Source organism: Aestuariibacter sp. GS-14, from assembly GCF_006494365.1.
Taxonomy (GTDB): Bacteria; Pseudomonadota; Gammaproteobacteria; order Enterobacterales; family Alteromonadaceae; genus Alteromonas; species Alteromonas mangrovi.
The window spans coordinates 1-115,343 of sequence record NZ_VHIP01000003.1 but is presented as its reverse complement, the minus strand read 5'-3'; the positions used below and the strand labels follow the sequence as shown (position 1 = coordinate 115,343).

General features: G+C 47.7%; 110 protein-coding genes and 4 tRNA genes (1 of these 114 running past the window's edge). 36 read left to right on the top strand and 78 right to left on the bottom strand.

Annotated features, from left to right (window positions below):
* From acpP to yceD, 7 genes are all read right to left on the bottom strand, one after another.
* Window positions 1–232, bottom strand: partial view of an acyl carrier protein gene (gene acpP, locus FJ444_RS06395; protein ID WP_018981476.1) — the 5' portion only. 8 nt of this gene lie to the left of the window's left edge; only the first 232 of its 240 coding nucleotides appear in the window; its start codon is at window positions 230–232; its stop codon lies beyond the left edge, outside the window.
* Window positions 233–434: 202 nt separating this feature from the next.
* On the bottom strand, window positions 435–1,175 hold the full coding sequence (fabG, locus tag FJ444_RS06390; RefSeq protein ID WP_140957101.1) for a 3-oxoacyl-ACP reductase FabG: 741 nt from the start codon (window positions 1,173–1,175) through the stop codon (window positions 435–437).
* A gap of 15 nt (window positions 1,176–1,190) precedes the next feature.
* Window positions 1,191–2,120 carry an ACP S-malonyltransferase gene (gene fabD / locus FJ444_RS06385; protein WP_140957100.1) on the bottom strand — a complete coding sequence of 310 codons (930 nt, stop codon included), beginning with the start codon at window positions 2,118–2,120 and terminating at the stop codon, window positions 1,191–1,193.
* Window positions 2,121–2,170: 50 nt separating this feature from the next.
* Entirely contained in the window at window positions 2,171–3,136 is a 966-nt protein-coding gene (locus FJ444_RS06380; protein ID WP_140957099.1) for a beta-ketoacyl-ACP synthase III, read from the bottom strand.
* Window positions 3,133–4,158: a phosphate acyltransferase PlsX gene (gene plsX / locus FJ444_RS06375; protein ID WP_140957098.1), complete on the bottom strand. Its 1,026-nt coding sequence runs from the start codon at window positions 4,156–4,158 to the stop codon at window positions 3,133–3,135. The genes FJ444_RS06380 and plsX overlap by 4 nt, the downstream gene beginning before the upstream one ends.
* Before the next feature lie 18 nt (window positions 4,159–4,176).
* Complete coding sequence (gene rpmF / locus FJ444_RS06370; RefSeq protein WP_073324727.1) at window positions 4,177–4,347, bottom strand: 50S ribosomal protein L32; 171 nt, start codon at window positions 4,345–4,347, stop codon at window positions 4,177–4,179.
* Window positions 4,348–4,350: 3 nt separating this feature from the next.
* Complete coding sequence (gene yceD, locus FJ444_RS06365) at window positions 4,351–4,878, bottom strand: 23S rRNA accumulation protein YceD (RefSeq protein WP_140957097.1); 528 nt, start codon at window positions 4,876–4,878, stop codon at window positions 4,351–4,353.
* A 228-nt stretch (window positions 4,879–5,106) separates the two neighbouring features.
* Between yceD and FJ444_RS06360 the strand changes: the two genes are divergently transcribed.
* The gene (locus tag FJ444_RS06360) at window positions 5,107–5,730 is read left to right on the top strand and encodes a nucleoside triphosphate pyrophosphatase (RefSeq protein ID WP_140957096.1); all 624 of its coding nucleotides are present in this window, start codon (window positions 5,107–5,109) and stop codon (window positions 5,728–5,730) included.
* A gap of 18 nt (window positions 5,731–5,748) precedes the next feature.
* On the opposite strand, the gene FJ444_RS06355 is transcribed toward FJ444_RS06360, so the two are convergent.
* Together FJ444_RS06355 and rluC are read right to left on the bottom strand one after the other, a co-directional pair.
* Window positions 5,749–6,399 carry an HAD family hydrolase gene (locus tag FJ444_RS06355; RefSeq protein ID WP_140957095.1) on the bottom strand — a complete coding sequence of 217 codons (651 nt, stop codon included), beginning with the start codon at window positions 6,397–6,399 and terminating at the stop codon, window positions 5,749–5,751.
* On the bottom strand, window positions 6,386–7,339 hold the full coding sequence (gene rluC / locus FJ444_RS06350; RefSeq protein ID WP_140957094.1) for a 23S rRNA pseudouridine(955/2504/2580) synthase RluC: 954 nt from the start codon (window positions 7,337–7,339) through the stop codon (window positions 6,386–6,388). The genes FJ444_RS06355 and rluC overlap by 14 nt, the downstream gene beginning before the upstream one ends.
* A 676-nt stretch (window positions 7,340–8,015) precedes the next feature.
* On the opposite strand from rluC, the gene rne reads away from it, so the two are divergent.
* Together rne and FJ444_RS06340 are read left to right on the top strand one after the other, a co-directional pair.
* A complete protein-coding gene (gene rne / locus FJ444_RS06345) occupies window positions 8,016–11,135 on the top strand; it encodes a ribonuclease E (protein WP_140957093.1) in 3,120 nt (1,039 codons plus the stop codon).
* A gap of 49 nt (window positions 11,136–11,184) precedes the next feature.
* Window positions 11,185–12,168 (top strand): phosphotransferase, encoded by a 984-nt coding sequence (locus FJ444_RS06340; RefSeq protein ID WP_140957092.1) that lies wholly within the window; start codon window positions 11,185–11,187, stop codon window positions 12,166–12,168.
* 14 nt (window positions 12,169–12,182) lie between these two features.
* Here the strand turns inward: FJ444_RS06340 and FJ444_RS06335 are convergent, their stop codons facing one another.
* From FJ444_RS06335 to FJ444_RS06325, 3 genes are read right to left on the bottom strand one after another with little or no spacing between them, the layout of a single operon-like run.
* Window positions 12,183–12,980: a class III extradiol ring-cleavage dioxygenase gene (locus FJ444_RS06335; RefSeq protein ID WP_140957091.1), complete on the bottom strand. Its 798-nt coding sequence runs from the start codon at window positions 12,978–12,980 to the stop codon at window positions 12,183–12,185.
* The gene (locus FJ444_RS06330) at window positions 12,977–13,927 is read right to left on the bottom strand and encodes a glutathione S-transferase family protein (protein ID WP_140957090.1); all 951 of its coding nucleotides are present in this window, start codon (window positions 13,925–13,927) and stop codon (window positions 12,977–12,979) included. Before FJ444_RS06330 ends, FJ444_RS06335 begins: the two co-directional genes overlap by 4 nt.
* 21 nt (window positions 13,928–13,948) lie before the next feature.
* Complete coding sequence (locus FJ444_RS06325; RefSeq protein ID WP_140957089.1) at window positions 13,949–14,410, bottom strand: DoxX family protein; 462 nt, start codon at window positions 14,408–14,410, stop codon at window positions 13,949–13,951.
* Window positions 14,411–14,559: 149 nt separating this feature from the next.
* On the opposite strand from FJ444_RS06325, the gene FJ444_RS06320 reads away from it, so the two are divergent.
* Complete coding sequence (locus tag FJ444_RS06320; RefSeq protein ID WP_140957088.1) at window positions 14,560–15,486, top strand: LysR family transcriptional regulator; 927 nt, start codon at window positions 14,560–14,562, stop codon at window positions 15,484–15,486.
* Between the two features lie 8 nt (window positions 15,487–15,494).
* Here FJ444_RS06320 and FJ444_RS06315 read toward each other — a convergent pair whose 3' ends face one another.
* Both FJ444_RS06315 and nhaC read right to left on the bottom strand, forming a co-directional pair.
* Window positions 15,495–16,412, bottom strand: coding sequence for an aminotransferase class IV (locus tag FJ444_RS06315; protein ID WP_140957087.1), 918 nt, complete (start codon window positions 16,410–16,412; stop codon window positions 15,495–15,497).
* 31 nt (window positions 16,413–16,443) lie between these two features.
* Window positions 16,444–17,841, bottom strand: coding sequence for a Na+/H+ antiporter NhaC (nhaC, locus tag FJ444_RS06310; protein ID WP_140957086.1), 1,398 nt, complete (start codon window positions 17,839–17,841; stop codon window positions 16,444–16,446).
* A gap of 265 nt (window positions 17,842–18,106) precedes the next feature.
* Between nhaC and FJ444_RS06305 the strand changes: the two genes are divergently transcribed.
* Window positions 18,107–18,832, top strand: coding sequence for a sulfotransferase (locus tag FJ444_RS06305; protein WP_140957085.1), 726 nt, complete (start codon window positions 18,107–18,109; stop codon window positions 18,830–18,832).
* Between the two features lie 38 nt (window positions 18,833–18,870).
* Here the strand turns inward: FJ444_RS06305 and FJ444_RS06300 are convergent, their stop codons facing one another.
* Together FJ444_RS06300 and FJ444_RS06295 are read right to left on the bottom strand one after the other, a co-directional pair.
* Entirely contained in the window at window positions 18,871–19,329 is a 459-nt protein-coding gene (locus FJ444_RS06300; protein WP_140957084.1) for an NADAR family protein, read from the bottom strand.
* A gap of 143 nt (window positions 19,330–19,472) precedes the next feature.
* Complete coding sequence (locus FJ444_RS06295; RefSeq protein ID WP_181405086.1) at window positions 19,473–21,269, bottom strand: sensor histidine kinase; 1,797 nt, start codon at window positions 21,267–21,269, stop codon at window positions 19,473–19,475.
* Between the two features lie 107 nt (window positions 21,270–21,376).
* Between FJ444_RS06295 and FJ444_RS06290 the strand changes: the two genes are divergently transcribed.
* Window positions 21,377–21,793, top strand: a complete 417-nt coding sequence (locus tag FJ444_RS06290) for a BLUF domain-containing protein (protein ID WP_140957082.1) — start codon at window positions 21,377–21,379, stop codon at window positions 21,791–21,793.
* A gap of 70 nt (window positions 21,794–21,863) precedes the next feature.
* Here FJ444_RS06290 and FJ444_RS06285 read toward each other — a convergent pair whose 3' ends face one another.
* Together FJ444_RS06285 and topA are read right to left on the bottom strand one after the other, a co-directional pair.
* Window positions 21,864–22,412, bottom strand: a complete 549-nt coding sequence (locus FJ444_RS06285) for a DUF2058 domain-containing protein (protein WP_140957081.1) — start codon at window positions 22,410–22,412, stop codon at window positions 21,864–21,866.
* A gap of 15 nt (window positions 22,413–22,427) precedes the next feature.
* Window positions 22,428–25,061 (bottom strand): type I DNA topoisomerase, encoded by a 2,634-nt coding sequence (gene topA / locus FJ444_RS06280; protein ID WP_140957080.1) that lies wholly within the window; start codon window positions 25,059–25,061, stop codon window positions 22,428–22,430.
* A gap of 350 nt (window positions 25,062–25,411) precedes the next feature.
* Between topA and astB the strand changes: the two genes are divergently transcribed.
* The gene (gene astB, locus FJ444_RS06275) at window positions 25,412–26,752 is read left to right on the top strand and encodes an N-succinylarginine dihydrolase (protein WP_140957079.1); all 1,341 of its coding nucleotides are present in this window, start codon (window positions 25,412–25,414) and stop codon (window positions 26,750–26,752) included.
* A gap of 71 nt (window positions 26,753–26,823) precedes the next feature.
* Here the strand turns inward: astB and FJ444_RS06270 are convergent, their stop codons facing one another.
* Entirely contained in the window at window positions 26,824–29,037 is a 2,214-nt protein-coding gene (locus FJ444_RS06270) for an Ig-like domain-containing protein (RefSeq protein ID WP_181405085.1), read from the bottom strand.
* Window positions 29,038–29,154: 117 nt separating this feature from the next.
* Here FJ444_RS06270 and FJ444_RS06265 point away from each other — a divergent pair, with 117 nt between their 5' ends.
* Window positions 29,155–30,504: a dicarboxylate/amino acid:cation symporter gene (locus FJ444_RS06265; RefSeq protein ID WP_140957077.1), complete on the top strand. Its 1,350-nt coding sequence runs from the start codon at window positions 29,155–29,157 to the stop codon at window positions 30,502–30,504.
* 43 nt (window positions 30,505–30,547) lie between these two features.
* Here FJ444_RS06265 and FJ444_RS06260 read toward each other — a convergent pair whose 3' ends face one another.
* Together FJ444_RS06260 and lolD are read right to left on the bottom strand one after the other, a co-directional pair.
* Window positions 30,548–31,780 carry a lipoprotein-releasing ABC transporter permease subunit gene (locus FJ444_RS06260; RefSeq protein WP_140957076.1) on the bottom strand — a complete coding sequence of 411 codons (1,233 nt, stop codon included), beginning with the start codon at window positions 31,778–31,780 and terminating at the stop codon, window positions 30,548–30,550.
* Window positions 31,777–32,475, bottom strand: a complete 699-nt coding sequence (lolD, locus tag FJ444_RS06255; protein ID WP_255439058.1) for a lipoprotein-releasing ABC transporter ATP-binding protein LolD — start codon at window positions 32,473–32,475, stop codon at window positions 31,777–31,779. Before lolD ends, FJ444_RS06260 begins: the two co-directional genes overlap by 4 nt.
* Before the next feature lie 470 nt (window positions 32,476–32,945).
* Here lolD and rhaT point away from each other — a divergent pair, with 470 nt between their 5' ends.
* Window positions 32,946–34,004, top strand: coding sequence for an L-rhamnose/proton symporter RhaT (gene rhaT, locus FJ444_RS06250; protein ID WP_140957075.1), 1,059 nt, complete (start codon window positions 32,946–32,948; stop codon window positions 34,002–34,004).
* A gap of 556 nt (window positions 34,005–34,560) precedes the next feature.
* On the opposite strand, the gene FJ444_RS06245 is transcribed toward rhaT, so the two are convergent.
* The 12 genes from FJ444_RS06245 to dnaQ form a co-directional block, all read right to left on the bottom strand.
* On the bottom strand, window positions 34,561–35,706 hold the full coding sequence (locus FJ444_RS06245) for an alpha-hydroxy acid oxidase (protein WP_140957074.1): 1,146 nt from the start codon (window positions 35,704–35,706) through the stop codon (window positions 34,561–34,563).
* 107 nt (window positions 35,707–35,813) lie between these two features.
* Window positions 35,814–37,109, bottom strand: coding sequence for an L-rhamnose catabolism isomerase (rhaI, locus tag FJ444_RS06240; protein WP_140957073.1), 1,296 nt, complete (start codon window positions 37,107–37,109; stop codon window positions 35,814–35,816).
* A gap of 11 nt (window positions 37,110–37,120) precedes the next feature.
* Window positions 37,121–39,313 (bottom strand): bifunctional rhamnulose-1-phosphate aldolase/short-chain dehydrogenase, encoded by a 2,193-nt coding sequence (locus FJ444_RS06235; RefSeq protein ID WP_140957072.1) that lies wholly within the window; start codon window positions 39,311–39,313, stop codon window positions 37,121–37,123.
* 314 nt (window positions 39,314–39,627) lie between these two features.
* On the bottom strand, window positions 39,628–40,413 hold the full coding sequence (locus tag FJ444_RS06230) for a DeoR/GlpR family DNA-binding transcription regulator (protein WP_140957071.1): 786 nt from the start codon (window positions 40,411–40,413) through the stop codon (window positions 39,628–39,630).
* A 77-nt stretch (window positions 40,414–40,490) separates the two neighbouring features.
* The gene (locus FJ444_RS06225; protein WP_140957070.1) at window positions 40,491–41,885 is read right to left on the bottom strand and encodes an FGGY-family carbohydrate kinase; all 1,395 of its coding nucleotides are present in this window, start codon (window positions 41,883–41,885) and stop codon (window positions 40,491–40,493) included.
* A gap of 193 nt (window positions 41,886–42,078) precedes the next feature.
* Complete coding sequence (locus FJ444_RS06220; RefSeq protein ID WP_140957069.1) at window positions 42,079–42,306, bottom strand: hypothetical protein; 228 nt, start codon at window positions 42,304–42,306, stop codon at window positions 42,079–42,081.
* 105 nt (window positions 42,307–42,411) lie between these two features.
* Window positions 42,412–42,488: transfer RNA gene (locus tag FJ444_RS06215), tRNA-Asp, on the bottom strand.
* Window positions 42,489–42,511: 23 nt separating this feature from the next.
* Window positions 42,512–42,588 (bottom strand) — tRNA-Asp (locus FJ444_RS06210).
* A 25-nt stretch (window positions 42,589–42,613) separates the two neighbouring features.
* Window positions 42,614–42,690, bottom strand: a tRNA-Asp gene (locus FJ444_RS06205).
* 25 nt (window positions 42,691–42,715) lie between these two features.
* Window positions 42,716–42,792: transfer RNA gene (locus tag FJ444_RS06200), tRNA-Asp, on the bottom strand.
* Between the two features lie 259 nt (window positions 42,793–43,051).
* Window positions 43,052–44,539 (bottom strand): TIGR03503 family protein, encoded by a 1,488-nt coding sequence (locus FJ444_RS06195; RefSeq protein ID WP_255439057.1) that lies wholly within the window; start codon window positions 44,537–44,539, stop codon window positions 43,052–43,054.
* A gap of 29 nt (window positions 44,540–44,568) precedes the next feature.
* Window positions 44,569–45,276 (bottom strand): DNA polymerase III subunit epsilon, encoded by a 708-nt coding sequence (gene dnaQ / locus FJ444_RS06190; protein WP_140957068.1) that lies wholly within the window; start codon window positions 45,274–45,276, stop codon window positions 44,569–44,571.
* A gap of 86 nt (window positions 45,277–45,362) precedes the next feature.
* Between dnaQ and rnhA the strand changes: the two genes are divergently transcribed.
* The gene (rnhA, locus tag FJ444_RS06185) at window positions 45,363–45,842 is read left to right on the top strand and encodes a ribonuclease HI (protein ID WP_140957067.1); all 480 of its coding nucleotides are present in this window, start codon (window positions 45,363–45,365) and stop codon (window positions 45,840–45,842) included.
* A gap of 20 nt (window positions 45,843–45,862) precedes the next feature.
* On the opposite strand, the gene FJ444_RS06180 is transcribed toward rnhA, so the two are convergent.
* The 4 genes from FJ444_RS06180 to FJ444_RS06165 all read right to left on the bottom strand — a co-directional run bounded on the left by FJ444_RS06180 (window position 45,863) and on the right by FJ444_RS06165 (window position 47,874).
* A complete protein-coding gene (locus tag FJ444_RS06180) occupies window positions 45,863–46,051 on the bottom strand; it encodes a DUF2834 domain-containing protein (RefSeq protein WP_140957066.1) in 189 nt (62 codons plus the stop codon).
* A 211-nt stretch (window positions 46,052–46,262) separates the two neighbouring features.
* A complete protein-coding gene (locus FJ444_RS21775) occupies window positions 46,263–46,490 on the bottom strand; it encodes a DUF2834 domain-containing protein (protein ID WP_140957065.1) in 228 nt (75 codons plus the stop codon).
* The gene (locus FJ444_RS06170) at window positions 46,487–47,467 is read right to left on the bottom strand and encodes an NAD(P)H-quinone oxidoreductase (RefSeq protein WP_140957064.1); all 981 of its coding nucleotides are present in this window, start codon (window positions 47,465–47,467) and stop codon (window positions 46,487–46,489) included. Before FJ444_RS06170 ends, FJ444_RS21775 begins: the two co-directional genes overlap by 4 nt.
* Window positions 47,468–47,481: 14 nt before the next feature.
* On the bottom strand, window positions 47,482–47,874 hold the full coding sequence (locus FJ444_RS06165) for a GNAT family N-acetyltransferase (protein WP_140957566.1): 393 nt from the start codon (window positions 47,872–47,874) through the stop codon (window positions 47,482–47,484).
* Window positions 47,875–48,084: 210 nt separating this feature from the next.
* Between FJ444_RS06165 and FJ444_RS06160 the strand changes: the two genes are divergently transcribed.
* Window positions 48,085–49,275 carry a class I SAM-dependent rRNA methyltransferase gene (locus tag FJ444_RS06160; RefSeq protein WP_140957564.1) on the top strand — a complete coding sequence of 397 codons (1,191 nt, stop codon included), beginning with the start codon at window positions 48,085–48,087 and terminating at the stop codon, window positions 49,273–49,275.
* Between the two features lie 224 nt (window positions 49,276–49,499).
* Here FJ444_RS06160 and FJ444_RS06155 read toward each other — a convergent pair whose 3' ends face one another.
* The 6 genes from FJ444_RS06155 to FJ444_RS06130 form a co-directional block, all read right to left on the bottom strand.
* Complete coding sequence (locus FJ444_RS06155; RefSeq protein ID WP_140957063.1) at window positions 49,500–49,808, bottom strand: DUF2061 domain-containing protein; 309 nt, start codon at window positions 49,806–49,808, stop codon at window positions 49,500–49,502.
* A gap of 124 nt (window positions 49,809–49,932) precedes the next feature.
* Window positions 49,933–50,235 carry a PilZ domain-containing protein gene (locus FJ444_RS06150; protein ID WP_140957062.1) on the bottom strand — a complete coding sequence of 101 codons (303 nt, stop codon included), beginning with the start codon at window positions 50,233–50,235 and terminating at the stop codon, window positions 49,933–49,935.
* Between the two features lie 111 nt (window positions 50,236–50,346).
* The gene (hrpA, locus tag FJ444_RS06145; RefSeq protein WP_140957562.1) at window positions 50,347–54,243 is read right to left on the bottom strand and encodes an ATP-dependent RNA helicase HrpA; all 3,897 of its coding nucleotides are present in this window, start codon (window positions 54,241–54,243) and stop codon (window positions 50,347–50,349) included.
* Between the two features lie 204 nt (window positions 54,244–54,447).
* Window positions 54,448–54,867, bottom strand: coding sequence for a CBS domain-containing protein (locus FJ444_RS06140; protein WP_140957061.1), 420 nt, complete (start codon window positions 54,865–54,867; stop codon window positions 54,448–54,450).
* Between the two features lie 202 nt (window positions 54,868–55,069).
* A complete protein-coding gene (locus FJ444_RS06135) occupies window positions 55,070–55,414 on the bottom strand; it encodes a hypothetical protein (RefSeq protein WP_140957060.1) in 345 nt (114 codons plus the stop codon).
* Between the two features lie 89 nt (window positions 55,415–55,503).
* Entirely contained in the window at window positions 55,504–56,517 is a 1,014-nt protein-coding gene (locus FJ444_RS06130) for an isoaspartyl peptidase/L-asparaginase family protein (protein WP_140957059.1), read from the bottom strand.
* Between the two features lie 338 nt (window positions 56,518–56,855).
* Between FJ444_RS06130 and sbcB the strand changes: the two genes are divergently transcribed.
* Together sbcB and FJ444_RS06120 are read left to right on the top strand one after the other, a co-directional pair.
* Entirely contained in the window at window positions 56,856–58,295 is a 1,440-nt protein-coding gene (sbcB, locus tag FJ444_RS06125) for an exodeoxyribonuclease I (protein WP_140957058.1), read from the top strand.
* 175 nt (window positions 58,296–58,470) lie between these two features.
* Window positions 58,471–60,126, top strand: a complete 1,656-nt coding sequence (locus FJ444_RS06120) for a DUF342 domain-containing protein (RefSeq protein ID WP_140957057.1) — start codon at window positions 58,471–58,473, stop codon at window positions 60,124–60,126.
* Between the two features lie 124 nt (window positions 60,127–60,250).
* On the opposite strand, the gene FJ444_RS06115 is transcribed toward FJ444_RS06120, so the two are convergent.
* The 3 genes from FJ444_RS06115 to FJ444_RS06105 all read right to left on the bottom strand — a co-directional run bounded on the left by FJ444_RS06115 (window position 60,251) and on the right by FJ444_RS06105 (window position 63,767).
* The gene (locus FJ444_RS06115; protein ID WP_140957056.1) at window positions 60,251–60,697 is read right to left on the bottom strand and encodes an SRPBCC family protein; all 447 of its coding nucleotides are present in this window, start codon (window positions 60,695–60,697) and stop codon (window positions 60,251–60,253) included.
* 294 nt (window positions 60,698–60,991) lie between these two features.
* The gene (locus tag FJ444_RS06110) at window positions 60,992–62,410 is read right to left on the bottom strand and encodes a GGDEF domain-containing protein (RefSeq protein ID WP_140957055.1); all 1,419 of its coding nucleotides are present in this window, start codon (window positions 62,408–62,410) and stop codon (window positions 60,992–60,994) included.
* Between the two features lie 181 nt (window positions 62,411–62,591).
* Complete coding sequence (locus tag FJ444_RS06105) at window positions 62,592–63,767, bottom strand: acetyl-CoA C-acyltransferase (RefSeq protein ID WP_140957054.1); 1,176 nt, start codon at window positions 63,765–63,767, stop codon at window positions 62,592–62,594.
* A 467-nt stretch (window positions 63,768–64,234) separates the two neighbouring features.
* Here FJ444_RS06105 and FJ444_RS06100 point away from each other — a divergent pair, with 467 nt between their 5' ends.
* From FJ444_RS06100 to FJ444_RS06065, 8 genes are all read left to right on the top strand, one after another.
* A complete protein-coding gene (locus tag FJ444_RS06100) occupies window positions 64,235–64,636 on the top strand; it encodes a MerR family DNA-binding transcriptional regulator (RefSeq protein ID WP_140957053.1) in 402 nt (133 codons plus the stop codon).
* A 1-nt stretch (window position 64,637) separates the two neighbouring features.
* Window positions 64,638–65,807, top strand: coding sequence for an isovaleryl-CoA dehydrogenase (locus FJ444_RS06095; protein WP_140957052.1), 1,170 nt, complete (start codon window positions 64,638–64,640; stop codon window positions 65,805–65,807).
* Window positions 65,808–65,846: 39 nt separating this feature from the next.
* Window positions 65,847–67,454 (top strand): carboxyl transferase domain-containing protein, encoded by a 1,608-nt coding sequence (locus tag FJ444_RS06090; RefSeq protein ID WP_140957051.1) that lies wholly within the window; start codon window positions 65,847–65,849, stop codon window positions 67,452–67,454.
* 9 nt (window positions 67,455–67,463) lie between these two features.
* Window positions 67,464–68,258 carry an enoyl-CoA hydratase/isomerase family protein gene (locus tag FJ444_RS06085; RefSeq protein ID WP_140957050.1) on the top strand — a complete coding sequence of 265 codons (795 nt, stop codon included), beginning with the start codon at window positions 67,464–67,466 and terminating at the stop codon, window positions 68,256–68,258.
* A complete protein-coding gene (locus FJ444_RS06080) occupies window positions 68,258–70,216 on the top strand; it encodes an acetyl-CoA carboxylase biotin carboxylase subunit (protein WP_140957049.1) in 1,959 nt (652 codons plus the stop codon). Before FJ444_RS06085 ends, FJ444_RS06080 begins: the two co-directional genes overlap by 1 nt.
* On the top strand, window positions 70,206–71,126 hold the full coding sequence (locus tag FJ444_RS06075; protein WP_140957048.1) for a hydroxymethylglutaryl-CoA lyase: 921 nt from the start codon (window positions 70,206–70,208) through the stop codon (window positions 71,124–71,126). The genes FJ444_RS06080 and FJ444_RS06075 overlap by 11 nt, the downstream gene beginning before the upstream one ends.
* Before the next feature lie 215 nt (window positions 71,127–71,341).
* Window positions 71,342–72,610: a DUF3500 domain-containing protein gene (locus FJ444_RS06070; protein WP_140957047.1), complete on the top strand. Its 1,269-nt coding sequence runs from the start codon at window positions 71,342–71,344 to the stop codon at window positions 72,608–72,610.
* On the top strand, window positions 72,610–73,854 hold the full coding sequence (locus FJ444_RS06065) for a HupE/UreJ family protein (protein ID WP_140957046.1): 1,245 nt from the start codon (window positions 72,610–72,612) through the stop codon (window positions 73,852–73,854). Before FJ444_RS06070 ends, FJ444_RS06065 begins: the two co-directional genes overlap by 1 nt.
* Window positions 73,855–73,857: 3 nt before the next feature.
* Here FJ444_RS06065 and FJ444_RS06060 read toward each other — a convergent pair whose 3' ends face one another.
* The 3 genes from FJ444_RS06060 to FJ444_RS06050 all read right to left on the bottom strand — a co-directional run bounded on the left by FJ444_RS06060 (window position 73,858) and on the right by FJ444_RS06050 (window position 76,669).
* Window positions 73,858–75,018, bottom strand: a complete 1,161-nt coding sequence (locus tag FJ444_RS06060) for an MFS transporter (protein ID WP_140957045.1) — start codon at window positions 75,016–75,018, stop codon at window positions 73,858–73,860.
* 107 nt (window positions 75,019–75,125) lie between these two features.
* On the bottom strand, window positions 75,126–75,665 hold the full coding sequence (locus FJ444_RS06055; protein WP_140957044.1) for an SRPBCC family protein: 540 nt from the start codon (window positions 75,663–75,665) through the stop codon (window positions 75,126–75,128).
* A 44-nt stretch (window positions 75,666–75,709) separates the two neighbouring features.
* Window positions 75,710–76,669 (bottom strand): nucleoside hydrolase, encoded by a 960-nt coding sequence (locus FJ444_RS06050; RefSeq protein ID WP_140957043.1) that lies wholly within the window; start codon window positions 76,667–76,669, stop codon window positions 75,710–75,712.
* 282 nt (window positions 76,670–76,951) lie between these two features.
* Between FJ444_RS06050 and glgC the strand changes: the two genes are divergently transcribed.
* Window positions 76,952–78,232, top strand: a complete 1,281-nt coding sequence (gene glgC, locus FJ444_RS06045) for a glucose-1-phosphate adenylyltransferase (protein ID WP_140957042.1) — start codon at window positions 76,952–76,954, stop codon at window positions 78,230–78,232.
* A gap of 50 nt (window positions 78,233–78,282) precedes the next feature.
* Here glgC and FJ444_RS06040 read toward each other — a convergent pair whose 3' ends face one another.
* Entirely contained in the window at window positions 78,283–79,560 is a 1,278-nt protein-coding gene (locus FJ444_RS06040; protein ID WP_140957041.1) for an MFS transporter, read from the bottom strand.
* A gap of 123 nt (window positions 79,561–79,683) precedes the next feature.
* Here FJ444_RS06040 and FJ444_RS06035 point away from each other — a divergent pair, with 123 nt between their 5' ends.
* A complete protein-coding gene (locus FJ444_RS06035; protein ID WP_255439056.1) occupies window positions 79,684–80,535 on the top strand; it encodes an acyl-CoA thioesterase II in 852 nt (283 codons plus the stop codon).
* 71 nt (window positions 80,536–80,606) lie between these two features.
* Here FJ444_RS06035 and FJ444_RS06030 read toward each other — a convergent pair whose 3' ends face one another.
* The 4 genes from FJ444_RS06030 to FJ444_RS06015 all read right to left on the bottom strand — a co-directional run bounded on the left by FJ444_RS06030 (window position 80,607) and on the right by FJ444_RS06015 (window position 88,846).
* Complete coding sequence (locus FJ444_RS06030) at window positions 80,607–83,555, bottom strand: TonB-dependent receptor (protein WP_140957040.1); 2,949 nt, start codon at window positions 83,553–83,555, stop codon at window positions 80,607–80,609.
* 65 nt (window positions 83,556–83,620) lie between these two features.
* Window positions 83,621–86,266, bottom strand: a complete 2,646-nt coding sequence (locus tag FJ444_RS06025; RefSeq protein WP_140957039.1) for a glycoside hydrolase family 16 protein — start codon at window positions 86,264–86,266, stop codon at window positions 83,621–83,623.
* A 589-nt stretch (window positions 86,267–86,855) separates the two neighbouring features.
* A complete protein-coding gene (locus FJ444_RS06020; protein WP_140957038.1) occupies window positions 86,856–87,704 on the bottom strand; it encodes an HDOD domain-containing protein in 849 nt (282 codons plus the stop codon).
* Between the two features lie 110 nt (window positions 87,705–87,814).
* Window positions 87,815–88,846: a 2-dehydropantoate 2-reductase gene (locus FJ444_RS06015; RefSeq protein WP_140957037.1), complete on the bottom strand. Its 1,032-nt coding sequence runs from the start codon at window positions 88,844–88,846 to the stop codon at window positions 87,815–87,817.
* A gap of 84 nt (window positions 88,847–88,930) precedes the next feature.
* On the opposite strand from FJ444_RS06015, the gene FJ444_RS06010 reads away from it, so the two are divergent.
* Entirely contained in the window at window positions 88,931–90,211 is a 1,281-nt protein-coding gene (locus FJ444_RS06010; protein WP_255439055.1) for a glycosyltransferase family 4 protein, read from the top strand.
* A 7-nt stretch (window positions 90,212–90,218) separates the two neighbouring features.
* Here the strand turns inward: FJ444_RS06010 and FJ444_RS06005 are convergent, their stop codons facing one another.
* Together FJ444_RS06005 and FJ444_RS06000 are read right to left on the bottom strand one after the other, a co-directional pair.
* Entirely contained in the window at window positions 90,219–90,611 is a 393-nt protein-coding gene (locus FJ444_RS06005; RefSeq protein ID WP_140957036.1) for a SufE family protein, read from the bottom strand.
* Window positions 90,601–90,960, bottom strand: coding sequence for a DUF2750 domain-containing protein (locus tag FJ444_RS06000; RefSeq protein ID WP_181405084.1), 360 nt, complete (start codon window positions 90,958–90,960; stop codon window positions 90,601–90,603). Before FJ444_RS06000 ends, FJ444_RS06005 begins: the two co-directional genes overlap by 11 nt.
* Window positions 90,961–91,175: 215 nt before the next feature.
* On the opposite strand from FJ444_RS06000, the gene xthA reads away from it, so the two are divergent.
* The 3 genes from xthA to FJ444_RS05985 all read left to right on the top strand — a co-directional run bounded on the left by xthA (window position 91,176) and on the right by FJ444_RS05985 (window position 93,221).
* A complete protein-coding gene (xthA, locus tag FJ444_RS05995; RefSeq protein WP_140957034.1) occupies window positions 91,176–91,985 on the top strand; it encodes an exodeoxyribonuclease III in 810 nt (269 codons plus the stop codon).
* A 3-nt stretch (window positions 91,986–91,988) separates the two neighbouring features.
* Window positions 91,989–92,639 (top strand): energy-coupling factor ABC transporter permease, encoded by a 651-nt coding sequence (locus FJ444_RS05990; RefSeq protein ID WP_140957033.1) that lies wholly within the window; start codon window positions 91,989–91,991, stop codon window positions 92,637–92,639.
* A gap of 126 nt (window positions 92,640–92,765) precedes the next feature.
* Entirely contained in the window at window positions 92,766–93,221 is a 456-nt protein-coding gene (locus FJ444_RS05985) for a hypothetical protein (RefSeq protein ID WP_140957032.1), read from the top strand.
* Window positions 93,222–93,252: 31 nt separating this feature from the next.
* Here FJ444_RS05985 and FJ444_RS05980 read toward each other — a convergent pair whose 3' ends face one another.
* Together FJ444_RS05980 and FJ444_RS05975 are read right to left on the bottom strand one after the other, a co-directional pair.
* Window positions 93,253–94,686 (bottom strand): ATP-binding protein, encoded by a 1,434-nt coding sequence (locus FJ444_RS05980; RefSeq protein WP_140957031.1) that lies wholly within the window; start codon window positions 94,684–94,686, stop codon window positions 93,253–93,255.
* On the bottom strand, window positions 94,683–95,372 hold the full coding sequence (locus FJ444_RS05975) for a response regulator transcription factor (RefSeq protein ID WP_140957030.1): 690 nt from the start codon (window positions 95,370–95,372) through the stop codon (window positions 94,683–94,685). The genes FJ444_RS05980 and FJ444_RS05975 overlap by 4 nt, the downstream gene beginning before the upstream one ends.
* A gap of 151 nt (window positions 95,373–95,523) precedes the next feature.
* Here FJ444_RS05975 and FJ444_RS05970 point away from each other — a divergent pair, with 151 nt between their 5' ends.
* Window positions 95,524–95,952: a hypothetical protein gene (locus FJ444_RS05970; RefSeq protein ID WP_140957029.1), complete on the top strand. Its 429-nt coding sequence runs from the start codon at window positions 95,524–95,526 to the stop codon at window positions 95,950–95,952.
* A gap of 65 nt (window positions 95,953–96,017) precedes the next feature.
* On the opposite strand, the gene FJ444_RS05965 is transcribed toward FJ444_RS05970, so the two are convergent.
* Genes FJ444_RS05965 through FJ444_RS05955 form a run of 3 tightly spaced genes read right to left on the bottom strand, consistent with a single transcriptional unit; the run spans window position 96,018 to window position 97,239 of the window.
* The gene (locus FJ444_RS05965; protein WP_140957028.1) at window positions 96,018–96,536 is read right to left on the bottom strand and encodes a GNAT family N-acetyltransferase; all 519 of its coding nucleotides are present in this window, start codon (window positions 96,534–96,536) and stop codon (window positions 96,018–96,020) included.
* On the bottom strand, window positions 96,526–96,762 hold the full coding sequence (locus FJ444_RS05960) for a hypothetical protein (protein WP_140957027.1): 237 nt from the start codon (window positions 96,760–96,762) through the stop codon (window positions 96,526–96,528). Before FJ444_RS05960 ends, FJ444_RS05965 begins: the two co-directional genes overlap by 11 nt.
* Window positions 96,763–96,777: 15 nt before the next feature.
* Window positions 96,778–97,239 carry a YaiI/YqxD family protein gene (locus tag FJ444_RS05955; protein ID WP_140957026.1) on the bottom strand — a complete coding sequence of 154 codons (462 nt, stop codon included), beginning with the start codon at window positions 97,237–97,239 and terminating at the stop codon, window positions 96,778–96,780.
* A gap of 151 nt (window positions 97,240–97,390) precedes the next feature.
* Between FJ444_RS05955 and FJ444_RS05950 the strand changes: the two genes are divergently transcribed.
* Genes FJ444_RS05950 through FJ444_RS05940 form a run of 3 tightly spaced genes read left to right on the top strand, consistent with a single transcriptional unit; the run spans window position 97,391 to window position 98,985 of the window.
* Window positions 97,391–97,912, top strand: coding sequence for a helix-turn-helix transcriptional regulator (locus tag FJ444_RS05950; protein WP_140957025.1), 522 nt, complete (start codon window positions 97,391–97,393; stop codon window positions 97,910–97,912).
* Between the two features lies 1 nt (window position 97,913).
* The gene (locus tag FJ444_RS05945) at window positions 97,914–98,648 is read left to right on the top strand and encodes an AzlC family ABC transporter permease (protein ID WP_140957024.1); all 735 of its coding nucleotides are present in this window, start codon (window positions 97,914–97,916) and stop codon (window positions 98,646–98,648) included.
* Window positions 98,638–98,985 carry an AzlD domain-containing protein gene (locus FJ444_RS05940; RefSeq protein ID WP_140957023.1) on the top strand — a complete coding sequence of 116 codons (348 nt, stop codon included), beginning with the start codon at window positions 98,638–98,640 and terminating at the stop codon, window positions 98,983–98,985. The genes FJ444_RS05945 and FJ444_RS05940 overlap by 11 nt, the downstream gene beginning before the upstream one ends.
* Before the next feature lie 83 nt (window positions 98,986–99,068).
* Here FJ444_RS05940 and FJ444_RS05935 read toward each other — a convergent pair whose 3' ends face one another.
* A complete protein-coding gene (locus FJ444_RS05935) occupies window positions 99,069–99,563 on the bottom strand; it encodes a VOC family protein (protein ID WP_140957022.1) in 495 nt (164 codons plus the stop codon).
* Between the two features lie 672 nt (window positions 99,564–100,235).
* On the opposite strand from FJ444_RS05935, the gene FJ444_RS05930 reads away from it, so the two are divergent.
* Window positions 100,236–101,450, top strand: a complete 1,215-nt coding sequence (locus FJ444_RS05930) for a type III PLP-dependent enzyme (RefSeq protein ID WP_140957021.1) — start codon at window positions 100,236–100,238, stop codon at window positions 101,448–101,450.
* Between the two features lie 133 nt (window positions 101,451–101,583).
* On the opposite strand, the gene FJ444_RS05925 is transcribed toward FJ444_RS05930, so the two are convergent.
* The 8 genes from FJ444_RS05925 to FJ444_RS05890 all read right to left on the bottom strand — a co-directional run bounded on the left by FJ444_RS05925 (window position 101,584) and on the right by FJ444_RS05890 (window position 106,072).
* Complete coding sequence (locus FJ444_RS05925) at window positions 101,584–101,796, bottom strand: hypothetical protein (protein WP_140957020.1); 213 nt, start codon at window positions 101,794–101,796, stop codon at window positions 101,584–101,586.
* A gap of 72 nt (window positions 101,797–101,868) precedes the next feature.
* The gene (locus FJ444_RS05920; RefSeq protein ID WP_181405083.1) at window positions 101,869–102,330 is read right to left on the bottom strand and encodes a hypothetical protein; all 462 of its coding nucleotides are present in this window, start codon (window positions 102,328–102,330) and stop codon (window positions 101,869–101,871) included.
* Between the two features lie 40 nt (window positions 102,331–102,370).
* Window positions 102,371–102,853 carry a hypothetical protein gene (locus FJ444_RS05915; RefSeq protein ID WP_140957019.1) on the bottom strand — a complete coding sequence of 161 codons (483 nt, stop codon included), beginning with the start codon at window positions 102,851–102,853 and terminating at the stop codon, window positions 102,371–102,373.
* Window positions 102,854–102,933: 80 nt separating this feature from the next.
* A complete protein-coding gene (locus tag FJ444_RS05910) occupies window positions 102,934–103,428 on the bottom strand; it encodes a GNAT family N-acetyltransferase (RefSeq protein ID WP_140957018.1) in 495 nt (164 codons plus the stop codon).
* Window positions 103,429–103,591: 163 nt separating this feature from the next.
* Complete coding sequence (locus FJ444_RS05905) at window positions 103,592–103,852, bottom strand: hypothetical protein (RefSeq protein WP_140957017.1); 261 nt, start codon at window positions 103,850–103,852, stop codon at window positions 103,592–103,594.
* Window positions 103,853–104,125: 273 nt separating this feature from the next.
* Window positions 104,126–104,542: a hypothetical protein gene (locus FJ444_RS05900; protein ID WP_140957016.1), complete on the bottom strand. Its 417-nt coding sequence runs from the start codon at window positions 104,540–104,542 to the stop codon at window positions 104,126–104,128.
* 83 nt (window positions 104,543–104,625) lie between these two features.
* Window positions 104,626–105,072 carry a hypothetical protein gene (locus tag FJ444_RS05895; protein WP_140957015.1) on the bottom strand — a complete coding sequence of 149 codons (447 nt, stop codon included), beginning with the start codon at window positions 105,070–105,072 and terminating at the stop codon, window positions 104,626–104,628.
* A 91-nt stretch (window positions 105,073–105,163) separates the two neighbouring features.
* Window positions 105,164–106,072 (bottom strand): winged helix-turn-helix domain-containing protein, encoded by a 909-nt coding sequence (locus FJ444_RS05890; protein ID WP_255439054.1) that lies wholly within the window; start codon window positions 106,070–106,072, stop codon window positions 105,164–105,166.
* 223 nt (window positions 106,073–106,295) lie between these two features.
* On the opposite strand from FJ444_RS05890, the gene FJ444_RS05885 reads away from it, so the two are divergent.
* The 3 genes from FJ444_RS05885 (at window position 106,296) to FJ444_RS05875 (ending at window position 109,643) form a co-directional block, all read left to right on the top strand.
* Window positions 106,296–107,339, top strand: coding sequence for a hypothetical protein (locus FJ444_RS05885; RefSeq protein WP_140957014.1), 1,044 nt, complete (start codon window positions 106,296–106,298; stop codon window positions 107,337–107,339).
* Between the two features lie 166 nt (window positions 107,340–107,505).
* Entirely contained in the window at window positions 107,506–109,230 is a 1,725-nt protein-coding gene (locus tag FJ444_RS05880) for a secretion protein (protein ID WP_140957013.1), read from the top strand.
* The gene (locus FJ444_RS05875) at window positions 109,227–109,643 is read left to right on the top strand and encodes a hypothetical protein (protein ID WP_140957012.1); all 417 of its coding nucleotides are present in this window, start codon (window positions 109,227–109,229) and stop codon (window positions 109,641–109,643) included. The genes FJ444_RS05880 and FJ444_RS05875 overlap by 4 nt, the downstream gene beginning before the upstream one ends.
* 26 nt (window positions 109,644–109,669) lie before the next feature.
* Here FJ444_RS05875 and FJ444_RS05870 read toward each other — a convergent pair whose 3' ends face one another.
* The 4 genes from FJ444_RS05870 to FJ444_RS05855 all read right to left on the bottom strand — a co-directional run bounded on the left by FJ444_RS05870 (window position 109,670) and on the right by FJ444_RS05855 (window position 111,822).
* Complete coding sequence (locus FJ444_RS05870; RefSeq protein ID WP_140957011.1) at window positions 109,670–110,056, bottom strand: VOC family protein; 387 nt, start codon at window positions 110,054–110,056, stop codon at window positions 109,670–109,672.
* A 49-nt stretch (window positions 110,057–110,105) separates the two neighbouring features.
* A complete protein-coding gene (locus FJ444_RS05865; protein ID WP_219993878.1) occupies window positions 110,106–110,627 on the bottom strand; it encodes a GNAT family N-acetyltransferase in 522 nt (173 codons plus the stop codon).
* Window positions 110,628–110,769: 142 nt separating this feature from the next.
* A complete protein-coding gene (locus FJ444_RS05860) occupies window positions 110,770–111,339 on the bottom strand; it encodes a hypothetical protein (RefSeq protein ID WP_140957009.1) in 570 nt (189 codons plus the stop codon).
* Between the two features lie 111 nt (window positions 111,340–111,450).
* The gene (locus FJ444_RS05855; RefSeq protein ID WP_140957008.1) at window positions 111,451–111,822 is read right to left on the bottom strand and encodes a helix-turn-helix domain-containing protein; all 372 of its coding nucleotides are present in this window, start codon (window positions 111,820–111,822) and stop codon (window positions 111,451–111,453) included.
* Between the two features lie 275 nt (window positions 111,823–112,097).
* On the opposite strand from FJ444_RS05855, the gene FJ444_RS05850 reads away from it, so the two are divergent.
* Window positions 112,098–112,754 (top strand): methyltransferase, encoded by a 657-nt coding sequence (locus tag FJ444_RS05850; protein ID WP_140957007.1) that lies wholly within the window; start codon window positions 112,098–112,100, stop codon window positions 112,752–112,754.
* Window positions 112,755–112,859: 105 nt separating this feature from the next.
* On the opposite strand, the gene FJ444_RS05845 is transcribed toward FJ444_RS05850, so the two are convergent.
* From FJ444_RS05845 to FJ444_RS05830, 4 genes are all read right to left on the bottom strand, one after another.
* A complete protein-coding gene (locus FJ444_RS05845; protein WP_140957006.1) occupies window positions 112,860–113,552 on the bottom strand; it encodes a hypothetical protein in 693 nt (230 codons plus the stop codon).
* Between the two features lie 123 nt (window positions 113,553–113,675).
* Entirely contained in the window at window positions 113,676–114,182 is a 507-nt protein-coding gene (locus FJ444_RS05840) for a DUF2199 domain-containing protein (RefSeq protein WP_140957005.1), read from the bottom strand.
* Window positions 114,183–114,311: 129 nt separating this feature from the next.
* Window positions 114,312–114,716 (bottom strand): hypothetical protein, encoded by a 405-nt coding sequence (locus tag FJ444_RS05835; protein ID WP_140957004.1) that lies wholly within the window; start codon window positions 114,714–114,716, stop codon window positions 114,312–114,314.
* A gap of 120 nt (window positions 114,717–114,836) precedes the next feature.
* Window positions 114,837–115,157 carry a hypothetical protein gene (locus tag FJ444_RS05830; protein WP_140957003.1) on the bottom strand — a complete coding sequence of 107 codons (321 nt, stop codon included), beginning with the start codon at window positions 115,155–115,157 and terminating at the stop codon, window positions 114,837–114,839.
* Window positions 115,158–115,343: the final 186 nt, after the last annotated feature.

Genomic DNA, 115,343 nt, shown 5'->3' with positions numbered 1-115,343 from the left:
CTTTGTTTGCGTTGATGTAGTCGATAGCAGACTGAACAGTCGTGATCTTCTCAGCTTCTTCATCTGGAATCTCAGTATCGAACTCTTCTTCTAACGCCATTACCAATTCAACGGTGTCAAGTGAGTCAGCGCCTAAATCATCAACAAACGATGCTTCGGATTTAACTTCTTCTTCTTTAACACCAAGCTGCTCAACGATGATTTTTTTTACGCGCTCTTCAATGTTACTCATAATTCTAGGTTTCCCTTAACGTCACTAGATACAAAAAATGCCGCTAGTTTATTTTGCAAGCCCGAGGCTTGCAAGCAACCAGTAGAAACAAATGGCCTGGTCAAACCAGCAGCGAACCAAGTTTAATCAACAAGATTTTTACATTCAAGGTTTTATCTTCATGAGTGTCAATGCAATTTACAAATTAACACTCAAATCAGACTTAACCCATATACATACCACCATTCACCTGAATGGTTTCACCGGTTATATATGCCGCACCATTGCTTACCAGGAAGCTTACTGTGGCGGCAATTTCCTCTGGCTGACCCAAACGGTTCGCCGGAATATCTTTAAAAATCGCTTCGCGTTGTTCATCGCTTAGCGCTTTTGTCATGTCTGTATCAATAAAGCCTGGTGCCACTACGTTAACGGTAATGCCACGGGAAGCCACTTCACGTGCCAGAGATTTAGAAAAACCAATCACACCGGCTTTTGCAGCTGCGTAGTTTGCCTGACCAGCGTTGCCTGCACAACCCACTACAGAACCTATCGACACGATACGGCCGAAGCGTTTCTTCATCATTCCACGCAAAACGGCTTTTGACAATGAAAAAATGGATGTCAGGTTAGTATCCATGATTGCCTGCCACTCGTCATCTTTCATGCGCATTAGCAGATTATCGCGTGTGATACCGGCATTATTCACTAAAATATCAATTGAACCAAACTCTTCTGTAATGGCTTTCACCAGTGCTTCAGAGGCACCTGACTCAGTTACATTCAGCGTCATACCTTTGCCGCCTGTCGCCTGAAGATACTCAGTAATGGCTGCTGCGCCTGAATCGCTGGTTGCAGTACCAATTACAATTGCGCCTTGCTCAGCCAGTTGTGTAGCAATGGCTTTACCAATGCCGCGGCTTGCGCCGGTAACTAACGCAATTTTACCTTGTAAATCACTCATTTTTTACGTTCCTGTTTACGCTTCCTGCCACGCAGTAAGCGTGTCTGGTGTATTAATAGCAATATAATTAACGGTATTGGCAATGCGTTTACCCAGACCGGTTAACACTTTGCCCGGCCCAATTTCAATGACAGTGTCGATGCCTTCAGCCGCCAGGAATTCAATGGTTTTGGTCCATTGTACGGGACAATAAAGCTGACGAACCAACGCATTGCGAATAGTATCGGGATTAGATTCAACCGCTACATCGACGTTATTTACTACCTTCACTGATGGCTCATTTATCGTAATGTTAGCTAGAGCATCATCGAGTTGATCTGCTGCCGGACGCATTAACTCACAATGCGAAGGCACACTTACCGATAGCGGAAGCGCACGTTTTGCACCAGCTTCTTTACAGGCGGCGGCAGCTTGTTCGGCCGCTTTGGTTTCACCTGCAATAACGACCTGACCAGGTGAATTAAAATTAACCGGAGCCACTACATCGCCAGTAGCGATGGCGGTTTGATGGCAAATATCAGCAATGGCTTCATCGTCCAGACCGATAATCGCATACATTGCACCCGCACCAGCAGGTACTGCTTGCTGCATGAATTTTCCGCGGGATTCAACCAATTTAACCGCATCCTCAAAGGCTATTACGCCGCTGCATACTAGCGCTGAATATTCACCCAGGCTATGCCCGGCCATGTACTCGGGTTCAATGCCCTGCTCTGCTAAAATACGGTAAATCGCAACACTTGCCGTTAATAGCGCGGGTTGCGTTACTTGCGTTTCGTTTAGCTTCTCAGCATTGTTTTGTACCAGATCCCAAAGATCATAGCCTAATACAGCGGAAGCCTGAGAGAATGTTTCAATAACTGAAGGATGCGTCTCTGAAAGTTCTTTGAGCATGCCAACCGCTTGTGATCCTTGACCAGGAAATACGCAGGCGATACGAGACATAAAAATTCCTTATTATTTTTCTGATTAACTACGAACTCAATCTGCAACGCTTAATAGCGCACTAACGCAGATGCCCAGGCGAATCCACCGCCGAATGCTTCCAGCAATAAATGCTGACCACGTTGGATTCTGCCATCACGAACAGCGGTATCGAGTGCCGTAGGTACGGTCGCAGCTGACGTATTGCCATACTTCTCCAGGGTAAGTACAACCTGGTCAAGTGACATATCCAGCTTTTTCGCTGTTGCTTTTATAATTCGGAAGTTTGCTTGGTGAGGGACCAGCCAGTCAAGATCAGATTTTGCCATGTTATTGGCAGCAAGCGTCTGTTCCACTACTTCGGAAAGCTTGGTAACCGCCACTTTAAAGACTTCGTTGCCTTTCATGACACCCCAGTTTTCGTGAACAGATTGCTCATCACCACGCGTGGGGTTACCCACATACAACAAATCGCTGTATGAACCTGCAGCATTGATATGGGTAGATAAAATACCCGGCTCATCACTGGCTTCAATAAGGGTAGCACCAGCAGCATCGCCAAACAGAATAACCATTGTGCGATCAGACGGATTCACTAACCGGCTCAAACAGTCGGTGCCAATCACTAAAATACGCTTAGCCATACCACTTTTGATGTACTGGTCTGCAACACTCAGCGCGTAACAGTAACCAGCGCAGGCCGCGGCTACGTCGAAAGCGGGGATGTTGTCGAGTTGTAATATGTTTTGTATTTCACACGCGGTACTTGGTAAAGCATAACGACCTGATGTGGTTGCACATACAATCATGTCGATGGATTTAGGATCGATGCCCGCAGCCTCAATGGCTTTCTTGCTGGCTTCTGCTCCCATTGTTGCAGCCGTTTCATGCGGCCCGGCAATTCGGCGTTCTTTGATACCGGTGCGGTCTGTTATCCATTCGTCACTGGTGTCCACCATGACTTCGAGATCAGCATTAGTGCGCACATCACTGGGATAATAACTTCCCGTCCCGATAATACGTGAAAATTTGCTCAAAGTTGCTCCAATAAAACGGTTTCTATTTTACTTTTTATTTTTTCTGGCACGTTCATCTCGGCTTCCTGCTTGGCTTGCAGAATGGCATAGTAGAATGCATCGGCCGAGGCGTTACCGTGACTCTTGATCACAATGCCGCGCAATCCTATCAGACTGGCACCGTTATACTGGTCGGGGTTCACCCTGTTATACACGGTTTTTAACAGCGGAAGTGCAATTCTAGCCATCAGTCTGCTGAAAAAACTTTGCTGCGACTGACGCTTGATCTCATTTATTACCAGCTTAGCCAGACCTTCACAAGATTTAAGCGCAATATTGCCGGTAAAACCGTCGGTTACCACTACATCGGCATTATCGGTAAAGATATCATCCCCTTCCACATAGCCAATGTAATTTAACCCTTTGGCATTGCGGAACAACTGGTCGGCGTATTTTACCTGAGCATTGCCCTTGATATCTTCTTCACCCACGTTGAGCAATGCGACGCGGGGTTGCTGAATGCCACTAATTTGTTCTGCCAGCACCGAACCCATAACTCCGTACTGGAACAGAATTTCTGAGGTACAGTTAACATTAGCCCCCAGATCTAACAAAAAGACACGGTGATGACTGGCCGTTGGCATATCAGACACCAACGCGGGTCTGTCGATACCCGGCAGTGTTTTTAACACGCAAAATGCCAGCGTTAGCAACGCGCCTGTGTTTCCCGCACTGACACAAGCCTGGGCTTGACCAGACTCAACCAATTCCAGCATTCTGCGCATGGATGATTGCTTTTTATTGCGCAATGCTGACGTGGGTACTTCGCCCATTTCTACTGATTGTTCACAATGCTCAACTACAACGCGACTGCGCTGGTCGTTGGTAAGATCGTCAAGTGCCGGGGATATGATTTCTTCACGACCGCACAGAATAAACTGCACATCGGGAAGTGATTGAATAGCTTGCTTTGCAGCTGAAAGAATAACAGGGGGACCGTGATCGCCCCCCATGATATCTAACGCAATGGTTAGTTTAGACAAAATGTCAGCACCAGTAACTTAGTTACCGATGACTTTTTTGCCTTTGTAGTAACCATCAGCGGTTACGTGGTGACGACGGTGTGTTTCACCCGACGTTGAATCGACAGACAAAGTCGCGCCTGTCAATGCATCGTGTGAACGACGCATGCCACGCTTACTACGCGTTTTACGATTTTGTTGTACAGCCATAACTTACTCCTGGTCTCGCTTAAGTTCTTTCAAAACCGCGAAAGGGTTTGGTTGCTTTTGTTCCGGTTCAATCTCACCGAACTGCATGTCATCACTTGATCCTGTACACGCTTCCTCTGCATGAAAGGGTACAATGGGCAATGACAAAATCAACTCGTCTTCAAACAAATGAAGCAGACTGACTTCTCCATGGTCGCCGACCTCTACCGGATCATAGGCTTCGGGTAATGCTTCTGCGTCTTGTTGCCCCTGCACTGGGCTAAAACAAAATTCAACATGAAGTGGACAATCAAATGCCTCATTACACCGCTGACAGATAAGTGATACCTTAGTATCAAGTGCACCGCGGAATACAGTAAGACCCTGCTCGTCTTTTTTGAACTGCACTTCCACGTCAACCCATTCGTCATAACTGACAACTGAGCCGGCTAATCGTTCCATATCTTTAACGGCTAACACGCCCTTATAATCTGAACGTTTTAGCGCGCTTTTGACAGGATCGACCTGATGAGGTAATTTCACTTTCTGCATAGGGCGCGCATAATATAGCGTCAACCCTTTACTGTCAAAGGATTAATGGTCTTTTTAATCAATTAAGAAGCAGCGGATGTTTTCCCAAAGTGTTGGGATTTGCAATGGTGGCAAAATCCTGTGAAAAACCCTATACCGAAAAGAAAATTCCGCTACACTATCGATAAAGGGCTGCCTCATACTGTATAGTCAGCAGGCGTAATATATAAAAACTAAACGACTGAAATTATGAGAAAAAAATCATACCCAAGACTTATTCTTGCTTCGTCTTCACGGTATCGGTTAGCGCAGTTAGCCAATATTGGGCTACAGCTACCTGGCATATCACCCTCCATTGACGAAACGCCACTTGCTCAGGAAGGGCCTGAAGCACTGGCCGCAAGATTAGCGCAAAGTAAAGCAGAACAAATTGCAGCTGACTACCCGGATGCCATCATCATAGCGGGTGATCAGGTAGCCGCGGTAACCGATTCATCAGGCACACTTCACTCTCTGGGCAAACCTGGCGATCTGCAGAACGCCATTGCCCAGTTGAAATTGTGTTCGGGTAATACGGTTACGTTTTATACGGCACTTAGCCTGGTACACAACGCAAAATCGGCCACGCTAACTCAGGTAGAAACGGTAAAGGTTACATTCAGAACATTAACTGAAACGACCATTGAGCGCTATCTGCTTAGCGAACAACCCTACGATTGTGCGGGAAGTTTCCGGGCAGAAGGTAAAGGGGTGTTGTTGTTTGACCGCATAGAATCACGTGACCCCAATACCCTGATTGGGATGCCTATAATGCTGTTGCGGGATATGCTGGCCAAATGGAATATCGACTTAGCGCGCATCGTAATGCGCTAAAATAAACTCTGACAGCAATTATGCTGTCAGTACCTGATGCAATTCGCTTATCGAATGCACAATAGTCTTAGGCTGATGTTTTTCTAAATTCACTTGGGCGTGTACGCCGTAGCTCACGCCAACCCTGTCCATACCAATTACCTGAGCCATTTGCATGTCGTAAGTGGTGTCGCCAATCATTAATGCCTGAGAGGGCGATAATCCCCGTTCATTCAACAATTGCAACAGCATATCAGGAGAAGGTTTGGATTCGGCTTCGTCGGCACATCGCGATGTGGTAAAAAAGTGTCCCGTGCCCGTTTGTTGCCAGGCTCGCTCCAACCCGCGACGTGCTTTCCCTGTTGCAACAGCCAGCGTATGCTGATTTGAGACCAGATCCGACAGCATATCCTCAACCCCATTAAACAATGGACATGGTGTGGTATCGGCGCCTAAGTATACCTCTTTATAGGCTTCAACCAGTCGATCGGCCAATTGCTCGTCGTCAATACTGAACAATTGTTTAATGGCCGGCTTCAGGCTAATACCAATAATATGGCTCACCGCATCGTTGGAGGGTACATCTATGTCACACATTGCAGCGGCTTGTTGCATACAAGTAACAATCTTGGCCGCAGAATCCATCAGGGTGCCATCCCAGTCAAAAATGATTAGCTCATACTGCTTCATTGAGTTTCTCTAAGGTTCTGCTTAACACATCGTCAAGTGGCGCGTTAAATGTAACAGGCTCTTCTGTTTTTGGATGAAATAAACGCAAGCTGGCCGCATGCAGGAACAATCGGTTTAACCCCACGCTGAGCATAGTCTGGTCAAATTCAGCATCGCCGTATTTATCATCACAGGCAATGGGATGACCGGCATGCAAACAATGTACGCGGATCTGGTGTGTTCTGCCTGTAATGGGCGAAGCCTCCACCAACGTAGCCTGTGCAAATCGCTCCAGTATACGATAGCGTGTTTCCGATGGTTTGCCGTGCTCTGATACGTTCACTAACCGCTCACCCGATTGCAGAACATTTTTTTGTAATGGGGCTTTTACCTTGAAGCGATTATCCGGCCACTGACCTTTCACCAGTGCGTGATAACGCTTGTCCATTTTCCCTTCGCGCAGCTGCTCGTGCATATGGCGAAGTGCTGAACGCTTTTTAGCCACCAGAATACATCCTGATGTATCGCGGTCGAGGCGATGAACCAGTTCCATAAACTTCGCTTCGGGGCGCAATGCACGCAGACCTTCAATCAACCCAAAACTCAAACCACTGCCACCGTGTACAGCCAGGCCCGAAGGCTTGTTAAACACAATGATGTGATCGTCTTCAAACAGAATATGGTCTTCTAAACTGGCAATTTTATTCAGTTTAGGCGATGGCGCTTCGGGCTTGTCACTTACTTTTACCGGCGGAATGCGAATAACATCGCCAGGCTGCAGTTTGTACTCAGGCTTTACCCGCTTTTTGTTTACCCTGACTTCACCTTTGCGAAGAATGCGGTAAATAAGACTCTTCGGTACGCCCTTTAATTGTGTGCGTAAAAAGTTATCGATGCGCTGCCCGGCGAGATCCGGCTCAGCTTCAATTAATTGTACTTGGGATGGATTAGATGTATTCATGCCGCGTCATTTTATCCTATCCCCTGCTGCGGAGTAAGTGATTTCAACAACTTTATTTTTGGGCTGTAAAGTTGAGTAAAAGAATGGCCGAGGCACGCTGAAATCCAACGAGGCGCGCTTTATGGCAGTTTTATTTGGCACTTTAATCGGTATTACTTGCCTATTTTTAAACTTTGATGCGATAATCCGAATGTTTTAACCGCAAAGGCACTACCCAAACAGACCGTCATGCGCGATGTTAAAATAATCAACATTAAGCTTAATTAAGTTTAATGACATGTCGTGGTGTCCTCATGTGCAACGGTTAAGCCGTAAGCAAATCAAGAAAGCAATGAGGGAATAACGCAGCGATGGCACTTGCCCGCTTCGAAAACTACCGCGATTAGAGCGAAAATCGTTTTGCCGTTTAGACATACAGAATTGAATTGACAAAAGCGTACTGACTCTCTGAAGTTAATGTCGGTACCTACAAAAAAAGTGAATCAGGGCCCGTTGTTCCCGACACCCAATAACAGACAGAACGCCGAGCGGAAAACACGCTGTGGCCGAGAAAATTAAGGGTAATACAACTTACAACAGGATCCCCGCCCAACGAGAGGTTGCGCGGTGAGGTTTTGCACAGTCATTACAATTGTGTATCTAGGCGGCTGTAAGCACTATTACAGAGTCAGATACAATGAAAAGAATGCTAATCAATGCAACTCAACAAGAAGAGTTGCGAGTAGCCTTAGTCGACGGGCAGCGCCTGTACGATTTGGACATCGAAAGTCCAGGACACGAGCAAAAAAAAGCCAACATCTATAAAGGTAAAATCACCCGCGTCGAACCCAGTCTGGAAGCAGCGTTTGTCGATTATGGCGCAGACCGCCACGGTTTCCTTCCCCTCAAAGAAATTGCCCGCACTTATTTCCCTAAAGATTACAAACTCGAAGGCCGTCCAAACATCAAAGATGTGATCAAGGAAGGACAGGAAGTTATTGTTCAGATCGATAAAGAAGAACGCGGTCAAAAAGGTGCAGCACTCACCACTTTCCTGTCACTGGCAGGTAGTTATCTGGTGCTGATGCCCAACAATCCGCGTGCAGGTGGTATTTCTCGCCGCATCGAAGGCGATGAGCGCACAGACTTAAAAACCGCACTGAACGAACTGGAACTACCTGATGGTATGGGACTGATTGTTCGTACCGCCGGTGTTGGTAAATCATATGAAGAACTCGCGTGGGATTTACGCGTACTGCTAACCCATTGGGAAGCCGTATCTAAAGTAGCTGAAGAGCGCCCTGCTCCCTTCCTGATTCACCAGGAAAGCAATGTTATCGTTCGCGCTATCCGTGACTATTTGCGTCGCGATGTCGGTGAGATTCTGATCGACAAGCCAAGCGTGTACGAACAGGCTCTGCAACACATTCAATTAGTTCGACCAGACTTTGCTAACCGGGTAAAACTGTATAAAGGCGATGTGCCCTTATTCAACCATTATCAAATTGAAAGTCAGATCGAATCAGCGTTTGAACGTGAAGTTCGCTTACCATCAGGCGGTTCAATTGTTATCGACCCAACAGAAGCGCTGACATCAATCGATATCAACTCTGCTCGCGCAACCAAAGGCGGAGACATTGAGGAAACGGCATTAAATACCAACCTGGAAGCTGCCGACGAAATTGCTAGACAGTTGCGTTTGCGCGACCTGGGTGGTCTGGTGGTTATCGACTTTATCGATATGACACCAGTACGTCACCAGCGCGAAGTAGAAAACCGCATTAAAGAAGCTGTGCGCCCTGACCGAGCTCGTATACAACTTGGTCGCATTTCGCGCTTTGGTTTGCTTGAAATGTCCCGACAGCGTCTGCGTCCGTCACTGGGTGAGTCTACCCATCACGTATGTCCCCGCTGTTCTGGTCTCGGCACTATCCGTGGTACAGAATCGCTGGCGTTGTCGATTCTTCGAATTCTTGAAGAAGAGAGCATCAAAGACAATACAGGTCAAATCGAAGCGCAATTACCTGTTCCGGTTGCTACTTATTTGTTAAATGAAAAACGCAAAGCGATTCAAAGTATTGAAAAGCGCCACGGCGTTAGCTTGCTAATCATTCCAAACCCGAATTTTGAAACGCCGCATTATCAAATTGTACGCCACCGTACTGATGATGTGATCACAGATGCCAGCTACAACATTAAGCTGGCTGAACTGGATTCAGACGACGATAATCCGCGTTCTGTGGTTCCTGTTAAGCGTGAAGAGCCAGCATTACAGGGCTTTATAGCGCCAACTCAGGCTCCTATTGTTCAGCCCGTTGTTCAGGAAACCAAAGTTGAGCAGAAACCTAGCTTGTTCGCTGCCTTAGGCAACTGGTTAAGCAAGCTGTTCAGCAGTGAAGAAGAAGCGCCGAAAGAAGAGCCAAAGCCTAACCGCAATGGCGGGCAGAACAACCGCAAACGCCAGAGCGATAATCGCCGTAATCCTCGCAACAATAATAAGAATCGTCGCAAGGATAGCAGTGAGCGTTCAACTGACGCGCCAGAAAAAGAAGCGTCAAACGAATCTTCGGGCAACAAGCCACGTCAGGACCGCAATAATAATCGTGGCAGAAACCGTTCACGTAAACCGCAGTCTGATAGAGCTCAAGACACTACTCAGGTAGAAAGCACCGAAGTGGTAGCGACTGAAGTGACTGAGGAGCAGACTACCGAGAAGAGAGTAGTCAGAGAGCGTCGTCAGCGCCGTAACATGAAAGGCAGCGTAAGAGCCAAGGCTAATCAGGCTGACGATAAGAAAACTGACAATGCTCAAACTGTGCCGGTTGAAACGAAAAAGGCAGACGTTGCAAAAGCTGAGAAGGCTGCTGCAGTAGTTGATACAACAGAATCTGACATTGCTGAGGTTACAACACAAACTCAGTCTGACGCGCCTGTTGTAAATCAAACAGTAGCAACAGATTCAGATGCAGAGTCAATGCCAGTTGTTAGCGATGCAGACAACGCAGAGCAAACCGATTCAGATGACGACAATGCGAAAGCAGAAAAAGGTTCACGCAGCCGCAGTCGTCGTTCGCCTCGTCATGCTCGTGCAGCAGGACAGCGTCGTAAGAAAGAAAAGCAGCCTGAAGCAGAAGACGACGCAGCTCAGCCAGTTCAACAGGACGAATTGCAGTTCGATATGCCTGAAAGCACTAGCGAGCTAGCAGAAAACCCATCGGCAGAGCCCAAGCAGGTAGAGATTAACCTGGAGGCTGAAGCGGCACCGGTGGTTGAAGAAACCGCAACACCAGTCGAAGAAGCTACTCCAACGCCTGTAGAAGAGGTTGTGCCTGAATCAACACAGATTGCCGAAGCCCCGGAAGCTATTGAAGCAAGCGAAGCTGCGGACAGCGTGAACGCGGATGTTCAGTTGAATGCGACTGAATCCGATGTTGAAAACGACGTTCCGGTTGCTGAAACAGCGCAAGTTGAAGCTGAAGCAGAAGCGGAAGCCGGAATACCGGTAACCGAAGAAGCTATACCAGAAGCAGTAGCGCCTGTGGAAACAGTTGCAGAGCAAGCACCAGCTGTTGAAGCTAAGCCTGCTAAAGCAGTAAAAACGGTATCGGTTGTTCAGATGGCAAGTAGCCTGGGTAAATTCAGCGTGTCTCACCCAATGGCTAATCCACCAGTAGTGAATGATCCGATTGTAGACATTGCGTTAACAGCCAAACAGGATGGTCAGCGTCCTGCCCTGATTATTTCAGGTAGGTCGGCCACGATAGCCAGCGCGACCAACTCTGCGTCGGCTCCAACTACGCGGCCTGCAACATTGTAAGCATCACAAAGGCGGCCGATAAGCCGCCTTTTTTATTACCCGCAATATCATGAAGACGCAACACGCTTTACTCCCTAACCACATTATGGATTGGCTATATTCGGTAACTCAGGACTCTGCGCTTGAGCAATTTACCCTTGTACAGCCATTGTGGAGTAACTTTGGCAAATTGGTTCGTTGCTTCTCACCTGCACATCAAACCCCTTTTATAGTTAAATGGATTTGCCAGCCAGCAGACTTCAAACACCCCAGAGGTCGGAATAGTCAGGTTAGTCAGCAACGTAAGTGGCACTCCTATGCTGTTGAACGTGAATTTTACCAAAAGTATGCAAAGCCAAAGCATTGTGCGCTTCCACGTTTGATTGCTCAGCAACAACTCACAGACAGCCAGTGTCTGGTATTATCCGACTTAGACTTTGAAGGATATCCTGCCCGCCCTGATCAACTGACACCGCAGCAATGTGAGCCGGTGTTACGTTGGCTGGCTGCATTTCATGCAGAATACATCAATACTGCTCCCGATGAATTATGGGAAAGAGGCAGTTACTGGCACCTGGGAACCCGCCAGGATGAGTGGCAAAACATGGAAAGTGGGCCGTTAAAAAGTTCGGCATCAAAACTGGACAATGCGCTTCGCAATTGCCCGTATCAAACCCTTATCCATGGCGACGCCAAACTGGCGAACTTTTGTTTCAGTGAAGATTTACACCACGTAGCTGCGGTGGATTTTCAATATGTAGGCGGCGGCACGGGCGTGCAGGATGTCACCTATTTTCTGGGCAGCGCCCTTACTGAAAGCCAATTGCTAACGCAAACAGAGTCTTTGCTGGATAGCTATTTTGAAACATTGGCTGAGCGGCTGGTGAAACGATTCGACACACAGTTCGCTGCCAATGTATGCCTGCACTGGCGCGACTTGTACGACATTGCCAGCGCCGACTTTCACCGCTTTTTGAGCGGATGGAGTCCATCCCATGCCAAAATAAACCGGGCACTTCACCATCACACCCGAATAGCCCTAAACAAGCTCTAACAAGCTGAACAACCTTAAAGCCACCCAAAGAAACCAGCGCGTTTATTCAACACCGTGATTTCTTCGTAGTCATCAGTGCCCCGTCCCGCTGCACCGGCGCAGACCAACAGTGGCAGTAAATGCTCTTCTCGTGGATGACAAAAGCGCGCACCAGGAGCATGTTGCCAGTCATTCAGTTGTTCCCGGATATGCGAATAGTCGTTAGCGGCAGACAAGGTGCTTTTCAGCCATTGTTCAAAAGCGTAATTTAGCCCATCACTTTGTTCCGTTGACGGCGAGAAAAATGCCCGCATGTTATGGAACGAAAACCCCGAACCAATAATGAGCAAGTCTTCATCAGGTAGGTTCGACAATACCTCACCTATTTTAAGATGCAGTTCTGGATCAAGTGATGCTGACAACGACACCTGAACAACCGGAATGTCCGCGTTGGGGTACATGAGTTTCAGCGGCACAAATACACCATGATCAAGCCCACGTTTAGATTCTTTACCCGCCTGAATGCCAGCTTTAATTAGCGCATTAACAATACTCTCAGCTAAATCTGGCGCACCCGCGCAAGGATAAGTAATATTATAACTTTCAGGGGGAAAGCCATAATAGTCGTAAACCAATTCAGGCTTTAACGCGCTGGTTACCCGAATGTCTTGTGCCTCCCAATGCGCACTCACCACTATAATTGCTTTAGGTTTACGCAATCGCTTGGGTAAATGAACAAGTTGTTTAATCAGCGCGGCATGAGCAGGATCATTTAACAACGGCAGCGGACCACCGCCATGGGAAATAAACACAATTTGATGTGAGGAACTCATAAACTTAACTCCGGCCCTTTGGGGATAATACCCGATGGATTCAGCGCTTTAATAGAATAATACCCGGCTTTGATGTGATTGATGCTTACTGTTCCAGCCATCCCGTCCAACTGCATGATTCGAAGCATATACCGATGCAGATATTGATAATCCCGTATATGCTTTTTATTGCACTTAAACAAGCTGTAGTAAGCGGCATCAAAACGCACCAGGGTGACAAATAGCCGAATATCGGTTTCGGTAAGTTGATCACCTAACAGGTACTTGCGTCCGTCATCGAGCGCGCTTTCCAATTGCTCAAGCATAGAAAATACGTTGTCAAAGGCTTCATTGTACGCCTGTTGTGACGATGCAAACCCTGCCTGATACACGCCATTGTTCAAACGGGCGTAAATCACATCATTCCACTGATCGATATCTTTTGCTAAATGCGCAGGATACAAGTTGGGTCCATGCTGCGTGTACCCGGAAAAAGCGGTATTCAGCATTCGAACAATATCAGCCGATTCATTGTTCACTATGGTTTGTTGTTGTTTATCCCACAACACAGGAACCGTGGCACGTCCGGTGAAACCAGTATCCGCCTTGCTGTAGATCTCATGCAAATAGGTTGCATGTAACATTGGGTCTGGCTCAGCCCCCTCATACCCACCGAATTGCCACCCCTGTTCACTCAGTTGCGGATTGACAATCGTCACACTGATGTAGCGGGTTAATCCTTTCAGGGCTAACACCGCTAAAACCCGGCTTGCCCAAGGACAGATTAACGCCGCATAAAGGTGATAACGTCCAGGCTCGGCCTTAAACCCGCCTTTACCGGTGGGGCCCGGTGTACCGTCGGGCGTTATCCAATTGCGAAAGGATGAGGTTTGTCGGATAAACCTGCCCTGCTCATCTTTATTTTGAACGGGATGCCAATCGGCATCCCATTTTCCATTGACTAACATGCCTGCCTCCTTTTGTACGAACTACTGCGCACTGACGGCCGCAAATTTCCGGGCAACTAAACCATCCAACGACCACCGACCTGCACCGCTGAATACCAGCGACAGTGTTGCAGCAAACAAGGCCAGTGCGTATTCGTAGCCGCCATTCGACAGGAAAAGGCCATTACTAATGTGAGCAGTAAAAATTGCAATCAGCATAGTAAAAGCGCTCACCAGTGCAGCCGGCCGTGTTAGTAGTCCCAGCACTAACGCCAGGCCACCAAAAAACTCTGCGCTTCCGGCTAACAAGGCCATTAAAAAGCCAGGGGCTAAACCAATGCTTTCCATATATTGACCGGTACCTTCCAGTCCATAGCCGCCAAACCAGGCGAACAATTTTTGTGCACCATGTGCCGCCAATACGAGGCCAACCGGCGCTCGCAGGATCAATGCAGACCAGCCAGCATCAGACTCAAACAGAGAAGTAAGTAATTTAGTATTCATGATTTTTCCTCATTCAATTAAGTGGTAGTCGCGAGTGGTTAATTCCCTTCGCATCATCAGTGTGTTCACTATACTCACTCTCTATTGATTGATTAAGCCACTTAAAATAGACTAACTATCAATATTTCATTGATAATCAGCATGGCAATATGGATAGAATTGAAGCAATGCGCGCTTTTGTGGCAGTGGCAAAATCAGGCGCTTTCGCAAGCGCAGCCGACAGACTGGAAAAAAGTCCGCAACTCATAAGCAAATACGTCTCTCAACTGGAAACCCATCTCAATACCCGGTTGTTCAATCGTACCACTCGCAAAGTACATTTAACTGAAGCCGGTGAGCGTTATTTAGTAAGAGCGTCACAAGTACTCGACGATATTGACGAAATGGAAAATCAGTTGGGCGAGATGCAAACCCATGCCAGTGGATTACTGCGCATCAGTGCCCCGGTGGCGTTTGCCACCCTGCATCTGGCGCCACTCATTTACGCATTTCAGCAACAATACCCGGCTGTTGATATTGATTTACAATTAAACGACCGCAAGGTAGACATAGTGGAAGAAGGCTTTGATATTGCGCTGCGCATTGGCACCTTGCGCAATTCGTCGTTAATTGCCAAACGTCTCACAGCAATCCGTATGGTAATGTGCGCCTCACCCACCTATTTATCTAAGTGTGGTACACCTGACAGTCTGGAAGCGTTAAAATCCCATAATTACTTGCGCTACAGCTATCTGGATGCTGATAACGGGCCACTGCCTCACCAGTATCTTTCGGAGACCACTCACGATCAGTTGGGCGGATTGAGCTGCAACCACGGTGGTTTATTGAGCCAGGTTGCCGTTCTGGGACAAGGTATAGTGCTGCAACCCACCTTCATTTGTTATGAAGCACTAAAATCGGGTGACCTGACTGTTGTGTTACCGGAACTCGAGCCCGCACCTATCAACCTGTATGCGGTTTATGCACATCGTCAGCTACTCGCCAGCAAAGTACGCGCATTTATCGACTTTGCCAGCCAGTATTTTGGTGATACACCTTACTGGGACGACGGCCTGCCTGCCCCCGTTAAGCGTTAACAGTTTCGCTAACCGTGTTCCACCATGTCGTGGTAAAGCTGGCGAATACGCTTAACCATAGGACCCGGCACGCCTTCACCAATAGTGCGGCCATCTACGTCGATAACCGGTGTTTGCGCACCGAACGTGCCGGTAACAAAGGCTTCATCAGCACTGTATACATCAACCAGTGAAAAGTTTTTTTCGTATACCGGAATACCCTGTTTGCGGCACACATCAATGGTTTTTTGGCGGGTAATCCCTTTCATCGCGTAGTCGCCAGTTGAGGTCCATACCTCGCCTTTTCTTACAATGAAAAAATTGGTGGAATTACACGTACTCACAAATCCGTGGGGATCCAGCATTAGCGCTTCATCTGCACCGGCTTTGTATGATTGGATCATGGCGGTAATACAATTAATTTTACTGTGTGAATTTAAACGCGGATCCTGTACGTCCGGATGCCCCCTTCGAACATGCACAGTAAATAGCTTGATGCCCTTTTCTACCGGCGCTAAATCCTGCGATTTATACTCCGCAATGATCACTATCGTTGGCCCCCACAAACTGAGACGCGGATCCTGATAAGGCGTTTTCTTCGGACCGCGGGTAACCATTAGTCGCGCATGCACTCCATCGGTCATGCCGTTTGCTTCAACCGTAGCATACAAAGCCTCAGCGAGTTGCTGACGCGTTTTACCAATATCCATATCCAACGCTTTGGCACCGGCAAACAGCCGATCTAAATGGTCGTCAATAAAAGCGAACTTACCGTTGTGTAATCGCAATCCTTCCCAAACACCGTCGCCCAACATAAAACCGCTGTCGTAAACCGACACTTTTGCTTCGTGTTTAGGCACCAAATCGCCATTCACATAAATTTTGATATGTTGGTTGCGTTCATCGTCAATCGACGCGTGGGCACCACCCGCCTTGTGTTCCTGCATGCTGCTTCCTCAAAAATGCGTTACTACTAAGTCATCTTACCTGCTTTACCGCACTGGTTGGCATAAACCAGTTTAACGCTGCCCATAACAAGTCAAATAGCGGGGCCAGCCAATTGGCAAATGCGAATGGAGCATATAATAGCGTAGGCACGCCCAATGTACCTGCCACAAACACACCACCTGAATTCCAGGGAATAAGAGGCGCACTCATGGTAGCGCCGTCTTCCAGCAGGCGCGATAGATTCGCGCCCGATAATCCGCGTTGCTGATAAGCAGGTAATAACATCCTGCCCGGTAAGGTATAAGCGATAAAGGCGTTACTGGCAAAGTTAAATCCCAACGCTGCGAGCAAGGTAACCAACACCAGACGGAACCGCGTGCTTGCGACTTTTAGTAGCGCCAATAGTAACGTTTCAAGACTACCCGTTGCTTGCAACGCTCCGCCCAGTGCCATCGCCAGAATAATCAGTGATATCACCCACATCATCGACATCAGCCCGCCTTTAGACAGCAAGGCATCTAAACCTGGTTGCCCGGTATGACTCTGAAATCCGTTCATCAGCAGTTGCACCAGCGATTCAGGTGTCACACCCTGCCCCCAAACCGCCACAAGACAAGCAGCAACAACGCCGAAAAATATGCCGGGAATCGCTGGCAGTCGAAAGTATATCGTTATTCCAATGACGCACGGCGGTAGTATTACCCACCATGACAAGTCAAATTGCTGATCAATACTGGCCGACAGTAAATTAAGTGAGCTGTCAGTAAACGTACTTGTGCTTGTAACTGGACCAAGCCAGTAATAAGCCACCAAAGACACGCACATTGCAGGTAACGTACTGGGGATCATATTGCGAATATGCGTATATAAATCTACTCTGGCTATGGCGGCAGTAAAGTTGGTGGTATCTGAGAGAGGCGACATTTTGTCGCCAAACCAAGCGCCAGACACGATAGCGCCCGCGCACAATGCCACGGAAACGCCCAATACTTCAGCCATGCCCATCAATGCTAATCCTATTGTGCCGACGGTGCCCCAGGACGTACCGGTAAACACCGATACCACCGCACATAGCAAACAGGTGGCAGGTAAAAACCAGTCAGGGGAGATCATGGTTATGCCCTGCACGGTGAGAAATGGCACAGTGCCCGCGGCGATCCAACTACTGATGGTCATCCCTACTAACATAAAAATGCCCAGCACTGGTAAGCTTTCAGCGATGTTTGTGATCATCGCAGATTGAATTTCCTGCCAACGGATACCACGAAACACGCCAATCAGTGCAGTGATAGCGCAGCCCAATAGTAGAGGTATATGCGGACCGCCTTTGAGCACAAACAGGACGTACATTAATGCTGCCCCAGTGAGAATGATTGGCAGCAACGCCCAACCTAATGCTTTATTTGAAGCTGATAACCTGGTTGTCACTGAATCTCCGCTTTTTCACGCATTACAGACATACCCTTAGCCTGTGAATCATCTGTGGCATTATGCAAGAATCATGGCAGGAAAATTCGCACTAAACACCTAATTTAATGTACGTTTTTGGGCAATTGAAACGTCACAACTTCACACAGCGCCACAAAGTAGTGCAATACATGAAAGTAAACTGAAAATGCGTTGCAGCAGATTGGCTTGTTCCGTATGTTATTGCACTAACCCGCCAGTTTTATTTACAACACAAGGAAGGGCAATGCGAATTGCAATGTGGTCAGGTCCCAGAAATCTATCAACTGCTATGATGTACGCCTTTGGCGCCAGGGCTGATTGCGCGGTATGGGATGAACCTTTTTACGCCCCGTTTCTCAAAATCGGCGGCAGGCCAGACCCTATGCTGGAATGTATATTTGCCCGGGAAGAAACCGATCCTTTAAAAGTCGCTGAACGATGTGCAGGCCCTATTCCGGAAAATAAAGCATTGTTCTACCAAAAACACATGCCACAACACATGCTGGCAAGTTTTCCTGATGACTGGATGAATGCAGTAAAGCACGTCTTTTTAATTCGACACCCTGCACGGGTGATCTGCAGTTATACCAAGAAAAACGGTATTCCAGTGCTCAGTGATATTGGCATTAAAGAGCAAACTGAGTTGTTTGACTCATTAACCCGCCAGTTCAATGAACGCCCGCTGGTGATTGACTCCGGCGACATCCGTTCGAATCCAGCGGCTTATCTGGAGTTACTTTGTCATTCACTTGGTATTGAATGGGATCCTGCCATGCTGAGCTGGCCAGCCGGAGGCCACAAATCCGATGGCGCCTGGGCACCACACTGGTACCCAGAAGTATGGACAAGCACCGGGTTTGCGGGACCAGAGGGCCCTCTTCCTGACGTACCTGACAGTTTGAAGCCGTTACTTCAGGAGGCCATGAAGCACTACGAACATCTGGCGAACTTTAAAATTTCACCAAAATGACAAAATCGCCATTTCTGTTTGTTTGGGTATTTTTAGAACTAAGAGCGCAATTTATCGCGAATATCCATCCAGGCTTTGCCGATGTGATTCAATCCTCGCTGGTCGCGTCCAATTCCCCAGAAATAGTCATATTGTGACGTTTCAACAATAAGCCTATCTTCGGTAGCAAGCAGGGCTTCGCGCACTTCCTCATACATTTGCACTTTTGTGTACAGTGCTCGTTTCATTAATATGGGCGCAGTAGATGGGTAGTCATTAATTTTTGCGCGATACCAGACTTTGCCGTATTCATAAGCCTTTTCACCGGTTGGCATAGCAGCAGCAATATCAGCGTGCTGCGTCTTTTTTAGCGTTTTGGCCTGGACATAATGCTCACAGGTAAGCCAATTTTTATCTTCCAGTAAAATGGGATGTAACGAACAGGTTGAAAGCGGATTGGCTAGATCAAAACGGGAAAACTGACAGGCTTTTTCCATTGCAAGGTTGGCAGTAAACAAAACATATCCATAACGAAAGTACCGGTCTTGCCAGTATATAGAAATATCATCGTATTGTAATTTTTGTATTGTTATCAGTATCGGCATCGGCATCGGCATCGGCATCGGCAACTCAACTGTACGCGAGTAGTGAGTTGCAACGTTTATTGCATTTCCGTTTCTTCGTTTAACTTAAGTGGGAAGAAAATGGCAAATTCGGTATAGACGCCCAACTCAGTATTACAAATAATCCGCCCCTGCAAACGCTGCACGATGTTGTACACTACCGACAATCCCAGCCCAGTGCCTTCACCAATGGGTTTAGTGGTAAAAAAAGGCTCAAATATTTTTTGCTTCGTTGATTCATTCATGCCAGGACCATTATCTCTGATCCGAATCTCCAGCTCGTCGTCTTTCTCCGTAACCACAATGACAATAGTTGGCGAAGTTGTGCCCGACATTGTCATCGCCTGAATGGCGTTTTTAATAATATTTAGCAGTATTTGCTCTAATAGTCCGGCATTGGCATAAAATAAACCTGAAAATTGTATATCCTGCGTAATCGTCACTTTGCTATCGATATCGTATCTCAGCATCTTTAATGATTCGTCCAGTACCGCTTTTAAATCACAAAACGCTTTTTCCCCAGCCTGGTTGTGTGAAAACGACTTCAGATCAGTAATGATATTTTTTACTCGTTGCAGGCCATGGAAGGAATCAGAAACGATTGCCCGAATGTCATCCAGAATAAAAGGGATCCCTGCCTGCTGTTCAAAGTCGTTCAACGATTTCTTAAGATGCGCAGCCTCCTGATGTTGCTGAATATCAATGGCTGTAAGTAACTCAGACTGCATCGACTGAAGTTGAATGATGTTATTGATGTAACCATCCATAGAGGAGAAATTGCTTATAACAAACGACAGTGGATTATTAATTTCATGCGCTATACCTGCCGCCATCCGTCCTATACTGGCCAGCTTTTCATTGTGCGCCAGAGCCTCTTTAGTACTTTTCAGTTCCAGCAAGGTATCTCTGAGTCGCTGATACTGCTTTTTCAGGCTGGATTCAGCCTGTTTACGCTCGAGTAGTACAGTGAGTTGTTCCGCGGCTTTATTAATAATGGTGATCTGCTTCATCGATACCCTGTCCATCTCACTTTCAGGGATAAGATAAAACAACAGACAAACTACCCGCTTATACACTACAACAGGAAAAGCGAGATAACTGCCGATTTGTGTGTCGAGCTGCCTGGTAATTAAATCCAACCCGGCGTTGTCGTGCAGTAAGCTAATCTGAGGATGCTTTTCATCGATAGCCTGTGATACACAAGCGGGTAAGGTTTCTCCGGACATCAGGGCCTGCATGGTTTTCAGTATATCGATGTTGTCTTTACCGCTGCTTCTAACCCTAAACTTAGCCTGATTCTCGGGATATATTTCAAAGCTGCAGCAAGCGTGACAGAGGCTGGCTAACGCAGCAGAAAACGCCGATAGCAATGCGGTAATATTTTCATCAGCCCTTGAAAAACGGGTAATACAAACCAGCATTTCAGTTTCCGCATCGTGTTGTTTACAGGTGTTGTCAATATACTGAAAAGTGGCGATTTCACGTTTTAGTACAGTTGCATTAAATAGCGCTTTTTCTGCTATTGCACTTAAACATGCATTTATCTGAAACGTTTCTAACCACAGCACTTCGTCTAGTTGAAGTGCTGGCTGATGAATTAATACCAGACGCGTATCCTGATTGGCCAGTCCCTGACGAATATATTGCGCAATGCCCTGGCACAACTGAATATCATCTTCATTTGCAACACACAAGATAACCAGAGAAGGCTTGGTACTCCTGAGTACCTTTTTACCGCTTCTCAACCCATTTATTACTTCAAATGACAATGAATCAGCGGGTAAAAATACGCTGGGCTCGCAACTTTGAGTCACCATAAATACCGGACTAATCATATATTCACTCACCGCGTACCGTTTTTCTAATCTCTGCTATAGTTGAAGAATAGTCCTCATCAGCCGTTACGCAAACTCAGTTACGGCGGGTATTTAAAGGAAAAACGATGAGCTTAGTCAGACTCGTGTACTTCAGCCGTGCATCCAGAGAAATGTCGCTGAGTGATCTTAAATCCATACTTGATATAGCGCGAACCAACAATAATGCTCAGGATATTTGTGGCATGCTATCGTACGATCAACGCTACTTCCTGCAGGCACTCGAGGGTGAGCGAAGTGCGGTAAATGAACTTTATCTGGATATCGCCGACGATCCTCGCCACGATGAGATTACGATAATCAGTTATGAATATATTGATGCACCGTTTTTCAATCAATGGCAGATGGGGTATGCAGGAAGCAGTGCTGAATTCTCGCGGCTACTGAAGGAAATGGGGCAATCAGAATTTCTGCCAGATAAAATGACTGCCGGGCAGGCTCTGACGTTCTTACAGCAACTATCAGGCAATCAGGCTGAAGTGTGAACGTGCTTACCAGAGGCAAATAGCAAAAAACCAGTGGGAGACATCCACACTGGTTTTTAATCGTACCGGGCTACCAGGTTAAATCATCCGGAATTTCGTAATCGGCATACCAGTCATCTTCTTCAGATTTAGCTTTATTCTCTTCACGAAGATCGGCGCGATATACCACCACTTTATCATCACGTTCGGCAATTTTGTCGGCAACCGGCGTAGGTACCAACGCGTATTCGTCATCCAGTTTTACCACAGCCAGACGCGCATCCAACACCAATTTATGTACCGCGGCGCTTACATACATACGCTTAACTACGTTGTCGTCGGTAAAGTTAAGCAAGGTGTCACCATTGCCTTTAGACTGCTGATTAACCGTGATCAACTGACGGATTTGAGCAACCACCGCTTTTTTGTCGGCTTCGGCTTTGCGCTGCTGGTTTAATTCCCGATCGCGCTGCTTTTTGGCCTCAGCCGCGGCTTCCACCGCAGCTTTGTTAGCGTCCAGCTCTACCGCAGCGCCTTTGTTTTTAAGTTTTTGCTTCTTACGCTTCTCAGTACGGGCCTGCTTGGCCTTGGACTTATCGGTTAAGCCCGCTTTGAGTAACTGTTCCTGTAACGATGCCATGAGTGTTGAACCTGCTTATTTCTTCTTGGCGTCTTTCGACTGCCATTTACCATTTTCGTACCACGCAGACCAGCTGGTTGCTTTGCCCTTGGCATCTTCCGACATGACATATTGCTGCTTGGTTTTACGGCTGTAGCGCACAATTGCCGGGTTGCCTTCCGGATCGGTTTTTGGCGCATCTGCCAGATAGTAAAACTTCGGAGACAGACGGTCGCGAAAACGCGCCAGCTCTTCCACTTTAGGCGCACGGGTTTCCCTCGATTTAGGGAAATTATGTGCAGCCAGAAACACACCCGAAGCACCGTCGCGCAACACAAAATGGGCGTCACTCTTTTCACAGGGTAGTTCGGGTAAATCAACCGGATCTTCTTTTGGTGGCGCAGCCTCACCATTGCGCAGGAGTTTACGCGTATTTTTACATTCCGTACTGGTACAACCGAAATACTTACCAAACCGGCCGTTTTTCAGCTCCATGTCGCTGCCGCACTTATCGCACTCAATAATTGGGCCGTCATAACCTTTAATTTTGAATGCGCCCTGCTCTACATAGGTACCAGAGCACGCAGGTGAATTACCGCACACATGTAACTTGCGCGTTTCATCAACCAGATAGCTGTCCATGGCAGTACCGCATTCGCCACAGCGGCGTTTAGCGCGTAAATCAGCGGTCTCCTGTTCATCATCGTCATCAACTTTTACCACTTCCTCACCCGACGTCAGGTTCATGGTATTCGTACAACGTTCTTTGGGCGGTAAATTGTAACCAGAGCAACCTAAAAACACGCCAGTGCTGGCCGTGCGAACATTCATGGGTCTGCCACACTGACCACAATCAATGGCAACCTGTACGGCCTGATTCGGGCGCATTCCGCCCTCTTCTGGCTCTTGCTCAGCCCGCAACAGTTTTTGATAGAAATCGGAATAGAACAGGTCAAGCACCTGCTTCCAGTCTTTATTGCCTTCAGCAATGTCGTCGAGCTGCTGCTCCATGTTGGCGGTAAAATCGTAACCAATCAGATCATCAAAGTTTTCCATTAAACGATCATTCACGATTTCGCCCATTTTCTCGGCGTAAAAACGTTTATTTTCCAGGCGGACATAACCGCGATCCTGAATGGTCGAAATAATGCTGGCGTAAGTAGACGGACGGCCAATACCGCGTTTTTCCAGTTCTTTAACCAAAGAGGCTTCGTTAAAGCGGGCCACCGGCTTGGTAAAGTGCTGCTTGGGATCGAGCTGTTGCAGATTTAACGCATCGCCTGGCTTAACATCTGGCAGCAAACGATCTTCTTCGCCTTTGTTGCTCTTTTGTGGCTGCACACGTGTCCAACCATCAAATTTAAGCACCCGGCCTTTGGCTACCAGTTCAAAATCACCTGCCGCCACTTTAACTGTAGTGGCATCATATTTAGCAGGAGTCATCTGACAGGCCACAAATTGACGCCAAATAAGCTCGTAGAGACGCTGTGCGTCGCGTTCCATGTCTTTTAGACTCGTAGCAGGGGTATTTACGTTCGACGGTCTAATCGCTTCGTGGGCTTCCTGAGCGCCTTCTTTACTTCCATAGCGATTTGCTGATGCGGGCAGATAGGCACTACCAAAATTGTCATCGATATAGCCGCGACAGGCCTCCAGTGCTTCCTGACTCAGGTTGGTTGAGTCGGTACGCATATAGGTAATATAACCTGCTTCGTACAAACGCTGGGCCAGCATCATGGTTTTCTTCACACCAAAGCCCAGGCGCGTACTCGCCGCCTGTTGTAGTGTGGACGTAATAAACGGTGCAGAAGGACGACTTTGCGTGGGCTTGGATTCACGGCTGATCACTTCATAGCGCGCAGCATTTAATAATGCTACCGCAGCATCGGCCTGTGCTTTGTTAACCGGCTTAAAATTCTCACCAGCCTGTTTCATCACCTGCATGCGAAGTGCTGTGCTGGAAGCCGTGGTTAAATCGGCGTGTACATCCCAGAACTCTTCTGGCACAAACGCTTTAATTTCGCGCTCGCGTTCCACTACCAGCCTAACCGCAACAGACTGAACCCGACCAGCCGATAAGCCACGGGCAATTTTTTTCCACAGCAATGGCGACACCATGAAGCCCACCACCCGGTCGAGGAAACGACGGGCCTGCTGCGCATTTACCCGGGCCGTATTCACTTCGCCCGGATGCTCAAACGCTTCTTTTATTGCGTTTTTGGTAATTTCGTTGAACACCACACGCTGATAGGTTTTGTCTTTCTTACCCAACAATTCCTGTAAGTGCCAGGCGATGGCCTCTCCTTCGCGGTCCAAGTCCGTTGCCAGGTAAATAGTGTCGGCATCTTTTGCCAGCTTCTTCAGCTCGTTGACCACTTTTTCTTTGCCTTCCAGCACCTGATAATGCGCTTTCCAGTTTTGTTGCGGATCGACGCCCATGCGATCAACCAGCTTCTGATATTCGAACTGTCTTAGGTATTCGGCCTTCTCTTCTTCCGAATAATTTTTTAGATCCTTCGCGCTTTTTTTCGGCTCAACTTTGCCTAAAGCTTTGGTTGGCAGATCACGCACGTGGCCCACGGAAGATTTTACGATAAAATTTTTACCGAGATATTTATTAATCGTTTTTGCTTTGGCCGGTGACTCGACTATGACCAGTGATTTTGTCATAAATAAGAATTAAACCTTTGAAAAATTTAAGTTTTTGATGCTAAGCCAGAAAAATAACAAGGCAGATTCACTTATACAGGCTAACGCTTCTTTTTTTAACATATATCTACAAAGTGAATGGAAAACAAGTTCTTCTTAATACTTATTCGCAATGGTGATTTTTTGCACAGCAATAATAGCTCATTTTTCAACCACTGCGATTGGCACCGCTATTTATTTACGTATAATGCGCCCGAGTTACCGGTAACAAAGCAAACGATTGTTGCCGTTACCCGAATACATTTATAGCTACTCAACGGGTAAATACCAAATCATATAAACCCGTATAACAAAGAATAAGGCAGGAAATCATGCAATATTGTGAAGCAAATTTTGATGGTCTGGTTGGTCCTACTCATAACTATGCCGGTTTATCCTTCGGCAATGTTGCGTCTTATTCTAATGCTAATGCGGCCAGTAATCCAAAAGAAGCGGCATTACAAGGTCTTAAAAAAATGAAAGCCTTGTCGGACATGGGTCTGGTTCAGGGCGTTTTGGCACCTCAGGAACGTCCTGATATTGCCACCCTTCGCCGACTGGGCTTTACCGGCTCCGATGCGCAGGTGCTTGAACAAGCGGGCAAACAGGCCCGGGAAATCTTTTTAGCCTGCTGTTCTGCGTCCAGTATGTGGACCGCGAATGCGGCAACGGTCTCCCCCAGCGCCGATACAGCCGACGGCAAAGTACATTTTACCCCGGCTAACCTTACCAACAAGTTTCACCGCTCTTTAGAGCCGCAGGTGACGGGTAATATTCTGAAGGCAACCTTTGCCAATAATAAGTACTTTGCACACCACGCTCATCTGCCAGACAACGAGCACTTTGGTGATGAAGGTGCAGCTAACCATACCCGTTTGTGCAGTGAATATGGTCACGCCGGTGTCGAGATTTTTGTGTATGGCAGACATGCGTTCAGAAACGATCGTCCTCAGCCAAAGAAATACCCTGCGCGTCAAACGTTTGAGGCAAGTCAGGCGGTAGCGCGTTTACATGGCCTAAGCGACGAAAACGTGGTGTATATTCTGCAAAACCCCGATGTGATTGACCAAGGTGTGTTTCACAATGACGTGATCGCCGTGGGTAACCGCAATGTACTGTTTTATCACCAACAGGCATTCCATAACAGCCGTGCTGCGATTGCCGAGATTCAACAAAAATTTGGTGATCAGCCACTGCACTTTATTGAAGTAAAGGACAGTGAAGTGTCGGTGCAGGACGCTATAAAAACCTATTTATTTAACACTCAGCTAGTGACATTACCCGATGGCATCATGACGATTATTGCGCCGTCTGAGTGTCAGGAAAATCCAGTGGTTGAGCAGTATCTGGCTGAACTGGTTACACGTGGTACACCAGTGAAAAGCGTGAACTATTTCGATGTAAAACAAAGTATGCGCAATGGCGGTGGCCCGGCGTGTTTGCGGTTACGCGTAGCGCTTACCGACGCTGAATTAGCTGCCGTTAATCCTAACACGCTGATGAACGACGACCTGTTCAGCAAACTAAATGGCTGGGTAGAAAAGCATTATCGCGACGTGCTGACTGAAAACGATTTACGTGATCCGCAATTGTTGATTGAATCGCGCACAGCATTAGACCAGTTAACGCAGTTATTAAAACTAGGTTCGGTTTACCCTTTCCAACAAGCATAAGGGATTTCGTCAACACCCAATAAAAAAGCCGTTCACTTCTCAGTGAACGGCTTTTTCGTATGTCTTACTCACTACAAGGTGTCAGCACAACTGCTGCTGGTTCCCCATGTGCTGGACGGTGGTGGTGAGCCTTGTGTACTGCGATCTTCTGCTGATACTCCCAGCGTATACTGCATGGTATCCACCGATTCTGTACCAGAAGATTCCCCTCTGGCATTCAACGTTAACTGTACCCATCCGCCATACTGTTTCGGATAGTTCAATTCAATCAGCGCCTGACCGTTGTCATCGGTAGTAGCGTCAGCATCGATAGCAGCCGTGTTACCGGGCGTCAACTGACCGTCGCCATTGAGATCTTCTCCTGCATCCAGGCGACCATTGCCATTCGCATCTTCACTGAAACACTGTGCCGTAATTACCTGATAGTGAATCGAATCGTCTTCATCCCAAATCCAGTAACCTTTGAAATAGGCATAGCCAACGGTTTCAATAACAGGTGTTGCACTGAACGTTAACGTAGTACCCGACACCGGATTTGAATCTGCATCGGTTACGAATACGGAGAACTCTTTACTGTATGACGACTGTTGCGGCGCCTCAATCAGATTGCCGGTACCCAGCGTAATATCGAATGGACGATCCCCTACGGTTAATCGGGTGGTACCCGTTACCGCTTGGTTATCATTCACACTAGCCGTTACAACCACACTCTGGTAGGTACTTACGGCATTGGATTCATACACCGTTGTAGCAATGCCGCGGCGATCGGTGCGGCTTTGCGCATCAGTAAGATTGCCGTTTGATACGTCATTTACCTCAAAATTAACCAGCTTGTTACGCACGCGGTTACCCTGGGCGTCCAGTACCACTGCAGAAATCGTGCTGGTTTGCCCATCCGGACCAATGGAGTCCGGTGTGGCATCCAGAATCAGTGTAGCTGCGTCAGTGGCAATAAACGCAATATCTATTTGCGTAGATACTTCAACGCCCGCGCCGTCGGTGCCGGTAGCCGAAATGGTAGCCAGACCTGCGTTGGTAGACGATACCGTTAAATCCGCTATGCCGTCTGCATCTGTTGTGGCATCTGCACTTACAATAGCACCACGCGAAATGGCGAAGCTTACATTGCCGCCAGCAAAAGGACTCGCGTCGCGCAACCAGCGGATTTGCAGCGCGTAATTAGTATTCAGGGCAATGTCTTGTTCTACATCGTCCACATCCGGCGCATTCAGGAATACAAATTCGTCTTGCTGAACTTCAATACTAAAGCTGGTTTGCGTATTCAGCGCACTGGCAGTGAGTGAATAACTACCTGATGCAGGCGCAGTAAACTGAATGGTGACACGCCCTTCGTCACCGGTAACCGGCTCAACGTTATTCACTGTTGTAGCAGTCACATCAGCGCCGCTCGGATCGGTTACAACTAAAGTCAGTGGCTCGCCGGCAATGCCTGTGTTATCCGAATCTTCAAGGCTAATGGTGATATTCACGGCATCACCAATAATGGCAGACGTAGCACCGTTGATATCAATTTCGGTGCCGACTACATTAATACTTAATGTTTCTGTTAACGTGGTTTCACCCGATACCGTTGCTGTTACCACAATGGTGCGGTTTTCTTTGTCCCCGCCCGTTCTGAGTTTTACTCGTGCGGTACCGTTTTCATCGGTAACGGGTTGGGTCTCAGCAATAGCGGCATTGTTGTTTGCAGAGAATGATACGGTTACGCCTTCAAGCAGAATGTTTTGCGCGTTTTTCACAACGGCCCATAATTCCACCTCGTCATTACCACTGGACGACAGCTGCGACTGACTGGAGAAGATTTCAAGGGATTCCGGCGTTTCTACCGTTGCTGTTGTACCAGATGACGTAAAACCGGTTTGAGCGCTGGTAGTTGAATCGAGGGTTGCTGTTACCATGCCGCTACCCGACAACTCGCCAACTATCAATGTGATTGTGGCTACGCCGTCGCTGTTAGTAAGCGCAGTGCCGGTATCGTTTGAAAAACGCGCCAGGTTTTCAACCGAGAAACTGAATGACACCACCTGATTAACGGCTGGATTTCCCGAGCTGTCTGTAACCGTAGCGCGCACCGTTAAAGGTGTATCACCCGTTAATTGCGTACTCGCTTCGCCCGCACTGTTAGTTAATGCAACACTTATGCTATAGGTAGGATCAGGGGTGACTGTGCCGGTGTCATCATCTCTTGAAACCGAACCGCCACCACCGCAAGCTACCAATAATAGCAGTGTCCATAGGGTGAATATTAAGCGTAGTGATTGCATTTTCATCGTCTTCCTGGACCTCTTTACCGTGAATGGGTCATTTTTAGTATTTAAAACTGCTCTGAATCTGGCACACTAACCAAGTACAATAATAAAATTACACTTCAGGGAATTTACATGTCTCAGTCTTCACAAAAGTACAGTTTAACTGAACGCATCTTTATCGGCATGCTTGCCGGAATCATGATTGGTGTCCTGCTGCAATTTGTTATATTTGATGATAGCGGAGATTTCCGTTTTTCGATATTCTCGGTAGACGTATCCACGTATGGCATTTTGGTTGAAGGTATATTTTCAACGCTCGGGCAAATATTCATTTCCAGTTTGAAAATGCTGGTTGTGCCCTTAGTACTGGTGTCTCTCATTTGCGGTACCAGCTCACTGTCTGATCCATCCAAACTGGGACGTTTGGGTATTAAATCCATCAGTCTTTATGTTCTCACAACCGGCATTGCGGTAACACTGGCCATCTTGGCAGCGTTATTGGTTGGTCCGGGTGAAGGTCAAAATCTGCAGGCCGACAACAGTTATTCTGCAACACAGGCGCCGTCGCTGTCTGACGTTATTGTGAACATGTTCCCGTCAAATCCGATTAATGCCATGGCGGAAGGCAATATGTTGCAGATCATTGTTTTTGCTGTGCTGCTTGGTGTTGCAATGGCGATGACCGGTGACGCCGGAAAACGCGTAGCGGCATTTTTTGAAGATTTAAACACGGTAATCATGCGCCTGGTTACCATCATTATGAATCTGGCGCCTTATGGCGTATTCGTGTTGATGGCCAAGCTATTTGCCACCATCCAAATTGGTACCATTTTCAGTCTGGTTAAATACTTCCTGGTAGTCATGGTTGTACTCGTTATCCATGGCACGTTTGTATACGCACTGATTTTAAAATTATTCAGTGGCTTAAATCCGGTTATGCTGCTCACCAAAATGCGTGACGCTGCGTTGTTTGCGTTCAGTACATCAAGCAGCAGTGCCACCTTGCCAGTTACTATGGAAACCGCACGTAATAAACTGGGTGTCGGTAAATCAGTGTCGTCATTTACCCTACCGCTGGGTGCCACAATCAACATGGACGGTACTGCCATCATGCAAGGCGTGGCTACAGTATTTATTGCCCAGGTATATGCGGTGGATTTAACGCTTGGCGACTACGTAATGGTAGTGCTTACCGCTACGCTGGCTTCAGTGGGTACAGCAGGTGTGCCCGGCGTGGGTTTGATCATGCTCGCCATGGTATTACAACAGGTTAATCTGCCGGTGGAAGGTATTGCACTAATTATTGGCGTAGATCGCTTACTGGATATGACCCGTACTGCCGTAAACATCACTGGCGACTGTACGGTAGCCTGTATTATTGGTAAGTCTGAAGGTGAGTTGGATCAGACCGTGTATGATGATCCCAACGCGGGTGCGAAACAGGAAAACGTTGATTTCGAACATTTCGACCGCAACGCCTGATGTTATTTTGATATCAAAATGAAATAGAAACTGCCTGCCCGAATTAATGCAGTGCCCGGGCAGGCGCAATTACCGCCGCTTTATGCGCTGGGTATAAGGTTGCCAGCACACTTAACGTAAGCGCTACAACCACCGTCATCAGTACGTCTATCCAGCTAAGCTGTGATGGTAAAAAATCAATAAAGTAAATGTCGCCAGACAATACTTTCACTCCCAACAACGACTCCAGTGCCCCAATCCAGTTCGATAGATTAGGCGCCGTGATTACGGCCAGTAAGGTTCCCCAAAATACGCCAATCACACCGTTTAACATGCCCTGATACATAAACGCCATTCGAATCTGGCTATCTGTTGCCCCCATGGTTTTTAAAATAGCAATCGAGGCTTGCTTCTCTTTTACCGCCATTACCAGTGACGACACAATATTAAAACAGGCCACCGCTATCACTAGCGTTAGCGCAATATACACCACTACCCTAACCAGTCTGATGTCGTCGTACAAATGCCCCTGCGTACGGGTCCAGTCAGACATGTAGACCGCCTGAGGAAAGGTATAACCAATTTCACGTATAACGCTGTATGCTGAAAACGGATCCTGTAACTGAAATCGCAATCCTTGTGCACCAGAAGCGATGCCAGCGGCTTCAGATGCCGTTTGCAAATGCATAATACCAATCAGGTTATCCAATTCGCCGCCTAGGCTAACTGTGCCAGTCAGCGTTAAATACAGATTTTTGGGTGCGGTAAAGGTCAGGTCTTCGGTAACCGACGGGATCACAACCGTGATTTTGTCCCCTGTCGATAAGCCTAACTTGCTGGCAATTCCCCTGCCTAGCAATACGCCGTCTGGCTGCTGTTCAAGCCGAAGCCAGTCTTGTTGTTCAATTTCCCGGTACCAGCGTGCAGGCACGGTTTGCCCTACCTGAATACCCGTAAGCTCAACTGCTTTCAACTCGGTACCTTGCTGAATCATACCGGTAATCTTTGTGTAGGGTTCGACGCTGGCAACCCTTGGATCCTGGCTGAGTGAATGCTGATAAGCCTGCCAGTCCTGAATACCCGACTGTGACACAGAAAACAATTCACCATGAGGGATTATCGCGAGCAAGCGGTCACGCAATTCGCGCTCAAAGCCGTTCATCACGCTCAACAGCACAATCAGAACAAAGCAACCAAGTCCAATCCCCAGGGTGGATGAAAACGACACAAATGAGGTATAGCGATTACCAGACTTACTTTTTCTGAATCGTTGGGCTAACAACAGGCTGATATTCACGACGCGCCTTGCTCCCGCACCGATAATTTTCCGTTGGTTAACACCAGTACCCGATCCATCGCGTTAGCGAGCTGGATATCGTGTGTTACGACTATAAAACTGGTGCCCATTTGCTCACTTAATTCACACAGCAATGCGTAAATTTGTGCGCCGGTTTTATTATCCAGATTACCGGTAGGTTCGTCGGCTAGTACAATACTGGGATTATTCACCAACGCCCTGGCAATGGCGACACGCTGGCGTTCGCCACCAGATAACGCTGACGGTAAATGATGAATACGATGGCTTAGCCCCACCTTGTCCAGCAATGCCGCAGCGCGGGCTTCTGCGCTTTGTTTTGACTCACCATTAATCATTAGCGGCATGGCAACATTTTCTACCGCACTGAATTCAGCCAACAAATGATGGAACTGATAGATAAACCCAAGTTGCTGATTGCGCAGCGCAGCCAATGCATTACTGTTCAGGGAACTAAGCGCCTGCTGGTTTACCGTAACGCTGCCCGAGGTAGGATGGTCCAGGCCGCCAAGAATATGCAACAAGGTACTTTTGCCTGAACCAGAACTGCCTAATATGGCGATTTTTTCGCCTCGTGCCAGTTCAAATGAGACACTGTCGAGTACCGAAATATGATTGTCACCGTCGTGATACGTTTTACTTACATCCCGACACACTAATGACATGTCTGTTGCCATGAATTCCTCATTCTATTGCTGGATAGGTTAAATGAATCGTGCTGTACACGTAATCGCTGCCGACTCAATGGCTTACCGTTGCCATATTCCCTATCTATAATGATGTCGCATTGTACTGTAAGGCGGGCAAAGGGTATATACCCATATGGGCTTTTAGCCCATCGCCTCTTTGTCCATTCGGAAACCCTTTCGACAATCCAATTGGCAATCCATTCGGCAATCCCATTGGCCCCCCTCTCGGCCAACCCTTCGATATAAGGTGCTGGTACTTCGCTAATCCTGTCGCAATGCCTTGAATATCTGCTTATCCACAACCAATCAATCACCCGCAATCACAAATCATGACCAATAAAGATTGATAATGCGTGATTATTAACAAAAACCGTTGTATTCTACCTGCTGGCTTTTACAAAAATTAAACAATTTAATCTTGGTAACCGTAAACAGACTGGCTATGAGAGGAGTGTTGCATGGCGTCAAACCCGTTATTAGGTGTGTTTTTCCATTGGCTTGGCGGCCTGTTTTCCGCCAGCTTTTATGTACCCTACAAGCGTATACAGCGCTGGTCGTGGGAAATATTCTGGTTATGTGGCGGCATTTTTAGCTGGCTGATTTGCCCTTGGTTTTTTGCCTGGATCCAAACTGAAGATCTGCTTGGCGTGTTATCTTCAACGTCTCCTGAGGTGTTACAGCAATGTTACCTTTGGGGTGCCGGCTGGGGATTTGGCGGTTTAACATTTGGATTAGCTGTTCGCTATATGGGCATTTCGTCAGGTATGGCGATTGTTCTGGGTTTAACTACCGTGTTAGGTACCCTTGGTCCGCCTATCGCATCAGGTCATTTTGGCGAGGTCATCGCAACAACAAGTGGTCAGTTTGCCGTTGCGGGAACTTTTATGACTCTGATTGGCGTAATTATTGTAGCGAAGGCTACAGCTGAAAAGAATAAAAGCCTGAACACATCAGAAAACAGCGAGAGCGTAGATATGCGCAAGGGACTGTTGATCGCACTGTTCTCGGGAATTATGTCGAGTTGCTTTGCGTTTGGCATTGCCGCTGGTAAGCCAATTAATGAACTAACCATCGCTGCGGGTACAGCGTCGTTATGGCAAGGTTTACCGGTATTATGTGTTGTACTGGCTGGCGGATTAACTACCAATGCGTTGTGGTGTTTTTGGTTAATCAAAAAGAATGGCACCGCTAAAGAATACCTTGGTCAGGTAGCTGAATCGGCAGAAAAGCTGCCAGTAAACAACCTGGTTAAAAACTATTTGCTGGCCTCCTTGGGTGGTGCACTCTGGTACTTCCAGTTCTTCTTTTACACCATGGGCGAAAGCCATATGGGCAAGTATGAATTCTCCAGTTGGACAATTCATATGGCCAGTATCATTATTTTCTCTACGCTGTGGGGATTGGCATTAATGGAATGGCGTGGCAGTAATCGAAAGAGTCGCATGTTGCTGCTTGCGGGGATCAGCCTGCTGGTGTTATCTACCATCGTGATTGGGGTGGGTAACTCTTTCCAATAACGACTGCGCGATTGCAGGAGTTTAAAGCTATTTTAGGGCTGCCCTGCCGTGCGCAGCCCTTCAGCTATCAGAGCAGTCCTTTAACCGGGCTAGTTGTCTAGTCTGGCAACGTAAACATCATACTTTTTTGTTTCCGGCTCTATGGTAAACATCACTTTTACTGTTCTGCTCTTTCCTGTCCCTCTTCGTGTAGTGATTGTTGAACCGTCACTTCTGTTAATCTCGTAACAGTCCTGAACTTCATAAAAGTTTATTAACTCACCTTTGGTCTGTGGTGACATATTCCGGTATACCGCAAACCCGACTCTGTCTAACGCATTAACCAAATCCACGTACTCATCACAATACATTGCAATAGTTTGCATATTCCCTCGCAAAATTCCGATCCAGTCATTACATCATTGTATAAACAACATCAAAATTGAACAGTTAATATACAGCCTAACGTTTTAACAGGTAAATCATCTATTCGGATAGCCGCCAGAAAAATGCAATATCAGAACAATCAATAAAAAAGCCAGCTTGCGCTGGCTGAGTTTATGATACAAGTAAATAGCTATCTGAACCGCACGTGGTCGCGATTAAGTTCGCTGATCTTGCTGCATCCCATTAAACGCATATCGCGCTCAATTTCAGCAACCAGTAACTGCATAGCGCGTTCTACACCAGCTTGCCCGGCTGCTGCCAGAGCGTAAAGATAGTATCGACCGATACCGACTGCTTTGGCACCCAATGCAAGCGCCTTAAGCACATGAGTACCGCGCTGAATACCACTGTCGAACATCACATCAATTTGATCGCCCACTGCATCTACTATTTCTGCCAGGTGATCAAACGAACTGCGCGATCCATCTAACTGACGTCCACCGTGATTAGAAATCACTATACCAGTACAACCGATGTCTACGGCGCGTTTCGCATCATCTGCGCTCATGATGCCTTTTAAGCAAAACTGGCCGTTCCAGAACTTCACCATTTCTTCCACGTCTTTCCAGTTCATGGATGGATCCAGCATATTGGTAAAATAATCACCAATTGAACTGGCACCGCCGCCCATATCGATATGGGCATCTAATTGCGGCAAACTGAATTTTTCATGAGTGATGTAGTTGATTCCCCAGGCAGGCTTAGTCGCAAATTGCCAGAGTCCTTTCAGGTTTAAGCGGAAAGGAATCGAAAATCCGGTGCGCAAATCACGTTCCCGGTTACCGCCGGTAATCGAATCAACGGTGAGCATCATCACTTCAATGTTAGACTCTTTGGCACGTTCCATCATTGCCCGGTTCAGGCCGCGATCCTTGTGAAAATAAAACTGATACACCTGCGGCGTATTATATTGTTTGGCTATCTCTTCCATGCTCACGGTGCCCAGCGAAGACACGCCAAACATGGTACCAAACTTTTCAGCGGTAGCGGCAACGGCCCGCTCCCCCTGATGATGGAACAATCGTTGTAACGCGGTGGGCGATAAATACACCGGTAATTTAAGTTTTTGACCCATCACTTCAACCGACAAATCAATATCTTTCACGCCGGTTAACACGCGAGGAATAAGATCGCACTCGCGAAACGCCGACGTATTGCGGCGTAAGGTGCTTTCGTCGTCGGCACCACCGTCGATATAATTAAAAATAGGACCAGGCAAGCGCTTTTCCGCTAAACGCCGAAAGTCATTAAAATTGTGACACTGACTGAGTCGCATTGTGAACAACCTACGTTAAGTACAGTACAAAACAAACAGCCCGCGTGTATGGCGGGCTGTTTCAACAAACGCTGGCTGGGCATTCGCCCTGCCGGACACGCCAAAAATTAAACAATACCAGAGCCGGTGGCATTTGGATCGCGCGGACGCGCCACTGCCATTGCTTTACGGTAACCCGCCTGACGATAAACTGCCAGAGGTTCAATTGCTGCGCCTTTACGATAGCGTGCCATGGCCAGAATTGGCGACACATCCAGGTTAAACGCATTTTTCAGCTCAAGCGACGCCATCAGTGCATCGTTGTTTTCCTGGAAGTCATACAGTGCTTCGCGATTTACCAGCAACGCTTTCACATAAGAACGCTGCACTTCAATCGCCGAGTTAATCAGACTTTCAGCCGGATCAGTCACGTTGTGAGATTGATCAAGCATGTATGCCGGACCAAAGCCTTCCTGCTTGCGGTATTCCGCATCCACTAATTCGTTGAATATCAGGAACTGCTGATAAGGATGCAAAGACCCACTGTCTAAGTCATCATCACCGTATTTACTGTCATTGAAGTGGAATCCACCCAGCTTTTTAAACTGGATCAAACGCGACACAATCATTTCAATATTGGTATTAGGTGCATGGTGCCCAAGGTCTACCAGTGACTTACACTTTGGTCCCAGGTGCATTGCAGCGAGCAGGTTTGAACCCCAATCCTGAATCACGGTTGAGTAAAACGCAGGCTCAAACATTTTATGTTCGATGTGCATCTCCCAATCATCAGGCAGACCTTTGTATACTTCTTCCATACTGGCCAGGTAGCGCTCAAAGGCGCGCTGGAAGTGTTGCTGACCTGGATGGTTTGAACCGTCGCCAACCCATACGGTAAGGCTCTTGGCTCCCAGTTTCTGACCGTATTCGATCACGTCCAGATTGTGCTGAATTGCCAGGTCGCGCGACGCTTTTTGCGTATTGCTCAGGCTGCCGTACTTATATGAATGCACCTGTCCTGGTTGATCCTGAAAGGTATTAGAGTTAACTGATACCCACTTCAGACCAAATGCATCAGCCTGTTGTTTCAGTTCAGAAAAATCACTTACTTTATCCCATGGAAAGTGTGGAGACACACTGTCGGTACAACCAGACAATTCGTTAATTACTGCGCAATCTTCCAACTTTTCAAAAATGTTACGCGGCTCGCCTTCGCCCGGGAAACGCGCAAAACGCGTTCCACCAGTACCAGTGCCCCATGAAGGCACAGCAATTTGAAACTCACCCGCTTTGGCGGTAATCGCTTCAATATCGATGTCTGCACGCGCCAACTTATCGCCAAGTGCTGCGTAATCACTGTTTAAATCACTTACGCGCTTGGCGTTTTCGGCCTCCAGTAAGGCGCTATCAATACGTTTATTCATTGTTATTCCCCTTATCTTAGGAAGGCTTCGTGCAAGCCGCCATCCACACTGATCACCTGACCAGTGGTTTTACTTAATTGGCCCGATACCAACAGATAAGCCGCTTCGGCTTGATCGTCTGGCGTAATAGGCAGTTTAGTCAGCGTACGCTGGGCATAAAACTCTGCAAGCTTGCTTCGCAGTGATTCAGTGCTTTCGGATTCATCAAACGCAATGTCATATTTGGCTAATGATGAAATAACACGGTCTCTGGGGAACATGCTGCTGCCCTGCACTACCGTGGCAGGCGCCAATGCATTCACATTCACATTGGGTGACAAGGTCACAGCCAGTTCGCGTACCAGATGGTTGGCTGCGGCTTTACTGGTGTCGTACGCCAGCGAGCCTTTCTTGGATACCGCTGCGTTAACGCTGGTAGTTAATACCATTGCACCTTTGAGACCTTGTTTTTCCCATATCGGCTGAGCTTCAGACGCTACCACATAGCCACCTTTCACGTTAACACCGAAGCTTAAATCAAAGATTTGATCATTCTTCGCCATGTCACCGCCTTCGGCCATAAACACGCCTGCGGTTACAATGACTTTGTCGATGCCGCCGTAGGCCAGCAGAACATTAGTAAACATAGCAGACACTGTGTCACGCTTGGTAATATCTACCTGTAACGCCACTGCCGGTCCACATGCAGAGATGCCGCTGCCAGCAACGCCGATGCCCTGACCATAAATATCGGTGAGTTCTTTTGCAGTGCGTTCAGCATTTTCAAGACGCAGATCCGCACACACCACGTGAGCACCTTCTTTAGCAACCCGATGCGCTACGGCTTTACCGATACCGTCACCCGCGCCAATGACAACAACTACGTCACGTGCCAATGGCTTTTCAGCCGGCATGCGCTGCAGTTTGGCTTCTTCAAGCGCCCAGTATTCGATATCAAAGGCTTCTTGCTGTGGCAGCGCCGTGTATTCCGAAATGGCCTCGGCGCCGCGCATTACTTCAATTGCACAATTGTAGAACTCAGCGGTAACGCGAGATTCACTCTTGTTCTTGCCCCAGGCGATCATGCCAATACCAGGGATAAGTACTACCGTTGGACTTGGATCGCGCATCGCGGGTGAGTCTTCACGTTTACAGGCTTCATAGTAAGCTGTGTAAGATTCGCGGTATGCGGCAAGACCTGATTTAAACTTAGCGATCAGCGTGTCAACATCGTCAGTTTGCGGATTGAAATCTACGTATAACGGTTTGATTTTGGTGCGCAGGAAGTGGTCAGGACACGATGTGCCCAGTTCAGCCAAACGCGGTGCATCAACACTGTTCACAAAGCGCAATGTGTTGTCGTCGGTTTGTACCGTACCAATAAACTTCACTTTGTTTGAAATCAGGCCACGCGCTACTGGCAGGAATGCCTTCAGCAAATCAGTGCGGGCAGATTCACTCAGGCTCTGGAATTTCTGGCCGCCAAAAGTCATTTCGCCTTTGTCGTGCTCTTCAATATATCGCGCTGCAGTTTCAATTACCCACAGAGATGTTTCATAACAGCTCTTGCTTTCAGAAGACCAGTTAGTGTGGCCATGCTGCCCCAGCAAAATACCCCAGATATCCGGGTTGGCTTTGTAGGTATCCTCACACACTTTGGCTGCTTCCCAGCCAGGACGCATCCAAGGCACATAAGCCAGCTTGCCGCCCCAAATCACTTCAGTCAGTTTTTCCTGATCTTTACAGGACGCCACTGAAATCACCGCATTTGGGTGCAGGTGGTCAACGTGCTTTTCGTCAATCATGGAATGCAGAGGTGTGTCGATAGACGACGCGCGAGGATTCAAACAGAAGTTACAATGCTTGAACATGCCAACCATGCGATCTTCACCGGCAGACTTATAGCCTTTGTCAGGGTAAATCTGATAAACCTCATCCAGCGCACGCAATTTGTCGGCATATAAAGAAGAGAAATTTTCTTTGGTAGAGGTTCTTAAGTCACCACCCGACCCCTTCACCCACAGAACTTCAACGTCCTGACCGGTTAATGGATCTTTTTCCATAATCTTAGCTGACGTGTTACCGCCGCCAGTGTTGGTGATTCGCTGGTCTTCACCCAGCTTGTTAGAACGATAGACCAGGTTTTCTACCGGGTCGAGTTTGTCAGCAACGTCATCTTCCCATAAATAATTGACGTGTCTGTAGTCATCTGGCTGATAAGGCATGAAGGTGTCCTTTGCTGTTATTGCTATAAATTGACTTCAATTGCATATTGAAGATTGAATTTACTGTGCAATATACCTGCACAACAATCTTTGTCAATCATTTTCAATCACAAATTAACAGAAATGTAACAGGAGTTTCATTGATGAACACGTCGAATGTTAAATAATCGTGACGAAATAATCGCTTATATGAATGGGAATAAAAAAGTGAAAAACGGTGTTAGGAAAGGAAGCGTTCGAAGGGAAAGTTCGAATGGAGGGCTCGGACAATTACTCTTGTGTTCTGAGTGACTGTCCGAAAGCGGCAAACACGTTTATTCGCAGGCTTCAACCACCAGAACTTCTACACCGTGGGTGCGGATCTTATCCAGCACTTCAGGGTCGGCATTGGAATCGGTGATGACAACATCTACGTCAGACAAACCACAGAATATCAGATTACCGCGAACGCCAATTTTACTGCTATCCGCCAGTACAATCAGTTGCTCTGCGCGCTTGCGTAACTTCTGTTCAGCCAAAATTAATAACGGGTCGTTTTCTACCACGCCAAATTCGCTCACACCCGGTGAGCCCATAAACATTTTAGAGCCATGGAAATTTTGCGTAGTATCGTTTTCGAAAGAACTCAAAATGATACTTTGCTTGCGATACACCTCACCGCCAGGCAAGGTAATTTGATTCTGGCTGTTATCAAGCAGTTCATTAGCCAACACAAAGGAATTGGTCAGAATATTCATGCGGCGTTCCGCTAAAAACTCCGCCATCATAAAAGTAGACGTACCGCCATTAATAATAATGGAATCACCGTCATTACACATTTGTGTAGCGGCTTTGGCAATCATGCGCTTAGTGTCGGTGTTGCGCTCGCGATCAACCAGGAACGCATTGCCCGACAACTTAATATTCGACACGGTTCGCGTATCAACTACCTGCGCACCACCGCGAATTTTTTTGATTTTATTCGCGGCCGCCAGCTTTACCAAATCCCGGCGAATGGTGGCTTCAGACGAATTTAATTGCTTACACAACTCTTTCACACTGGCGAAAGAAGACTCATCCAGAATATCTAAAATTAATTGTTGTCGTTGTTTTTCCAGCATATTTGGTCCTGTTGTGTTTACGCAAACTTGACCAAATATAGTTATTTAACAATTCATTTTCAATCATAATGTGAAATTTATGATTGATTTTTATTGATTTCGTTATACCACGCCGCTTTATAAGCCAATAAATCGTCGAATTGAGTGGCTTGGCAAGGATTCAACGGAAATGCCAGTGCGCTGGTGTGCTCAAAATCAATGAGCGCCGCAGCCCCCATTACCGTACCGGTATTATCCGCAGAGAGATACACCGGCTGATCGGCGCGCAACTGCGCAACTATTTGGCAAAGTATCGGATTCTTTAAGAATGCCCCTTCAATAAAGATAGGACCCGACGCGTTTAAATCGTTGAGTCGCTGATCAATCATCAGTGCACAATACAGTGTGGCTATGGCCTGAGGAGCCTCAGGCGCTGAAGGACAACAAAATGACGGCGTTAATCCACCGAATGGCCCGTTGCCCGCGCTAAAATCCGGTGTTACCAGCCACTGCTCACTGATGGCTCGCTGCACATCATTCAGCTCCACTGTCATGCTGATATTGCCACCCAGGGTAGTACAAATACTTTCGTATTCCCTGCCCCCCATAAAACGGGCACAACACACCGGATTGCCTTTTACATCCACATTGGCCAGCGTATCGCGATGCCCCGCTAAATCCGCAACGTTGCCGTTGCCCTGCATCAGAATAGTCCAGGTACCGGTTGAAATTACAGTAAACGCGCCGCTGCCTGTCTGGCTGGACTTCAGGTAACGTAAAAAGCTGGCATTGCTGTCGTGTACACCGGCATAAATATTACACTCAACAGGTAATCCGGTTTCCTTTGCAACAGCGTCACTAACCTGCCCCAAACAATCCCAGGCGTTACGCATAGGTGGCATCAGGTTTAGCCAGTTCTGCTGCGATACCAACGATGAATATTGCCCGGCTTTTGGTGACCACATATCAGTATGGCAACCCAGTGACGTCACTTCACTCGCTAGTTCCCCACCGAACCGCCATGCCCAGTACTGTGGATACATGACAATGTGAGTGGTATTGGCGAATTGCGTGGGATATTTCTGCTGCAGCCAGAACAACTGCTTACCCAAATTTAACCCTGCCGGTAATTCGGGGGACAAGGTATCTTCAAATGCAGGCCGTACCGCCTGGTAGGCCGAAGTGCAACTATCGACACCGGTGAATTCATAATCAAGGACTGGCAGTGCCAGTGCATTGGCCTTATCCTGCACCTCAGTGTTAACCAGTGCAGCGGTAGCGCCATGCGTAGTGAAAACCAAATCAGTAACCTTACTCGTGCCTGGGTAGGAGTGAAAGGTTTCTAACAGCCAGGACCAGATTGAGGCCACATCAGCCTGCGGATACATTCCCGCGATAGGCGCATTTTTACAACTAAAACTGGCTTGTTCTGCACCGTTTTGTACAAACAGTAATTTAATGTGGGTTTTACCGATATCTAGAATGGCTTTCACTGTGTTGCTACCTGTCTGTTGCGTCCTGCCCGACTCAAACAACCCAGTGTGAACTGAACGGTTGCATTGCCGGCAAGTTACATGAATTTAACAACGAACATGATAACGCAAAAACAATCATTATCAATCACAAAAATTCAAATGTTGTAGAATACGGTAGTGTTTGTTCAGATTAGAAACACATTTATTGGTATTAAAGAAGATAAATGAGCGCGACGAATACAACGACCACAGTCAGAAAACCTGTAGTAATGCACCGACCTTCCGCTTTATCATTGAAATGAGGGTATCGCCCGAACGAAAAGAATTTAAGTGTGCCTCTGCCAATCCAATACAGAACCACTTCGACAAACCACTCAAAAAGAACCCACTTTGCGACGCGAAACGCGGTGCGTAACAAACCTTCGGCTAATTCTTCCATACGCGAATTTCCAGACAATAATGTGCCGTCGAGTATAAAAAAGACTGAGTAATGATGTAAGGGATGATTTGTAACGAAACGTACAAAGTAGAAGAGATTCCCGAATGGCGGAGCGGACGGGACTCGAACCCGCGACCCCCGGCGTGACAGGCCGGTATTCTAACCAACTGAACTACCGCTCCACTGGGAATGTGAATTAGGCTAATGGCGGAGCGGACGGGACTCGAACCCGCGACCCCCGGCGTGACAGGCCGGTATTCTAACCAACTGAACTACCGCTCCATAAGCCTAAGTCACAATTGAAAAGTGGCGGAGCGGACGGGACTCGAACCCGCGACCCCCGGCGTGACAGGCCGGTATTCTAACCAACTGAACTACCGCTCCATAAGCCTAAGTCACAATTGAAAAGTGGCGGAGCGGACGGGACTCGAACCCGCGACCCCCGGCGTGACAGGCCGGTATTCTAACCAACTGAACTACCGCTCCACATTTTCAATTATTTCAGCGATTTAACAAGATTCTTTTCAGAACCATGCCCCTCACTGCGGCGCAGATAATACGGATTCCATTTAGTCGAGTCAACGGTTTTTTTTACCAAACTGTCATTCTTCGAATCGTTTGCCTGTTTATTCGCCATATCGACGAAATTGGCAACGAATTGATTAAAAATCCGCTAGCCCGGTTAAACCAATGAACGAACAAATACTTATTGATATAAGCAGGTACGTTGGGTCATGTCTGACGGTTAATTGCCTTCTGGTGCTTTGTTCTTTTTAAACTTGCCCAACAGGTTTGCAAGGAACCCTTTTTTCGCCTCACCTTCAGCAGGCGCCTTGTTCGTCTTTCCCGGCGCTTTTCCAGAAACTTTTCCAGAAACTTTTGCTGACGCTTTAGCAGAGGTGTCAGACGGGGCTTTCCTGGGGCGTTTAAACCACATTACCAAGCCAATCACTATTCCACCAACCAGAATAATGCCGCCATTCACAGCAATCAGCCACATCATCAGCGTTTGGTTATCCATGCCGGTAGGTTCAGGAACGGGTTCCGGCATAACAATAGCAGGTTCAGGCATCGTCTCTGCCACCGGCGCTACAATCTCAGGCTCAGGTAATTCTGGCTCCGCCACCAGAAACGTATATTCGGGCACGTCCAATATAAAATCCCGGCCATTCACCGTTTTACCATAAGCGGTGAGCTTGACGCGGAAAATGCCATAGTCAAAAGCAATAATCAGATGCTCCCGCACCGCATCACTGGGTTCGGTAAGTGAAAAATTCTGAACATCCCCATTGGGGTAACGCACTTTGCCATCTATCAGTAGCGAATTTAAGTCAACCAGCTCGCGGTCTACGTCAATCAGTAATTTGTGGTAATCATTGCCGCCGCCATCTAACTCAACATTCATAATGACCGGATTGGGATACAAACGAATGGGCGGATCGACCTGTTCCCGGGTAAACATCGGCGTGCTGACACGAAAGATCGGCTGCCACTCTCCTGCTGCAACGCCCAGGTTAAACTGTCCGGTAAAAATACCGTCCAGCGGTGCTTCGTCCATGCCTCTGCCATTGTCTTCAAAGGTAGCAATTTGCTGGTCGTCGGCACCAAAATTGTCATAGTTGGGGTTATTGGTACTCACCAAATCAATGGTGAGTTCTACCACGTCGCGAAACTGGCTGTAATCAATTGGCTTATCGCCATTGGTTAAATAAGCCGTTTGTTTAAGAATTTCACCGGAGAACAGAATTTTAGGCAGCGGATCGGCATGTAACGCGATATCCGACAACACCATGACCCGGCTACCCGGTAGGATTTGCCCCACCGCCTGCCAGGGACCAGGAACCGGATTTTTAATATTGATCATGTCGTAGGTGTCGGCATCAAACCAAAAGATGTCTTTACCGTCTACCTGACTCTGAAAAATTTTGGAACCGTCAGGCCGTACCAACACCACAGGTGCAGAACCATATTCGCGGAAGAACACCATAGTGACTTCTTCCACGTTGTAATCAATTCGAAAGCGGTTTTGTAATAGCTTAATACCGTTTTCGTACTCGCTGCCGATTAGCGATATAGGGGAATCATCAGCACCGGCTGAACCTGGAGCCGCCGATTTGGGTGCTGAGCCAGTAGCCGGACTTAATATTTCATCGCGTGACTGTGCCAGAGCATGCCCGGATGCCAATACCAGAGTCCACAGTACGCATATGCGTGTGATGCGATTTAAAACCAATGCTAGCGCCCTATCCCGGCTAAAAGAAATCAGAGGTTACGCCACAAACACTGTCCGCCTTGTTTTTCAACCAGGTTCAGACGTTCCTCATGTTGTGTTAATTCATCGGCAGTGGCTTGAATAACCTTTAATTTATTTGCGCCGCGCTTAATTCGACGGATCACTTCTGCCCCGGTACCAGCCGCCTGATTATTCCCCGCCAGATTCAAATCCGTCTGACCACCAGTCATGATCAGGTACACATCGGCCAGGATCTCAGCATCCAGTAAAGCGCCGTGCAATTCGCGGTGACTGTTGTCTATGCCATAGCGCTTACACAATGCATCCAGGTTATTTTTTTGCCCGGGGTGCATGTCTCTGGCGAGTACCAGGGTATCCAGTACCGTGCAGATTTCGCGTGTTAATATGCCTGAAGTGGGGCCATGCATGGCAAATTCGTGATCCATGAAGCCCACGTCAAACGGAGCGTTGTGAATAACCAATTGGCCGCCGCGAATAAAGTCCACAAAGTCCTGGGCTACATCGGCAAACACCGGCTTGTCAGCCAGAAACTCATTGGTGATCCCGTGAACCTCAATGGCTTCCTGTTCAATTTCGCGCTGAGGATTAATGTACACATGGAAATGATTGCCGGTTAATCGGCGATTAACCACTTCTACACAACCAATTTCGATAATCCGGTGCCCTTCTCTGGGTTCGATACCCGTTGTTTCTGTATCCAGTACTATTTGACGCATAAACCACTCTAAACTTTGGTCAGATTCCGGTAGTATACCAAGCCATTGCTGGCAGACCACGCCTTCATAACAAAAAAGGAGAATTCGTGGCGCAACAATCTGTTCATATTTTTACCGATGGCTCGTGTTTAGGCAATCCCGGGCCAGGCGGATACGGCGCGATACTCATTTACGGCAAACACCGCAAAGAGCTGAGTCAGGGCTATACGCTCACTACCAACAACCGGATGGAGCTGTTGGCGACTATTGCCGCACTCAACGAACTGACCAAACCCTGTCTGGTAGAACTCACCACCGACAGTCAGTATGTAAAAAACGGTATTAATCAGTGGATCCATGGCTGGCGGAAAAATGGCTGGCGTACCGCTAACAAGAAACCGGTAAAAAATGCCGACTTATGGCAACGCCTGGACGACGCAATAAAACGCCATAAAGTGAACTGGCATTGGGTTAAAGGCCATAGCGGCCATCCTGAAAACGAACGCTGCGACGAATTGGCCCGGGCGGGTGCGAATAACCCAACTCAGGAAGACTCGGGGTATCAGCCAGAGAGTTCAAACACCTAATCTACGGGTGAATATTCCAACTACTCAGCGGGAATCTTCCCGCTTTCCTGCTGCCGGAATTGATAACTCATCAATAATGGCAGCCCGCACGACACACCAATCAGGCAGGTTGCCGCGACAACACTGATAATTTGTGGGTACGAGTAACGTGCCTTAGTGATATATAAATATACCAGAATCGCTACTGCAGAAATAATACCAATTCGCACAGGAGTTTGTCCTCTCAGAGTGATCCCTGAGGGCTAGTCGAAAATGACTTAGATCACGACGCGCACTCTGAGGCATAGTCATTCTATGTCCAGAGGGCGCAACACAGATATAAGTCGTTTTGGCCACTCCCTTCGGGCAACTCTGGCAGGCTTTTTAGCGTTGTTACGCTTGCTTGATTTGGAACCACCAAACCTGTGCAACCATGCCTAGCTAAAAAGCCTGGTAGTTCACCCTCAGGGGGCTGCTGAGTGGGTAAACTCCTGTGCGAATTGGTATAAATACATCCAGCCAGGCAAAAACACTCAGCGGAGTAGCGGTTAGATGCTGCCAAAATAATACGGGGTGCACGCCGTATTCCATCAACCAGTTTACGAACGCTTTCAGCGGGATCACAGTCCCTGCTAATGCAATAAATAAAAACAGTGTGGATGCTCTCATTGCCAACGCACCACCAGCTTTCCCTTGGTTGCGTTGCGCTGCATGGCTTCGTGACACGCATTGATGTCTGTCACCTTGTATACGCCGTCTATTACCACCGATAATTCTCTGGTGCTGAAAGCGGGCAGACACGCTTTTGAAAATGCGGCCACTAAATCGGCCTTGTACGCTACCGAGCGGTTTCTTAATGTGCTGCCGGTGATCGTTATTCGCTTTGCAAGTAACTTAGCCATATCCAGCTTTTCGGCAAACCGGCCGCCCATCATTGCCAGATAAACCACAGTGCCATCCATCGCCATAATATTGAGATTTCGGTTTACGTAGTCGCCCGCCACCATATCCAGCACCGCATTGACCCCATCAGGCCAGTGCTGCTTGAGCTCACTGACAAAATCCTGGTGGGTGTAATTAATTAACACCGATGCACCTTGCGCCGCGCACACGGCCAGCTTGTCAGCTGATGACGCCGTCACGGCAGTCTCTACGCCCCAAAGGCGACAAAGCTGAATGGCGGCCAGCCCAACACCGCTGGCACCGGCATGAATCAGCGCCTTTTGTCCGCGCTGTAATCCAGCAATAGTATGTAGTGTCTGAAAAGCCGTGAGATAAACTTCTGCAAGACCGGCCGCTTCAGCATCAGTTAAATTTGCCGGCACGCGCAGAAGGTGTGACGCCTCAATGGCAACATACTCGGCATAGCCGCCGCCCGCAATGATGGCACAAACCCTTTCATCTGGCTGCCAGCCAGAGACTTCACTACCAATAGAAACAAGGGTGCCACAGACTTCTAAACCCAGAATCTCGCTTTCACCCGGTGGTGGCGGATAGTGCCCGGCACGCTGCAATAAGTCTGCGCGGTTAACGCCAAATGCGCTTACTTTCACTAACACCTGAGTGGGTGTTATGGCTGGCACAGCACATTCTGCAATTTGCAATAACGCCTGGGGATTATTGCTATCAAACGCTATATATTTCATGTTCATCACTCTGTTTATTGCCCTTGCAGATAAATATCAGGCCGATGGATTTGCATAAGCGGCGTGGGATCAGTAACCGGCTTGAAACCAAATTGCGAATAAAGGCTATGCGCATCTTTGGTGGCCAGCATAAAACGCCGCAAGCCCTGTAATTCAGGTAAATGCACAATGGTGTCGATCAGGCGTTTACTCAGCCCTTGGCCGCGATAAGCAGGTAACACAAACACGTCAGCTAAATAACCAAACGTGGCTTTGTCTGTGATCACCCGGGCAAACGCTACCTGTTCCTTGCCGTGCAGAATACCAACACACACTGAGTGTTCTAACGCCGTTCTCAAGGTGCTGGCGGGGATGCCTTTAGCCCAGTAAGTCTGACTGATAAAGGCGTGGATGGTGTCAAAGTCCATGTCACTGAGCTGAGTCACAACAGTAAAAGTGGGTTGAGCCAGATTATCGGACACATTGATTTCCTTTTGCCCTGATTAATACGCGTTCTTGTGCAAGCGCAAGTAAAAACAATAGCCACCAGCAGCAAGGCAAATGCCCGGGTAACTGGACTTCATATCGCTATCGCCAGTATACTGCGCGCCCGTCATAGTTCTAAGAATGCCAAGCATATGTCTGCAAAAATCTATTTACAACCCGGAAGGGAAAAGTCTTTATTACGCCGCCACCCCTGGGTGTTTGAAGGTGCGGTTGCCGCGGTAAAAGGCCGGTGTCGTCTTGGCGATACGGTAGACGTATTCAGTGCAGACAACAAATGGCTTGGCCGCGGCGCGTATTCACCGAATTCACAAATTAGAGTGCGGATGTGGACATTCGACCAAAACGAAACCGTCGATAACGCCTTCTTTTGCCGCAAAATCGAATCGGCCTGGCAACTGCGCCAACAAATTATGGCCCGCTCAAATTCCAATGCGTGCCGATTAATTGCCGCTGAATCAGACGGCTTGCCGGGTGTTACTGTTGATTTATACGATGACGTTGCCGTCGTTCAGCTTTTGAGTGCCGGAGCCGACAAGCACCGCGATAAAATTGTCTGGGCATTACAACGCACGTTGTCGCCGCTGCGCGCTATATTTGAACGCAGCGACGTAGACGTAAGGCAAAAAGAAGGACTGGAGCCGCTGGTACAAACATTATGGGGTGATGTACCACAAACCGTGGATATACAGGAACACGGGGTCACCATTCGCGTCGATCTGCACACCGGGCACAAAACCGGATTTTATCTCGATCAGCGGGAAAACCGTTTTGCGGCAAGCCGATATGCACAAAATGCCAGTGTACTTAATTGCTTCAGCTATACCGGCACTTTTGCCTGCTATGCACTGCGGGGTGGCGCCACTCACGTAACCAACGTGGACGTATCACAACCGGCACTGGATATGGCGGCAACTCACATAGAGCTGAATGGGTTTAACCCGCAACAGTGCAGCCAGGTAAAAGGCGATGTATTTGACGTGTTGCGTCAGTATCACAGCAATCAAACGCAATTTGATATGGTGATCCTTGATCCGCCCAAGTTTGTTGACAGCAAGGCGTCTCTTACCCGCGCTTGCCGGGGTTACAAAGACATCAATATGTATGGTATTCACGCCGTAAAACCTGGCGGTATTCTGTTAACTTTTAGTTGTTCGGGGTTAATGCCTGCCGATCTTTTCCAGAAGGTGGTGGCAGATGCAGCACTGGATGCTGGTCGTCAGGCACGCATTCTGGAACACCTGTCACAGGCCCCTGATCACCCTGCCGCGCTCAACTATCCGGAAGGCTACTATCTGAAAGGTTTGATTTGTCAGATAGAATAACTCCCTGCCCTCACCAGTGCTGACAGCCAATTAAGCGGCCAGTGAAAATTCCTGGCCATTGGCGCTATACCAATTCGTATAGAGGTTTACCCTCTCAGAGTGATCCCTGAGGGCAAGTCGAAAACGACTTAGATCACGACGCGCACTCTGAGGCATAGTTATTCTATGTCCAGAGGGCGCAACACAGATGTAAGTCGTTTTGGCCACTCCCTTCGGGCAATACCCTAAGGGTGAACTGGCAGACTTTTTAGCGTTGTTACGCTTGCTTGATTTGGAACCACCAAACCTGCGCAACCAAGCCTAGCTAAAAAGCCTGCAAGTTTACCCTCAGGGGGTTGCTGAGTGGGTAAACCTCTATGTGAATTGGTATTTATTCTCTGCCAGAATTTTTCATGGAAGTAAAAAACAACGGTATTAATTGCCGGCTCAACTAACGCTACTGCGCCACCAACCAAAAAACTATCCGTTAATAAATACGTTACCGTGAACGCAACACAGAAATGTACGATGGCAAAGGTAATGGTTTTTAACATAGCAATCTCCTCACTTGATAATGAGAAGTATTGCTAATAGAAAAGATAAATTAAAACCAATTTTATTGATTGGTTTAATTAAATGAATCGATTCGACACTAGCAAACGCAATCGCGTCGAATGATTATTTCATTTCTGAGATTTCAACCCCAATTACACAGCTGCTGTCTGACTGGGCAACACAACGCACTACCTTGGCAACTGCAGATAATGACGGAATTTGAGAACTGGTAGAGTCGATGCTGATATTCACCGTTGTACCAATTTCAATGGACGGTTCATCCACTTCCAATGACATGCCTGTTGCACTGATATCTTTGCACACTGCCTGCAATGAACGACTCGACTCGTCATCGATGATCTGCACCTGACAAGGAGAATTCACCATCATCCTGAAAAAGTTTCGCTTGTCGTCGTATCCTAACATTTTTACATCTCCTGTGATCGCTACTACCATATCAATAGGAAGCCTGTAGAGCCCCCCTCACATGATATTGGTTATAGGGCGACATTTACCGCTTGTCAATGTTATTTCAGCTTAAAAGCTTTCCAGTTGATTTTCTATCCGCTTAGCTGAAATAGGTATTGCTGTACCAAGTTGTTGAGCAAACAAGGATACCCGTAATTCTTCTATCATCCACCGCACTGCAAGTAATTCCTCTGGCACTTTGTGTTTCGGATATTTGGCAAGCACACTTTGATAACGGCTTTCCACCTTCTCAACGGCCAGTTGCTGCATACGATCGCGATTAGGATCCACCGCCAGTTTTTCAAGCCGTCGTGCCAGCGCTTTTAGGTAGCGATTCCAGTCTTCCAGTCTTGAACGGCCAAATTCTGCAACAAATCCCGGAAACACCAATGTGGACAAATGGCTTTTAACATGGCTTAAACCGGTAACCATGTCGAATGACACCTTGCCTTTCATCTTTTTCTGACATTCATGGGCCAGCGTTAACCCGGTTTCTACCAGTTGTGCAATGACCAGTACTTCGTCGTTAATGTTTGCCCTTACGTAATCCAGGCAGGCATCGAATTGTGCTTTCTCGCGTACAATACATCCAGATTGTTCCTGAAAACGCGTACTTAGCGCATCGATACCCGCAAGAATACAATCGTCTATAAGGGCTTTAATTTGCCCAAAAGGATTAAAATACAACCCCAGTTTAGCTTTGTTGGGCAGTTTCTGTTCAAGGTAGCTCACTGGCGATGGCATGTTCACCATTAGCAATCGGTTTAACCCCTGCTGATGCTGCTTTTCTGCCTGCTCTGCCTCCGGTAACAATTCTATGTCAACGCGCTTGCCTTTCACCACCAGCGCAGGATACGCCTGCACTTCAAAACCGCCGTGCTTTTGCGTGAAACTTTGTGGAAGCGCGTCGAAATCCCAACTGGTGATATCTTTGCGCTCAAGCTCTGGCGTTGCCGCTTTTTCGAAGGTTTGCTTTACTTTTCCCTGAAGGGTCTGTTTCAGCGCTTCTAAATCGTTGCCGTTGGCCAGCACCTTACGATTGGCATCCACCACTTCGAAATGCATCACCAGGTGCTTGTCGAGCTGATCTAACTGCCAGTCTTCTGGTGTTACAGCAACCCCTGTCATACGCAGTAATTTTTGCGCTAACGCCTCCAGCAACGGAATGGGTTTACCCGTTTTTTCGTCGGCTTCTTTCATATCAGCCAAACAGGCTTCAGCGTAATTAGGCGCGGGTACAAAATTGCGTCGCAGTCGCTTAGGCAAACTCTTGATCAGTTGTACCACTAACTCGTGGCGCAATCCTGGCACCTGCCAGTCAAAACCATCGGCAACCACCTGATTCAGCAATGGCAGTGGAATACTAACCGTTACGCCGTCATCAATAGCATTGGGTTCAAAATGATAGCGTAACGGCAGCGTCAGGTTTCCTTGTTGCCAGCTATCGGGAAAGGCATTAGCCAACCCTGTGCCGGGTTGCTGCACGAACACATCCTGTTCGGTAAACCGCAGCGACGCCAGAGCGTCTTTTTGTTTTGCCCACTTTTTGAATGCCGCTTCGCTGTTAACGGCAACCGGCAATTTTGCAGCGTAAAAGTCTACCAGTTGTTGCTCATCAACCATCAAATCACGACGCCGTGTTTTCTGCTCCCAGTCGTCGGCCAGTTGCAGCAATGCCTGATTGTCTTGCAGCACGTCGTATTGCAGTCGCGTATCACCATTCACCAGCGCTTCGCGAATAAATAACTGATGACATACAGGTGGATCGATCTGGCTATAGGTTACCAATCGCTGAGCAACAATGGGTAAACCAAACAGCGTGACTTTTTCGCTGGCGGTGACTGCACCGCGCTTTTTAGACCAGTGAGGCTCTGAGTAATGTTGATTGATAAGATGCCCGGCCAGGCGCTCTATCCACGCGGGATCGATTTTTGCCACCATACGGGCAAACAGCTTTGAAGTTTCAACCAGCTCAGCCGCCACGACCCATCTGGGGTTAGCTCTGGATAGTCCTGACCCCGGAAAAATCATAAATCGGGTATTACGGGCGCCAAGGTATTCCCGCTCTTTGTCTTTCATACCTATGTGCGACAGTAAGCCTGTGCACAAAGCCTGATGTATTGAAGCGTAATCAGCCGCTTGCTGAGTAATGCGCAAGTCAAGTTCCGCAACCGATTTACGCAACTGACTCACAATATCCTGCCACTCACGCATGCGCAGATAATTAATAAAGTTTGTCTGACACCATTTGCGCAACTGGTTATTCGTCAGTTCGTTTTGCTTTTCTCTGAACGCCTGCCAGAGATTCCATAGTGCGATGAAATCCGAGTCTTTATCGGCAAACTCTGAATGTTTTTCGTCGGCTTGCGCCCGCTTTTCCTGAGGGCGTTCGCGCGGATCCTGTATGGTGAGTCCTGCCGCAATTACTATCACTTCCATCAGGCTGTTGTATTCACCGGCTGCCACCACCATACGGGCATATCGGGGGTCTACCGGCAAGCGTGAAATTTGACGGCCTAACTGTGTTAAACGGGGCTGGCCCTTGCGCCGCTCGATGGCCTGAATTTCTTCCAACAATCGAAACCCATCGTTAATCTGGCGGCTATCTGGTGGTTGAACAAAGTCAAATGACGCAATATCGCCTAAACCCAGCGTAAGCATTTGCAGAATAACCGACGCCAGATTAGTCCGCAGGATTTCCGGATCGGTAAACGCCGGACGATTTTCATAATCGTCTTCGCTGTAGAGGCGAATACAAATCCCTTCTGACACACGGCCACAACGACCAGCCCGTTGATTTGCCGAGGCCTGGGATACCGGTTCAATGGGCAATCGTTGTACTTTACTGCGCGGACTGTAGCGCGAAATGCGTGCAGTACCCGGATCGATTACGTATTTAATCCCCGGCACAGTAAGTGACGTTTCCGCCACGTTGGTTGACAGTACAATTCGGCGCCCACCATGAGGCTGAAAAATCCGTTGCTGCTCTGAAGCAGACAAGCGCGCGTACAGAGGAATTATTTCTGTATTGCGGTACTGCTGTTTACTTAATGCATCCTGAGTGTCGCGAATTTCCCGTTCACCACTTAAAAATACCAGAATGTCTCCACGCGGCTCGCGCATGAGTTCATCAACAGCATTGATGATCCGGTCAACCTGATCCTGCTCCTCTTCCGAATCCTGCGGATCGTGATAACGGATTTCAACCGGAAACGTACGACCACTGACTTCAATGATAGGCGCATCGTTGAAATACCTGGAAAAACGCTCCGGATCAATAGTCGCTGACGTAACAATAACTTTGAGCTCTGGGCGCTTTACCAACAATTGCTTTAGATAGCCAATCAGAAAATCGATGTTCAGGCTGCGTTCGTGCGCTTCATCGATAATGATGGTGTCGTATTCATTTAAAAATCGGTCCTGCTGCATTTCTGCCAGCAGCATACCGTCGGTCATTAATTTAACCAGAGTATTGTCGCTAACCTGATCGGAAAATCGGATTTTAAACCCGACTTTTTCGCCTATCTGCGTGCCCAACTCTTCTGCGATGCGCGATGCGACGCTTCTGGCTGCTAATCGGCGCGGCTGGGTATGCGCAATCTTACCGGTAATGCCGCGGCCTAATTCCAGGCATATTTTGGGGATCTGAGTGGTTTTACCGGAACCGGTTTCGCCGGCAATAATCACCACCTGATGGTTGGCAATGGCTTCTTTAATGTCGTCTTTGCGTTCGCTTACCGGTAACGGCGGGTACTCAATTTTGGGTACCGCAGCCGCCCTTTCTTCGCAGCGTGCAATGGAGGCATTGAGCCGGTCAATCACCTTGGCTAATTGCTGCTGCACGGACTCGTCGGCTAAATTCGCTTTTTGCAAGTGCTGCAATTGACGTCGAATAGAAAAACGATCGGCAATAGCGCATTGGGGCAATTGACTAAAAAGAGCTTTAAACGGCGCGGGATTGGGCATAGTGAACGGTGCTTGACTCTGAAACTGCAAAACTGCGATCCTAGAAGAACCAGCTGTGTTTTTCTAGCCTTTTCGGGTGTTTTGCCACACATCAACGGTGAAATCAGCGCTCAAGCGAGCACAAAGCCGCTCACTTTCCTTAGTTGCAGCTATTTGGAGCAGTTGCCTCATATCAAGCATGGTTAACATGAGGCGAACAGGATATCAGGCGGTTTTAGGGTATTCCGCGTGAAGCTGTTTATCGATTGCTGCCAAAATCTGGGTACGACTAATACACCCAACCAACGCCCCATCGGCGTTAACTACGGGATACATTTTCGGTTTTTCAATTAGTAGTTTTTCTGCCACTTCTAAGATAGACATGGTGTCTGTCACTGTCATTACCGGCGAATGCATGATCTCACCCACTCTGCAAACCTGTTCGCGGTAGTAGGTAGATTCAACCATGGCTTTAATGCAGTCCTGTTCAGACAAAAAGCCACATAATTTTCCGTCTTCATCCAACACCGGCCCACCAGACTGCTGCTTATGCAGCAAACGCTCCACAGCTTCTGCCACGGGCATATTGCGGCTAAGTTTAACGGGATGGTGGTTCATATAATCGCAAACCTGCAACGATTCCATTTTTCCTCCTGCGCAGCGATAGCCCAAAACGGCTGGTACTGCATAGTTGTTATTATCCTGAGGTTGCCTGTACGGACTGCTAAACGCGTATCAACAGCCTCTAGCGCTTGGTATAGCCTGTATTGCCAGAAACTCGTCTAATTTAAGCGTAGCGCAGTTTCAGAAAAATCACATGCATAAAAGCAATGATGACTATAGGAATTTAACTATTTGCTATGGAAGAGGATGTTGCTTGAAAAAGCGACGGTAATTCTGCTGCAGACGGGCTGAATAGGACTTTGCAATGATGTGTGTGCAATTGGTCGGCGAAGTGCGTCTGATAACGCTGGTAATCCGTTGGTTCAACACAGCATACCGCCCGAATACCGTAATGTTTTACCAACGCAATTAACTCATTTTCATAACGAAGCTCGGCATCCAGCATTTTGGTGCGATGATGCCAGGGCTCCTGATTAATGAAAAAAAGCGGAACGAACTGCTGTTGTTGTTTAAGGGATTCACCTAACTTATAAGACAAGTAATCCGTGCCAACAATAATAACTGGCACGGACGCCGCCTTTGTACGAGTGAAGAAACGTTTAAACATAGATTTCCAGTTGCGCCTCAATCACAACTGATTGCGCAGTTACTTGCGCTTCATTCCGTGATCCACTCTTCATAAATACCCACTTTCATGTTGCCCTGGGTATCTATTTGTGCGCGGTACATGCCAGAGGTGTTAAACACCGCCACGATATTCCCTTTTGCATCCACCGCAATAATACCGCCATCGCCTTCTGCTTTTACCAGCACATCATTTACCACCGCATTAGCTGCGTCGGCCAATGAGTCGTTGCGATACTTCATTCTGCTGCAAATATCTGCTGCAACGTGATAGCGAATAAAATACTCACCATGACCGGTAGCCGAGACGGCGCAGCTGGCGTTATCAGCATAAGTACCCGCACCAATAATAGGTGAATCTCCGATCCGCCCATAACGCTTTGCGGTCATGCCGCCAGTTGAGGTACCCGCTACAAGATTGCCATATTGGTCGAGTACCACAGCTCCCACTGTGCCAAAACGTTCATTACCCTGCTGACCACCATAAGTAATATTTGCATTCAGAATGCGTTCTTTGGCTTTTAGCAGCGCTTTGTAACGACGTTCTGTATTAAACAAGGTATTTTTTACCGGCTCCATGCCAATCGATTCGGCAAATTCTTCCGCCCCCTTGCCACTTAATAACACGTGTGGAGATTGTTCCATCACCGCCAACGCTGCAGCAATTGGACTACGAATGGTTTTAACCCCCGCTACGGCACCGGCATTCAGCGTACCGCCGTGCATAATCGAGGCGTCTAACTCGTGCTGACCTTCAAAATTATACACCGCACCAATACCGGCGTTAAACAAAGGCGATGTTTCCATAACCTGAATAGCCGCCACTACGGCCTCTTCACCTTTTGCGCCGCTTTTAAGCAGCCCATAGCCCATTTGAACGGCCGCTTGCAGCGCAGTAACATATTCGGCTTCGCGCTCGGGGGTCATGCTGGCCTGCAAAATAGTTCCCGCCCCGCCGTGGATCACAATGGCTACTTCCTGGCCCCAGGCCGATAGCGCCATACAACTGCTTAACCAAACGACAGACAGTTTTTTAATTATACTCATGTGTGTTCCCAGTAACTCGTTAGTAGGCTCTGTTGACCTTACTACTTTACGGGTTTCCAGTATTGAAGACCAGTTGAAGTAGTGTGCAAATGTTGACGTTCATCGAATTTAACGTGTTTCGCATGAACACAGAAACGACGCCAGCAAACCGTTTCCAGTGAAGAATAGCGGTTTGCGCTTGGGTCCCTCTGGGGGGCATGTTAGTATCGCTATCATTACCTGCCAGATTTTCATGTGGCCTGTCCAGTGCTAAGTTCAATGGCACATAGCATCGTTATCTTTGAGAATATTGCGCTCGTGACGATAAAAGTAACTACCAATAAAAGTACCGTTAAACGATGAGTCAACCAAGCCCAGCCAGCTTTCTCTGGCACGATTACGAAACCTGGGGCGTCAGCCCGCAAAAAGACATGCCCAGCCAGTTTGCTGCCATTCGCACCGATGCAGATTTGAATGAAATCGGCAAACCTATCAACATTCTGTGCCAGATCGCTAACGACTACTTACCCCAGCCGCAGGCCGCTCTGGTAACGGGCTTGACGCCGCAACACACGCTCAGAGATGGTATGACTGAGGCGGATTTTGCCGCCAAAATACAACAGGCCATGATGGAACCTGGCACTTGTGTGGTGGGTTACAACAGTATTCGGTTCGACGATGAAGTATCGCGCTATTTGTTTTACCGGAATTTTTACGATCCTTACGCGCGGGAATGGCAAAACGGCAATAGCCGATGGGACATCATTGATTTGGTGCGCGCATGCTATGCGCTTCGCCCGGATGGCATAGAATGGCCATTACGTGACGATGGCTCGCCAAGTTTTAAACTGGAACTGCTCACCGCGGCCAACGGTATCGACCATGGACACGCGCACGACGCGTTATCCGATGTGCGGGCAACCATTGCGCTGGCCAGACTGATTAAAACAAAACAACCAAAATTATTTGAGTTTGCGCTGTCGTTACGTCAAAAAGCCAACGTACTCAAACAAATAAACCTACAACAACTCACGCCGTTGGTGCATGTTTCTTCTAAGATTCCAGCCAGTCAGGGTTGTTGTACCTGGATCCTGCCTGTTGCGCAGCACCCTACAAACCCAAATGCGATTATTACAGTGGATTTACAGTCGGATCCCACGCCCATTCTCGAACTGGATACCGAATCCTTAAAAGCGCGCTTATATCGCAAACAGGAAGACATGCAAGACGGCGAACTTCGCCCTGGCATTAAGCTTATCCACATTAATCGCTCGCCTTTTGTCACTACCGCCAAGGCGCTGACTGAAGACACGGCGGCGCGATTAGGATTAGACAGAGAACAGTGTTTGGCACATTACCGCCAGCTCGTTGCACACACCAGTTGGATTCAAAAACTGGTTGAGTTGTACCACACAGAGCACGACGAACTGGAACAGGATCCGGATCATGCGCTATACAGTGGCGGCTTTTTAACCAATGAAGAAAAACACTGGTGTACCGCGGTGAGAGAATCCGCACCAGAGCAATTGGTAAGCCTGGCTGATAAAATTCACAACCCTACGCTGAAATCCCAGTTATTTCGCTATCGCGCCAGGAATTACCCAAACACCCTCACCTACGAAGAAAGTCAAAAGTGGCAACGTCACCGGCAGTTTAGGTTAACCGACCCGGCTTCCCCCGCCAGTATTACGCTGGAAGCGTATTTATTTGAACTGGAAAAACTGGCTGAGCAACACGCCGACAACGCGCAAAACAAAGCAATATTAAAAGCCCTGTATGCCTACGCACAAAACTTGTGATTTTGTTGGTATTAGTGCATCTTTAGTATAAGTGTCATACGCGAGAAGTATGTCCCTTTACCTGTTACAGGTTCAGCACAAAAGAACCTGAGGCAAGCAATGCCCAAAGTGCACTTAATAATAAAAAGCAGTGTTTTTTCCAGGCAACTAAACACGATAAAGGACAGGAATTGCAATGAAAGGTGTTCAGTTTTCGTTCGATGAAAATCGTAATTACGTTACGCTATCCATCGCACCCGATCAGCTCGAGCAGGAGCTCAACGCTCAGGCCGTTTACGATGCCATGTGTGAACAAGGCTTCAACGAAGTTTATTTATCTCAGTCAGCAATTAAAGCTACGTGCGACAAAGCCAATCACTTTTATAAAACCAAAGACACTTCCAGTGTTATGGAACAAGTGGGTGAACGGCGGCATTGCGAGCTGGAGTTTCGCATCAGCGAAGATAACATGTCGGGTTACGCCATTTTTACCGCCCCGCACGGAGGTCAGATCCCTGAATTAAAGCAGGTACTGAGGCTGGCAAACAAAGCCAATATACGCCGGGGCCTGGGTAAAAAGCGTGTTACGGCCCTTATCAATCAGGTTAAAGAAGCCGAGCCGGGTAAACGAGTTGAGGGGCTCATAGCCAAAGGACTGCCGCCCCGGGATGGCCGTTCTTCCCGGCAGCGCCCTCTGGTACCCAACGCACTTGATCGGGTATTGCGTCCACAACAGTCAAACCAATCCAAAGTAGACATGCGCAACCTGGGAGAGATTGTGTGTGTAAAAGCGCACGCGGAAGTGTTGCGCAGGGAGCCCCCCACCAAGGGTCGCAGCGGATTTGATGTGCGCGGCAATAAGCTGGTATCAAAGGAAGGCGATTGGATCCCGTTAAAAATTGGTAATGGCACGGCCATCAGTGATCACGACGAAAATCTGGTGATGTCGACCATAGCCGGTATGCCTAAATACCAGGATTTAATCATGCAGGTAGACGACACCTTTATTTGCCCTGGGGTAAATGTAGGTACCGGGCATGTTAATTACGAAGGCTCGGTGTTGGTGAACGGTGATGTTACAGAAAACATGCACGTTAAAGCCAAAGGTGATGTCACTGTTAATGGATTCGCTGAATCGGCAATGATTGAGGCTGGTGGCGACATCATTATTACCGAAGGTGCCATGGGCAAACAACAGGATGTAATGCGCGAGTACACCTGTCAGTTAAAAGCCGGCGGCAGTATCTATATTCAGCACGGCCAGGGCGTTGACATTCTTTGCGGAGGCAGTTTAAACGTAGGGCGCCAACTGGCACACTGCCGGGTTAACTCAGGCGGAGGCGTTATAATCGGGCGACCAGAGCATCCTCAGGGCAATATCTTTGCCTGTGAAGTCAGCAGCCAGGGGCCGGTCATCGCGGGAACCGTTGGAGCAATTTCTGGTAGCACCCTGCGAATCGACTTCAGTAACGGTTTCAATCAGTTACAGGCTCGTAAAGAATTTTTTGAGGAATTGCTTCAACAAATCCGCTCGAATGCAGTGCGACACAAGGAAAAAATTGATCTAATTAATAACCGGGTGGTCCCCAAGTCGCTGCTTGCCAAAGTAACGGAAGCCAAAGAGATGTTGAGGCATGAAACGACCTTACTGTCGTGGATGGAAAGCAAATCAGTAGAACTGCTGGAAGCCAAATTACATTACCAACAAGCCGCACATTTAATCGCGACCAAAAAGATGTATTCAGGGGTAACCGTAAAGCTCAATAACCGTACCTGGCGTTCAGAGCGGGAATACGAACGAGCTAAGGTAAGCTACGACATGCATCAATGGAAATATGAGCCTATTACCTGATTGGTAACGTGTAGATGTTTGAACGTTTCAGGAAATTAATGCAAACACCTAACACGTTGTGATAACCGGCGGTTGGTCAATTGTGGTTTTGCGGGGTGTTGTTGCACTGCAAAACCACATAGCACTATTCTGCCACTACTGTTTCAACCAACTTGCCCAACAGTATTAATGATTCTTGCCACCCCAAGTAACACATGTCTGGCGGTATTACATCTGGAATACCCGCTTGCTCAATATGCATCTCTGTACCACACAGGACTTTCTTTAAGGTAATGGTAACGAGAATTTCTCCCGGCAGGTTTGGGTCATCAAATTTGTCTGTGTATCGAATTAATTCATTGGGAACCAATTCAAGGTACTCCCCACCAAAGGAGTGCATATTGCCTGACGAAAAATTCGTAAATGACATTTTGAAAGTACCACCAACCACTGCATTGATATGATCAACGTTGCAGGTAAATCCATTGGGAGGAAGCCATTTTGATAATGCAGCACCATCAAGGAATGCCCGGTAAATCAATTCAGGCTCTGCACGAAAAACCCGATGAATGTTAATTGTGTTAGTGGCCATACAATTGCTCCTAATTTGATAATTCATTTGGCATGCAGACTCACCCACCCTAACAATCTCTGCATGACGCCCAGAACCAATACATTACACTCAGCGGTAGAGTGTTACCTATTTATTTCGATCGCGTAAATAAAGGTAGTGGTAACCTTTCGGCCAATTAAGGAGTTCGCGGATATCGCTTCGCCATTCAGGGACGACAGCAAGTATGATCTGTTCTGTTAGGTAGCTATTTAAGCTCTTACAAAAAATGGTGAAAACGCGGTGTTTGTTCTATGAAAGGATTAGCTCACACAATCACGTTTCGGCTATCATTACCTTTCCGCCGTGTTGGCGACGCGCCAGATACAGTGCCTGACTGGCCCTTTCGTACCAGTCGGCGAAGGTTTCGCCTTCTTGTAACGCGGCCAAACCAATTGAGAATGGCAACTCGCGGATATCGGGTCTTTGGTGCGTCTCAACCGCTTCTTTTAGCCGCTCAGCCAGCACTTTAGAAGCAGATATTGGAGTTTGCGGACACAATACAATAATTTGTTCTGAGCTCCAGCGACCGGCAATGTCTACTTCGCGAACACAAGATAAACAAATCCTGGCTAACTCTTTTATGCCTTCTTCATTAATTAACGGCCTGCTGTTCATCTGTCTTACAGAATGACTGGTAAAATCAAATAAAATCAAACTGGCGGCAGTATGAAAACGGTTAAAGCGCGACACTTCGTCTTCGGCTCGATGCAGCATAAAATTGCGGTTGTACAGATTGGTTGCCGTATCGTGTGAAGACAAAAACTCCAGCATGCGGTTTTTTTCAAGCAGAACCGTTTGAAGATTCTCCATTTCATCCTGCTTGTGCCGCATTTCACGCGAACAACGACGCAGCAAATTTTTTCGCCAAATCAGCGTTGCCAGCACAATACCGCCGCAAAACACTACCATGATTCCCAGGCGGAAGTCCTGTTGCCTTTGGCTCTTTACGTTATTCCAACGTTTATAAATAGCAACACTGGTGGCTTCGGGAATGCGTTCAATCGCAGAATTGAGAACGGGTACCAGCTCAGCATGCGCTCTGTTCACCCCCATTCGCAATAAATGCATGGGCTCGACATATCCGGTAATTGCCATGTCTTGCAGGTTCATTCGGTTCAATTCCGAATTCACACTTAGCATTGCTCCTGCCATTACATCCACATTACCACGCACTAATTCCCTCACAGCATCAGTTTCTGAATTCATTAACTGCAGCCTGATATCGGGGTAATAACGTGCTAAGTATTCAGCTAAATAACTGTTTTTGTCGACGGCGACCAACTGATGAGTTAAACCATCTACGCCGTGATACATCACATCATAACTATCACTGACTAGCACATTGGGGGTAGCAAAATACGGCGAGGTAAAACTCAGAAAAGTACGGTGAGCGTAAGACTGTGCAAGCATGGGCAACACCATGCACTTACCAGTTTGTACAAATTCCAGTGATTGCTGCCAGCTATCGGTTGCAACCAACTCAAATTTGATGTCGGCGAGTTCACCTATAACTTCCAGGTATTCCGCAGAAATGCCAACATGCGCGCCATTGCGCAGCATTTCATACGGCACCCACGAAGGATTAATACAATAGGTAACTGTTGATGGCGAAGCAGTTGCAGAAGACGTCATACCTAAAGATAAGGCAGAAAACACCAGCCATCGCACTAAAATAGCTTTAAACTTGAACATGGTAACACTGTATTCTTATTTCAGTTAAGTATGCGTTTTCACAGGAGTGAAATCAACTTAAACAGTACAGAAAAGCCAATGAAACAGGTAGTTAAGAGCTTATAGTTACCTTAAAACAGAACGTTTGGTCGCGACATGTTCAAATAACGAGGCGCTAATGCGCCTCGTTCCAACTTAGGTTTTAAAGCATTTCTACCGCTAACGCGACGCCTTCACCACCGCCGATACACAAAGACGCAATCCCTTTGGATTTACCTTGTTGTTTCAGCGCATGAAGTAGCGTTACCAGAATACGTGCACCTGACGCACCAATCGGGTGACCCAACGCACACGCACCGCCTTTCACATTCACTTTTGCAGCATCAAGACCTAACTTCTTGATTGCTAACATAGTTACCATAGCAAACGCTTCATTGATTTCGTATAAATCAACATCGTCTTTGGTCCAGCCTGCTTTATCGAGTACTCTTTCCATTGCCCCAACAGGCGCAACAGTAAAGTCTTCCGGCTTAATCGAGTTCGTTGCATGAGCCACTACTTTCGCCAGCGGTGTTAACCCCAGTGCCGCCGCTTTTGATTCACTCATTACCAACAGTGCTGCTGCACCGTCTGAAATTGAACTTGAGTTGGCAGCAGTAACGGTACCATCGCGCTTAAATGCGGGGCGAAGCGTTGGAATTTTCTCAGGTTTGGCACCCAGCGGGCCTTCGTCGGTATCAACCACAACATCACCCTTGCGCGTGGCAACCGTGATCGGCGTGATCTCATCGTTAAACGTTCCTGAACTGATCGCCTCATTTGCTTTTGATAACGAACCGATGGCGAATTCGTCCATCATTTCGCGGGTCAATCCTTCTGCATCAGCGGTTGCCTGAGCAAAGCAGCCCATTGCCTGACCGTCATAGGCGTTTTCCAAACCGTCCAGCATCATGTGGTCCATAACCTGACCATGCCCCATGCGATAACCCGCGCGGGCTTTAGGCAGTAAATAAGGTGCATTACTCATGCTTTCCATACCACCCGCTACAATTACTTCGGCACTGCCAGACTGAATCATATCAGACGCCAGCATAACGGCTTTTAAACCTGAACCACATACCTTGTTAATCGTAACGACACCGGCTGCCAGTGGTAATTCAGCCTTTAAAGACGCCTGACGAGCTGGCGACTGTCCTAAACCTGCAGGCAATACACATCCCATAATCACTTCATCGATGACATTGACGTCAATACCACCACACACAGACTTAATTGCTTCCGCACCCAGGTCTGTTGCGGGTAACGCCGACAAACCACCCATAAAACCACCCATGGGAGTACGTTTTGCAGCGACGATAACGACAGATTCTTTACTCATAGTTTCCTTGCCTCATTTAGGTTTTACACAAACAGTTAATACCAACCTGTAGAATAAGTGTTACGAGTGGCGCACTTATCCCGTCAGTAATTTACCAACAACGACAGATCACGTTCAGCTGCGGTCTGTTTATTGTTCCCGGTTACCGGTTACCGGTAAGCCGGAACCGCATCATTGCTTTTATTTGCTTGCCGATTTTTTGCACGGCTATGTGCAGTTAACTCAACACCTGCACACGAACAAAAGCAATCATTACAACAAAAATAAACAAGCCTTAGCTTACACCTGTATACAAAAATAAACACAAGACTTTGGTTTTATAGAAAGCCTCGCACTTCACGCCATTGACGTTAATGAATTGTTACTTTACCTTTACGTTAACTCAACCTAACGTTAACGTAAACTGCAGTCTGTTTACAATACAACACTACCGGGTAACTACAGGTGAGACTTTAGGAAATCGGCTAATGACCAATCAAGAAAATGAATCAACCTACACCATCGGAGAACTTGCCAGGGAATTCGATATTACCCCGCGTTCAATACGTTTTTATGAAGAACAGTCATTGCTGAGCCCCAAACGTACCGGACAGAACCGTATCTACTGTAACAAAGACCGCGTCAGGTTAAAGCTAATTATGCGTGGTAAGAGGTTGGGCTTCTCATTAGCCGAAATAAAAAATCTGTTCGAGTTGTACGACAGCAACCCGAATTCCAGTGTGCAGTTGAAAACCATGCTGCAACTGACCGAACAAAAACGAGCCGTACTTCGACAGCAATTACACGACATTCAAATGCTCATGACAGAGTTAGATGACGTTGAAACACGTTGCCGCGAAGAGTTAGCCGATTTACTAAGAGGTGAATAAAATGACAGCCCACTACCCTACCCTTAATTTCGCGTTAGGCGAAGACATTGACATGTTGCGCGACCACGTTTTTCAATTTGCGCAAAACGAAATTGCTCCGCTTGCAGCTAAAGCCGATGAAGACAATGCCTTTCCCAATGCCCTTTGGCCCAAATTAGGTGAAATGGGATTACTCGGCGTTACCGTAAGTGAGCAATACGGCGGCGCAGATATGGGCTATCTGGCCCACACCGTTGCTATGGAAGAAATCAGCCGTGCGTCAGGCGGTATCGGCTTGAGCTACGGCGCGCACTCTAACCTTTGCGTCAATCAGATTTACAAAAACGGTAACGATGCACAGCGCGAAAAATACCTGCCAAAACTGGTAAGCGGTGAACACATTGGTGCATTGGCAATGAGCGAACCGAATGCCGGTTCAGACGTAGTAAGCATGAAGCTGGCAGCTAAAAAGGTGGGCGATAAATATATCCTCAACGGGAACAAAATGTGGATCACAAATGGTCCTGATGCCCATACCTTTGTGATTTACGCTAAAACCGATGTCAACGCAGGCCCCAAAGGTATTACCGCGTTTATAGTTGAACGCGATTTCCCGGGTTTCAGCCGCGCACAAAAGCTCGACAAACTGGGTATGCGCTCATCGAACACCTGTGAACTGGTGTTTAAAGACTGTGAGGTGCCTGAAGAAAACGTACTGGGCGAAGTGGGTGGCGGTGTACGCGTACTCATGAGCGGCCTGGATTACGAGCGTCTGGTATTGTCGGGTGGCCCACTGGGCATCATGCAATCGTGCATGGACATCGTTGTACCCTATATCCACGACCGCCAGCAATTTGGCCAGTCAATTGGAGAATTCCAGTTGGTGCAAGGCAAAGTAGCCGACATGTACACGCAAATGAATGCAGCAAGAGCGTATGTTTACGCTGTTGCAAAAGCCTGCGATCGCGGCGAAACCACCCGTAAAGATGCAGCAGGCGCTATTCTTTATTCTGCCGAGCTGGCAACCAAAATGGCGCTGGACGCTATCCAGCTGCTGGGCGGCAACGGCTACATCAACGAATACCCTACCGGTCGCTTACTGCGCGATGCCAAGCTGTATGAAATTGGCGCGGGGACGTCGGAAATTCGTCGTATGTTGATTGGCCGCGAATTGTTTAAAGAAACCGCATAATCATTCAGGCAGTTAACGACAGAAAAAAGAGGAGGCGCTATGCCTGTACTCAATACCAATATAAACAACCAGTCTGAAGCCTATAAAAATAACTACCAGGCCATGCAGAACGTGGTGGCAGATTTGCAAAAGACCATTGCACAAATCATGCTGGGGGGCGGCGAGAAATACGTTGCCCGCCATAAGGAAAAAGGCAAATTATTACCCCGCGAACGCATTGATGCGTTGCTGGATGCAGGATCACCGTTCCTTGAAATTGGCCAGTTAGCCGCCTGGAATGTGTATGAAGATTATGTACCCTGCGCGGGTGTCATTGCGGGTGTAGGCATAGTGAGCGGCGTGGAGTGTATGATCGTTGCCAACGATGCCACGGTTAAAGGCGGCAGCTATTACCCGTTAACCGTGAAAAAGCACTTACGGGCCCAGGCGATTGCAGAACAATGTCACCTGCCATGTATCTACCTGGTAGACAGCGGCGGCGCCAACCTGCCCCGTCAGGATGAAGTATTCCCGGATCGCGAACACTTTGGCCGTATTTTCTTTAATCAGGCCAGAATGTCATCGCAAAACATTCCGCAAATTGCCGTAGTAATGGGTTCGTGTACCGCTGGTGGTGCTTATGTTCCGGCCATGGCCGACGAAAGTGTGATTGTAAAGCAGCAAGGCACTATCTTTTTGGCTGGCCCGCCACTGGTAAAAGCCGCAACAGGTGAAGAAGTAACGGCCGAAGAATTAGGCGGTGGTGACGTACACACCCGCATTTCCGGTGTTGCCGATCACCTGGCTAATAACGACCACCACGCGCTGCAAATTGCCCGTGATGCCGTTGCGCGTTTAAATCGCAAAAAGCCCGTCACGGTAACCCAAGAGCCCATCAAGGCACCGCGCTACCCGGCGCATGAACTGTACGGTATTGTACCGCAGGACCTGCGTCAGCCGTTTGATGTGCGCGAAGTCATTGCCCGTATTGTAGACGACTCCGACTTTGATGAATTCAAAGCGCGTTACGGTACTACACTGGTCTGCGGCTTTGGCCGCTTACACGGTATGCCCGGTGGCATTGTGGCAAACAACGGTATTTTGTTCAGCGAGTCAGCGCAAAAAGGCGCACATTTCATTGAACTGTGTTGTCAGCGCAAAATCCCGCTGATATTCCTGCAAAACATCACCGGCTTTATGGTGGGTAAACAATACGAAGCCGATGGCATTGCCAAACACGGCGCCAAAATGGTGAACGCCGTGGCTTGCGCAAACGTGCCCAAACTCACCGTATTAATTGGCGGTAGCTTTGGTGCCGGTAACTACGGCATGTGTGGTCGAGCTTACGATCCGCGCTTTATGTTTATGTGGCCCAACGCCCGCATTTCCGTAATGGGTGGCGAACAGGCGGCAGGCGTACTGGCACAGGTGAAAAAAGAGCAAAAACTGCGTGCTGGGGAAACCTGGACCCCCGAGGAAGAACGCGCGGTTAAACAACCGGTCATTGATAACTACGAGCAGCAAGGTCATCCCTATTACGCTTCTGCGCGTTTATGGGACGACGGCGTAATTGATCCGGCGCAAACCCGCAATGTACTGGCTTTAGCGCTGAGCGCCAGTTTAAACAAACCCATTGAAGACACCCAGTTTGGCGTGTTCAGAATGTAAGGAACCACCATGACTCAAGATATTCTTTACAACGTTGATGACAGGGGCGTAGCCAGCATCACACTGAACCGCCCGGAAAAACACAATGCTTTCGACGACACCATGATTGCCGAGCTTACCCGCTGTTTTGAGCAGGCAGGCAGCGATCCTGCTGTGCGTGCAGTGGTACTGGCCAGCAATGGCAAAAACTTCTGCGCCGGTGCTGACGCGGGCTGGATGCAACGCATGGCTGCCTACAGTGAAGTACAAAACCGCACTGATGCCCTGCAATTAGCGGCGATGCTACAAACCTTATATCGCCTGCCCAAACCCACCATTGCCCGTGTGCAAGGTGCAGCATTTGGCGGCGCGGTAGGTTTAATTGCTTGCTGCGATATTGCGATAGCCTGCAAGCTCAGTAAGTTTTGTTTAAGTGAAGTAAAACTCGGTTTGATCCCGGCCACCATCAGCCCTTACGTAATTGAAGCGATGGGTAAACGCGTAGCAAAGCGCTATTTCCAAACTGCTGAAGTGTTTTCGGCATACCGGGCACGTCGCCTGGGTCTGGTGAGTGAAGCGGTAAGCGAAGAACAATTAGACGACGAAGTAAACACGCTTTTGTCGGCCCTGTTGCGCAACGGTCCGAATGCGGTAGCTCAAGCCAAAGCGCTGGTCGATAAGGTTGCTGGCGCCCCCATAGACGGGACGATGATGCAGACAACCAGTGATTGGATTGCGCGTATTCGTGTGTCTGAGGAAGGTCAGGAAGGCTTAAATGCTTTCCTGGAGAAACGTGTACCTGCCTGGGTAAAGGAGTCTGAATAATGATCCATAAATTATTGATTGCCAACCGAGGGGAGATTGCGTGTCGCGTAATGTGCACAGCCAAGGCCATGCACATCCCCACCGTGGCGGTATATTCTGATGCTGACAGTCAATCCATGCATACCCATATGGCAGATGAAGCGGTTGCTATTGGCCCGGCACCCGCCGCGCAAAGCTATCTGGTGCAAGATAAAATCATTGCTGCCGCTAAAGCCACTGGTGCCAATGCAATTCACCCCGGTTATGGCTTTCTGTCTGAAAATGCCGGTTTCGCCCGCCGTTGCGAGGCCGAAGGCATTATTTTTGTTGGGCCACCCGCCAGCGCCATTGACGCAATGGGCTCAAAGTCCAAAGCCAAGCAGATTATGGAGCAAGCGGGCGTGCCATTGGTACCAGGCTATCATGGAGATGATCAGGATGAGCAAACGCTGTTAAACGCCGCTCGCGAGATTGGCTTTCCTGTTATGTTAAAAGCAGCGGCCGGTGGCGGCGGCAAAGGCATGCGTCAGGTTATGCAGGAAGCGGATTTTGACGCCGCACTGGCAGCCGCCAAACGCGAAGCCAAAGCCAGCTTTGGCGACGACACCATGCTGGTCGAAAAATTCCTTACTCAGCCACGCCATGTTGAAATCCAGGTATTTTGCGACAGCCACGGCAATGGCGTGTACTTGTTTGAACGCGACTGTTCGGTACAGCGACGCCATCAAAAAATTATTGAGGAAGCCCCTGCTCCAGGTTTGTCTGAACAAGTGCGCAAACACATGGGTGAAAGTGCCCTGGATGCCGCTAAAGCTATCGGTTATGTAGGCGCAGGTACTGTAGAGTTTCTGCTCGATGGCGATGCCTTTTACTTTATGGAAATGAATACGCGTTTACAGGTTGAACACCCAGTAACGGAATACATAACCGGTGAAGATTTGGTTGCCTGGCAACTCAGCGTAGCCCAGGGCAATCCTTTACCTAAATCCCAGGAACAATTAACTTGTAACGGGCACGCCTTTGAAGTGCGGGTATACGCAGAAGATCCCGATAACGGCTTCTTGCCCTCAACCGGTACGCTAAGTCATTTACATTTTCCGCAGGTCTCGGAATCGGTTCGTATTGATACAGGTTTTCAGCAAGGCGATACGGTATCAGTACATTACGATCCCATGATTGCCAAAGTGATCACCTGGGGTAGAAATCGCGAAGAAGCCCGCCTTCGTATGCTGGCATGTCTGAAAGACACCCATGTAGTGGGCGTTACCACTAACATCGGCTACGTGAACCGGGTAATGCAACATCATGCATTTGCCGACGCCCACTTGACGACGCATTTTATCCCGCACCACGAAGCCGAATTAATTGCACCTGTAATGGCTGATTCGTTGCTGCCCGTAATGGCTTTACAACTGCTGTTAAATCAGCAACCTGCGGACACCAGTGAATTAACCAACTGGCGCATGAATCATTGCTTTAAGCAGCAATTGCAGCTTGAGTGTAACGGACGCAGTGTTGTGTTAGCCGTCACCTCGCACGCGCAGCACTACACTATTGAGCTTAGCGAACAGCAATGGCAAGTCAGCGGTAGCTGGCAACACGGCACACTTCACTGTGAAATTAATGGCCACCGAAGTAAACACAAACTGGCCTGTGTAAATGAATCAGCTAACCAGTGGGCGTTGTTCTGGCAAGCGGAAACGCTACTCTTCGCTCAGGCACCAATTGATATTGGTGTACACGACGACAGCCACGACAGCGGGTGCGTTGCCCCAATGAACGGGACCATTGTTAAACTGCTGGTAGAGGCCAACTCGCCGGTTAAAAAAGGCACGCCGTTACTGGTAATGGAAGCTATGAAGATGGAACACAATGTTACTGCGCCGTCTAACGGTATGGTGAGCGAGTTTTACTATAATGCCGGCGACCTGGTGGATGGCGGTACATCACTACTGGAGTTTGTAGCCGATGACGCGTAACTACCCTTCCAAAGTCAGTATTGTTGAAGTAGGCCCAAGGGACGGTTTGCAAAACGAAGCGCAAACCATCCCATTGCAGGCCAAAACCGACTTTATTCATGCGCTGGCCAGAGCCGGGTTGAATCGCATTGAGGCTGGCAGTTTTGTGTCGCCCAAATGGGTGCCGCAGATGGCCGACTCTGCTCAGGTGTTTGCGGCAATAAATCGCACGCCTGGTGTCACTTTCAGCGCCTTAACCCCCAACGATAAAGGCATGCAGGCTGCCATTAACGCCGGTGTTGATGAGGTGGCAATTTTTGCCGCGGCGTCGGAGGCATTTTCTCAGCGCAATATTAATTGCAGCATAGCCGATAGCCTGAAACGCTTTGAAAATGTTATGCAAATGGCAAACGATCAAGGATTGCGCGTGCGTGGCTATTTGTCTTGCGTGATGGGCTGCCCTTACGAGGGTGATATCGCTCCGGATAAAGTGGCTGATGTATGCAAAACCCTGCTCGACATGGGCTGCTACGAAGTATCATTAGGCGACACTATTGGCGTCGGCACACCGGGGCACACTCACCGTTTACTGGATACCCTGCTAAGGGATGTTGAAGCAACAAAGCTCGCGGCTCACTTCCATGACACTTATGGTCAGGCACTGGCTAACCTGGTAGTGGCACTGCAATATGGCATTTCCACTATCGACAGTGCTGCTGGCGGTCTTGGAGGTTGCCCTTACGCCGCTGGGGCCAGTGGCAATGTTGCCACAGAAGATGTGGTGTACATGTTAAACGGAATGGGGATTGAAACCGGCGTAAATCTGAATGCGGTGCTCGCCGCTTCAAATGCCATGTTTGGTCATTTGGAGCGCAAACCTACCTCGCGAACCTATACCGCGATGTTGGCAAAGTGTAACCGCAGCTTTTAACCACAGCTCACCTACCGCCCGCGCTATTCGGCTTTTCGATGGTGCGGGAAATGTAGCCTTTTGGCTAACTTTTCAAACCAAAGTGTAAATCTTCTGCAAAGGCGCTGCTTTGCGGGAATTTTTCAACTCAAAATGTGACCAATCATCAGAATAGATTTGTTTAGTGCACTCGTGCCTGATCAAATCAAAATATCAATTGGTTTGCGGAGATAACTATGTCAGTTGCAATAACTTCTTCATATAGTTTGGGGAAAAATCTGGTTCGAATAATGCCATTATGTCTGGTGTTGATGTTAACGGCATGTGGCAGCAGTGAAACAAACACCACAGTAACGGATTCCAACTCATCCAGCAGTAGCAGTGATCAATCGGGTTCAGACAGTTCATCGGGTACTAGTGGCGATAGCACAGATGACGATACAACCGACGACAGTGGCGATGATAGCAGTGCTGATGACACATCAGACGATTCATCGGATGACGACACTACAGGAGCGGCTTGTAGTGAAAGCGGTGAAATGGCCGAGTTAGTGTGCAAAGCTGAGGCCTTTATCGAGACATTAAGTACTACTCAGCAAAACAATTTGATTTACGATTTCAACGACAGCACAGCAAAAACAACCTGGTCTAACTTACCCTCAGTGTCGCGCAACGGCCTTCGTATAGGTAGCCTAAGTGACACGCAGTTAGATGCCGCATTGGCCGTAATGATGGTTGCCTTAACCGAGCAGGGCTTTGATGATTTGGAAGGCCTGTTAGCTGCCGATGATTACCTGGTGGACATTGGTGGTGGCAGCGCCTATGGCTCGGCGAATTACTATATTGCCTTTATTGGCGAGCCATCCGTAACAGATGACTGGATGCTGCAATTCGGCGGACACCACATGGCGTTTAATATCACCTACATTGGCGGTACGGGCTACCCGGTGCCAATGCACGAAGGTGTAGAGCCGAAAGCCAGCTTCGAAATTAATTCATCAACTTACGCCCCGCTGAAGGATGAGGGAGATGCGCTTGTGGCCATGTTTGAAGGCTTAACCGACAGCGAGTTCAACACGGCCTATTTAACAGGCGAATGGTACTCAGATGTGTTAGTTGGCCCAGATAACGGCAATGGCACCTACCCGTCAGATTATCCGACAGGCAGCGACCGAAAAGGGGTACTGGTCTCAGATTTGACAGCAGAACAGCAAGCACTGGTAACCGCTGCCATTAGTACCTGGGTAAATGATTATCCTGCCAATGTGGCCAATCATTTACTGGCCGATTACACCAGTGAGGAAGCCTTCGCCGATACCTACATTGCGTTTGCAGGATCCTCATCGAGCACTATTAACGTGGATTCCAATGGCACATACATGCGCATTGATGGCCCGCGAATTTGGCTAGAACTGGTATGTCAAAACGGTGTAATTGTTAGAAATCAAACACATTACCATACGATTTTCCGCGATAAGTCATACGATTACGGCAATAGTTTATAATGTTAACCTTACGGGCATTTCTGCTGTTTCTGAGCGTGACGTGGGCCTTATCAGCTCACGCTCACCCTGCCAGTCAAAGTCAGATTGAAATTAGTCGTGACTATCAGCAGGTAACGTTTTTACTCTCGTTACCGCTCGACCAGCTTGCCGTAGCCTTGCCATCGGCGAGCCGGTGGCAATTTGCTAAAGAACCAGATATTGCGGTATTAAACCGTTATCTGAATCAACACATGTCACTGCTTCAGTCTGATCATCCGTTGGAGATTCGCTTCGGACAGAGTTGGTTAAGCGAGGAAAACAGCGAGTTCGTTGTAAAAGTACCCGCTACTGCCTTTTTTAAGGCATCACAAGAGCAAACATTGCAACTCACCTATGATGTTATCCAGCACAAAGTAATCAATCATCAAACGGTGGTAACAATGGCAAATGATATCTATCAAGGTACGCTGGTCGATGGCCCTGCTCTGCTTGGCGTATTACGGTACAAACACAACCACGTTGCAATCGCCGCTGTAACGCCTGAACTTCCGGTAATGATGAGTCTGTTTACCCATGGCATGGCCCACATCGTAACCGGTAGCGATCATCTGGCATTTTTACTGTGTTTATTGTTAGTGAATGGATTAACCATTCGACACCGCAAGTGGCATCAACACCGTGCTAGCGTTACCGATAGCATTAAACTCGTCAGTGCTTTTACCCTGGGTCACACCATCACACTGCTCGCCAATCTGTTATTGCCGGTACCAGTGATCAGCAATTGGATAGAAGTTGCGGTGGCCGTTACCGTATTGGTCAGCGCCATACACGTTATGGTACCGGTTTTTACCAGACAACCTTATTGGATTGCGGCGGGTTTTGGACTCATCCACGGTATGGCATTTTCATCGGCAATAAATGTTACCGGGCTTAGCGCCTCTACAACCGCACTCGCAGCCATGAGTTTTAATTTGGGTATTGAATGCGTTCAGATAGGGTTAGTCTGCTTACTGGTGCCTTGTATTAACCTATGGCGACAAACCCGAATGTACACCACATTGCGAATGACTTTAGCCTCGTTAGTGGTGGCCCTGTCGGTGGTCTGGGTGATTCAGCGCATGTCGCCCTTTATGGCAAATGTTGACACCTCCCTCACCGCCACTGTGTTAACACAATTACTGGGGATTGGATTACTTGGCACTGCACTGTTGTATGCTTGCCATCCGAAACGCAAACAACAATGCGTGTCGCACACATACCATTGATCATCAGGATTTCTCTGCTGGCAGAATAAGGGTTAGCAAAATGCCAATCAACAGAGCGACAGCCATTATTGCGATAATGTCTATTTGAGTAGTGGCCGCCAGTACGGCATACCCCGCACCAAACGCCAGCAGAATAATCCCAATAGCGGTGTTACTGAATGCGACCAGTTCAGTGCGTTGCTGCCCTTCCTTAACATCCAGACTATAAGTCTTGCGCCCGGCTCTTACACCAGTATGTGCCAACGCCAGCACAAAAAAACACACTCCCGCAGCATACACACTGTTGCCGGGTAACCAGTAATGTAATCCGCAGGCAATGAGCGCCAGCCACCCCGATAACTGCAAGGTTAAACGCGCGCTTATATCGGCTATTTTTCCCCACATAAACGATGAAAGCATCGTTGCCAATGCCTGCGCAGCCAAAAAATAAGGTAATAATTGCATGGCATCCTGCTCACTTTGCACCATAAAGTAAGGTGCCAATAGTGCGCTATGCACGAAAAATCCCCGAACCGCAATAAAGCGCCATACGGTGCTATCTACTTTCCATTTGATACCATCACCTTGCCTGGAAGGCGATTCAACCTCTGTGCGATTACTGATAAGTGCCAGCAATCCCAACAAGTATGAAAGCGACGCAAATGCAATAATAGCCACAGCCAGCGACTTGTCGAGTTGATTACTCCACCAGGTAAACGGTACAGCAATACAGAGTGTGAGGACGCCCGACAATGTAGAGGCCATCCCCAATACTCTACCACGCTGACCTTTGCTAACGATATCAGCCTGAATATCCTTCATGGTTAACGAGCAAACCGACCGGCCCAGACTGAGTAATATTAATCCCAAGAGAATGCCGTAACCTGCCTGAACGCCATCAAATGTTGAAGCAGCCAGCGCAATGCCTGTCACTGCGAGAAACTGCAATACCATCCCAGTTCGCCACACCTTGTGTCTGGCTGGCATGTTGCGCAACCATACGCCCAGTAAGGCTTGCGGCAATAACGCGCCTGACTCACGAATAGGAACCAGCCAGCTTACCATCCACACCGGCGCGCCCACCACCAGCATCAGCGCCGGTAGCGTTGTTTTTGCCGATATCAACAGGTCGGCTAGTTTGCTCGCACAAAGGGATGCAATGAGTTGGCGATGGCGTTTATTCATCGGTTACTTCCATGATCGCACTGATGACGTGCCAAAAAATACATAAGGGGATAACGGCTATTTGGTTTTACGCCTACAAAGAAAGAAAGGATCGCACTGCGCTCATATTAATGACTTACCAGGCCATTTTCGGCTAGTACTTTGATATTCTCCAGGCCCACTTCCATGTCCCGGCCTAATTTGTCATCAAACGTAAGCAGTTTATAGCGATCGATGATATTTAAACCCACATCTCCCTGGCTGGACCAGGTAACACGGATACCATTATTTGACGCGTCAAGACGGATTTCACCAGTGGCTTCAATACCTTGGGTAACATTGTGCAAGGAATATGTGAGCATGCGGTTAAATTGCAGGGAGTCAATTTGAATTGAGCCAATTCCCAATACATCGCTTTGCCATTGAACACGCATGCCTATTGCCCGGTCGGGCCCATCGTAAGAATAAATTGCAACCGGATCGAGCCGCCCCCAGCTACTCCATTGTTGCCATTTTTTAAGGTCGACAACCATGGGGTAAATGACACTGGCTGGCGCCTCAATTTCAATTGAGCGCTCAACCCTGTATTCACTGGGCAAAACCACCCCAACTAATCCAACAAAGATCAGTATGATGATTAGATTTAATGCTGCTTTGCTCCCCGGCATAGCATCCCCTGTTAGTGTTGACCCAGGAGGATTATAACATCAATTTAACAAATTGAGAGATTTACGGCATTTTTTGATTGTAACAGGCAAAAAATATAGTCAATTACCTTTTGGGCATTGGCATCTGAGAGCCATTTACATTCAAAACCCGACGTTTCCTGCCAGATTTGGCCGGCATTTGGCGTGCGCGTTGACGCCATACATCTACCATTAACAATATTGATTGCGTCATCATGGATGCCCAGCACGCAAGTTGCCAGAACATCCCACATAAAATAAGTAAATTCGTAGGCAGGAATGGCCGTCACCGTTGCGGCCCAGCATTGCCCGGCCAATTCAGCCAATGGCGTGCCCAGCGCAGACAACTTCTCCAGGAAATCCCAACTTACTGGTAACCGGTTCGTTGCATCTAAAGGCACCAACACCAGCGGTAATTCCGCAGCCAATAAATCATAGGTTGCCTGAGGGTGCCAATACGCATTCCATTCGGCAGTACCGTTGTGATCGTGCATCGCCACATTACCACGCACATCGATAGCGCCGCCCATCCACACTACTTTTGCAATGTTACGCTTTAATTCAGCAGAACAATTAATTGCGGCTGCCAGATTAGAAGCCGGGCCGGTCATTAATACCGTAACCGGCACGTTACTGGCCGAGATAATCTGAGACATCAATTGATGCGCAGGTTCAGTAACACGCTGCGCATAATTGGCATGACTGCGAAGAAACGCTGGCAACGCTCTGCAAAACCGGGGTTGCGCGCGCCAGTCTGCGGGAAAGGGATTGGGGCCGATAATATTCCCTACAGCCACTTTCACGTTGGTTGCATTAAACATATGCAATATTTTTAAGGTAGATTCCAGTGCGTCATCCGGGTAGCAATCGGCTGGTGTAATACACACAGCTTTGAGTTCAATGTGCGGCATACACAGCAGTAAAATCAACGAAAGTAAATCGTCGATCCCACCGTCGTGGTCGAAAATTACGGGTTGTTTAGACATGTGAAGTATTCATTCTGAAAACGATAAAAAACAGTAGAAAAGCGAGTTTGATGTATACCAATTCGCGCAGAAATTGGGTATTACATTACAATAATTCCAACAGAATTCCAGCTTATTTAAATCTTTATAAATACTGGCTTGAGCAATATTTATACTCAGCGTAAGATAGTGAAAATTAATATAATTTATAGTGCAGTGATTCAGTGCTGAACACTGTCAACTTCAGGTACTTGCCCGACCACTTGGGTATCTGCCGACTGTGCGTGTCAGAAGGAGAATAGAATGGCCGACAACAGCTCTCGTTATATCAGTAACCTAACCCGAGATACTTATGCTCTCATCCTCGCAGGAGGACGAGGTTCACGATTACATGAGCTGACCACCTGGCGTGCCAAACCCGCCCTGTATTTTGGTGGTAAATTCCGCATTATCGACTTCCCTCTATCTAATTGTATTAATTCAGGTATTCGCCGCATTGGGGTCATTACTCAATACAAGTCTCACTCGCTTATCCGCCACCTGGTTCGTGGCTGGGGTCACTTCAAGAAAGAATTAGGTGAGTCAGTTGAAATTCTGCCAGCATCGCAGCGCTTTTCCGAAAACTGGTATGAAGGGACTGCCGATGCAGTATTCCAGAACATCGATATTATTCGTGAAGAATTACCCAAGTACGTTATGATTTTGTCTGGCGACCACATCTATCGTATGGACTACGGTGATCTGCTGGCAAGGCACGTAGAAACCGGCGCCAAGATGACGGTGTGCTGTATGAAAGTTCCCGTTGAAGAAGCCGCCGGTGCGTTTGGTGTTATGTCGGTGGATGAAGAACTGCGTATCACAGGTTTCGCTGAAAAACCGGCCTCCCCCGATCCGCTGCCTGGCGAACCAGATATGTGTCTGGCATCAATGGGGAACTACGTTTTCGATACTGAGTTCCTGTTTGAACAATTACGTCGTGATGCTGAAACATCAGGCTCTGAACGTGATTTTGGTAAAGATATTATTCCTAGCATTATTCAGGATCACGATGTCTACGCCTATCCGTTCCAAAGTAACGATAACGAACACGTTTACTGGCGTGATGTAGGTACACTGGATTCATTCTGGGAAGCCAACATGGAAATGGTGGCGCCTGTACCTGCTCTTAACCTGTATGATCGTAAATGGCCTATCTGGACCTATCAGGAGCAGTTACCACCAGCAAAATTTGTATGGGAAGATCAGGACCGTCGTGGTGAAGCTATTAACTCAGTCGTCTCTGGTGGCTGTATTATTTCGGGCTCAACACTGCGTCGTTCTTTGTGTTTCTCTAACGTTCGTGTTCACTCATACGGCTTGATTGAAGAAGCGGTATTATTGCCAGATGTAGAAATTAAACGTCATTGCCGATTGCGCAAAGTGATCATTGATCGCGGCTGCGTAATTCCGGAAGGCACGGTAATTGGCTACGATCACGAGGAAGATCGCCGTCGCGGTTTCCGTGTATCGGAAAAAGGTGTCGTGCTGGTTACCCGTGAAATGCTGGGCCAACCCGTTGGTGGCGGCATTATTCCACATGACTAATCAAGTAGTTAATCTGATGAAACGGGCAACCTGAGTTGCCCGTTTTTGTTTTAGTTAGCCCGGCTCACCGCGATAAGATCATTTTCTAACCTTTGTGCCGCCCACACAAACGATAAAATCGAAAAAACAAAGGGTACACCCAGCCATTTAAACGCAACCAACAGTGCAGCCAACTCCCCTAACGTTTCGGTGTAGGCATCACTCACCAGTCCCACAAAAGTAGGCCCACCACCCAGCGCGATCAGATTGAGTACGAAAAAGCACACCGCAGTAGACATTGCCCGGCACTGCGCAGGAGCAAGTGACTGAACCATGGCGAAGCATGGGCCAAAATAGGTGCCAGAGGTAACTAACAACAACGTAAATCCAACAATGGCGACAACCAGTTGATCAGTGTGAATGGCGATGAAAAAAGCGGGCACACCAATACACAGGGCCATTGCGGGTAGCATTGCATAAGCCCCCTTGTAACGCTGCCCCCATTTATCGGCAATGACGCCGCCTGCCCACACACCCAGTGCATACAAGGTGCCGTTTACTACACCAAAAATAACCAGCAATTCCACCAAATCTAGCTGGCTAAAGCGGCGAACAAAATAATCTATTTGCCAGCCAGTAATAGCGTAGTTAGCAAATGACGAAAGCGTGATCCCCATCACCATTCCCCACCAGGCAGGAATAGAAATAAAAGAACGAATGCCAGCCATAAACGAGAGTGGCTTAGCAGTTGATACCTGCCTTACCGGCTCTTTCACCGTAAACTTAAGCACCAACGCCAGTAGCACACCGGGCAGACCCACTGCAATCATCACCGCACGCCAGTTGGCCTCGCCACCGCTTAACATGAAGGCCGATGCCAGATAGGCCAGCATGATCCCCAATGGGATCCCTAATGAATATAAAGCTAACGCTGTTGCCCGACGTGCAGCCGGAAATAAGTCGGCGATGATGCTATGCGCGGGCGGTGTGCCACCGGCTTCACCAATCCCTACACCGAGACGGCACAATGCCAACTGCCAATATTGTGTTGCCAGTCCCGATAACGCCGTAAAACCACTCCACATCGCCAGAGACACTGCAATGATATTTACCCGGTTCGCGCGGTCGGCCAGCCAGGCAATAGGGATACCCGTCAGCGTGTAAAGCATGGCAAAGTAAATCCCCTTCAAATATCCCAATTGTGCATCGGTTAATGCCATATCGGCTTTTATCAGCGGCGACAAAATGCCAATGATTTGCCGATCCACAAAGTTAAACGCGTAAACCAGCGTAAGTAGGAATAGTACATAATAGGATTTGCGCGCACTGACAATTTGAGTGTGAGACATGGGGTAAATAACCAATTATAACGGTATATAAACAGGAATGAGTCGTGTTCTGTACAAAGCTCCCCGATAATACCACACTAACAAGAGTAAGCATTACCGGCAGCATTCTGGCTTAAGCCTGTTTTGCAGCCACAAATTCAGGTATTTGAAGTCAGTATGCATATCGATGAACTATTAGCGTTAACCACAAACACCGCCGCACAGTCAGAAATCCTGTGGCAAAGCACACATCCAGGATTGCCTGGTAACTGGGGTCAGGGTCGCACGGCATTTGGGGGCATTACTGCCGGTTTGATTTATCACGCTCTAGCTCAGGTTGTGAGTAGCGACCGCAGCATTCGCGCCTACCATGTTAACTTTGTTGGCCCAGTGAGTTTTGACACGCCGTTTGAACTGGTAGTAGAAGAACTGCGAACCGGCAGAAACATGTCACAGTATTTAGGTAAATTGGTACAAAATAATCGGGTATGCGTGTGTGTACAGGCTTGTTTTGGCGTAGGCCGTAAATCTAAAATTCACGTTGATAAACTGCCAGAGCACAACATGGCGCTGCCGAAAAAAGCCAAGTTTATTCCGCAAATTCCTAAAGTAACACCCAACTTTTTCCGCCACTTTGAACTGGCGATAGAACAAGGGCAGATCCCATTTAGCTGGAGTAAGCACAGTCATTACCATGGCTGGATGCGCTTCAAACAAGCGCCAGCAACGTTCACTCCTACACACCTGGTTACTATGATCGACTGCTGGCCACCAGCGATTATTCAGCAGCTTAAATTGCCTGCACCCGTGAGCACCGTAAGCTGGGATATTGAGTTTGTGCAGCCACTGGAAGTCACAGGTGAGAATCCGTGGTTTGGTTATCAGGTTGATACGAAATTAGCGGTAGATGGCTATGCTCACACCGAAGCAACCATTTGGGACGACAAGCAGCGTGTAGTTGCCCTGAGCAGACAAACTATCGCCGTATTCGATTAGTGTTCTAGCACCATAAAAAAAGCCCGGTTACTTACCTAACCGGGCTCTACACGTACCTCAACCACTATTCGTTAGTTGAAAGTATAACGCACACCGAGTGCATAACGTGTTCCGTACTGACGAGCAAACAAGAATTGCTCCTGATAACGACCGTAACCCTGTTCTGTTTCGTTGGTAATGTTCAACACGTCCAGGAACATAGTCAGCGATTCGTTAATGTCGTAATTTACACTCATGTCCCAGATCCCAAAGTCTTTAAAGAACTGTGGTGGCGCATCTGAAGACCCTTGTGACTGCCCTACCCCTAACAGGTAGTCGTCACGCCAGGCGTAGGTGACTTTAACCGACAGACCATCTTTCTCGTAGAAGCCCTGGAAGTTAGCAGAATCACCTAAACCGGTAAGTGGCGCTTGCTGTGTCAGGCTTTCAACGTCAAACTCAACGTCGCCTTGCACAAACGTGGCATTCACGCCCACACCAAAACCAGACTCACCAAACAAGTGCTGAACCGCCACTTCGAATCCATCTACCGACTTGGAATCGGTGTTAGTAGGCTGGCTGATGTTCCACACGATCAGCGGATCGCTGGAGTTTGGCTCAATCTGACCATCTGCATTGCCATGACCATTTGCCAGCATCTGCTCGAAAATAGCCGTACTGGTAGCCTGCTCACCACGGGCTTCAATATCGGCAATTGCCTGCTGATAACGCGGGCCATTGTAAATATCGAACAAGCCATCAATGGTGGTTTCTGTAATGGTCGTCTGAATAAAGTTATCTACGTCTTTCTTAAAGTACACAATAGACGCGTAACTGCCTTCATCGTAGTAATAGTCCAGCGCGATATCCAGGTTAGTCGATTCAAACGGCAACAGGTTCGGGTTGCCCTGACCACCGGTACGCGAGCCAGGTTTTGGGCTGCCACTTAACGCACGACCACCTGCCAGGTTGCCCAGTGGTGCACGCGCCATGCTCTTGCCCCACGAGAAACGTGCCATCAATTCGTCGGTTAACTCAACGCGAAGATCAATGGCTGGCAACAGTACATCGTGTTTACCGAACTGTGTCAGGAAGTTGTCTGTGCCGCCTTCCTCATACTGCATGATCCACTCAGAGGCGCTTACCCAGTTAACCTGTTTTTCAACACGCTGGCGCACGGTACTGGTAACGTCGGTCTCTTCATAACGCAAACCCGCTATCAGTTCTACCGGGTAATCCTTAACCTCGAAATCCCATTCCGTTTGGATGTAGAAGCTGTTAGTTACCTCTTCAACATAGCTTTCACTGTCGATTCCGTCGAAATAGGCATCCGGCACGTACACATCACTGCCCATCACTTCTTCTGTTAAATACGCCATCTGACGGGCAACGGCCTCGTCGAAGTCGTAGGTATAGTAGTAGTTTGGCATTAACGCACTGCCACCACCAGCAAAGGCATCCAGCAATCCGGATGTATCGTGGCGAACAAACATACTGTCGGGGAAGATTTCGGTAAAGCTCGGGTTAAAGCCCGGGCCACCGCGCAATCCACTCCACGCACTATGGCCGCCCATGGTTTGCTCGGTGCGTGCTAAACCAAACTTCACAACCGCCATGGGAATATCAAATTTAGAGTTGAACCACTCACCATCAACTTGTAACTGTTCAATGGTTGATTCACCTGGCGAGTGAATAAACTGACTGAAGTTTGAGTCGATTTCACTGGGCATTAACTCATTGGTGCCGTTGCGCCAGTTAATGTAAGCGTGCGGAATTTCACCGGTGCGATAATCATAAATTTTAGAGATCAACTGATCTGAACCCAAAATTATCTGACCATTGCTGCCCATGCCTTTATCGGCACCATTGTCGATTTCGTTGTTAGAATCGTGGTAATCGATATTCAGTTTAAGATCTTCGTACACCTGCCACTCAACGTTCAAACCAATCGAGCGTGCGTCTACTTCGGTAGTACCGCGACTCGCGGTAAATGAACCGTCATTACCACCAATATCGGCATAAATAGCGGTGCCGTTTTCGTCGAGTTCGTAGGCATTAATATTACCGCCGAATTCGTTCCAAATCCCCCAGCCAATGCTTTCAACACCCACTACAGCGTTAGTTGCCGTGTAATCCAGCGTCACTTTCACATCGTCGGTTGGAGCATATTGCAGTGTCAGTTGCGCATTAGTACGCTCGTTTTCAACGTCGTCAATGCCGTAGTTCATGTCTTTCGGGAAGAAATGATTGCCGATGCGATCGCCGTTTTCATCAATGGCGCGTGGGTCGATAGCTTTAGTGTCATCCAAATCAGGTAAATCCACATTCGCCTGCCAGCCTTGAATGTTGGCTTGCTGACGCTGGAAGTCGCGCTGATAGTGGTTAAAACTGAACGCTACACCAAATTTGTCGTCATTAAAGGTGTTGCTGTACACACCAGCAATTTCCGGGGTCACTTTATCGCCCTGTTCAACCGATTCATCATGACGCGCTTTAGCCATTAATGAAAAGCGTTGACCCGGCTGCGAAAGCGGCTTGGTGGTTACAATATTCACTGTTGCACCTAAACCACCACTGGGATTTGCCACCGTAGAGGTTTTGAATACTTCCAGGGTTTTCACCCCTTCGGCAGACAGGTTTTCCAGGCTGTAAGAACGGGTAAAACCCGTGCCTGGCATTTGTCGGCCGTTTAGCGTGATCAAGTTAAACTCCGGACCAAAACCACGCACTGTAATTTGACTACCTTCACCGTTGTTACGACTTACCGTAACCCCAGGAATACGCATCAGTGATTCCGCCAGGTTAGAATCCGGAAATTTACCCATTTCTTCGGCTGAAATGGCGTCCATTACCCCTGGAGTGCTGCGTTTGAGGTCCATCGCGCGTAATAAGCTGCCTCGGATCCCTTGCACTTCAATCACTTCAACTTCCGGTTCTGCCGTTTCACCGGCTTCTTGTGCCAGTACTGGCTGGCCGGCAGCGCCCATCAGTAACGCTATGGATACCGCCAGACGACTTTTGTTAAATGTTGTGTAATTCATAATTGCGATACTCACGAAAAATACTTTACCTTGTCAGGTGCCCGCAGGCACATGGCGTCAGAGGCTTACTCAGCCACAATCTCAACGTTATCCAGTCGGTACACCGCGCCGTTGCCAGTACCCCACGCCGGGAATACCATCACAACGTCAATCGCACTGATATCAAGGCCGGCATTGAATAAGGTTTGTAAGGTAAAGGTGTAGGTTTGCCATTGGCCGGTTACTGGCGCAGCACCCTCTACACTGTCAGTTAAATCAAGTTCTACTGCGGTGGCAGCATCGCCCGATTCGATTTTGAATTTCCACACTGCATCAGGATTTGACGGCGCAGATACCACTTTCATATCAAATCGCACAACCCCGGTTGCCAACAGATTCGCAGCATCGTAGTACACACCATCATCGGCCAGAATACCCATCACGGTTGGCGCTTCGCCAATGATAAACTGGGCGACTGCACCTTTGCTGTTATCGTCATCGGTTTCTACTGTAGGAGTAGAACCACCACAACAATCCCAGATAGACCAGCCTTCTGCGGCTACGTCAGCAAACAGCGAGATACCATTGGCAGACTCAGCGGAAGGATCGTAAATCTTCGCATTGTCTACACGGTATACCGCACCCTCACCAGTTCCCCACGCAGGGAAAATCATGATTACATCGATAGCGCTTACATCCAGGCCAGCCGCTGACAAATCAGCCAGCTTGAATGTGTAGGTTTGCCACTCACCGGTAGTCGGTGCAACACCCTGCTGACTGGCAGTAATGGGTAATTCAACGGCTGATGCAGCGTTGTCTGATTCCAGTTTGATTAGCCAGGACGCATCCGGGTTCGATGGTGCATCCACCACTTTCATTTCAAACTCAAACACACCAGTATCAAGAATGCTGCTGGCATCAAATGGCGTATCACCACCACCGTTTGCACTGCGGGTAATAAAGCCCATCACCGTTGGTGACGCACCAATGCTAAACTGTGCAACCAGGCCATGCGCATCGTCATCCAGCTCTTCGGTAGGCATTGAGCCACCACAGCAGTCCCACATTACCCAGTTCGGGTTTTCACCGTCATCAAAGAACACCACTTCAGGGCTTGGCGCAGTAATTTTCACATTGTCCATTTGATACACAGCGCCTTCACCGGTACCCCAGGCAGGGAAAATCATCAGCACGTCAATTGCGGATACATCTAAACCCGCGTCAGCCAGCGACTGTAAAGTAAATACATACGTTTGCCATTCACCGGTTGTAGGCACTACACCATCGCGGTTTGCGGCAAGCTCAATTTCAACTGCACTGGATGCATTGTTACTTTCAACTTTGAACATCCACACTGAATCTGGGTTACCAGGAGCAGAGACGATTTTCATATCAAAAGAGATAACACCGCTTTCCAGCATGCCTGAGCCATCAAATGGCGATGCCTGACCGTTTTCGTCGGTAATAAACTCACCCCGGCTGATAAAGCCGTTTACTGTAGGTTGCGCGCCTACGTAAAACTCGGTTACCGCACCCATATCCGGATCGTCAATCACCATAGGCGTTGAACCACCACAGCAATCCCATGCAGGCCAGTTTGGATTGGCTGCATCATCAAAAATTGTCAGGTTTTGCACCACGCCCGAAGAAGGCGGTGTTGGAATAGGCGCAGCGCCTTCTACCAATGCATCTTCCAGGCTTTCATAACCAGGACGAATGGTCTCACAACCGCGGCCCGTGTCTGGGTCGGAAGCACACTCATATACGCGCACGTAATCAATTACGTACTCCTGACCATTGGCAAATGCCTCAGCATCAATGCCCAGGTTGTTAACGTTTTCCGGCCAGTCGCCGCCCACAGCCAGGTTGAGCAACAGGTGGAATTCCTGATCAAATGGCGCGTTGTTCCAGTAAGTTTTAAGCTCACCGGTTACCTGATCGTAATATTCAGTAAACCAACCGCGATGACTCAGGCCAACGGCCTGATCTTTAGAATCATAACGCACAGTGGACTTACGCTGGGTAGCATACAAATAGCCATCCATGTACCAGCGGATTTCGCCTTCCTGCCATTCAATCGCATAGGTGTGGAAATCGTCGGCAGGGTTTGCACCATCGGCTAATAAGTAAGCTTTACCTGACTTTTTATTATTCGGCCATTCCTGACCATAATGCAGCGTACCGTGAACATAGGCTTCTACATTCCCATCTGCGTCGGCCACTTTCAGGTTAACCGCTTCCATGATGTCGATTTCGCCAGAACGTGGCCAGCCGCCGTAAACGTAATCGGTGGGTAACATCCAGAATGCCGGCCAGCTGCCCTGCCCTGAAGGCAATTTAGCGCGCATTTCAAAACGGCCGTATTTGAAATCACCCTTATAACGGGTATTTAATCTTGCAGAAGTATAAGGTTTTTCAGCACCTTCTTCGGCTGGTAAGGCAACAATGTGCAACATGCCATCGGCCAGGAAAGAGTTTGCAGGGTCATCGGTGTAACATTGTTTTTCATTGTTACCACCGCCAGCGCAGTTGACTTCGTGAGTCCATTTATTCGTGTCGATAGCGCTGCCATCGAATTCATCACTCCAGATCAACTGCCAATCAGTCACCGGTACGGCGGGATCAACAACAGTAAAATCTGATTCAGTTTTGGCGCTTCCGCCGCATCCCATCATAGTCGCCGCAGTAACAGCAACAAACAGGCGGGAGAGTTGCGTGGTTGTGTTTTTCATTATTCAGCCCCGATAGAAACGGAATTTTATGTAAATACAGAAACGGTTAAAACCGCAACAATACTGTAAGCGCTTACACGTACAGAATGAAAACATGTAAGCGCTTACAAAAGAATATTACATAAAATCTGGTAAGTAAATTTTTTTAACAAATATTTTACTGGCAATTACAAACGTAAATGTATTGTTAAGGCCACAGAGGGTGAAATAAGTTACGACTGATGCAGGCTATTCGATCAACCAGCCTGGCGCATTATTAGGGCGTGTTGATCTTTGCTGTATTAATTTTGTTCGTTCTAGGTGTTCAGCGATCGCGGCGCATGTTCGCAGGTGCAGTGGTTCTGCATCAAGAGCATGCAACAAAGAGCGGTGGACACCTAGAGCGAACCCTTCGGGCAGCGCCTGTGCAACATTTCTAATGCTTCAGCCCAAGTTCATGTAGATGACTACACTTCACTTGCGCTTCATTGTATAAACGTCGCACAGACTGGTGCAAAATCATACAGCAAAGATCAACACGCCCTCATAAGAAACGTTAACGCGAGGGAGAACGAATAAATGTTAAGGTAACATTTTCCGCAATTCGCCCTCAGTACAACATAAACGCACCCGGGTTAAACAAACTAATTACGCTCAAACACTGCAAATTCGTAATGTCCAGGGCATCTTCCAGATCTTCATGTTTAAACCCAAGTACTTCGTGAAGATGGGGTTTTAAATTGTTATAGCTAGGGTAAAGTTCGGTATTCACATTATCCAATGCCAATACGTAGGCAAGTTGAAGAAGCTGTTCGTCCAGCCCATCAGCAGGTTCAGTGGTGTTGTGAATCAACTGCAAAGGTTTGTATACACTTTCCGGTATACCCCACTCTTTGATCAGCGCTGCCGACAAATCTGCATAGGTAAAACCACAAATCGCCGCTTGTAACTCCGCGGGTTTTACTCGGGCATTATACGCGGTGCAGCGCTGCGCCTCGCTAGGATACATAGACACAATCACCAGCTCGCCAATGTTGTGCAGTAAACCCGCTACAAACAAACGTTCAGACTCGCGATGACGCTTTCTTTCTGCAAGGTACTTAGCTAGCAATCCGCAACTGACACTTTGTTCCCAAAATCGATCGAGATCGATTATTTTGGCTTCTACATCTTTGAATGCATGGGAAATACCATAAGCCAACGCTAAATCATACGCACCGCGCGTACCAATAATTTGAAGTGCTTTGCTTATTGTTTCAATTTTATTGGGAAACTTGTACAGCGCACTATTGGCTACTTTTAACAGTTGTGCGGTTAACCCCGGGTCAAACGCAATTACTTCACCCACATCGTCGATACTCGCGGCGCTATCATCCATACAGGCTTTTAAGCGTGTCACAGCTTCGGGTAAAACAAACAGACCACTTGCTTCACTGGCTAATTCACTGACACTTTTCATACAAAATCCTAATTCGAATCCGCAAAGCTAAACAGGGCGTGACATAATCAACCGCCATTCTATGGATATAGCTTAAATTCTCAAGCTCTGCCAATTTTCACGCTTAAAAATCACGCTAGAATCTTGCTTTTTAGTAAGGCGGCGGAAGATTGGCGAATATCTTGAGCGTAAGTGCCATCAACACTCAATTCCTCTACCAATCGAGTGAGATTTTTATTAGCCGCGCAAGACAAGCCAAATTGCTTAGCAGTAGCTACCACTGCCCCATTCAAATACTGAATTTCTGTTACTTTTCCAGCCTGAAGATCCCACCACATCGATGAACGTGCGTCATCGTCAATATCGAGCATTTTTGCTGCAATTCGGGTGAAAAGCCAATTGGGTAATCGCAATAGCCGTGGGATCCATTTCGCAGGTACTTTGGTTAATTGCGGAAGGTCCATCCCCATAGCACCTGAGACTGATAACAATTCATCCATCAATGTGGCGATGATCTGCCGATAATGCTTGTCTAGCAGCATTTGCTTAATAGGGATATTTGCCAGCGCGTTTACCGCATTAGCCAGATTCAGTTGGAGTTTGGCCCAACAATAAGCCTGCATATCCAACGGCCAGTGTACAGGTAAGAGTGAAGTGTTCGGGCTGGTAAGCCAGCCAGGCCGCAGGGCGTCCGACAAGCCTGTTTCTATGGCGAGCACGCCCTCGGTGGTGCGGCGCAATACATTGTGTGTTTCATCCCACACTACGTTAAAGCCCACTACCCCTTGCAGAACGGTGCATTCAGGAAAGGCCGCTTTCACTTTTTCTACACTACCAATACCATTTTGGCAACAGATCAGCGTACAGCCATTCCCAATTTTGTTTTGCAACGCCAGCAACGTTTCATCAATTGCTGTGCACTTGACGGTTAACCAAATGGTGGCATGTTCCAGTTGCCCCGGAAGTTCAGTGTGAAACTGCGCTTCAGCCGCGTTAAACGCAGCGGATTCGCCTGTGTAGTCGGCCAGCGCCACGCCGTTTACCAGCCGTTGATGCCAAACCGGTCTGCCAACAAACTCAACAGAATAGGTTTGCCCCAGCACCGCCCCCAAATAGCTGCCAATTAAGCCACTGCCGTATATCCAATGCGTGCAAACGCTCATATTACCGCGCCTTTTTGTTCAACAACATTCGCACTATGCCACAGGTACGCCGTCGCGCCCAGATGATTGATTGAAGGTTAGAGCATGGTAAACTTGCCGCCCGACAAAGCAGGCAGGTTAAAACGCAGTATGGCAAGAAAAGTTCTGATAATTGGCGCAGTGTGGCCCGAATCTAAGTCTTCAGCGGCTGGGCAGAATATGTCAGGCTTGTTGCGTGCTTTTCATCAACATGGCTTTGCCCTGACCTTTGCAACTGCGGCAACCGACAGCATACATGCTGATGGTTTCAACAACCTGCCCGTTACCAGCATGCAAATTGCTATCAATGATGCGTCATTCGATAACGTGATTTGTGAATTGCAGCCCGATATAGTGGTGTTCGACCGCTTTATGACTGAAGAGCAGTTTTCCTGGCGGATCCGCAAACACTGCCCAAACACCTTACACATACTCAACACCGAAGATTTACACAGCTTGCGTTACGCCAGACACGAAGCCGTAAAGCGCGCCGGGCACGCCAACTGCGCCGAACTCAATAACGCCTTTGCGCACCGCGAAATCGCAGCGATCCTACGCAGTGATATTAGTTTGATTATTTCGGCACATGAATACGATTTGCTTATCAATACCTATCAGGTACCCGCCCGACAGCTGGTTTTATTGCCATTGCAGCCTCCAGCAGACACGCCTGCCTGCCAGCAACAATGTAGCTTTACACAACGACAACACTTTATGACGGTGGGCAATTTCAGGCATGCCCCGAACTGGGACAGCGTATTACAGCTTCATCAGCATATCTGGCCAACCATCCGCAAACAACTTCCCTACGCGGAATTACATATCTACGGCGCGTACCCGCCCAAGAAAGCCACCGAGTTACATAATCCGGCGAAAGGCTTTTTGGTAAAAGGTTGGGTAGAGGACGTAAATACCGTTATGGCGCAAGCCAGAGTGTGTTTGGCGCCGCTGCGCTTTGGGGCTGGGGTCAAAGGCAAACTGCTGACTGCATTGCGGCATAACACCCCCTCCGTAACCACATCAGTGGGGGCAGAAGGGATAGCCGCTGAGGAAGACTGGTGCGGCGTTGTAGCCTCTGATAACCACGATTTTATTCAGGCAGCAGTGAATTTGTACACTGATCAATCTATGTGGCAACAAGCCAGTGATCGCTGCAGCGCACTATTTGAACACTACCAACAGTCGGTTATCAACGGTAATAGGCAGTTGTTCGATAAGATTGCTCAGGCAATGAATGATATTCAGGGATACCGGGCTCCACTATATCAGCAAGGGCTGGTATGGCATCACAGCCTGCGCAGTACACAGTTTATGTCGCAGTGGATAGAGGCTAAAAACAGGGTGTAAACGTTGTTTAACCCTGAATGCGTGCCACGACATCCTTAATACCATTTGCCCGCGACTGGCTTAAATACCGGTCTAAGCCGATGGCAGAAAAATACGCCGGAAAGTCAAACTTTGCCAACGCTTCAGCGTCCAGTGAATTTACCTTTTCCTGAATGATGGCCAGTACACCGCGAATGATCTTGCTGTCAGACCAGGCCAGCATAACACATCCATCCACAGGTGATTTTTCGAGGGTTAGCCATACCCTGCTCTGGCAGCCTTTCACCTCGGTGGAATCGGTTCGCGTTACATCAGGCAGCACGCGAAGGTGCTTTCCTGCCAGCATGAGTTGGCGCAGCATATTGTCCCAGCCTTTGGCCAAAATCAATTGCTCCGCCAATGGCAGTGCGTTACTCGTCATCGAGTTGTTCACGCAGTTCGTCAGGACCAGTTACAATGCCTTCGCGCAAGGTACCGCTAGGAAATAACACCAGGGCCACATTGTTCTTTTTTAAGCCGGGAAGCCACAATTCCTTAAAATCGGCCAATGCAATTGACTGCGGTTTGCTTTCAGGTAAGTCTTTGCGCTGCCAACTCGAGACACTGGCTTCATCAGGCCACAGTGGCAAACCGGTTTGCGTACCCAGTTCAACCATCACCCAGCCTTCGTTACCCATAAGGCCCCATACCAGGCCTGTTTCCTGAATAGTATCTACTAAATATTCTGCGCGTTCGCGAGCGGGCAGCTCGCTGGGTATTTGTTCTGTCACAATAAGTCCTAACCTTTAACAAGGCGCGCAGTATATCACACACCCCTGCGTGAAAAAGTGCAGCGATTTCATCAATCGATCCGAATTCTCATACCAAGGCGCGCAATTTCAGCAATAACAAGACGAACCGCTTAAATGAGGCATAAATGCGGTTATACCTGGCCTGGCTTTCTGGTAGTATTCGCCCATATTGATTCACAGCAGTTAGCATTCTTATGAAAGTCATTTCGTTTAATATCAACGGTATTCGCGCACGTCTTCATCAACTTAGCGCGCTCATTGAAAAACATCAGCCCGATGTAATTGGTTTACAGGAAATAAAAGTCGATAACCCGCAGTTTCCTGTGAAAGACATTGAAGCCATGGGATACCAGGTGTTTTATCACGGCCAGAAAAGCCATTACGGCGTCGCCTTTATGGTTAAGCAAACGCCCAAAAACGTGCAGTACGGCTTTCCCACCGATAACGAAGATGCACAGCGCCGCATGATCATGATCACAGTTGAAAATGAAGCCGGCGAGCCGGTAACTATTCTGAATGGCTACTTCCCTCAGGGCGAAAGCCGCACACACGAAACGAAATTTCCGGCCAAGCAACAGTTTTACAGTGATTTAATGGGTTACTTAACCGCGCATCATACCCCTGATGACAATGTGATCATCATGGGCGACATGAATATCTCACATACCGACCATGATATTGGCATTGGTGAAGAAAACCGCAAGCGCTGGTTACGCACGGGCAAGTGCAGCTTCCTGCCCGAGGAACGTGAATGGTTGAATACGTTATTCGACTGGGGATTGCACGACAGTTTTCGTTCGCAACACCCCGATTGCAACGAACAGTTCAGCTGGTTTGATTATCGCTCTAAGGGATTTGACGACAACCGTGGACTGCGTATCGATCTGATTCTGGCAACACAGAGTATGCATAATCAATTGCAAGAATCCGGCATTGATTATGAAATTCGTGGCATTGAAAAACCCTCTGATCACGCGCCAATCTGGGCGACATACAAGGGCTAAAAAATGACAGCACTGCAAGGCGTGGCATTGTGTGCCTTTTTGGTGTTACTGGGCGTAATAGCCAGAAATACAGACTGGCAGCATCTGTTAGCCAATAAACAAAAGCAGCACATGTTGTTTGGTTGTGCTGCGGCCGTTTTTTTCCTGTGGGTGTTTCGCGCCAGTGTTCCCGGTGGCCCAAGCCCCAGCGTGCATTTTATGTGGCTGGTAGCACTGGCGTTAATACTTGGCTTTCGGTCATCCATTATTGCCGCCACGTTGTCATTACTCGGGGTAACCCTGTGGGGCAAAGAGAGCTGGAGTATGCTGGGCGTGAACGGTTTATTGGGGATTGCCGCGCCGATCGCGTTTGCCTACACCATTTTCATGCTCACTTTTCATAAACTGCCGCGCAATTTATTTGTTTATATCTTTATGTGTGCATTTATGCCCGGTGCCCTGGCAATTGCATTAAAAATAGCACTCATGAGCGGCTACTATGTGTTGGATGACGTATACAGCTGGAGTGTAGTAAAAGACAACTACCTGATCCTCATACCGCTATTATTGTTTCCGGAAGGTATGCTCAACGGCATGACAATGACCATTCTGATCATTTATTTTCCCGGGCTCGCCTACACGTTCCACGACAAGTTCTACATAGAAAATAAGTAGCATCAGGTTTTCAACAAAAGCCGCATCTGCGGCTTTTTCTTTACGCATTAATTACCTTGCTATACGCAACTTCGTCCCGGCAGCCAGGCTCCAAGCTAGCGTATTGGTATTAACCCAGGATCTACTATGAAAATGAATGTGTTACCGCTACTGAGTATTGCCCCCGCCATGATGCTGCTAAGTGGCTGCATAGGGCATCCACCGCCTCATCAATCTGAACCCGATCAATTTGTTACCAACATCAAAGACGATGGTACCAAACTGTTCAGCTTTAGTGTTGATGCCATACCTGCACGACCAAACGACGGCAAGGGCCGTGGACGAGGTGAAGGCCCGCCGCCGGGAGCAATGGGCAAAGGGAATGAACAAGCCAGCCGATCATCTGCCCCCATGCCCGCCAATCCAATGGACATGCTATACGATAAACTTGCCCTCACACTGGAAAATAATGGCTATTGCCGGGAAGGTTATATCGAAATAGATAACTACGAGACAAACAATCGCCTGCATGTGCTGGGTGAATGCAACGAAACCGCAACGGAACAAGACAAAACGCAATTTGCGAATCGGTACGGATACTGATTGCCATTTGCAACGCGACATCAGTACCCGATCAGGCTAAAGGAAACGTTAAACTCACAATTAAACCGGTGGGCTCGTTTAAGGAAAAAGCGATGCTTCCACCGTTTAGCCTTACCGCTTCTGCGGCGATCGCCAGTCCCAATCCTAATCCGCCCGTTTCGCTGTGTCTGGCGCTATCGGTGCGGTAGAAAGCTTTGGTAAGACACGCCAGTTCTTCTGGTTGAACCCCCGGTCCGTCATCGGCAATGCGAATAACAACCGATCGCCCGTCACGCTCATTCGACTGACCAGCCGTTAACTCGCAGGTTAATGACACACTCGAACTGGCATACTTAAAGGCATTTCGCACTACGTTTTCGATGGCCGTAAGCATGGGTTCTTCATAAACATCAACCTGAACATCCAGTAATGCATGACGCCACTCCACACCCGCCCCTTTGGCTTCAAAAGCAGCATCTTCACACAAATCGGTAAGCAATGTTTCCAGCGTAAAACGCTGCGGCCCCTGCTGAATCGCCCGGGCTTCCATGGTGGTTAAATCAGAGAGCCGCTGAATATGCAGGTTCAGTAATTCACTTTCTTTTTCTGCGCGTTCAAGCAGCGGGGCAATTCCCTCATCGTTGCTCTTTTTGCGCAGCAGCGCCAGTGTCATTTGCAAACGGGTAAGCGGCGTACGCAGTTCATGGGAAATATCCGCACTCTGGCGCTTTTGATTCTGTATGAGTGCGGCAATACGCGCCGTCATGTCGTTAAACTGGCCGAACAAGCGTGCAAATTGGGTGTTCGCGGCATACTGGCGATCGGTGCTATCAGACGATTCAATGTCGATTTTATGGCTTAACTGGCCGTTGCCAACTGCGGTAAAAGCCTTGCCTAATCGCGTTAATGGCCTTGCAATTGAGCGCACCAATAACCAGCTCATTATGCTGGTTACCACAAGAAACACCGTCAAGATACCCCAGACGGGAAACGTACGAAACACATCGAGTGGTCTTGGTCGCTCAGGCCGCCATAGCACCAGCTTCCAGTCTGGATTGCTGCTTAGCGTAACGGGACCCATTAATCGGGTCCATTCAATATTAATCGTCCGGGGATGCTCGCTTTGCATGAAATACCAAAAGCGCTTACTGCTGAATTGTTCCAACAGGTGTTCACGAACCGGCTCGGTGCTCATCACCAGTTTAAGATTGCTATCCACAATCATCATCTGGTAGGCAAAACTGCGTTCCTGCATGTTCAACCTCCGCCAGTTTATCCTGCTGATATCCTGATGACGGGCCATTTGCTTATCTATTCTGTCAGCCACCGATTCAATATACTTACGCTCCTTGGTATTCAAATGATCGTCATCATCCAGTTGCTGAAGTACAAATGCTGGCACCGCTATCGACAATAAACACACCAGCAAGGTGAGCCAAAACCAGCCTAATACTTTCACATTAAAACTGCGAATAGGATTGATCATCCCTCAAACACTCCGTAGCCCCTACCGCGCTGGCTCTTAATCTCACAATTGGAAGCCGCCAATTGCAACTTCTTGCGCAGATTACTCACGTGGGTATCAATACTGCGATCAAAGGCCTGCAAACGACGGCCCAGGCACTTTTCGCTAAGACTTGCCTTACTTATGAGTTCGCCCGGTGACTGACAAAATTGCTTCAACAATGCATATTCGCTGCCGGTAAGTTCAAGAACCACGCCGCCACACTGCGCTTCCATTTTGCCCAGATCCAGTCTGAGATCGCCCAGTACCAGCTGATTTGAGGCAGCGGTACTGTCTGAAGATTTGTCACGGGTACGGCGGGTTATCGCCCGAATACGTGCCAGCAATTCCCGGTCGTTAAACGGCTTTGCCAAATAGTCGTCTGCACCCAGTTCTAACCCGAGCACTTTATCTAAATCATCACCTCGAGCCGTTAGCATAAGAACCGGCAACTCACTTTGCTGTCGCAATGCCTTAAGCACGTCCAGACCATTGAGTTTGGGCAACATAACATCCAACAGAACCAGCTCGATATGACTCAGTGAAAGCGCCGCTTCCAGGCCCGATTTTCCGTCAGCACGGTGCTCTACTTCGTAACCAGACAGGGTTAAAAATTCACTTAATAACTCCGCCAGTCCTTTGTCGTCTTCGATTAATAATATGGTCATGGCACTGCTTTATTGATTAACACAGGCCAATAATGCCTGACTTTTCATAGGTTCACACCACATTTGCATTTCTTAACGTTCCTTGGCATTCAATCCGTTAATCTTGTAACTGTCCTCATTAAGAGGGAACACCCATTAACAGGAGAACAATATGAAACGTTCACTAAAACAACTTGGCCTGGCAACCTTTGCCGTAATGATAATTGGTGCAGGCGTAAGTGGTGTTGCCCTGGCAAATAACGCCAAAGAAGGCAAAGAACCACCGCTGATGCCACCACAACTTCAACGCGCCCTGGGCGATATGGAGTTAACTGACGCACAGAAAGAAAAACTGGCGGTGCTGCGCGAAAAACAAAAAGCTTTAAAAGATGAATTCTGGGCCGTTTTCACTGAAGAACAGAAAACCGCAATGCTGGAAAAAATGATGCGTCACCACGGCGATGATCGCAGAAATGGCCGAGACGGAAAAGACGGCCGCCATCATGAGCACAAAAAAGGTAAGCACGGCAATCGCTCCGACCGGGGAGCGCCTGGCGACGAAGCCCCTGAAGATGATGACAAATCGGGCATGCCTCAGTAATCATTCTCTTCAAAGGAAATACCAACCCTTGCCGCGCGTGAGCGCGGCTTTTTTGGTTCAAATTATTACCCGGGAATAATGTATCGCAGCACGGTTTGATTACCGTCTTGTAGTTCACTGTGAAGCACTCCGCCATTGGCAATGATCATACCCACCGACGGGCCATTACCTTTGTAACAATGCACATGCACATCAGCAATCCCTTTTTGCCAGGCTGCAATCAGCGTTTTACCGAGTAGGAATTTGCCCAGTCCCTGGCCCCGATATGAGGGTCTGATCCCAAGCCCAATGTGGCCGCCAGCGTGGCGCAGTGCAGCAGTAAGCGCATGTCGAAGATTCGACACACCGATAAGTTCGTGGCCTTGCACCAACCAATAAGTTGTACTGGCAATAAATCCGTCAGGTAAATCCCTTCCCTGCTCAAATTGTTGCAGCCGGGTGAGCAAAGCCGCAAAGTCATCGTGTACAAAATCCATCGGAAAAGGATATCGCTCTTCATCCCCCAGTTCGTATATATATTCGCGGTAACTCGTTTCAAACCGGGCATGCGGCTTAACCAGTTCAAACGCTGTGCTACTTCTCATCCGCTGATTTTTCAGGTAAGTCGTTACACAACTGACAGTAAACGTTGCGCTTAAAATTATACGCTCGGGTTACAGCAAAAATGGCCAGCGTGATACACGCCCAGGTAATAGCAAAAGTCATGGCATCATCCAAACTGTGACCTTTCACGTACTGAGTGAACGTAAACAAGGCAAACAACAGCGGCAATGCAACCGCATACTGCTTTAACCATTTCTTAATTGGCATAAATTTCCTTATATTTTATTGTGCAGTATTGCGCTGTTTTTCCATCAACCAGCGATCCAGCGCATTTCCAAACGCCTGTTTTTCACTTGGTCCTAAAGGCGGCGGGCCTTTAGTCTGCACACCACTACTGCGCAGCGTATCCATAAAATCACGCATGTTAAGACGGGATTTAATATTTTCTTTGGTGTACATCTCGCCACGCGCATTCAATGCCAGCGCGCCTTTGGTGATCACTTCATCTGCCAGCGGGATGTCACTGGTGATCACCAGATCGCCTTTCTCGCAGCGCTGCACAATCTCGTTATCGGCAACATCAAACCCTTTTTCTACCTGAATACTACTAACGTATTTAGACGGTGGAGTTTTCACATATTGATTCGCCACCAGACACACCTCTGTTTGTGTGCGATTGGCTGCTCTGAACAGCATTTCTTTTATCACCACCGGGCATGCATCGGCATCCACCCAAATCTTCATATTGCGCTCCTACTTGACTCCCTCATGCTAAAACGAATCAACCAAAATTACTATTTTTTAGCGCTTTTGCAATTTGATTGAACAGTTATAGATTGACTTTTCATCGTTCCTTATATAGAACGTTCGATATATAGAACAGCTTAGATACGTTATGGACCAATCAACCCTGAATACCTTGGGCCGACACCTGCAGGCCATGCGACAGGCAAAAGGCATGTCGCTGTCGCAATTAGCCGCGGGCGCCGGTATTGCCAAATCAAACCTGTCGCGATTGGAACAGGGGAATGGCAATCCAACACTCGACACCATCTGGCGACTGGCCATGCAATTAAACGTGCCGTTTGGTGCGCTTGTACAGCCTTTGAGTGGCAGCGTGGGAGAAAAAGGCGTAGAAGTAAAACTGATCGATCAGGGCAAAGACGTTCCCAATGTCGATGCATACTGGATGTCCATTGCACCGAACACGCTGCGTCAGGCTGAATCACACGCGGCGGGTACCCAGGAAACCATATCACTCATCAGTGGCCGATTAACGGCGGGATTAATTGATACGCCTTCTGTATTGCTACCAGGCCAAAGCATTACGTTCAATGCCGACAACCCTCACCTGTATAAAACAGGTAAACACTGGGCTACCTGTCTTATTACCATTGTATACGCCGGGAATAACTAAAATGACAACGTCATCAAACACAGCTTCACGGCCAGGCTGGCAACGCGGTGTGCTTGACGCCCTGCCCTTATTGGGGGGCTATATTCCAGTGGCAATCTCATTTGGACTGATTGCTTCGCAAGCCGGATTTACCGCGCTGGAAGCAACCCTGATATCGCTACTTATTTACGCAGGTGCGTCGCAGTTTTTGCTGGTTGCTATGGTAGCCTCCGGTGCACCACTTTGGCTGGCAGTGAGCATGACATTACTGGTAAATGTGCGCCACGTGGTTTACGCCCCCAATCTGGTGCCTGATTTAACACAAAGTCGGGCCTGGCCATGGCTGATGCACGGGCTCACCGATCAGATTTTTGCCTTGGCGCATACCCGGCTTGCGCAATTAAATCATCACGACAAACTCGGCTGGTACACGGCCGCCTCACTGGTAGCCTGGGCAAGCTGGGTGTTGGGTACCACCTTGGGAGCTATTGCTGGCGATACCCTCACACAACACTGGCCTTTATTAGATGCGGTAATGCCCTTTGCGTTACCCGCTCTATTTTTGGTACTGCTGGCACCGCGATTTTCTAACCGGCTATGGTTTTACACGCTGAGCGTCACCATTATTTCAGCCATGGTTCTGGCGCTCACTTTATTAAAAAACGCAGCCATTCCACTAGCAGCAATGGCCGGTGGCTTCACCTTTTATTTGCTTAGCAGGCCACACAACAAACCGGAGCAAACTCATGCAAACTGATATCTGGATCGCCATTGTGGTGGCCGCGCTAGGCACATTTGCCATGCGTGCCGTGCCCCTGCTCTGGACACAGCGCCACTTTAACAAACACAAAGCGAACAATACCCAGGCACAGCTCCCTAACTGGATTGGCGTGTTAGGCCCCCTGATGATAGCCGCGATGCTTGGGGTATCACTGATCCCCAAAGTTAATTCAATGGCGGGTTGGAGCGCAACGTTGGCGGGTTCGCTGGTTACCGTACTGGTGTGGCGTAAAACCAAAACACTGGGACTCCCGGTACTGGCAGGCGTACTGGCATTTGGTTTAGTGTTTGGCGTGAGCACAATACTAACTTAATTCAGCCAGGCACCGCGTTGCTGGCCTGATGAAACCGATTTTACCAGTAGGGTGTGAACTATCCGCACCCTACCGGGAGAAAACTACCGTTCATCTTGATTAAACGCTGCTTCAATTAATGCAATGTCCAGCTTTTGCATGGTCATCATTGCATCAAAGGCGCGTTTGGCAGCGGCGCGATCTTCACTGTTTATTGCATTAATTAACGCGAGCGGCGTAATTTGCCACGACACGCCCCACTTATCCTTGCACCAACCGCAGGCACTTTCCTGCCCGCCATTCGTTACAATGGCCTGCCAGTAGCGGTCGGTTTCATCCTGATCCTCGGTGGTTACCTGGAAAGAAAATGCTTCGTCGTGAGTAAAAACCGGTCCGCCATTCAAACCAATACAGGGAATACCCATTACAGTAAATTCAACTGTCAGCACATCACCCTCTTTACCTGAAGGATAATCACCAGGCGCACGATGTACCGCCGACACATAGGAATCCGGGAACGTTCGCGCATAAAACTGCGCCGCTTCCTCGGCATCGTTGTTAAACCACAAACACACACTGTTTTTTGCAACACGGGCCATACGGCTATTCCAGTAAATACAGATGAAGAGTTCATCTTGTTCCCATTCACCACATTCGGCAACTGAATTTATGCATTGCCTGTTGCGCTTATCGCAGCGCTATCAGCCCCTGGCGAGTCAACTCAGAGCGAATGGCCGAATGCCTTCTTTCCATCGCCTTTGCGATATCACCAATCGACTGATTATTTTTAAATTGTCCGGCAGCGTTCAGATGACCTGAGGATGATTGTAAACTGAACGTGGCGATAGCACTTCGCCACTCACTGGATCAATACCGCTCGCCAGTGCCTGAAGAGTAGACAGATGTTCGTCCATTTGTTTCGCTCCTTGTCTTTGTGTCGATATAACCGCAACCGTAACACACAACCGATGAAACCTTAGCTGTACTTGAGTCGGTTTAAGTTTGTTAACTTACGGTTAACAAAAGCAAAAATTTCTTGGCAAAAATTTTTTGCGGTGAAGACAAAAAATCCGAATCTTCACAGGGGAGAATTTACTTGCATGGATTTCGATTTGACCTAATATTCCCGCAACTTACTGATAGCCAATCAGTGTCAGGGCTCCCTCTCGAGCGCCGGCGAGTAACTATTCAGAATGGACCTGCTGCATTAGTGTTAAATGTAGTGCTCGTCGAATAATAACGCGTTAACGTGAAGCGATAAGAGGACCCTAATGGCCCCAGAATTTCTAGAAATTGTGCCTGCAAAAAAAGTGGCAACCGAACAAAAACACAACCTTGCGGAAGCCGAGCGCATTCGTCGCATGGTTGCACTACATGGTTCACCACTATTAATTCTTGACTGTGACGCCGTGCGCAGACAATACCGGGCTTTGCAACGTGCGCTGCCGGGCGTTGATCTCCACTACGCAATCAAACCACTGCCAAATGCAGCGGTGGTTGCCACACTGAGAGAAGAAGGCGCCTTTTTTGATCTGGCTACCAATGGCGAAGTTGATTTAGTGTCCGAAGCGGGCATTGAACCATCGCGCACTATTCATACACACCCTATTAAACGCGACAGCGATATTCGTTACGCCATGGAGTACGGATGCAACACGTTTGTGTTTGACAATCCGGACGAACTGAAAAAGTTTATCCCTTATGCACGCAAGGCAAAATTATTATTACGCCTGAGCTTCCGCAGCCCGGATGCGAAGGTTGATTTATCGAAGAAATTTGGTTGCTCTCAGGAAGCCGCTTTGCCATTGCTGAAACAAGCAGCAGAATACGGTATTCGCGTGGTAGGACTGTCTTTTCACGTTGGCTCTCAGGCGTTAGATCCTGCCAAGCACGTTGAAGCCATTACGGCCTGTGCAACAATAGTTCAACAAGCTCGCGAACAAGGTTTACCTAAACTGGAAATCGTAGATATTGGCGGTGGTTTCCCGGTGGACTACGTGGATGACGTTCAGCCAATAAATACATTTTGCGCGCCTATTCGTGCGGCGTTGGCAACGTTACCAGCCGGTACACGTCTGATTGCTGAGCCAGGACGTTTTATAGCGGCCCCGGCGATGACTGCCGTTGCAACGGTAATGGGTAAATCCATGCGCGATGGTCGCTGGTGGTATTACATGGATGACGGCGTGTACGGTTCGTACAGTGGTCGCATTTTTGACCATGCACAATACCCTATCGATAGCCTGGACTTTTTCGGCGAGCGCAGCCCCAGCGTGCTGGCTGGCCCAACTTGCGATAGCATCGACGTAATCGAAGATAACATCATGCTGCCAGAGCTGGAATGTGGTGCGTTAATCGTTGGCCGAATGATGGGGGCTTACACCTCTGCAACCGCAACAGAGTTTAACTTCTTCAAGAAGGCAGACATTGTGGTGATCAACGAGCGCGTGGGTGAAGATTGTGACGTTCTGCCATTAATGGCATAACAATACAAGCACGTTACTTTGCAGCAGTTTGCCCTAATCGCAAACTGCTGCGCATCTTAAAGCGCTGCGCTGCCCACTAAATCCCTTTGAAAACCGGGAAGAAACAAATCGTTTTAGCGAACATGTTAGCGAATTAACGGGCAGCACTACCTTTGAGTTTGTTGAAAACGCCTTGAATAACATCGATTCCGGTAAAACCATAGTACAAGAACGCTAATGCTACCGGCACAATAATACACACCTGATACCATTCAAGCGTCCGGTTAATCAGCCCAACTGGCAAACTTAACATAATCATCACCCCAAGAAACAACGCCGTTCGGGTAAGCTTGGGTTGCCTGTGCATTTTATCGCTCCTTGTAAAATAGCTTCTTGCCGGGTAATACGCTCGCAGGCAGGGCATGTGTGGCCTGACTGATTAAACGCTGTCGTCAATCACTTTGATTTGCGACATATCCATTACCCTGATACGGGTTTGATAAAAATACTTGCCACTTTCCTCTCCCTCTGAGGAAAACCCAATCTTAACCCGCTTTGCTTTGCCGGTTACCGCTATCGTTTTATTCAGAAAGAAAGCTTCGGGCGACATGCCATATTTCTCGGTTAACTGCGCAACTAATTCGGGATGAATACTCACCGACACCGCCCGCTGATCACGATAGTCTAATTCGGTATTTAAATAAACAAATTGCCCCTGGCTTGCCGCAGCTTTGATTTGCAATACATATTCACCCTGCACACCTTTGGGCGTGGCCTCAGCGCGGGAAATGATCTGGTTGGTATCGGATGTTCCCTTTGGCAACATCACTTGCGTTGCACTGCAAGCGGTGAGCAAAACAGCCAGGCTTACCAGCACTATTCTCGTTTTTATTTGTTTCATACAACCCTGTTATTATTTGCAAACTCAGAAAACCAAACCACTACGCGCCATTCATTAGCAAAGCGCCGTACTTCATCAACGCGGCAGCACTCCAAAAGCCAATAAACGACATCACATATGCCACCTTATGTTGCCGAAATCCAGCCTGACTACCTACCAGTTTAGCCAGTTTTTCGCGCTCATCGTATATAAGTGCCAACACCATTCCCAGCAAAACAAGATTGATATAAGGCGTGCCACTCCACCCCAATGAGATGGTTACCACCGTAATGCAAAGTTGCATAGGCAACAACATGAGCGCGCCAATAAGCCGGTAAATTGGAAAGAACAACACCAGGCCGGTAACCAACTGCGAAACCGCAATCAAATAACCGAACAACCCAAGTCCATATTTGCTTAGTTCTTCAATTAGCCAAACCGGCCCAATAATAACGGGAAAGCCATGCAGGAACTTACTTACTCCGGCAGACGTATAGATAACGGCAAGCAATACCTGAGAAATGATTAAACATGTTCTGAACATTCCCTGTCCTTGGTAAATAGCAATAAAGCAGATCTATGACTTCGGTTGTGACCAATCGTTCGATTATAGCGGGTTATCTTTTATGCAGGTTTTAATTTAGCAAACACATAACTATCGTAAAACTGTTCTTGTTTGCAAATGGCATTTTTTAATACCGCTTCCAACTGAAACCCCGCTTTCAGCATCAACTGCTTTGACGCCTCATTAGCAGAAAATACGCAGCCAAAAATACGCACAATTTCGGTATTAGCAAACACCTGCTCAGTAAGTTGCAAAATGGCGGCTAAGCTAATGCCTTGTCGCCAATAGTCACTGGCAAGCCAATAACCTATTTCGCCCGATCGCGAATACTCAAAGCTTCCCTGATGCACACCTACGCAACCAACCAGCCTGTCATTTACGATAATGGCTTTAATCAGCTCTTCTTTACTCCCTTCCTCTATCCACCAGAGTGCATCCTCTCTTGTGTAGGGAGTGGGTATTTTGGTCGAAAGAAAAGCAGTTACGGCTCGGTCATTTAAAATCTCGACCAAACGCTGAACGTCGCTTAATTCAAAATCCCTTAATGTGATCATGGTTATCCTGTTCCAACCGAGAATAAAAACGCGACTAACAATCAGTGTAAAAAATAATACTGATACCATCCGGCAAGGCTGGCTTTAGCCGGCCATATAAATACCTGTTCCCACTAATTTGCACGCCTGGCGCATTTTTAATGCGGCAAGGCGTGCGAACAGATTAGGCGTCGTGGCGGCTAATTATCTTGTAACCCTCTTTTTCGTAATCGTTAATGCACTTCTGGAATTTATTCTGGAGTTTGATCTCGTCAAAAAAGCCAAGCGCATATGCATCACATTTCACTTTCATTTTGTCGGTGTTCTCAAGTACCGCTACCATCTTAAGCTCGGCAAATCCAAACTTATACGCTAACTCTACAAACTGAGAATACAATACCGCCAGTAGCGCAACCAAAAGCGTAACAGAGAGTAATTTTTTCATTTTCTATTCCTTTAAATGATAATAACCGCCTGAATATCAGCAATTTCTAAACCAATATGCCAAAGCCCTTTGCAATGTGGTGTGCAGGTGATTTGGCCTAAACACGTTAATGTTAATTTGACCAAAAACTGGTGATAATTACCATTAAATAACGTTAAAAAACAAAGAAAAAATAAGAAGTTACAGCAAGTCACCAGCATGCCATTTGTTTTAAAACATTATTCAGGTAGAGGGCACAATTACCCCCCTTCCTACACAATGTGCTGAAAAGCGCTATTCGTTGTTCGCTTCGGCTTGTACTCGATTTGGTCCGGAAACAAGTAACGTATTCTCAAAGGTATATCGGAACTGATCAACATTCTCGATATAGGCGTTTCCCTGAGCGTTATGCTTACCATACACCAGCAATGTATTGGGGCTTTCATGAGTAATTGAAAATCCACTTTTGGTTAGCTCGGTCATAATGTCCTGTGCTTTTGTACCCAACGGAAAAGCAGGAACGCCCTGAAGCACTGACAGGATAAGATCGACATTCGACATCGAATCGTTACCCACACGCTCCTTTGCCGCACGCATTTCCTGTGCAGAGATTTCGATCTTCGACTCATATTTCTTGCCACCGGAAGGCTTGGTTGAGCACCCGACAATACCTAACACAACGAGACAAAACACTATGCGGGCTTTACCCATCTTAAGATTCCTTCCTACTAAACGATTGCCATAAAACGTAACACAACTGCCGGTGTACTTATTGCGAATTATACAATGTGTTATCAGGTATTTTTCCTACCTAATACTGCCCATTGCTGCCATATTCCAAAAGCAAACAAACCACCAATAAACAAACAAATAGCTGAACTAACGAGCCAAAAGGTCAAGCTGTTTTCCGGAAACAGCGGCATTAATGCAACAAAGGACATACCGCGAAATAAAAATACACAGCTAACCAATACCAACGCTAACCTGGTGAGCGGTAAACGTTTAATAGTCCCTGCTGCCGACAACGCATACAGCCCCCAAATAAACAGCACCATGGCAATCACCGAGGTAATGACGGTTGGATACCAACGTCCTTGCTCTGCCATTTGTGCCATCTGCTCGCCTGCCCCAAGAAATCGATACCCATCGCCGCCAATCATAATGCAGGCCAAATGCGCTAATGCCGCAGCAAAACAACACAATGCCGCAGCCAATAAATAACGATTACTTCCCGAATACATAGTTCTTCCCTGATTGTATGGTCAATTTAATACACCCTGAACAATAAGTTCCCCGCAGCAAACTGACATATTAAATTAGATTTACTTAAGGCTACGGGTGATTATCGAGCCAGGTCTTTACATTCTGGTCAACGCCAGAAGGATAAGGCACGCCATCTTCTACCCCAACATAAAGTAAACACATATCGGGTCGCTGAGTAAAAACACTGTGGTATTTGTTTAACCAGAATGTGAGATGTTGTTGCAGTTCGTGCGTTAACGGGATGGCTTCCAGAATGTCAGGATATTCATTCAATTCATTTACAATAGCCTGATTATTCTGATAAAGACCGGTTTCGGTAATAGCGCGGATCTGATTAAAAACGAATAACTCCTGCTGGTTCATCTCACTGTAATAATGCGAAAAGAACTTCTCAAACTGCATATTTCGGGCTACCCCAAGCCGATGCTGGAGCATTTCGGCAAGTTCATTTCGTCTTAACACCTGAGCGTTGAACGACGTAAAAGTATTGGATTGATAAACGGCAATCCGCGCAATGGCGGCCTGCATTTGTTGGTGCTGGTAAACAGGCCACAAAATCACTGCAACAATAGCGATTATTATTGCTGCGGCCCCTACCCAATAGAGCCCTTTTGCATGCTGAACGTTTTGATGTGAAGCCTGATTGTCTTGTTCTGATAACGAAATAACTTCAGGCTTACTCATCCAGAAGCCAATGCCATGCGCGGTGTGAATAATTTGCTGGCTGTCGCCATTGTCCCCGAGCAGTTGACGGGTATCGGATATCAACCGGAATAACGACCAGTCACTCACCACCACATCGTCCCAAAGCATTTCCGTTAACTGCTTTTTACTCAGCGGTTCAGGGCTAACTTCGCATAGCAGCTTAAGTAATTTGAACTGGCGTTCACTTACGGGTAAAACCACATTATCGCGACTCAACGTTTTTGTGCGAATATCCAGCCTGAAAAGACCAAATTTATACCCGGTAACGTCCACAGCATCTCCCAACTGGCTTGGCAAATAACTCTATAACTGATTGATTTTTAATTCAATCAAAAAAATTCAAATACATTCAAATAGATTTTACCCGTCATATATTGCGCTGTAACGACAGCTTCTTCTAACGTAAATAAGCCGCTTCAATGCAGATGCAACTGAAGGCGGAATGAGATGCGCCAATTTAAACAAATATACACACAGGTATACAAAGGATCTGACCATGATATTGTCAAAATCACTCATCAAGCTCGCAACCACTTCGCTTATTCCACTTCTGTGCGCAATGGCACCTGCCCAGGCTTCAATACAACCGAAATTTCAAACCTCCGACGTATCAAGCGTTGGGTTAACTGAGCAGCGGAGTGATCTCAATATCAGTAAAGAAGCGATGGAAAAAGTCAGGGACATCCTGGATGCCGAAGACAAAAAGTTAATGGCGGCGTTTAACAAAAACCCGGCCATCAAAGAAAGCCTGCAATCGCAAATCGCAAAAATTGCCAAAATCACTGACAGCGCAAGTAAAAAGAAAGCCATCGACACGTTTCAGGCCAACAACAAAAAGAGCTATGAAATGATATTAAAGCAGGCGGGCGTTGATTTATCACTCCTTACCCGCAGGCTAAATGAGGTATTGCCTGGATTTAATTTAAAGCTCAATAGCAATCTCACTATCTCTGCAACGGTGAGTACGCTACCGCCCCTAGCAAGCGACAAGCCGGAGCCCAAAACCACAACCACAGCGCTGCGCGATTTTACCAACAGCAAAGAGCTCGCATGCGGTTTAGCAGCGGGTAGCTCGGCAAGCTTTACCGCTTCCAAATTAGAGCTGGCAGGCATCGCAGCGGTAGCCGGTGGTTGCACAAATAATGCCTGGCGCAAGGTAAACTTCGACATCCCGGACACGGCAACGGCCGCTCAGTTGAAGATGAAGGCTGATTTATATGTGGATGGATTTGCTGTAGGCGTTGCGGGTTCATCAGGGATCAACGCGGATGCCAGTATGAACGAGGCCAATGTTTACATAACTGTAATTGCGCCATTGTTATGGACCGGCTATTCAGAGGAATTGGTGACCGGAGCACGTGTATCAGAGAACATTGATCTTAATCTGTACCGGTCAACCAGTCGTCGGGCGGAAAATTATCGAAATAACGTATCTCTGGTTAATTCTGCTTCAGTTAAGCCGATTGCGGTTATTGCCGAAACCCATGGTTCAGCAAAAATCACCAACTTCTCTGTTTCACTGGTGGTTACCACCCCGTAGCGAACAGTAACCGTACTAAATAACAGCTAACGATATTGAGATGACAGCGATAAACGCGCTGTCATCCCACGCCTTGGGTTCCGCGAATGTTTGCTACCTGTTTTACCCATTCAACCAGGGGTTCAGTAGACGATGCTGAATCATCTGGGCGTTAGGAAAATTTCATATGTTGTTCGTATTTATCAAACCGCCCCGCACGTTTTGTGCGATAACGCTTCAGACAATGTGGCGATTTAAAACTAAAAACCTGCTGACCGTACTGTTATCGGCAGCCGTTATGTTATTTGTTGTTGGTTGCACCCATACAGAAGAGCTAGCCCAGCGCACACCCGTGCTGGTGCCAGATAATGACATGTCGATTGTTTACCGCGAGTTGCTTGCCGCACGTTATAAGCAGGTGCGCCCGCGGTTAGAGGAACTCACGGCTATGCGTCCAAATGATGCAGAACGTCATGCGCTGCTCGCGTACAGTTGGCACCTCGACCCTAATGCCGGTCCGGATGGACAGAACATGGCGCTGGTTGGCTACGAAACCGCACTCAATCTGAGTCCTACTTATGTGTTTCCCGCGTTAATGGCGGGCCATTTGTCTTACGAGCGCGGCAATTTAAACGACGCTCTGGACTTTTTTGCCCGGGCAGCAATGGCAAACCCCGGTTGTGTAGAAGCGTTTGAGGGCATCGCGCTGACTGCCTACTTACTGGGTGATATTAACCTGGCAGAGGTAGCCTCCGCCCGCCTGATCGAACTCGCTCCTGCGTCAGAAACAGGCCTGCGTTTATCAGCGCTAATCGAGGCCGCCAGTGGCAACGAAATGCCTGTTCAGCCTGCTACCCTGCGTTACCAACAAACCTACCCAACTGAGGCGCGACAACTTTCCCCACGCTTGCAGCAATTGCGCCTAACCGCAGCGATAGACGAACATACCGCCGCACCGCCAATAACGAAGGACTTGTCAGAGCCGAAGGTTAACCCCAATCAGGTATCGGTAGACGTTACCATTATTGTTAGTCAGAACACGCATCGCGATCGCATCGGTATTAATTTACTGGACGGATTGCGCCTGCAATATGGCGCGCAAAGTAGCCATACCATAATAAAACAGGACGGTGGAAGTTCGCGTGACACTCAAACCACATTCAGCGAAGGATTCACATTGCCGCAGATTAACTGGAACCTGAATCTGTTCAATCGATTTGGTCAGTACTATCAGGTAGCGGCGCGCCCTTCCCTGACAGCCATGGTGGGGCAAACGTCTGAGTTTTTTGTTGGACGGACATTGCAAATCGGCGTACGAGGCATTGAAGCAGGCAGAATCGAACAAGTCGACATAGGCATTAACCTGAAGGTGCTGCCCCTTGAAATCACGGAAGACGCAGTGGTTGTTAATGTGGGTGTTGGCCGCAGTTTTGTTACTACTGATCCAGCAGGAAGCTTCGCGGAAGTGCTATCAACATTCAGGCAGGCTGTAGACGCAACGGCCGAGATCCGTTTTGGTGAAACACTGGTTCTATCGGGGCTATCTGAAAGTGTTCGGGATGCCACTTCATCTGAAGTACCCGTACTCGGCAGCATACCCGTACTCAGCATGTTCTTTAAAGAACGCTCTACAACAGAGCGACGTGATGCCGTTATGATTTTCGTAACCCCTTCTCCCCCGGTAAGTTTTGCAACCCGGCCCTGGGCTCGTCCAGCCAGCGTAGAAAAAATGGTTCGTCTTTGGAATAGCGTTATCGATCCTTCCACCAACGCCAGCGATGTTACGGAACGACTCAGCAAAATAAGAATGTTTCAGCGCATGCAACCCGGTGATGCGCCGCTCTCGTGGGGAAATCCCACTAAACAAAAAATAGATCTGTTTAAAAACCTAATTGGAGTCGCCTCATCATGAGATACGTTCTGCTACTTTGTACCATCCTGAGTGTTACCGTTCTGACCAGTTTTGAAACAAGCGCAGTATCAGACAATCGTACCGAGGTAGAACAGCTAAAAATGGCACTCAATGACATGCGTGCCAAACTGGACAAATTAAATGAAAGGCTTACGGAACTTGATAATCAATGTATCCAATTGGCTCAGGGCGTTTCCATACAGTCAACGTCCCGACCCATCGGAATGGAACTTCAGGTACACCGGTCGCAAATTGATATGAAAGCGCGTGAATTAGAAATAGACAGCGATAAGATTACCATCACCGGAAAAATACTCACGCTCAAAGCAGATACCATCATTATTGACGGCGAAATAAAATCCAAAACAGGCAATGACACCAATCTAAAAGGGTCAAACATTAAAGACAATTGATGCGATCACACTCGCCTGATTTAGATTTATTGGCCCGGGGGAGGCTCCCAAAGCTCCACTTTGTTTCCCTCGGGATCGATAACCCAACCGAATTTACCAAACTCTGAGTCTTCGGTTTCATCAAGCACCTCACAGCCTTCTTCACGCAATGCTGCTATAAGACCATGAAGATTTTCAACCCGATAATTAACCATAAAGGAAGCACCACCAGGAGAAAACTTGTCACTGTCGGCCGCAAAAATAGACCATATAGTTGAGCCACCAACTGGCTCCCCTTGTTCATCAGCCCAGTTAAATGCAGCCCCACCCCATACCTGCACATCAACCCCAAGATGCTTTTGGTACCAGGCACGAAGCGCTTCAGGCTCTTTCGCTTTGAAGAAAATGCCACCGATCCCCGTTACTCGCTTCATGTTACCCTCCTTTACCGTAAGCTATTGTGTGTAGTTCCTGAGCTATTTTTTAGCCATCAATTGGGTTTTGCGGTGTAGGCAACGTTAATTGATAAAACCCAAGGTCCAGCCACTTGCCAAATTTAAATGCTGCTTGCTTGATTGTGCCAGAGTGAATAAAACCCAATTTTTGGTGTAACGCAATACTACCCGTATTTGTGATATCGATACCGCCAATCATAACGTGGTAATTCTGCTCCACTGCTAAAGCAATTAAGTGTTCCAGCAAGGTACGCCCAAGCCCTTTACCTCTGGCATTTTTATGAATATAAACCGAATGTTCAATTGAATACTTATACGCTGGCCACGCCCGAAACGTGCCGTAACTTGCGAAACCTAACAGGTTTTCCTCGTCGTCAATAATGCCTATTACGGGAAATTGATTGTCATTTTTAACGTTGAACCAATTTGCCATATTTTCCATTGAACGAGGCTTGTAATCATAGAGCGCGGTTGAATTTAGAATGGCGTCATTCAGTATTGCTAAAATTTCTTCCGCATGCTTTTCAAACGTACAGTTGATGATTTGCACTAAATATTCCTTTGGCGACATGTTTATGGTGGCATATTAAGACAACGGTGGATTACCGCCTAACGAACGGGAAGATATTTACTGGAAAACCCATAATACCGTGGCCAAAAATACTTGACCACTACAGTTAAGTGAAGCCCACCTAGTACACATAACCTTTCTCCATGGTGAAATTCGTGAGATTTAGCATGTACAGACACATATCAACATAAATTTCCGCAGCCTTCTCGCCACCAGGACTCCAAAGATTCCAGGCTTGATAATTATCGCCTTTTGCTCTCTCCAAGATCCATTGAGCGCCATCCATGCCGATAATTTCTTCGTCAGGCTTATATACCCAACCTTCGAGTCGGTTGGCGAGAGCTTTAAGCTCTTTCATTTCTTTATCAGTTAGTACGCGCCTGTTTTCTAATTGCACGCGACCTGGCGAATAACCACCTGCGCCGGATAGCTGCTTTGCGTTAAGAATACATTTTTCATCGCAATTAACTCGAACGATTATTGGCGCATGGAAGCTACGCAGCCAAGTAAATCTAAAGACTTCATTTTCAGTCGGCAATTTTACGGGGTCTTCGCCAGCCGCACGCAATTGTTCTGAAAACCACTCTCTTTCAAATGGATCTAGCTCCTTCCATTCCGGGAAATAATCCTTTGTTATATTTGCGCAAGCAATTAGAAGCAAGCTTAAAAGAACTACGTTGGCTGTTTTCACGTATTTACCTAACGCTCCAATAAGGGACTGATAATAGTTTGCTATAATGTGTAACGAAGTGGAACCGAGCAAACTGTTAGCAGTCCCCCTTGATTGGCTTGTTAGGCGACTCTACTTCTGTTTTAGCTTTCTGAGCAAACTTTTCCCGTAATCTATAGCTTCACGCTCAATTCTAGTTAAAGGATCAGATTCGCCTCTTTTAGGCGTCTGAAGTAATGATTGACCATATTTAATTGCAGATTCCTCCGATTCGTTAAGTGTTACCGAGCCCGTATTTTCTGTATGTTTAACTGAATTCATATCCTGCTCCTGAATTAGACTGTTAACTGATGTTTCAAAAACAGCAGCAAGACATTTTAAAGTTTCTGAACCAACACTTTGTCCACTCTCGACTCTTTGAATAGTACGAACACTTATACCTGAATGAAGCGCAAGTTCATCTTGAGTCCACCCTTTAGCTAATCGACGTTGTTGAATACTCATGCTTATCCCTTTGCTGTTTGATGCCTATTTATGACAGTCTTAAAGAAGAATGAACACGACAAATTAACGACATTTACATTTTTGTCGGCGACAACCAGACATTCCGATCGCCTAACGCCTTGCTCTGGGGCAAACCGAAGCGCAGCGTAGGTTTGTACCTAGCAGCAACTTGTTAAATGCATTGCGTTCCCAGCTAATCACTGTAAGCTAATTAGCCCTTCGTTTTGTCATTTATCCTTGATAACTGGCTGAGCGCTCACTTTTGAGGCAGCCAAATGACAAATCTACGCGTATGCTACCAAACTATTGAGTTTGGAAATATAGATATTCACCTATGCACTCTACGTAACAACCAAGAGTTTTACGACCCGGACGGGGTTGCTGAAAAACTGGGGATTTCTTCTGCCGCCTGGCCTATTTTTGGAATTATTTGGCCGTCAAGTTTAGTACTTGCGCATCACATGAATAACTATGATATTGGCGAAAAACGAGTTCTTGAAGTTGGGTGTGGAACCGCTCTAAGTAGTTTATTGCTCAATAAAAAGAATGTAGATATAACAGCAACTGATTATCACCCCGAGTCAAAACACTTTTTAAACAGAAACACTAAGCTTAATGGGGACAACGCAATAACTTTTGAAAGAACTGGCTGGGCAGATAGCGAGGATACTTTAGGGCACTTTGACTTAATAATAGGCAGCGATCTACTGTATGAAGATGAGCACGTTGAATTACTCGCGGGGTTCATTCAGGACCATTCAAACCCAAAGTGCGAGGTGATAATCGTAGATCCAGGCAGAGGCAGGAAAAACAAATTAGCGAAGAAACTACTCGGACTTGGTTTTGTGTCAACGTTTTCTAAACCAAAACATACCGATTATTTAGATAAAGATTTTAAAGGCGATATTCTGACATTTTTGCGGACTGACTAAGCATTTAACGCCTTACTAATGGGCGCATAAATGCTTGGCTAAAATTAGCGACGAAGGAGCACAAGCCAAGCGTTTTGCGTCCTTTTGAGTAACTTGTTAGGTGCATTAACTTATCCACGCCATTTTGGAAGACCAAAGTTTCCAACCACCAAACCAACGGTGAAGTGTATACGTAGTGCCACCCGAAGCCATGTTGGCTATATATATACTTGCATCAACTTCCGAAAGAATAAATGTCTTTGTTAATTCTCCGAATTCAACTCGAACACCGCCACCAACAACCTCCCCAAGCTCATTGAACTGTAATGGAGTTGTTTTATCATAAAAGATTAACTCTATTCCGTTATCGCTACAGTAACTTTTTATAGCTGTCTCAGCTTCTTTTGGGAGTGAACCGCTAGTTGCACTAGAAAATATTTCTGGGTAAATATGCTTTGAGAGATATACTTTTTTTGGGTTTAAGCCACCGCCATAGGTATCGTCTTTTTCAATAACGTTTGAAAATGCAACCAAATAAATTTCAGAATCTTTACCCTGCGTCATTAATATTGCAGTGCTAAAGATTACAAATACTAGAAAAGAAATAGAGAAATTTTTAAATCTGCGACTTAGTAAAACACTCTTTAACTTTGACTTACTCAAGTAGTCCAAAGCATAAAGGTTTGCCACAGGAGTTATCAAAACTAAAGCGGGTAAAAGAACTTTGAATACTCCCTTAACGCTCACATCAAAAAATATAAGCAAAATGAAAGTAACTAGCATAACTAAATTAAGTAATGCGGCAATCTTCCTAATCAATTTGACTCCTTAATTGATGCTGACTCTAGATGCACCTCACGCCCGGCTCACCGAGCAAATTTTGATGGCGACTTTTTTGGAACAAAAAAGGTGACAGTAAAATTTGTCAGGTGCAGCCGCTTGTTAGCCATGCATTGCGACCTCAGCAATTTTTTGCGCTTTCTCGATACTAATACCGTTTACGAAATCGTGGTACAACTCATGATCCACCTCGTGCAAACAAAGGTATGGGCGAGCACCATCAGCCTGCGGGTGAACGTCGGTAGCCAACGAATGTGTGCTTTCGTAGTAAGGTAATTTGCTACAAAACCAACCAAAGTAAGCCCTTTCAGTGTCTGGCTCGTCCCATGTTTCCAAGTAGTGCTCGTAACTTTCTTTGCTAAGCGAAACCCACACGCCCCACATGAAAGGCTCTGTTACTCCGTGAATTGGTATTTCAATTATCACTCGTGCAAAGTAATGCGTACCGTCTTCATCAGTGTAATAGCAAAGATCGTCTCCGATTTTACCTTCCTGCTTTATTTCCTCTGGCTGCTCCAACCAAGGATCAGGTGCTTTAAACCCAAAACTAGGTGAACCTTCATGTTGCTTTCCACAACAAGAGCATTTAAAACTAAAAATTCCTGCCATATCTCTGATTCTACTTTTTGGCTAACGCCCGCATAACGGGCAAATATATGTAGGCTACAATACCGAGCAACGCGAGGGGAGCCTACGTGTATTTGTCCCCAGCGAGCGAAGCGAGTGTTTATGCGATTGTTATGTGCGTGCCAATAAGCGTACATACTGCTTGTATGATACGAACCCAAAGAATGCGAAAGTAAAGCCCGCGGCAACTTGGATTAATACCGCATACCCAAAATTACTTAGTCCAGAACCAGTTTCTACATTATCTGAAAATGCCCAACTGAACAAAGTGAAAATTGGTGCCATAAAACCTACGAAGCCAGCACTGTACAAGCAATATCCCATTACGATCTTATTTAAAGATAAGCGGATATCTTTAGTTGAGGTTAGAAAAGCAATTAAGAAAAGAATGCCCAAGAGAATGGGCACAATGAATGGCGATAAAGGACCATTTTCGGTTTTGAATGGTATGTAAAAGAAATCTAAGAAAGTAATACCAGCAGCAAAGATAGTTACTGATTCGTTGAACTTCCGCATGAATTTCCTTTTAGCACATAACACTAAGCTAAGGGGCAAAAGCACAGTGCGAAAATGGTGAAGCCGCACTGTGTTTTTGTCCCAGCGGCCCGCGCAGCGGGTTGCGACTTAAGCGTTTTGTTATGTTTTTGCACTGTAAATAACCCCAAGATTAAGCTCTTTTTGTTGGTTTGGGAGACTAACATTCCGTTTTAATATCGTATTTCCCTGGCATTCAATTGACAACTCATAATCTGAGGGAGAAGGAGAAATGGTAAAGTCTGCAGCAAATTTTCCATTGATGACTCTTGTTTGGTGATTACGATTTTCGGTTTGTTCATTTTTGAACCGAAGAGTGCATTCCTCTGAAACTTCTCCAGTAACATAAGCGACGTTGTCGCCAATGGTGCTGATACATCCGCTGAGATTAAGAATTAAAAAAAGTAATAATGCAAATTTCATAGAAAAACATAACGCCCCGCTTAGGGGCAATAACACGTGGGCTAAACTTGGAGCGAAGCGACTGAGCCCACGTGTTATTGTCCCAGGGAGCTTGCGACCGGCTACAGCGGTTTGATACTCATTGAGCCTCCTCCCTATCAGCATAAACAGAGTTTATCCTAATAGGCGACCAAACCGAGGGAGAAA

What these genes read in the sequence shown, in the direction of transcription:
- FJ444_RS21775 (WP_140957065.1), bottom strand. Translation starts at nt 46,490, where the DNA reads ATGAGAGCATCCACACTGTTTTTATTTATTGCATTAGCAGGGACTGTG.
- rne (WP_140957093.1), top strand. Translation starts at nt 8,016, where the DNA reads ATGAAAAGAATGCTAATCAATGCAACTCAACAAGAAGAGTTGCGAGTA.
- FJ444_RS06080 (WP_140957049.1), top strand. Translation starts at nt 68,258, where the DNA reads ATGATCCATAAATTATTGATTGCCAACCGAGGGGAGATTGCGTGTCGC.
- FJ444_RS06235 (WP_140957072.1), bottom strand. Translation starts at nt 39,313, where the DNA reads ATGCCTTATCAGCCAGATGACTACAGACACGTCAATTATTTATGGGAA.
- FJ444_RS05830 (WP_140957003.1), bottom strand. Translation starts at nt 115,157, where the DNA reads ATGAAATTTGCATTATTACTTTTTTTAATTCTTAATCTCAGCGGATGT.
- FJ444_RS05855 (WP_140957008.1), bottom strand. Translation starts at nt 111,822, where the DNA reads ATGAGTATTCAACAACGTCGATTAGCTAAAGGGTGGACTCAAGATGAA.
- FJ444_RS06050 (WP_140957043.1), bottom strand. Translation starts at nt 76,669, where the DNA reads ATGTCTAAACAACCCGTAATTTTCGACCACGACGGTGGGATCGACGAT.
- FJ444_RS05935 (WP_140957022.1), bottom strand. Translation starts at nt 99,563, where the DNA reads ATGGCCCGTGTTGCAAAAAACAGTGTGTGTTTGTGGTTTAACAACGAT.
- FJ444_RS05970 (WP_140957029.1), top strand. Translation starts at nt 95,524, where the DNA reads ATGAAACGTTCACTAAAACAACTTGGCCTGGCAACCTTTGCCGTAATG.
- FJ444_RS06150 (WP_140957062.1), bottom strand. Translation starts at nt 50,235, where the DNA reads ATGTTAGGATACGACGACAAGCGAAACTTTTTCAGGATGATGGTGAAT.
- FJ444_RS06075 (WP_140957048.1), top strand. Translation starts at nt 70,206, where the DNA reads ATGACGCGTAACTACCCTTCCAAAGTCAGTATTGTTGAAGTAGGCCCA.
- FJ444_RS06170 (WP_140957064.1), bottom strand. Translation starts at nt 47,467, where the DNA reads ATGAAATATATAGCGTTTGATAGCAATAATCCCCAGGCGTTATTGCAA.
- FJ444_RS06120 (WP_140957057.1), top strand. Translation starts at nt 58,471, where the DNA reads ATGAAAGGTGTTCAGTTTTCGTTCGATGAAAATCGTAATTACGTTACG.
- FJ444_RS05900 (WP_140957016.1), bottom strand. Translation starts at nt 104,542, where the DNA reads ATGGGTAAAGCCCGCATAGTGTTTTGTCTCGTTGTGTTAGGTATTGTC.
- FJ444_RS06325 (WP_140957089.1), bottom strand. Translation starts at nt 14,410, where the DNA reads ATGAATACTAAATTACTTACTTCTCTGTTTGAGTCTGATGCTGGCTGG.
- FJ444_RS06295 (WP_181405086.1), bottom strand. Translation starts at nt 21,269, where the DNA reads ATGATTAGTCCGGTATTTATGGTGACTCAAAGTTGCGAGCCCAGCGTA.
- FJ444_RS06290 (WP_140957082.1), top strand. Translation starts at nt 21,377, where the DNA reads ATGAGCTTAGTCAGACTCGTGTACTTCAGCCGTGCATCCAGAGAAATG.
- FJ444_RS05955 (WP_140957026.1), bottom strand. Translation starts at nt 97,239, where the DNA reads ATGAAGATTTGGGTGGATGCCGATGCATGCCCGGTGGTGATAAAAGAA.
- FJ444_RS06065 (WP_140957046.1), top strand. Translation starts at nt 72,610, where the DNA reads ATGTTAACCTTACGGGCATTTCTGCTGTTTCTGAGCGTGACGTGGGCC.
- FJ444_RS06070 (WP_140957047.1), top strand. Translation starts at nt 71,342, where the DNA reads ATGTCAGTTGCAATAACTTCTTCATATAGTTTGGGGAAAAATCTGGTT.
- FJ444_RS05870 (WP_140957011.1), bottom strand. Translation starts at nt 110,056, where the DNA reads ATGAAGCGAGTAACGGGGATCGGTGGCATTTTCTTCAAAGCGAAAGAG.
- FJ444_RS06265 (WP_140957077.1), top strand. Translation starts at nt 29,155, where the DNA reads ATGTCTCAGTCTTCACAAAAGTACAGTTTAACTGAACGCATCTTTATC.
- lolD (WP_255439058.1), bottom strand. Translation starts at nt 32,475, where the DNA reads ATGGCAACAGACATGTCATTAGTGTGTCGGGATGTAAGTAAAACGTAT.
- FJ444_RS06330 (WP_140957090.1), bottom strand. Translation starts at nt 13,927, where the DNA reads ATGTTAGTCAATGGAAAATGGGATGCCGATTGGCATCCCGTTCAAAAT.
- FJ444_RS06360 (WP_140957096.1), top strand. Translation starts at nt 5,107, where the DNA reads ATGAGAAAAAAATCATACCCAAGACTTATTCTTGCTTCGTCTTCACGG.
- FJ444_RS06100 (WP_140957053.1), top strand. Translation starts at nt 64,235, where the DNA reads ATGACCAATCAAGAAAATGAATCAACCTACACCATCGGAGAACTTGCC.
- FJ444_RS05875 (WP_140957012.1), top strand. Translation starts at nt 109,227, where the DNA reads ATGAGATACGTTCTGCTACTTTGTACCATCCTGAGTGTTACCGTTCTG.
- FJ444_RS06105 (WP_140957054.1), bottom strand. Translation starts at nt 63,767, where the DNA reads ATGAGTAAAGAATCTGTCGTTATCGTCGCTGCAAAACGTACTCCCATG.
- FJ444_RS05960 (WP_140957027.1), bottom strand. Translation starts at nt 96,762, where the DNA reads ATGCCAATTAAGAAATGGTTAAAGCAGTATGCGGTTGCATTGCCGCTG.
- FJ444_RS05915 (WP_140957019.1), bottom strand. Translation starts at nt 102,853, where the DNA reads ATGTTCAGAACATGTTTAATCATTTCTCAGGTATTGCTTGCCGTTATC.
- FJ444_RS06285 (WP_140957081.1), bottom strand. Translation starts at nt 22,412, where the DNA reads ATGGCATCGTTACAGGAACAGTTACTCAAAGCGGGCTTAACCGATAAG.
- FJ444_RS05840 (WP_140957005.1), bottom strand. Translation starts at nt 114,182, where the DNA reads ATGGCAGGAATTTTTAGTTTTAAATGCTCTTGTTGTGGAAAGCAACAT.
- rhaT (WP_140957075.1), top strand. Translation starts at nt 32,946, where the DNA reads ATGGCGTCAAACCCGTTATTAGGTGTGTTTTTCCATTGGCTTGGCGGC.
- FJ444_RS06010 (WP_255439055.1), top strand. Translation starts at nt 88,931, where the DNA reads ATGGTAAACTTGCCGCCCGACAAAGCAGGCAGGTTAAAACGCAGTATG.
- FJ444_RS06025 (WP_140957039.1), bottom strand. Translation starts at nt 86,266, where the DNA reads ATGAAAAACACAACCACGCAACTCTCCCGCCTGTTTGTTGCTGTTACT.
- FJ444_RS05965 (WP_140957028.1), bottom strand. Translation starts at nt 96,536, where the DNA reads ATGAGAAGTAGCACAGCGTTTGAACTGGTTAAGCCGCATGCCCGGTTT.
- xthA (WP_140957034.1), top strand. Translation starts at nt 91,176, where the DNA reads ATGAAAGTCATTTCGTTTAATATCAACGGTATTCGCGCACGTCTTCAT.
- FJ444_RS05930 (WP_140957021.1), top strand. Translation starts at nt 100,236, where the DNA reads ATGGCCCCAGAATTTCTAGAAATTGTGCCTGCAAAAAAAGTGGCAACC.
- FJ444_RS06220 (WP_140957069.1), bottom strand. Translation starts at nt 42,306, where the DNA reads ATGGAAGAATTAGCCGAAGGTTTGTTACGCACCGCGTTTCGCGTCGCA.
- FJ444_RS05905 (WP_140957017.1), bottom strand. Translation starts at nt 103,852, where the DNA reads ATGAAAAAATTACTCTCTGTTACGCTTTTGGTTGCGCTACTGGCGGTA.
- FJ444_RS05850 (WP_140957007.1), top strand. Translation starts at nt 112,098, where the DNA reads ATGACAAATCTACGCGTATGCTACCAAACTATTGAGTTTGGAAATATA.
- FJ444_RS05975 (WP_140957030.1), bottom strand. Translation starts at nt 95,372, where the DNA reads ATGACCATATTATTAATCGAAGACGACAAAGGACTGGCGGAGTTATTA.
- rhaI (WP_140957073.1), bottom strand. Translation starts at nt 37,109, where the DNA reads ATGAATAAACGTATTGATAGCGCCTTACTGGAGGCCGAAAACGCCAAG.
- FJ444_RS06090 (WP_140957051.1), top strand. Translation starts at nt 65,847, where the DNA reads ATGCCTGTACTCAATACCAATATAAACAACCAGTCTGAAGCCTATAAA.
- FJ444_RS06005 (WP_140957036.1), bottom strand. Translation starts at nt 90,611, where the DNA reads ATGACGAGTAACGCACTGCCATTGGCGGAGCAATTGATTTTGGCCAAA.
- FJ444_RS06060 (WP_140957045.1), bottom strand. Translation starts at nt 75,018, where the DNA reads ATGAATAAACGCCATCGCCAACTCATTGCATCCCTTTGTGCGAGCAAA.
- topA (WP_140957080.1), bottom strand. Translation starts at nt 25,061, where the DNA reads ATGACAAAATCACTGGTCATAGTCGAGTCACCGGCCAAAGCAAAAACG.
- FJ444_RS06085 (WP_140957050.1), top strand. Translation starts at nt 67,464, where the DNA reads ATGACTCAAGATATTCTTTACAACGTTGATGACAGGGGCGTAGCCAGC.
- FJ444_RS06230 (WP_140957071.1), bottom strand. Translation starts at nt 40,413, where the DNA reads ATGCTGGAAAAACAACGACAACAATTAATTTTAGATATTCTGGATGAG.
- FJ444_RS06055 (WP_140957044.1), bottom strand. Translation starts at nt 75,665, where the DNA reads ATGCCGGGGAGCAAAGCAGCATTAAATCTAATCATCATACTGATCTTT.
- FJ444_RS06115 (WP_140957056.1), bottom strand. Translation starts at nt 60,697, where the DNA reads ATGGCCACTAACACAATTAACATTCATCGGGTTTTTCGTGCAGAGCCT.
- FJ444_RS06165 (WP_140957566.1), bottom strand. Translation starts at nt 47,874, where the DNA reads ATGGACTTTGACACCATCCACGCCTTTATCAGTCAGACTTACTGGGCT.
- yceD (WP_140957097.1), bottom strand. Translation starts at nt 4,878, where the DNA reads ATGCAGAAAGTGAAATTACCTCATCAGGTCGATCCTGTCAAAAGCGCG.
- FJ444_RS05985 (WP_140957032.1), top strand. Translation starts at nt 92,766, where the DNA reads ATGAAAATGAATGTGTTACCGCTACTGAGTATTGCCCCCGCCATGATG.
- FJ444_RS06020 (WP_140957038.1), bottom strand. Translation starts at nt 87,704, where the DNA reads ATGAAAAGTGTCAGTGAATTAGCCAGTGAAGCAAGTGGTCTGTTTGTT.
- FJ444_RS05950 (WP_140957025.1), top strand. Translation starts at nt 97,391, where the DNA reads ATGGACCAATCAACCCTGAATACCTTGGGCCGACACCTGCAGGCCATG.
- sbcB (WP_140957058.1), top strand. Translation starts at nt 56,856, where the DNA reads ATGAGTCAACCAAGCCCAGCCAGCTTTCTCTGGCACGATTACGAAACC.
- FJ444_RS05880 (WP_140957013.1), top strand. Translation starts at nt 107,506, where the DNA reads ATGTTGTTCGTATTTATCAAACCGCCCCGCACGTTTTGTGCGATAACG.
- FJ444_RS06270 (WP_181405085.1), bottom strand. Translation starts at nt 29,037, where the DNA reads ATGCAATCACTACGCTTAATATTCACCCTATGGACACTGCTATTATTG.
- FJ444_RS06320 (WP_140957088.1), top strand. Translation starts at nt 14,560, where the DNA reads ATGGATAGAATTGAAGCAATGCGCGCTTTTGTGGCAGTGGCAAAATCA.
- FJ444_RS06110 (WP_140957055.1), bottom strand. Translation starts at nt 62,410, where the DNA reads ATGTTCAAGTTTAAAGCTATTTTAGTGCGATGGCTGGTGTTTTCTGCC.
- hrpA (WP_140957562.1), bottom strand. Translation starts at nt 54,243, where the DNA reads ATGCCCAATCCCGCGCCGTTTAAAGCTCTTTTTAGTCAATTGCCCCAA.
- FJ444_RS05835 (WP_140957004.1), bottom strand. Translation starts at nt 114,716, where the DNA reads ATGCGGAAGTTCAACGAATCAGTAACTATCTTTGCTGCTGGTATTACT.
- FJ444_RS06015 (WP_140957037.1), bottom strand. Translation starts at nt 88,846, where the DNA reads ATGAGCGTTTGCACGCATTGGATATACGGCAGTGGCTTAATTGGCAGC.
- rpmF (WP_073324727.1), bottom strand. Translation starts at nt 4,347, where the DNA reads ATGGCTGTACAACAAAATCGTAAAACGCGTAGTAAGCGTGGCATGCGT.
- fabD (WP_140957100.1), bottom strand. Translation starts at nt 2,120, where the DNA reads ATGTCTCGTATCGCCTGCGTATTTCCTGGTCAAGGATCACAAGCGGTT.
- FJ444_RS06130 (WP_140957059.1), bottom strand. Translation starts at nt 56,517, where the DNA reads ATGAGTATAATTAAAAAACTGTCTGTCGTTTGGTTAAGCAGTTGTATG.
- astB (WP_140957079.1), top strand. Translation starts at nt 25,412, where the DNA reads ATGCAATATTGTGAAGCAAATTTTGATGGTCTGGTTGGTCCTACTCAT.
- FJ444_RS06155 (WP_140957063.1), bottom strand. Translation starts at nt 49,808, where the DNA reads ATGTTAAAAACCATTACCTTTGCCATCGTACATTTCTGTGTTGCGTTC.
- FJ444_RS06095 (WP_140957052.1), top strand. Translation starts at nt 64,638, where the DNA reads ATGACAGCCCACTACCCTACCCTTAATTTCGCGTTAGGCGAAGACATT.
- FJ444_RS05885 (WP_140957014.1), top strand. Translation starts at nt 106,296, where the DNA reads ATGATATTGTCAAAATCACTCATCAAGCTCGCAACCACTTCGCTTATT.
- glgC (WP_140957042.1), top strand. Translation starts at nt 76,952, where the DNA reads ATGGCCGACAACAGCTCTCGTTATATCAGTAACCTAACCCGAGATACT.
- FJ444_RS05980 (WP_140957031.1), bottom strand. Translation starts at nt 94,686, where the DNA reads ATGATCAATCCTATTCGCAGTTTTAATGTGAAAGTATTAGGCTGGTTT.
- FJ444_RS06160 (WP_140957564.1), top strand. Translation starts at nt 48,085, where the DNA reads ATGTCTGCAAAAATCTATTTACAACCCGGAAGGGAAAAGTCTTTATTA.
- FJ444_RS06355 (WP_140957095.1), bottom strand. Translation starts at nt 6,399, where the DNA reads ATGAAGCAGTATGAGCTAATCATTTTTGACTGGGATGGCACCCTGATG.
- FJ444_RS05920 (WP_181405083.1), bottom strand. Translation starts at nt 102,330, where the DNA reads ATGAAACAAATAAAAACGAGAATAGTGCTGGTAAGCCTGGCTGTTTTG.
- FJ444_RS06340 (WP_140957092.1), top strand. Translation starts at nt 11,185, where the DNA reads ATGAAGACGCAACACGCTTTACTCCCTAACCACATTATGGATTGGCTA.
- FJ444_RS06040 (WP_140957041.1), bottom strand. Translation starts at nt 79,560, where the DNA reads ATGTCTCACACTCAAATTGTCAGTGCGCGCAAATCCTATTATGTACTA.
- FJ444_RS05910 (WP_140957018.1), bottom strand. Translation starts at nt 103,428, where the DNA reads ATGATCACATTAAGGGATTTTGAATTAAGCGACGTTCAGCGTTTGGTC.
- FJ444_RS05990 (WP_140957033.1), top strand. Translation starts at nt 91,989, where the DNA reads ATGACAGCACTGCAAGGCGTGGCATTGTGTGCCTTTTTGGTGTTACTG.
- FJ444_RS05940 (WP_140957023.1), top strand. Translation starts at nt 98,638, where the DNA reads ATGCAAACTGATATCTGGATCGCCATTGTGGTGGCCGCGCTAGGCACA.
- rluC (WP_140957094.1), bottom strand. Translation starts at nt 7,339, where the DNA reads ATGAATACATCTAATCCATCCCAAGTACAATTAATTGAAGCTGAGCCG.
- FJ444_RS05925 (WP_140957020.1), bottom strand. Translation starts at nt 101,796, where the DNA reads ATGCACAGGCAACCCAAGCTTACCCGAACGGCGTTGTTTCTTGGGGTG.
- dnaQ (WP_140957068.1), bottom strand. Translation starts at nt 45,276, where the DNA reads ATGCGTCAAATAGTACTGGATACAGAAACAACGGGTATCGAACCCAGA.
- FJ444_RS06030 (WP_140957040.1), bottom strand. Translation starts at nt 83,555, where the DNA reads ATGAATTACACAACATTTAACAAAAGTCGTCTGGCGGTATCCATAGCG.
- FJ444_RS06305 (WP_140957085.1), top strand. Translation starts at nt 18,107, where the DNA reads ATGCGAATTGCAATGTGGTCAGGTCCCAGAAATCTATCAACTGCTATG.
- FJ444_RS06140 (WP_140957061.1), bottom strand. Translation starts at nt 54,867, where the DNA reads ATGGAATCGTTGCAGGTTTGCGATTATATGAACCACCATCCCGTTAAA.
- FJ444_RS05945 (WP_140957024.1), top strand. Translation starts at nt 97,914, where the DNA reads ATGACAACGTCATCAAACACAGCTTCACGGCCAGGCTGGCAACGCGGT.
- FJ444_RS06315 (WP_140957087.1), bottom strand. Translation starts at nt 16,412, where the DNA reads ATGCAGGAACACAAGGCGGGTGGTGCCCACGCGTCGATTGACGATGAA.
- FJ444_RS06245 (WP_140957074.1), bottom strand. Translation starts at nt 35,706, where the DNA reads ATGCGACTCAGTCAGTGTCACAATTTTAATGACTTTCGGCGTTTAGCG.
- fabG (WP_140957101.1), bottom strand. Translation starts at nt 1,175, where the DNA reads ATGAGTGATTTACAAGGTAAAATTGCGTTAGTTACCGGCGCAAGCCGC.
- FJ444_RS06335 (WP_140957091.1), bottom strand. Translation starts at nt 12,980, where the DNA reads ATGAGTTCCTCACATCAAATTGTGTTTATTTCCCATGGCGGTGGTCCG.
- FJ444_RS05895 (WP_140957015.1), bottom strand. Translation starts at nt 105,072, where the DNA reads ATGTATTCGGGAAGTAATCGTTATTTATTGGCTGCGGCATTGTGTTGT.